Source organism: Solidesulfovibrio aerotolerans (assembly GCF_009856865.1).
In the GTDB taxonomy this organism is placed as follows: Bacteria; Desulfobacterota; Desulfovibrionia; order Desulfovibrionales; family Desulfovibrionaceae; genus Solidesulfovibrio; species Solidesulfovibrio aerotolerans.
Map to the genome: position 1 here is coordinate 1 of NZ_WVUD01000002.1, position 114,022 is coordinate 114,022.

Annotated in this window: 107 protein-coding genes and 1 tRNA gene (1 of these 108 cut by a window edge); 43 read left to right on the forward strand and 65 right to left on the reverse strand. The window is 63.2% G+C overall.

All coding sequences use genetic code 11. The features are described 5' to 3' along the window. Positions 1–247: 247 nt before the first annotated feature. The 10 genes from GTA51_RS21470 to GTA51_RS01690 all read right to left on the reverse strand — a co-directional run bounded on the left by GTA51_RS21470 (position 248) and on the right by GTA51_RS01690 (position 10,245). Positions 248–673 (reverse strand): DUF6538 domain-containing protein, encoded by a 426-nt coding sequence (locus GTA51_RS21470; RefSeq protein ID WP_369334276.1) that lies wholly within the window; start codon positions 671–673, stop codon positions 248–250. A 489-nt stretch (positions 674–1,162) separates the two neighbouring features. Next, a complete protein-coding gene (locus tag GTA51_RS01650) occupies positions 1,163–1,993 on the reverse strand; it encodes a DUF4198 domain-containing protein (protein ID WP_160958135.1) in 831 nt (276 codons plus the stop codon). A gap of 29 nt (positions 1,994–2,022) precedes the next feature. Then, a complete protein-coding gene (locus GTA51_RS01655) occupies positions 2,023–2,346 on the reverse strand; it encodes a hypothetical protein (RefSeq protein WP_160958137.1) in 324 nt (107 codons plus the stop codon). Positions 2,347–2,494: 148 nt separating this feature from the next. Further along, the gene (gene feoB, locus GTA51_RS01660) at positions 2,495–5,008 is read right to left on the reverse strand and encodes a ferrous iron transport protein B (protein WP_160958139.1); all 2,514 of its coding nucleotides are present in this window, start codon (positions 5,006–5,008) and stop codon (positions 2,495–2,497) included. Beyond that, entirely contained in the window at positions 5,005–5,256 is a 252-nt protein-coding gene (locus GTA51_RS01665) for a FeoA family protein (protein WP_160958140.1), read from the reverse strand. Before GTA51_RS01665 ends, feoB begins: the two co-directional genes overlap by 4 nt. A gap of 58 nt (positions 5,257–5,314) precedes the next feature. Then, entirely contained in the window at positions 5,315–6,691 is a 1,377-nt protein-coding gene (locus GTA51_RS21185; protein WP_211922395.1) for a methyl-accepting chemotaxis protein, read from the reverse strand. A gap of 22 nt (positions 6,692–6,713) precedes the next feature. Next, positions 6,714–7,094, reverse strand: a complete 381-nt coding sequence (locus GTA51_RS01675; RefSeq protein WP_160958142.1) for a DUF1987 domain-containing protein — start codon at positions 7,092–7,094, stop codon at positions 6,714–6,716. A gap of 10 nt (positions 7,095–7,104) precedes the next feature. After that, the gene (locus GTA51_RS01680; RefSeq protein WP_160958144.1) at positions 7,105–7,653 is read right to left on the reverse strand and encodes a SiaB family protein kinase; all 549 of its coding nucleotides are present in this window, start codon (positions 7,651–7,653) and stop codon (positions 7,105–7,107) included. Next, a complete protein-coding gene (locus tag GTA51_RS01685) occupies positions 7,650–8,825 on the reverse strand; it encodes a PP2C family protein-serine/threonine phosphatase (RefSeq protein WP_160958145.1) in 1,176 nt (391 codons plus the stop codon). The genes GTA51_RS01680 and GTA51_RS01685 overlap by 4 nt, the downstream gene beginning before the upstream one ends. A 298-nt stretch (positions 8,826–9,123) precedes the next feature. Beyond that, complete coding sequence (locus GTA51_RS01690; RefSeq protein ID WP_160958147.1) at positions 9,124–10,245, reverse strand: GGDEF domain-containing protein; 1,122 nt, start codon at positions 10,243–10,245, stop codon at positions 9,124–9,126. A gap of 218 nt (positions 10,246–10,463) precedes the next feature. On the opposite strand from GTA51_RS01690, the gene GTA51_RS01695 reads away from it, so the two are divergent. The 7 genes from GTA51_RS01695 to GTA51_RS21475 all read left to right on the forward strand — a co-directional run bounded on the left by GTA51_RS01695 (position 10,464) and on the right by GTA51_RS21475 (position 16,496). Further along, positions 10,464–11,567 (forward strand): iron ABC transporter substrate-binding protein, encoded by a 1,104-nt coding sequence (locus GTA51_RS01695; RefSeq protein WP_160958148.1) that lies wholly within the window; start codon positions 10,464–10,466, stop codon positions 11,565–11,567. Beyond that, a complete protein-coding gene (locus GTA51_RS01700) occupies positions 11,564–12,658 on the forward strand; it encodes a FecCD family ABC transporter permease (RefSeq protein ID WP_160958150.1) in 1,095 nt (364 codons plus the stop codon). Before GTA51_RS01695 ends, GTA51_RS01700 begins: the two co-directional genes overlap by 4 nt. Then, positions 12,655–13,413 carry an ABC transporter ATP-binding protein gene (locus GTA51_RS01705; protein ID WP_160958151.1) on the forward strand — a complete coding sequence of 253 codons (759 nt, stop codon included), beginning with the start codon at positions 12,655–12,657 and terminating at the stop codon, positions 13,411–13,413. The genes GTA51_RS01700 and GTA51_RS01705 overlap by 4 nt, the downstream gene beginning before the upstream one ends. A gap of 20 nt (positions 13,414–13,433) precedes the next feature. Continuing rightward, entirely contained in the window at positions 13,434–14,045 is a 612-nt protein-coding gene (locus GTA51_RS01710) for an FmdE family protein (protein ID WP_160958153.1), read from the forward strand. A 570-nt stretch (positions 14,046–14,615) separates the two neighbouring features. Continuing rightward, positions 14,616–14,987, forward strand: coding sequence for a hypothetical protein (locus tag GTA51_RS01715; protein WP_160958154.1), 372 nt, complete (start codon positions 14,616–14,618; stop codon positions 14,985–14,987). Beyond that, entirely contained in the window at positions 14,984–15,811 is an 828-nt protein-coding gene (locus GTA51_RS01720; RefSeq protein ID WP_160958156.1) for an MBL fold metallo-hydrolase, read from the forward strand. The genes GTA51_RS01715 and GTA51_RS01720 overlap by 4 nt, the downstream gene beginning before the upstream one ends. Before the next feature lie 511 nt (positions 15,812–16,322). Then, a complete protein-coding gene (locus tag GTA51_RS21475) occupies positions 16,323–16,496 on the forward strand; it encodes a DUF5320 domain-containing protein (RefSeq protein ID WP_160958158.1) in 174 nt (57 codons plus the stop codon). 45 nt (positions 16,497–16,541) lie between these two features. Here GTA51_RS21475 and GTA51_RS01730 read toward each other — a convergent pair. From GTA51_RS01730 to rimI, 6 genes are all read right to left on the reverse strand, one after another. Beyond that, positions 16,542–17,677, reverse strand: a protein-coding gene (locus tag GTA51_RS01730; RefSeq protein ID WP_160958159.1) for an IS3 family transposase whose coding sequence is annotated in 2 segments (ribosomal slippage) — positions 16,542–17,402 and positions 17,405–17,677 — 1,134 coding nt in all. Because the reading frame shifts where the segments join, the coding sequence is not laid out codon by codon here. 372 nt (positions 17,678–18,049) lie between these two features. Continuing rightward, positions 18,050–18,135: transfer RNA gene (locus GTA51_RS01735), tRNA-Leu, on the reverse strand. A 10-nt stretch (positions 18,136–18,145) separates the two neighbouring features. Continuing rightward, positions 18,146–18,538: a preprotein translocase subunit SecG gene (gene secG, locus GTA51_RS01740; RefSeq protein ID WP_160958161.1), complete on the reverse strand. Its 393-nt coding sequence runs from the start codon at positions 18,536–18,538 to the stop codon at positions 18,146–18,148. A gap of 42 nt (positions 18,539–18,580) precedes the next feature. Beyond that, positions 18,581–19,336, reverse strand: a complete 756-nt coding sequence (gene tpiA, locus GTA51_RS01745) for a triose-phosphate isomerase (RefSeq protein WP_160958163.1) — start codon at positions 19,334–19,336, stop codon at positions 18,581–18,583. Continuing rightward, positions 19,333–20,535 carry a phosphoglycerate kinase gene (locus GTA51_RS01750; protein ID WP_160958164.1) on the reverse strand — a complete coding sequence of 401 codons (1,203 nt, stop codon included), beginning with the start codon at positions 20,533–20,535 and terminating at the stop codon, positions 19,333–19,335. Before GTA51_RS01750 ends, tpiA begins: the two co-directional genes overlap by 4 nt. A 21-nt stretch (positions 20,536–20,556) precedes the next feature. Beyond that, on the reverse strand, positions 20,557–21,051 hold the full coding sequence (rimI, locus tag GTA51_RS01755) for a ribosomal protein S18-alanine N-acetyltransferase (RefSeq protein WP_160958166.1): 495 nt from the start codon (positions 21,049–21,051) through the stop codon (positions 20,557–20,559). Between the two features lie 47 nt (positions 21,052–21,098). Here rimI and GTA51_RS01760 point away from each other — a divergent pair, with 47 nt between their 5' ends. Next, positions 21,099–21,635 (forward strand): NUDIX hydrolase, encoded by a 537-nt coding sequence (locus tag GTA51_RS01760; protein WP_160958168.1) that lies wholly within the window; start codon positions 21,099–21,101, stop codon positions 21,633–21,635. A gap of 187 nt (positions 21,636–21,822) precedes the next feature. On the opposite strand, the gene GTA51_RS01765 is transcribed toward GTA51_RS01760, so the two are convergent. The 3 genes from GTA51_RS01765 to GTA51_RS01775 all read right to left on the reverse strand — a co-directional run bounded on the left by GTA51_RS01765 (position 21,823) and on the right by GTA51_RS01775 (position 24,783). Further along, positions 21,823–22,677: an inositol monophosphatase family protein gene (locus GTA51_RS01765; protein WP_160958169.1), complete on the reverse strand. Its 855-nt coding sequence runs from the start codon at positions 22,675–22,677 to the stop codon at positions 21,823–21,825. Positions 22,678–22,699: 22 nt separating this feature from the next. After that, positions 22,700–23,725 (reverse strand): rod shape-determining protein, encoded by a 1,026-nt coding sequence (locus GTA51_RS01770; RefSeq protein ID WP_160958171.1) that lies wholly within the window; start codon positions 23,723–23,725, stop codon positions 22,700–22,702. 89 nt (positions 23,726–23,814) lie between these two features. After that, positions 23,815–24,783: a GAF domain-containing protein gene (locus tag GTA51_RS01775; protein WP_160958173.1), complete on the reverse strand. Its 969-nt coding sequence runs from the start codon at positions 24,781–24,783 to the stop codon at positions 23,815–23,817. Positions 24,784–25,194: 411 nt separating this feature from the next. Between GTA51_RS01775 and GTA51_RS01780 the strand changes: the two genes are divergently transcribed. The 11 genes from GTA51_RS01780 to mdoH all read left to right on the forward strand — a co-directional run bounded on the left by GTA51_RS01780 (position 25,195) and on the right by mdoH (position 40,311). Then, positions 25,195–26,952: a hypothetical protein gene (locus GTA51_RS01780; protein ID WP_160958175.1), complete on the forward strand. Its 1,758-nt coding sequence runs from the start codon at positions 25,195–25,197 to the stop codon at positions 26,950–26,952. A 78-nt stretch (positions 26,953–27,030) separates the two neighbouring features. Further along, positions 27,031–28,119 (forward strand): glycine cleavage system aminomethyltransferase GcvT, encoded by a 1,089-nt coding sequence (gene gcvT, locus GTA51_RS01785; protein WP_160958177.1) that lies wholly within the window; start codon positions 27,031–27,033, stop codon positions 28,117–28,119. Between the two features lie 116 nt (positions 28,120–28,235). Next, positions 28,236–29,456 carry an AAA family ATPase gene (locus GTA51_RS01790; RefSeq protein ID WP_160958178.1) on the forward strand — a complete coding sequence of 407 codons (1,221 nt, stop codon included), beginning with the start codon at positions 28,236–28,238 and terminating at the stop codon, positions 29,454–29,456. Positions 29,457–29,461: 5 nt separating this feature from the next. Beyond that, on the forward strand, positions 29,462–29,977 hold the full coding sequence (locus tag GTA51_RS01795) for a hypothetical protein (protein ID WP_160958180.1): 516 nt from the start codon (positions 29,462–29,464) through the stop codon (positions 29,975–29,977). Positions 29,978–29,999: 22 nt separating this feature from the next. Next, positions 30,000–30,722 carry a 16S rRNA (uracil(1498)-N(3))-methyltransferase gene (locus GTA51_RS01800; protein ID WP_160958182.1) on the forward strand — a complete coding sequence of 241 codons (723 nt, stop codon included), beginning with the start codon at positions 30,000–30,002 and terminating at the stop codon, positions 30,720–30,722. A 183-nt stretch (positions 30,723–30,905) separates the two neighbouring features. Then, positions 30,906–32,132 carry a replication-associated recombination protein A gene (locus tag GTA51_RS01805; protein ID WP_160958184.1) on the forward strand — a complete coding sequence of 409 codons (1,227 nt, stop codon included), beginning with the start codon at positions 30,906–30,908 and terminating at the stop codon, positions 32,130–32,132. A gap of 278 nt (positions 32,133–32,410) precedes the next feature. After that, positions 32,411–33,307: a carboxylating nicotinate-nucleotide diphosphorylase gene (gene nadC, locus GTA51_RS01810; RefSeq protein WP_160958185.1), complete on the forward strand. Its 897-nt coding sequence runs from the start codon at positions 32,411–32,413 to the stop codon at positions 33,305–33,307. Beyond that, positions 33,304–34,335: a quinolinate synthase gene (locus tag GTA51_RS01815; RefSeq protein ID WP_160958187.1), complete on the forward strand. Its 1,032-nt coding sequence runs from the start codon at positions 33,304–33,306 to the stop codon at positions 34,333–34,335. The genes nadC and GTA51_RS01815 overlap by 4 nt, the downstream gene beginning before the upstream one ends. Before the next feature lie 77 nt (positions 34,336–34,412). Then, positions 34,413–35,993 carry an L-aspartate oxidase gene (gene nadB / locus GTA51_RS01820; protein ID WP_160958189.1) on the forward strand — a complete coding sequence of 527 codons (1,581 nt, stop codon included), beginning with the start codon at positions 34,413–34,415 and terminating at the stop codon, positions 35,991–35,993. Positions 35,994–36,235: 242 nt separating this feature from the next. Continuing rightward, positions 36,236–37,846 carry an OpgD/OpgG family glucan biosynthesis protein gene (locus tag GTA51_RS01825; RefSeq protein ID WP_160958191.1) on the forward strand — a complete coding sequence of 537 codons (1,611 nt, stop codon included), beginning with the start codon at positions 36,236–36,238 and terminating at the stop codon, positions 37,844–37,846. Continuing rightward, positions 37,843–40,311 carry a glucans biosynthesis glucosyltransferase MdoH gene (mdoH, locus tag GTA51_RS01830; RefSeq protein WP_211922396.1) on the forward strand — a complete coding sequence of 823 codons (2,469 nt, stop codon included), beginning with the start codon at positions 37,843–37,845 and terminating at the stop codon, positions 40,309–40,311. Before GTA51_RS01825 ends, mdoH begins: the two co-directional genes overlap by 4 nt. A gap of 225 nt (positions 40,312–40,536) precedes the next feature. Here the strand turns inward: mdoH and GTA51_RS01835 are convergent, their stop codons facing one another. The 11 genes from GTA51_RS01835 to recQ form a co-directional block, all read right to left on the reverse strand. Then, positions 40,537–41,085, reverse strand: coding sequence for an isochorismatase family protein (locus tag GTA51_RS01835; RefSeq protein ID WP_160958192.1), 549 nt, complete (start codon positions 41,083–41,085; stop codon positions 40,537–40,539). A 15-nt stretch (positions 41,086–41,100) separates the two neighbouring features. Then, positions 41,101–42,198, reverse strand: coding sequence for a nicotinate phosphoribosyltransferase (locus GTA51_RS01840; protein ID WP_160958194.1), 1,098 nt, complete (start codon positions 42,196–42,198; stop codon positions 41,101–41,103). A gap of 360 nt (positions 42,199–42,558) precedes the next feature. Further along, on the reverse strand, positions 42,559–43,683 hold the full coding sequence (locus GTA51_RS01845; RefSeq protein ID WP_246197903.1) for an NADH:flavin oxidoreductase: 1,125 nt from the start codon (positions 43,681–43,683) through the stop codon (positions 42,559–42,561). A gap of 298 nt (positions 43,684–43,981) precedes the next feature. Then, complete coding sequence (locus GTA51_RS01850) at positions 43,982–45,202, reverse strand: ABC transporter substrate-binding protein (RefSeq protein ID WP_160958195.1); 1,221 nt, start codon at positions 45,200–45,202, stop codon at positions 43,982–43,984. Then, positions 45,195–46,211, reverse strand: a complete 1,017-nt coding sequence (locus GTA51_RS01855) for an ATP-binding cassette domain-containing protein (RefSeq protein ID WP_160958197.1) — start codon at positions 46,209–46,211, stop codon at positions 45,195–45,197. The genes GTA51_RS01850 and GTA51_RS01855 overlap by 8 nt, the downstream gene beginning before the upstream one ends. After that, positions 46,208–46,906 (reverse strand): GTP-binding protein, encoded by a 699-nt coding sequence (locus tag GTA51_RS01860; RefSeq protein ID WP_160958199.1) that lies wholly within the window; start codon positions 46,904–46,906, stop codon positions 46,208–46,210. The genes GTA51_RS01855 and GTA51_RS01860 overlap by 4 nt, the downstream gene beginning before the upstream one ends. A gap of 32 nt (positions 46,907–46,938) precedes the next feature. Further along, a complete protein-coding gene (gene tsaA / locus GTA51_RS01865; protein ID WP_160958200.1) occupies positions 46,939–47,457 on the reverse strand; it encodes a tRNA (N6-threonylcarbamoyladenosine(37)-N6)-methyltransferase TrmO in 519 nt (172 codons plus the stop codon). A 245-nt stretch (positions 47,458–47,702) separates the two neighbouring features. After that, positions 47,703–48,404, reverse strand: coding sequence for a DUF6515 family protein (locus tag GTA51_RS01870; protein WP_246197905.1), 702 nt, complete (start codon positions 48,402–48,404; stop codon positions 47,703–47,705). A 13-nt stretch (positions 48,405–48,417) separates the two neighbouring features. After that, on the reverse strand, positions 48,418–49,176 hold the full coding sequence (locus GTA51_RS01875) for a DUF2092 domain-containing protein (RefSeq protein WP_160958202.1): 759 nt from the start codon (positions 49,174–49,176) through the stop codon (positions 48,418–48,420). 133 nt (positions 49,177–49,309) lie between these two features. Then, complete coding sequence (locus GTA51_RS01880) at positions 49,310–50,683, reverse strand: L-serine ammonia-lyase (protein WP_160958203.1); 1,374 nt, start codon at positions 50,681–50,683, stop codon at positions 49,310–49,312. Positions 50,684–50,734: 51 nt separating this feature from the next. Beyond that, positions 50,735–52,981 (reverse strand): DNA helicase RecQ, encoded by a 2,247-nt coding sequence (recQ, locus tag GTA51_RS01885; protein WP_160958205.1) that lies wholly within the window; start codon positions 52,979–52,981, stop codon positions 50,735–50,737. 173 nt (positions 52,982–53,154) lie between these two features. Here recQ and GTA51_RS01890 point away from each other — a divergent pair, with 173 nt between their 5' ends. From GTA51_RS01890 to GTA51_RS01900, 3 genes are all read left to right on the forward strand, one after another. Next, positions 53,155–55,119, forward strand: coding sequence for a sigma-54-dependent Fis family transcriptional regulator (locus tag GTA51_RS01890; RefSeq protein ID WP_160958206.1), 1,965 nt, complete (start codon positions 53,155–53,157; stop codon positions 55,117–55,119). Between the two features lie 405 nt (positions 55,120–55,524). Continuing rightward, positions 55,525–55,710 (forward strand): hypothetical protein, encoded by a 186-nt coding sequence (locus tag GTA51_RS01895; RefSeq protein WP_160958208.1) that lies wholly within the window; start codon positions 55,525–55,527, stop codon positions 55,708–55,710. A gap of 17 nt (positions 55,711–55,727) precedes the next feature. After that, the gene (locus GTA51_RS01900; protein ID WP_160958209.1) at positions 55,728–56,909 is read left to right on the forward strand and encodes an iron-containing alcohol dehydrogenase; all 1,182 of its coding nucleotides are present in this window, start codon (positions 55,728–55,730) and stop codon (positions 56,907–56,909) included. A 263-nt stretch (positions 56,910–57,172) separates the two neighbouring features. Here GTA51_RS01900 and ybaK read toward each other — a convergent pair whose 3' ends face one another. Continuing rightward, positions 57,173–57,646 carry a Cys-tRNA(Pro) deacylase gene (gene ybaK / locus GTA51_RS01905; protein WP_160958211.1) on the reverse strand — a complete coding sequence of 158 codons (474 nt, stop codon included), beginning with the start codon at positions 57,644–57,646 and terminating at the stop codon, positions 57,173–57,175. Positions 57,647–57,809: 163 nt separating this feature from the next. On the opposite strand from ybaK, the gene GTA51_RS01910 reads away from it, so the two are divergent. Continuing rightward, positions 57,810–58,808 carry a SphA family protein gene (locus GTA51_RS01910; RefSeq protein ID WP_160958212.1) on the forward strand — a complete coding sequence of 333 codons (999 nt, stop codon included), beginning with the start codon at positions 57,810–57,812 and terminating at the stop codon, positions 58,806–58,808. A 265-nt stretch (positions 58,809–59,073) separates the two neighbouring features. Here GTA51_RS01910 and GTA51_RS01915 read toward each other — a convergent pair whose 3' ends face one another. The 7 genes from GTA51_RS01915 to GTA51_RS01945 all read right to left on the reverse strand — a co-directional run bounded on the left by GTA51_RS01915 (position 59,074) and on the right by GTA51_RS01945 (position 65,448). Continuing rightward, positions 59,074–60,438: a chromosomal replication initiator protein DnaA gene (locus tag GTA51_RS01915; protein WP_160958214.1), complete on the reverse strand. Its 1,365-nt coding sequence runs from the start codon at positions 60,436–60,438 to the stop codon at positions 59,074–59,076. A 503-nt stretch (positions 60,439–60,941) separates the two neighbouring features. Beyond that, a complete protein-coding gene (gene thyX / locus GTA51_RS01920) occupies positions 60,942–61,688 on the reverse strand; it encodes an FAD-dependent thymidylate synthase (RefSeq protein WP_160958215.1) in 747 nt (248 codons plus the stop codon). A gap of 20 nt (positions 61,689–61,708) precedes the next feature. Further along, on the reverse strand, positions 61,709–62,713 hold the full coding sequence (gene ruvB / locus GTA51_RS01925) for a Holliday junction branch migration DNA helicase RuvB (RefSeq protein WP_160958217.1): 1,005 nt from the start codon (positions 62,711–62,713) through the stop codon (positions 61,709–61,711). Beyond that, positions 62,710–63,318 (reverse strand): Holliday junction branch migration protein RuvA, encoded by a 609-nt coding sequence (ruvA, locus tag GTA51_RS01930; RefSeq protein WP_160958218.1) that lies wholly within the window; start codon positions 63,316–63,318, stop codon positions 62,710–62,712. The genes ruvB and ruvA overlap by 4 nt, the downstream gene beginning before the upstream one ends. Continuing rightward, complete coding sequence (gene ruvC / locus GTA51_RS01935; protein WP_160958220.1) at positions 63,315–63,839, reverse strand: crossover junction endodeoxyribonuclease RuvC; 525 nt, start codon at positions 63,837–63,839, stop codon at positions 63,315–63,317. The genes ruvA and ruvC overlap by 4 nt, the downstream gene beginning before the upstream one ends. Positions 63,840–63,984: 145 nt before the next feature. Beyond that, positions 63,985–64,719: a YebC/PmpR family DNA-binding transcriptional regulator gene (locus tag GTA51_RS01940; protein WP_160958222.1), complete on the reverse strand. Its 735-nt coding sequence runs from the start codon at positions 64,717–64,719 to the stop codon at positions 63,985–63,987. A gap of 72 nt (positions 64,720–64,791) precedes the next feature. After that, positions 64,792–65,448 carry an RlmE family RNA methyltransferase gene (locus GTA51_RS01945; protein ID WP_160958223.1) on the reverse strand — a complete coding sequence of 219 codons (657 nt, stop codon included), beginning with the start codon at positions 65,446–65,448 and terminating at the stop codon, positions 64,792–64,794. A gap of 55 nt (positions 65,449–65,503) precedes the next feature. On the opposite strand from GTA51_RS01945, the gene GTA51_RS01950 reads away from it, so the two are divergent. Further along, on the forward strand, positions 65,504–67,015 hold the full coding sequence (locus tag GTA51_RS01950) for a glycosyltransferase family protein (RefSeq protein WP_160958225.1): 1,512 nt from the start codon (positions 65,504–65,506) through the stop codon (positions 67,013–67,015). Positions 67,016–67,024: 9 nt separating this feature from the next. Here GTA51_RS01950 and GTA51_RS01955 read toward each other — a convergent pair whose 3' ends face one another. Then, positions 67,025–67,426: an ImmA/IrrE family metallo-endopeptidase gene (locus GTA51_RS01955; RefSeq protein WP_160958227.1), complete on the reverse strand. Its 402-nt coding sequence runs from the start codon at positions 67,424–67,426 to the stop codon at positions 67,025–67,027. 179 nt (positions 67,427–67,605) lie between these two features. On the opposite strand from GTA51_RS01955, the gene GTA51_RS01960 reads away from it, so the two are divergent. Continuing rightward, entirely contained in the window at positions 67,606–68,040 is a 435-nt protein-coding gene (locus tag GTA51_RS01960) for a PilZ domain-containing protein (RefSeq protein ID WP_160958229.1), read from the forward strand. 263 nt (positions 68,041–68,303) lie between these two features. Next, positions 68,304–68,474, forward strand: coding sequence for a hypothetical protein (locus tag GTA51_RS20560; RefSeq protein WP_170300320.1), 171 nt, complete (start codon positions 68,304–68,306; stop codon positions 68,472–68,474). Positions 68,475–68,825: 351 nt separating this feature from the next. Here GTA51_RS20560 and qrcD read toward each other — a convergent pair whose 3' ends face one another. The 8 genes from qrcD to GTA51_RS02000 all read right to left on the reverse strand — a co-directional run bounded on the left by qrcD (position 68,826) and on the right by GTA51_RS02000 (position 79,093). Next, positions 68,826–70,070, reverse strand: coding sequence for a menaquinone reductase integral membrane subunit QrcD (gene qrcD / locus GTA51_RS01965; protein WP_160958231.1), 1,245 nt, complete (start codon positions 70,068–70,070; stop codon positions 68,826–68,828). A 13-nt stretch (positions 70,071–70,083) separates the two neighbouring features. Then, positions 70,084–70,842 (reverse strand): menaquinone reductase iron-sulfur cluster-binding subunit QrcC, encoded by a 759-nt coding sequence (gene qrcC, locus GTA51_RS01970; RefSeq protein WP_160958232.1) that lies wholly within the window; start codon positions 70,840–70,842, stop codon positions 70,084–70,086. Positions 70,843–70,864: 22 nt separating this feature from the next. Beyond that, positions 70,865–73,018: a menaquinone reductase molybdopterin-binding-like subunit QrcB gene (gene qrcB / locus GTA51_RS01975; protein ID WP_160958234.1), complete on the reverse strand. Its 2,154-nt coding sequence runs from the start codon at positions 73,016–73,018 to the stop codon at positions 70,865–70,867. A 10-nt stretch (positions 73,019–73,028) separates the two neighbouring features. Continuing rightward, positions 73,029–73,598, reverse strand: coding sequence for a menaquinone reductase multiheme cytochrome c subunit QrcA (qrcA, locus tag GTA51_RS01980; RefSeq protein WP_160958235.1), 570 nt, complete (start codon positions 73,596–73,598; stop codon positions 73,029–73,031). Between the two features lie 209 nt (positions 73,599–73,807). Next, on the reverse strand, positions 73,808–75,268 hold the full coding sequence (locus GTA51_RS01985) for a mannose-1-phosphate guanylyltransferase/mannose-6-phosphate isomerase (RefSeq protein WP_160958237.1): 1,461 nt from the start codon (positions 75,266–75,268) through the stop codon (positions 73,808–73,810). 16 nt (positions 75,269–75,284) lie between these two features. Further along, positions 75,285–75,842: a dTDP-4-dehydrorhamnose 3,5-epimerase gene (gene rfbC / locus GTA51_RS01990; protein WP_160958239.1), complete on the reverse strand. Its 558-nt coding sequence runs from the start codon at positions 75,840–75,842 to the stop codon at positions 75,285–75,287. Positions 75,843–76,089: 247 nt separating this feature from the next. After that, positions 76,090–77,544, reverse strand: coding sequence for a small ribosomal subunit Rsm22 family protein (locus GTA51_RS01995; RefSeq protein WP_160958240.1), 1,455 nt, complete (start codon positions 77,542–77,544; stop codon positions 76,090–76,092). Next, a complete protein-coding gene (locus GTA51_RS02000; protein WP_160958242.1) occupies positions 77,534–79,093 on the reverse strand; it encodes an ASKHA domain-containing protein in 1,560 nt (519 codons plus the stop codon). The genes GTA51_RS01995 and GTA51_RS02000 overlap by 11 nt, the downstream gene beginning before the upstream one ends. Before the next feature lie 267 nt (positions 79,094–79,360). On the opposite strand from GTA51_RS02000, the gene GTA51_RS02005 reads away from it, so the two are divergent. After that, positions 79,361–80,083 carry a C40 family peptidase gene (locus tag GTA51_RS02005; RefSeq protein WP_160958243.1) on the forward strand — a complete coding sequence of 241 codons (723 nt, stop codon included), beginning with the start codon at positions 79,361–79,363 and terminating at the stop codon, positions 80,081–80,083. Continuing rightward, complete coding sequence (locus GTA51_RS02010; protein WP_160958245.1) at positions 80,058–81,095, forward strand: L,D-transpeptidase; 1,038 nt, start codon at positions 80,058–80,060, stop codon at positions 81,093–81,095. Before GTA51_RS02005 ends, GTA51_RS02010 begins: the two co-directional genes overlap by 26 nt. A gap of 262 nt (positions 81,096–81,357) precedes the next feature. On the opposite strand, the gene thiE is transcribed toward GTA51_RS02010, so the two are convergent. The 15 genes from thiE to GTA51_RS02085 form a co-directional block, all read right to left on the reverse strand. Next, entirely contained in the window at positions 81,358–82,005 is a 648-nt protein-coding gene (gene thiE / locus GTA51_RS02015; RefSeq protein WP_160958246.1) for a thiamine phosphate synthase, read from the reverse strand. Beyond that, positions 82,002–82,802 carry a hydroxyethylthiazole kinase gene (gene thiM / locus GTA51_RS02020; protein WP_160958248.1) on the reverse strand — a complete coding sequence of 267 codons (801 nt, stop codon included), beginning with the start codon at positions 82,800–82,802 and terminating at the stop codon, positions 82,002–82,004. Before thiM ends, thiE begins: the two co-directional genes overlap by 4 nt. A 250-nt stretch (positions 82,803–83,052) precedes the next feature. Then, the gene (locus tag GTA51_RS02025) at positions 83,053–83,553 is read right to left on the reverse strand and encodes a 4Fe-4S binding protein (RefSeq protein WP_160958249.1); all 501 of its coding nucleotides are present in this window, start codon (positions 83,551–83,553) and stop codon (positions 83,053–83,055) included. A 1-nt stretch (position 83,554) separates the two neighbouring features. Next, the gene (nuoH, locus tag GTA51_RS02030) at positions 83,555–84,541 is read right to left on the reverse strand and encodes an NADH-quinone oxidoreductase subunit NuoH (RefSeq protein ID WP_160958251.1); all 987 of its coding nucleotides are present in this window, start codon (positions 84,539–84,541) and stop codon (positions 83,555–83,557) included. Continuing rightward, a complete protein-coding gene (locus GTA51_RS02035) occupies positions 84,538–85,695 on the reverse strand; it encodes an NADH-quinone oxidoreductase subunit D (RefSeq protein ID WP_160958253.1) in 1,158 nt (385 codons plus the stop codon). Before GTA51_RS02035 ends, nuoH begins: the two co-directional genes overlap by 4 nt. A gap of 14 nt (positions 85,696–85,709) precedes the next feature. Further along, on the reverse strand, positions 85,710–86,252 hold the full coding sequence (locus GTA51_RS02040) for an NADH-quinone oxidoreductase subunit C (protein ID WP_160958254.1): 543 nt from the start codon (positions 86,250–86,252) through the stop codon (positions 85,710–85,712). Then, positions 86,249–86,779: an NADH-quinone oxidoreductase subunit B gene (locus GTA51_RS02045; protein ID WP_160958256.1), complete on the reverse strand. Its 531-nt coding sequence runs from the start codon at positions 86,777–86,779 to the stop codon at positions 86,249–86,251. The genes GTA51_RS02040 and GTA51_RS02045 overlap by 4 nt, the downstream gene beginning before the upstream one ends. After that, the gene (locus GTA51_RS02050; RefSeq protein ID WP_160958257.1) at positions 86,743–87,135 is read right to left on the reverse strand and encodes an NADH-quinone oxidoreductase subunit A; all 393 of its coding nucleotides are present in this window, start codon (positions 87,133–87,135) and stop codon (positions 86,743–86,745) included. Before GTA51_RS02050 ends, GTA51_RS02045 begins: the two co-directional genes overlap by 37 nt. Positions 87,136–87,192: 57 nt before the next feature. Continuing rightward, a complete protein-coding gene (locus GTA51_RS02055; protein WP_160958259.1) occupies positions 87,193–88,596 on the reverse strand; it encodes an NADH-quinone oxidoreductase subunit N in 1,404 nt (467 codons plus the stop codon). Beyond that, positions 88,593–90,167, reverse strand: coding sequence for a complex I subunit 4 family protein (locus GTA51_RS02060; protein WP_160958261.1), 1,575 nt, complete (start codon positions 90,165–90,167; stop codon positions 88,593–88,595). The genes GTA51_RS02055 and GTA51_RS02060 overlap by 4 nt, the downstream gene beginning before the upstream one ends. A gap of 24 nt (positions 90,168–90,191) precedes the next feature. Then, a complete protein-coding gene (locus tag GTA51_RS02065; RefSeq protein WP_160958262.1) occupies positions 90,192–92,006 on the reverse strand; it encodes a Na(+)/H(+) antiporter subunit D in 1,815 nt (604 codons plus the stop codon). Next, positions 91,993–92,259: a hypothetical protein gene (locus tag GTA51_RS02070; protein ID WP_043634360.1), complete on the reverse strand. Its 267-nt coding sequence runs from the start codon at positions 92,257–92,259 to the stop codon at positions 91,993–91,995. The genes GTA51_RS02065 and GTA51_RS02070 overlap by 14 nt, the downstream gene beginning before the upstream one ends. A 93-nt stretch (positions 92,260–92,352) precedes the next feature. Then, the gene (locus tag GTA51_RS02075) at positions 92,353–93,846 is read right to left on the reverse strand and encodes a monovalent cation/H+ antiporter subunit D family protein (RefSeq protein WP_160958264.1); all 1,494 of its coding nucleotides are present in this window, start codon (positions 93,844–93,846) and stop codon (positions 92,353–92,355) included. Between the two features lie 3 nt (positions 93,847–93,849). Continuing rightward, entirely contained in the window at positions 93,850–94,158 is a 309-nt protein-coding gene (gene nuoK, locus GTA51_RS02080) for an NADH-quinone oxidoreductase subunit NuoK (protein ID WP_160958265.1), read from the reverse strand. Continuing rightward, a complete protein-coding gene (locus tag GTA51_RS02085) occupies positions 94,155–94,673 on the reverse strand; it encodes an NADH-quinone oxidoreductase subunit J (RefSeq protein ID WP_160958267.1) in 519 nt (172 codons plus the stop codon). Before GTA51_RS02085 ends, nuoK begins: the two co-directional genes overlap by 4 nt. Positions 94,674–96,265: 1,592 nt before the next feature. On the opposite strand from GTA51_RS02085, the gene GTA51_RS02090 reads away from it, so the two are divergent. After that, complete coding sequence (locus tag GTA51_RS02090) at positions 96,266–97,357, forward strand: NAD(P)H-dependent flavin oxidoreductase (RefSeq protein ID WP_160958268.1); 1,092 nt, start codon at positions 96,266–96,268, stop codon at positions 97,355–97,357. 233 nt (positions 97,358–97,590) lie between these two features. Here the strand turns inward: GTA51_RS02090 and GTA51_RS02095 are convergent, their stop codons facing one another. Next, a complete protein-coding gene (locus GTA51_RS02095; protein WP_160958270.1) occupies positions 97,591–99,042 on the reverse strand; it encodes an NAD-dependent succinate-semialdehyde dehydrogenase in 1,452 nt (483 codons plus the stop codon). A 386-nt stretch (positions 99,043–99,428) separates the two neighbouring features. Between GTA51_RS02095 and nifE the strand changes: the two genes are divergently transcribed. The 9 genes from nifE to GTA51_RS02135 all read left to right on the forward strand — a co-directional run bounded on the left by nifE (position 99,429) and on the right by GTA51_RS02135 (position 107,999). Beyond that, positions 99,429–100,808, forward strand: coding sequence for a nitrogenase iron-molybdenum cofactor biosynthesis protein NifE (nifE, locus tag GTA51_RS02100; protein WP_160958271.1), 1,380 nt, complete (start codon positions 99,429–99,431; stop codon positions 100,806–100,808). Beyond that, positions 100,805–102,160 (forward strand): nitrogenase component 1, encoded by a 1,356-nt coding sequence (locus tag GTA51_RS02105; RefSeq protein ID WP_160958273.1) that lies wholly within the window; start codon positions 100,805–100,807, stop codon positions 102,158–102,160. Before nifE ends, GTA51_RS02105 begins: the two co-directional genes overlap by 4 nt. Positions 102,161–102,171: 11 nt before the next feature. Then, positions 102,172–103,443 (forward strand): radical SAM protein, encoded by a 1,272-nt coding sequence (locus tag GTA51_RS02110; RefSeq protein ID WP_160958275.1) that lies wholly within the window; start codon positions 102,172–102,174, stop codon positions 103,441–103,443. A gap of 239 nt (positions 103,444–103,682) precedes the next feature. Further along, positions 103,683–104,507 carry a tetratricopeptide repeat protein gene (locus GTA51_RS02115; protein ID WP_343039435.1) on the forward strand — a complete coding sequence of 275 codons (825 nt, stop codon included), beginning with the start codon at positions 103,683–103,685 and terminating at the stop codon, positions 104,505–104,507. Beyond that, complete coding sequence (locus GTA51_RS02120; RefSeq protein ID WP_160958278.1) at positions 104,504–105,157, forward strand: flagellar brake protein; 654 nt, start codon at positions 104,504–104,506, stop codon at positions 105,155–105,157. Before GTA51_RS02115 ends, GTA51_RS02120 begins: the two co-directional genes overlap by 4 nt. Positions 105,158–105,390: 233 nt before the next feature. Next, complete coding sequence (locus tag GTA51_RS21190; RefSeq protein ID WP_281353926.1) at positions 105,391–105,513, forward strand: hypothetical protein; 123 nt, start codon at positions 105,391–105,393, stop codon at positions 105,511–105,513. A 270-nt stretch (positions 105,514–105,783) separates the two neighbouring features. Continuing rightward, positions 105,784–106,452: a molybdate ABC transporter permease subunit gene (gene modB / locus GTA51_RS02125; protein WP_160958279.1), complete on the forward strand. Its 669-nt coding sequence runs from the start codon at positions 105,784–105,786 to the stop codon at positions 106,450–106,452. 17 nt (positions 106,453–106,469) lie between these two features. Further along, positions 106,470–107,216, forward strand: coding sequence for a molybdate ABC transporter substrate-binding protein (gene modA, locus GTA51_RS02130; protein ID WP_160958281.1), 747 nt, complete (start codon positions 106,470–106,472; stop codon positions 107,214–107,216). Positions 107,217–107,291: 75 nt separating this feature from the next. After that, positions 107,292–107,999 (forward strand): ABC transporter ATP-binding protein, encoded by a 708-nt coding sequence (locus tag GTA51_RS02135; protein WP_160958283.1) that lies wholly within the window; start codon positions 107,292–107,294, stop codon positions 107,997–107,999. 94 nt (positions 108,000–108,093) lie between these two features. On the opposite strand, the gene GTA51_RS02140 is transcribed toward GTA51_RS02135, so the two are convergent. After that, positions 108,094–108,891 carry a 4Fe-4S binding protein gene (locus GTA51_RS02140; RefSeq protein WP_160958284.1) on the reverse strand — a complete coding sequence of 266 codons (798 nt, stop codon included), beginning with the start codon at positions 108,889–108,891 and terminating at the stop codon, positions 108,094–108,096. Then, on the reverse strand, positions 108,884–109,741 hold the full coding sequence (locus GTA51_RS02145) for a substrate-binding domain-containing protein (protein WP_160958286.1): 858 nt from the start codon (positions 109,739–109,741) through the stop codon (positions 108,884–108,886). Before GTA51_RS02145 ends, GTA51_RS02140 begins: the two co-directional genes overlap by 8 nt. Before the next feature lie 224 nt (positions 109,742–109,965). Here GTA51_RS02145 and GTA51_RS21195 point away from each other — a divergent pair, with 224 nt between their 5' ends. The 5 genes from GTA51_RS21195 to dnaK form a co-directional block, all read left to right on the forward strand. Beyond that, positions 109,966–110,661: a FadR/GntR family transcriptional regulator gene (locus GTA51_RS21195; RefSeq protein ID WP_160958288.1), complete on the forward strand. Its 696-nt coding sequence runs from the start codon at positions 109,966–109,968 to the stop codon at positions 110,659–110,661. 218 nt (positions 110,662–110,879) lie between these two features. After that, a complete protein-coding gene (locus tag GTA51_RS02155; RefSeq protein WP_160958289.1) occupies positions 110,880–111,242 on the forward strand; it encodes a hypothetical protein in 363 nt (120 codons plus the stop codon). 149 nt (positions 111,243–111,391) lie between these two features. Then, positions 111,392–112,429, forward strand: coding sequence for a heat-inducible transcriptional repressor HrcA (gene hrcA / locus GTA51_RS02160; protein WP_160958291.1), 1,038 nt, complete (start codon positions 111,392–111,394; stop codon positions 112,427–112,429). A 76-nt stretch (positions 112,430–112,505) separates the two neighbouring features. Further along, positions 112,506–113,027 carry a nucleotide exchange factor GrpE gene (locus GTA51_RS02165; RefSeq protein ID WP_160958292.1) on the forward strand — a complete coding sequence of 174 codons (522 nt, stop codon included), beginning with the start codon at positions 112,506–112,508 and terminating at the stop codon, positions 113,025–113,027. Positions 113,028–113,147: 120 nt separating this feature from the next. After that, positions 113,148–114,022, forward strand: the 5' end (the start) of a protein-coding gene (gene dnaK, locus GTA51_RS02170) for a molecular chaperone DnaK (RefSeq protein ID WP_160958294.1). Its footprint extends 1,036 nt past the window's final position; the window shows 875 of its 1,911 coding nt (coding positions 1–875); the start codon lies at positions 113,148–113,150; the stop codon falls past the right edge of the window.

The following is a 114,022-nucleotide window of genomic DNA, read 5'->3' on the forward strand; positions in this document are numbered from 1 at the left end:
TCCAGCCCAATACGCCGCCTTTTCGGATCTATGCTCCGGTGCCGATGCTACCATGGTCGCCCCTCCTGGGGACACTCCATGCCAGAAAATTCAGGAGGCGTAAGAAGGGGTTCTTTTGACGGTTACGAGCCCGAAGATAGCCATTCCGTCTTTCTCGAATTACCATTTGAGAAATTGGCTTCTTATCAGGTTTGTCCAGCAATTCTGCCAACCATTGTGCAAGCTGCCCTCGAAGTTCTTGATAGTCCTACACTCCACCTTCAATCAACTTTAGCAATATGGCATATAAGCCAGAAGCTCTATTCCGAGCCTCCCGGACATACTCCGTCTGCAAACTGATGCGGATTTCAGCATGGCCCAGCAGATCACGATATGCCTTTGGAAAAGCATATCGAAAATAGTAAAGATTTCCTTTGAAGTAAAGGTAGGTCGGCGAGGAACGCCGGAGGGATCGCCCCTGCGGCAGGGAATTGGCGCGGGATGCTCGTGAAGCTGGCCGTGGGGGTGAGCGTGCTTCCCTTCGGCTCTGTAGTGATGTGCTGGCTTGTGACACGACTGCGGCCCACGCCGCGATGTGGCATGTTTGACCCCGCGCTTTGACCCCTTTGGGTAAACAGGGGAAAACGCGGAGCTTATTGAAGCCTAGCCACAACCTATTTGACAAAAAGAACACATGATTGCAGCCATTTAGCTGCAACCCCTTCAAGATGATGCCGAAGGGGGGACTCAGACCTCATCCAAAATTATTACCTTGAATGAGTTACATTTCCCTAGATCAACAGCTTGGTTTTTGGTTCGTTTTGTTCCAGCGCTTTGTACCAGATTGATAGTCAATGAGGGACTCGAATTCAAGGCTATTTTGAGGGATGAGAGGGGGCAACTCCAGGGGGCGACGTGGAAACGCCGACAACTCAATTTAATACGAGGTGAGGGGGTCCCGATTTTCTTGGACGCTGCATTTGCCACCATCAGGTCCAGGAAGGGAGTGCCCAGCTCCCGATCTTCTTCCAGGACAGGCTCCAAGGCTATCTCGGCCAAACCATCCACCAGTGAAGTTTACACAGTTTTAGGACACCTCCCCTCCTGGTCCGGCCGGCGCAATACGAAAAACGGAACGCCGTTGCCGGACGTTCCGTTTCCTGCACAGACCCGCCAGGCGGGACTATTTCATATCGACAGCCTTGACCCAGATAAGCGCATCCTGGGACAGGGGTTTGCCGTCGAATTCCTTGACCGGCCCGGTCCCCAGGGCGGCAAAGCCCCACCAGCCGGCCTTGGGCATGGCGTAGACAAACACGCCGTTGGCATCGGCCTTGATGGTCTGGGTGGCGAAAGCGTCGTGGGGAGCGGTGGCCACGGCCTTTTTGTCAAAGCTGTTGGAGCCCATGACCATGGCGTGGTTTAAAAACTCCACCTCGATCTCGGCATCGGCCACCGGCTTGCCGCCGGAGAGCACCTGGCCGACAAAGACGTTGCCGGTGTAGAGGCTGTAGGGTTTGGCCATGGGCACGATTTCGGTGGGCAGGCCGACGGGCTTATCCCAGTTGCCGGGAATGCCGCCGATGTTGAGCACCATTTTGGTGATCTGCTGCATGTAGGCCTTTTCTTCCGGGTCGAAATAGGGGGCCGGAACCAGGGCGAACACGTAGTCGCCGGGGCTGCGCAGCTTTTGCTTGAAGGCATAGGCCTTGCCGGAATTGGTCAGGCTTTTCCAGGTGATGGGGGTCAGCCCCGCCTTGAGGTCGGTCTTTTGGCCTTCACCTTCGGAGCCGCGCTGGAAAACCATGAAGAACTGTTCCGGCGCGCCCATGTCCATGGTGTGCCCGGCCTCGAAGGGATGGGTGAAAACGAGGCGCATGTCCACCTCGCCACCCTTGTCCAGAACGATTTCCGGGGTGTAGATCATCTGAAAGTGGGCGCTGGCCAGACCCGGCAGGGCCAGGGCGAGAACCAGGGCAGAGAGAAATCCGGCCAAAGTCTTTCGGTGCTGCATGTCGTCCTCCTGTTTAGGGGTTTATCGCGTTATTCCAGAATCTTTTTGCCGTCGATCTCAATCTTGTGGCCTTCGCCGGCGTCGAAAACGACCGCGTAGGCTCCTTCGGGTTTTTTGAAGGTGTACTTCGAGGTCTTGTCCATGGCCCCCTGCTCCAGGACCTTGCCCGAGCCGTCCTTGACGATCAGGCCCACACCCGAGGCCGAGGAGCCGTCGGAAAAGCCGCCTTCACAGGTGATGGTGCCGTCGGCGTTGTCAAAGCACGAACACAAGGCGGTATGGGCCAGGGCTGCGCCGGGCAAGGCCAGGGTCAGGACAATGAGAGCGGGAATAATTTTCATTCTCAATTTCATGGAAAAGCACTCCTGAAATCCGCGTCCGCTGCGGGTTGAGGGTTGACGGGAAAGAGGCGAATGTGCCCCGGCCACAGTGCGTGCCGGGACCGTTGCCCCGGCGGGTTGCCATTGCAGGCGGGGCCGGACCGGCCCCGCCCGTTTCGGATCAGGCGTTTTGCGCAGCCTCTTCGCCGGCCACCGCAGTGACGGGCAGGGTCACCGGGGTGCGGTGGGGAATCAGCCCGGCAACAATGGTGGCCGCCACGGCCAGACCATAGAAGCTCCACATGGCCGTGTTGCCGTCAAGGCCGAGCAGTCGGCCGCCGGTAAACACCGCGCTGGCCACGATGATGCCGAGGACCATGGGATAGAGGATGGCCAAGACCATCCACTTGGCCTGCCCGGTCTGGACTTTGATCATCATCGAGGTCGCCATGCACGGAGGATAAAGAGCCATGAAGAGCATGAGCGCCAGGGCGTGCAGCGGCGTGAAATCGGCCTCGCCCTGACGCATGGAGGCTTCCAGCGACTGGTTGTCGGTGCCGCCGGCTTCAAGCTTGTAAATGGCTCCCATGGTGGCCACGGCCGACTCCTTGGCGGCAAAGGCCGAGAGCAGGCCGGCATTGACCCGCCAATTAAAGCCGGCGAACTGGGTCACCGGTTCCAGAGCCCGGCCCAGGATGCCAAGGAAGCTCGTTTCCAGGCGCTCCCGGCGCATTTCTATACTGATGCTGTCGCGGCTTTGGGCAAAGGCCTTGACGCCGGCCAGAGCCGCCTTGGCGACCGCGTCGGCGCGGGGTTTCAAAATAGCGAAATAATCAGGATTTTCCTCGCGAAACCGGGTGTCGATGGCCTTGGCCGCCGCAGCGTCCTCAACGCCGGCCCGGGCCGCCTTGTAGGCTTCCTCGTAGCGCAAAAATCCAAGCAGCCCGTCGCCGGCCAGAACCGCCTGGAAGCGTGAGCCGGCCACGGCGGCGTCGAGCTGGCTGCGGGAGGCGTCCAGCCGGGCCTGATACGCGGCCTTGTGCTCCCGACTGATGCCGGGGAATTGCAACAGCACAAAGATAATAATGGCCACGGCCGCCACCACGGTGATGATCTTCTGGACGAAAAGCGCCACCTTCTCAATGGCCCGGGTAAACAGGTTGCGCAGGGTCGGCAGATGGTACGGCGGCATCTCCATGATAAAGGGCGCGCTGTCCAGGCTCGATAACAGCGTCGAGGACAGCAGCCGGGCGATGGGCAGGGCCATGAACAGGGTCACCGTGGAGATGAAAAACATGGCTGCCGAGGCGTCGCCAGGGAAAAAGGCCCCGACCAGCAGGATATAGAGCGGCACCTTGGCCAGACAGTTCATGAGCGGAATAATCAGGATGGTGGCCAGACGCGACTTGTCGTCGGGAATGGCCTTGCAGGCCATGACTCCGGGCACGCAGCAGCCGCCCAGATAGACTCCGGCCAGCACCATGGGCAACGTGGACTGGCCGTGCAGGCCGTAAGACCGAAACAGCCGGTCCAGGATAAAGGCCATGCGCGGCATGTAGCCGGTGTCCTCCAGGAAGGCCACGCAGAAAAAGAGCAGAAAGAAGATGGGGATGTAGTTTAACAGCGAGTTGACGGAATCCATGAACCACAGGCCAAGGGAGCGCAGCATGGGGTCTTCCAGCATCCCGGCCGGGGGCAGGAAACCGGCCACAAAGGTCTTCAGGCCCGCCAAAAGCGGCCACGTGTAGTTGGTCAGCTTGTAGCCCCAGACGATGGAGACCTGATAAAGGATAAAGAGCACACCGATCAGGACAAGGGGGCCGAGGTATTTGTGGCACACGAGATCGTCGATGGCGTCGGTCCGGGTTTTTTCCGGTCCGGCCGACTTGACCGTGGCCGCCTGGGCCAGTGACCGGGCCAGCCGGCGCCGGGCCAGGGCGGCAAAAGCGGCGACGGTCTCCCCGGCCGACTCCCGGAAGGCTTCCTGATGCTCGGCAACCAGCCTGGAGAGGCGCACCGGATCAAAAAACACCTCGGCCACGAACTGCCGCGCCCCCTCGTCGTTTTCGAGCAGCCGCACGGCCAGCCAACGCCGGGGCGCGCCCAGATCACCGCCCTCGGCCAGCACGTCCTCCACAGCCTTGATATGCGGCTCAAGGGGACCGTAGTCCACCCGGAACGCTTCTTCCTTGGCCGGCTGGTCCATGGCTGTCGTCATGACTGCGGCAAGCTGTTCACGGCCCTGCCCCGTGCGGCCGATGCCCGTGGACACCGGCACACCCAATCGCTGGGACAGGATGTCGGCGTCGAGCACCTGGCCACGCCGCGTGGCCACGTCCATCATGTTGCAATGGACCACCACGTTGCTTTCCAGTTCAAGCAGTTCGACGGTAAGGCACAAATGGCGGCGCAGATTGGAAGCATCGATGACGTTGACCACCACCCGGGGATGGTCAAAGAGCAGGAAATCCCGGGTGACCCGCTCTTCCGGGGAGTAGGAACTGATGGAATAGGCCCCGGGCAGGTCCACCAGTTCGCAGGTGCGTCCGCCAAGCTTGAAGTGGCCGGATTTCTTCTCCACGGTGACGCCGGGAAAGTTGGCCACATGCTGGCGCGCCCCGGTGAGCATGTTAAACACCGTGGATTTGCCGCAGTTGGGTTGGCCGGCCAAGGCGGCCAGAATGCGACGGCTCATCGGGCCACCACCTCCACCAACGAGGCCTCGCAGCGTCGCAGGCTGACCAGAAAACCGCTGACTTTGATTTCGATGGGATCGCGCAGGGGCGCATTGCGCACCACCATCACCTCCTCGCCGGGCACCAGCCCCAGATCCCCCAGACGCTGCCCCAGACAGCCGTCGCAGCCCACCCTGGCCACTGTGCACCGCTCACCCGGGGCAATGGCCCCCAAATGGGTCCGGTCCTTGGTTGCGTCTTCGTCCATGTCCACCTCCGGCGAATCTATTGCTCTTTGCAATGTGGATTGAAAATACGACTCAAAATCAAATACAGGCGACGGTGTCCTCGTCTGCTGCCGCGCCGCACAGCCGGGCCATGAGCCGGTCCACGCCGGCCAGGGCCTCGCGCGCTCCCCGGGCATGGTCCTGGCCGGCCAGAGCGGCCTCCTCGATGGCCGTGGCGTTGGCCAGTGTTTCGTGCAGGGCCTGTCCGGCCCGGCCAAGCGGTTCCAGGGAGCGGCGCACGGTCTCGGCGCTGGCCTCGCCCTGGTTGCGGGCGGCCACGGCATTGGCGCTGATGGCCGCCAACGCCGCCCCGACCCGGGAAGACAGCTCCAGGAGGTCGCCGGTGGCGGCATTGGCCCCCCGAAGCAACCCGGCGTTGCCCTCGGCCTGAACCATGACCCCGCCCAGACGCGACGCGGCCTGGGACGCAGCTTCCTTGGAGCGTTCGGCCAGCCGGCGCACCTCGTCGGCCACCACGGCAAAGCCCCGGCCGTGGTCGCCGGCCCGGGCCGCCTCGATGGCGGCGTTTAGGGCCAGCATGTTGGTCTGATCGGCAATGTCGGAGATGGCCTCGCCGGTGGTGGCGGCAAAACGCAGCCCGTCCACAAGCTCCTCAAAAGAGCCGGACAGTCCCTGCATGGCCTCGGCCATGCTGCGGCAGGCCCGTTCCAGGCCCGCTTCCAACTGATGTCCGGTTTCGGCTATGCCGACCGCCTCCTGGGCCTTGGCCGCCGCCCCCAGGGCGTTTTCGGCTGCCTCGCGCACGGCCAAAAGGGCCGTGTCGAGAAGCGTGAAGGCCTCGCCCAGGCTGCCGGACTGGGCGGCAACCAGCTCGATGGTGGCCGAGCCGTCGGCCAGCAGGGCCTCGGCCCGCCCGGAGGCGGCCTCGATATGGCCGCGCACCTCGCCCACCACTTCCGACACGGCAGCCACCCGGGCCTGGCCGGCGGTGCGGTGGGCCTTGGCCGCGTCGCGCAGGGCCTTGAGCGCCTGCCGGTTTTCCGTGAAGGCCTGCCTGCGCTGGTCTTCGGCCTCGGCCATGAGGCCCGATACCGTCCCGGACACCTCGGCGGCCGTGTCCCACAGCCCGGCCAGGGGGCTGACAGCCAACCCCAGGGCCGGGGAGTCAGCCGCCGGCTGCCCGGCCAGGGCGGCACTGAGCCGGGCAGCCAACTGGCGGGCCGGCATTTCCACCAGGGTGGCCCAGGCGGCAAGTCCGGCCAACAGCGTGGTCCCGCCGGCCAGGAGCACGGCAGCGGACGGGGGCATGTCCCAGGCCGCCGCAGCCCCGGCGGCCACGGCGGCAATGGCGGCCAGAAGGCCGGAAACAGCCAGGGAGGCAGGATGCGGGGCGCGCCAGCAAAGCGCTGCCCCGGCCAGTTCTGCCGGCTGTCCGGCCCCTGTCGAATCGTCCATCATGTCCTCCTGCGGGCAACGCCTAGAGCGCCACCAGTTTGAAGGCCAGGGCCTTGGCGTCTTCGGCAAACTCCTCGCCGCATTCACAGGCAATGTCGTTGTCCTTGTCGTAGCGCCAATTGACCGTGATGCGTATTCCGCCGCCTGCAGCGATTTCGAGCATCTCAAACAAATCGAGCAGGGCCTTGGACGACGACGAGTTGAAGTAGACCAGCTCCATATCAAAGGTGACCGGCCCGGCCGGCTTGGCAGCCAGATAGGTTCGCAGCCAAGTGAAAAGAGGGCTGAAAAAGGCGGCGGCGTTTTCCGGGTAACATTCACCCTTCATGCGATGATGATGGCTGTCCGCATCGAAGCGGACCTCGGGGGTGGAGCGCGTGGGCGCACTGACAAACGGCTGCATGGCGGCTCCTCTAGGCAATGACGACATCCAGGGCGAACCAGGCCAGGTCGTCGGAGATGGATTGGATTTCATAGCGCATGGGACGCACGGACCGGCGGGCCATTTCCAGAAAGCCCAGACCAGCGCCCCGGGACTGGGCGTCAGGACCCTGCTGGCGGCAGGATTTGTACAGGGCCTTGAGCGTCTCCCGGTCGGTACCGGCCAGGACGTCGAGGCGTTCGCTGATGCGGCTGGCGAGTTCCTTGCGGATCAGGTTGCCGCAACTCAGGCACAACCCGTCGGGATCAAGCCGAATGATGAGTTCACCCGAGGCCATGCGGCCGGTGGCCATGTCAACGGTGTCGGCAGCGTAGTGCAGGACGTTTTGCAACTGCTCAACGAGCACGGCAAAGGCCATGGCTGCCCGGGTGCGGTTGGCGATCTCGAAATCCACCTTGCACCGGATCATGGAGCCGAGGCCCTCCACCACTTCCTGGGTTACCGGCCCCTTGAAGTACAAAACCACGCCGCCTTCCCGAAGCAGTTCACGGCATCTGTCAAATTGCTGGCCGCCAGTCATCGGATTCCTCCCAGGGCCTGGGGGCGAACGGCCAGCACGGCCACATCGTCGCGCCGCCCGTTTCTGCCCCGGTGTGTTTCAAAAAGTTCGATCAGGGCCTCTCGGCGTTCGGCCAGAGGCGCTTCCGCCGTATCGGCCAGCCACTGGCGCAGGGGCCGCTTGCCAAGGGGCAGATCGCGTCCGCCGCCGACCTGGTCGGTGACGCCGTCGGAAAAAAGAACCAATATGTCGCCTGATTCCAGGGCTACGGGCACATTGGCAAAGACCGCCTCGGCCGGGGTTTTGGAGTAGCCAAGGCCCATGCGGTCCGCGCCGATCTCGATGACCTCGGCCCCGCGTCCGATCCACAGGGGCCGGCGCGCTCCGGCATAGATGAGGCGGGAGCAATCGTCGGCGTCGAGATAGACCAGCCCCATGTCCATGCCGTCGTCGACCTCGCCGCCGCCGCCCTGGAGCAGCAGCCACTGCTGCATGAACCGGTTGACCTCGGTAAGCACCCCGGCCGGATCGCCCTCGAAGCGCTCCAGGCGCACCCGGTCCAGGGCCGCCTTGGCAATAAGCGTCATAAAGGCCCCGGGCACGCCGTGGCCGGTGCAGTCGCCGATGCCGACGAAGACGCCGCCCTGGCTGCGGGCAATATAAAACACGTCGCCGCCGACCACGTCGCGCTGGTCCCACCAGAGAAAGCTGTCGGGGAAAACCGCGGCCAGTTCGCTTGGCCTGGAGAGAAAGGCGCGCTGGATGCGGGCGGCGTAGTCAAGACTCGACGCAATCTGGCGGTGGGCGCCTTCCAGGTTGACCAGGGTGTCGTTGAGGCGGCGTTCGCGCACGGCCACGGCATGGCCGAGCCAATAAATCTGGCGGGCCAGCCCCGGAAAATCCCCGGAGTCGCCACGCACCGGCGGAGCGGCGTCGGCTGCGTAACTGCCCTGCTTGATGCGCATGCAACTGTCCATGAGCCGGCCCACCTGGTCAAAGACGATGGATTTGCCGGCCAGACGCACCAAAGGATAATACAGGATCACGCCCAGCGTGACATAGCCGGCCAGCACGGCCTTAAGCGTCCCCTCGTCCAGCGCGGCCTGGCCAAACATCAGGGCCAGGGGGGCGATGACGACAAAAGGGAAGAGAATCAGTCCGAGTTTGGCCGGGGTGCCCAGACCCGCGTCCATGACTCCGGCTTCCCCGCTCCTGTTGCTGCGCCATTTCCGAATAAATCTCTGCACAGTTGCCTCCTTGCCGTCTCTGACATCCCTGTCCGACAGTCCGGGCATTCCCTGGAACGACGCCCCGGACTGTCGTCACCGACAATGAAATTGCATGTCAAAATCAATACAAAGCGAGCATTCTTCGCTCCATGGCGCAGTCCGGCCGTCCCCGGCCGAGTGTGGCCTTCACAAAAAATATGTATGTTTTTGTGAATAAAAATAGCAAATGAAGCTTTTACATGCGCTGCAAACCCTACCATCTCTAGCCACTGCGGCACGCGATTGCCGGCAACGTCCCCCGGTCCAGACAGACCCGGTTGCGCCCGCTGCGTTTGGCGGCATACAGGGCCTTGTCAGCCCGGGCCAGACAGGCGGCAGGTTCGGCATCAAGCCCGTCGATGAAAACGGCCACGCCAAAGCTGGCCGTCACCCGGATACGGCGGTCGCCAGCCTCAATGCACAGCACTTCCAAGGCCCGGCGCAACCGCTCGGCCAGTTCCTCACCACCGGCCAGATCCGTGCCCGGACACAGCACGGCGAATTCCTCGCCCCCCACCCGGCCCACCATGTCCGACAGCCGCACACCGTCGCGAAGCCGGCCGGCCACGGCCCGCAACACCGTATCCCCGACATCATGGCCGTAGGTGTCGTTGACATTTTTAAAATGATCCACGTCGACCATGATCATGCCAAGAGGAGCCTTGGAGCGGACGGCCACGGCCTGGGCCCGTACGGCGTTTTCAAAAAACCCCCGACGATTGGCCAGCCCGGTCAGGGCGTCGGAAGCGGCCCGGCGCACCAGTTCATCTTCCAGGGCCTTTCGGGACGAAATATCCTGGGTCATGCCCACCACGTGGCCGTCAGGTTCGATGCGCGCGGCCCCCACCAGACACCACAACGGTCCCCGGGGCGTTTTAAGCCGCACTTCCAGGCGCTGCACCCGGCCCGTCTCGGCCAGGGCACGGGCAAAGGCATGCCAGTCAGCTTCGTCGAAAAAAAGCGAGGCCACTGCCGCTGTTTCCGGGGGCAGGCCGGCAGCCGTCCCCCTCGGGCCGGCTGCCGGTCCACCCGGGTCCAGCAGATCCAGCAGGGCCGGATTGGCGGCCATGAGGCTGCCGTCGGCGTCAGCCAGAAAAATACCTCCCGTGGAATTTTCGAAAATGCCACGGTACCGTTGTTCCTGCTGGCGCAATTTTCGGTTCAGTTCCACCATGCGGGCCTGGGTGCGATCTCCTATGCGAGCCAGTTTTTCCGCTTTGACGGCCATGCGGCCGGCCAGATCCAGAAATTCACCGGCCAGGGCCGCGACCTGGGCAGGGTCGTCCCGCACCCGCTCCAGCCTGGCCCGCATCGCCTCAATGCTTTCGTCCTGCAGACTCGCCAACGCATACACTCCCCGGCAGTTCGTTGCCTTGGCCGACGAGGCCGGCAGCGTGTTCACAGCATTCGGAAATGCTGGGAAGGGTCATAATTGATAGCGATTGTCATTGTCAAGATCGTTTCTGACCTCCGTCTGCAGGCAGGGCACTTGACTTGCCCAGGGTCGTTCTTTATGTTTTTCATGCTATTTTTCATGGAATAATAACATAGCGAGATGACCTAATGGGTTTTATTCATCGCCACTGGCTGGTCCTGGCGGCCACGCTCTGCCTGGCCGTATTGCCGGGGCATGGCGACGCCCGCACGATCACAGACGCCCTGGGCCGGGAGCACAGCCTTGCGGACCAGATTTCCAACGTGATCTGCTCCGGTCCCGGTTGCCTGCGGCTTTTGGTCTATCTCCAGGCCCAGGACGCCGTGGTGGGTGTGGACGACATTGAAGGAAAGCGCCGCCAGTTCGACGCGCGGCCTTACGCCCTGGCACAGCCGCAGTTGCAGGTTCTGCCTGTGTTCGGCGAGTTCCGGGGTTTTGACCACCCGGAACAGATCCTTGCCCTATCCCCGCAACCGCAGGTCATCTTCAAAGTGCACAGTCCCGGACAGGGGATGGACCCCCTGGAATTGCAGGAAAAAACCGGCATCCCTGTGGTGGTGTTGGATTACGGAGACCTGGGCGGAAAACGCCCGCGCCTGTACGCCTCCCTGCGGTTGCTGGGCGACGTCCTTGGCAAGCGGGACCGGGCCGAGGCGGTGGTGGATTTTTTTGAAACGCGCATCGCCGCGCTCGAACGCCGCACGGCAGACCTTCCCGAGGCGGCCCGCTCCGGCGTCTATGTGGGCGGGGTGGCTTCGCGCGGAGCCCAGGGCTTGCAGTCCACGGAGCCAAACTATCCGCCCTTTGCCTTTGTGCACGCCCGCAACCTGGCTGCCGGCGGCGCAGCCGGCGCGGTGGTCGTCGTGGCCAAGGAACAGATCGTCGCCTGGAATCCCGACGTGCTCTTCCTCGACCTCGCCACCCTGCAACTGGGCGAGGCCGGCGGCGGCCTTTATGAACTCAAGACCGATCCCGCGTATCAAAGCCTTTCTGCCGTAGCCAAGGGACACGTGTACAGCGTATTGCCGTACAACTGGTACAGCACCAACTACGGTTCGCTGCTGGCCAATGCCGCCTTTATTGGCAAAACCCTCTACCCGGACCGGTTTGCCGACGTCGATCCCGTGGTCGAAGCGGATACGATTTACACGTTCCTGGTGGGCAGGCCTGTGTTTGGGGAGATGAACGCCCGCTTTGGCAATCTGGCCTTCGCGCCTGTTATCTGCCAATGATCCAGACAGACCGGAGGCCTTTTCCAAACGGCGGCATTCCCGAGGAGTACCGTCGCCATCTTGGCCGCAAGCTGGCCTTCCTGCTGGCCTTGGCTGCGGCTTTGGCCGTGGTACTGGTCGCGACGATCACCGTGGGCGCGGCCAACGTCTCGCTCCTCGACGTGGCGCGCAGCTTGCTCGGGCTTGCAGTGCCGCGCCAGGTGGAGATCATTGTCTGGAACATCCGCCTGCCCCAGGCTCTGGCCTGTTTGCTGGCCGGCATGGGCCTGGCTGCCGCCGGCACGGTGATGCAGTCTGTGCTGCGCAATCCGCTGGGCTCGCCCTTCACCCTGGGCCTGTCCCATGCCGCGGCCTTTGGCGCGGCCCTGGCCGTGATCGTTCTGGCCGGCGGCACGATGACTTCCAAAGGCGCCGTCACGGTTTCCAGCCCGTGGCTGACCACAGCCTGCGCCTTTGCCTCCAGCATGGCCGCAGCCGGCCTCATACTGGCCATTTCGCAGCGCAGGGGCGCGACGCCGGAAGCCATGGTCCTGGCCGGGGTGGCCCTGGGCTCCCTGTGCACGGCAGCCACGATGTTGCTGCAATATGTCGCGGACGACGTGCAACTGGCGGCCATGATCTTTTGGACTTTTGGCGACGCATCCCGGGCCTCTTGGCGCGAGTGCGGGATTCTGGCGGGCGTGACCCTTGGGGCGCTGCTGTTCTTTTATCGGAATGCCTGGAACTACAACGCCATCGACGCCGGAGATGAAACGGCCAAAGGCCTGGGCGTGCGCGTTGGGCGGGTGCGCCTGACCGGCATGCTGGTCGCCTCCCTGGCGACGGCAACCCTCGTTGCCTTTCTCGGGATCATCGGGTTTGTGGGATTGGTGGCGCCGCATCTGGCGCGGCTGCTCCTCGGGGGTGACCATCGTTTCCTGTTGCCCGGGGCGACACTGACCGGGGCATTGCTGCTGCTGGCCTCGGATACGGCGGCCAGACTCGTGCTGGCCCCGCATGTGCTGCCCGTGTCCGTGCTGACGGCCTTTCTCGGCGCGCCGATTTTTCTGCTGCTTATTCTGCGTAAGCCGCAGCAGGGACGGGGACGATGATGCTTGATGTCCGGGAATTGCGCTTCGGGTATAACCACCAGCACCCCGTCTTGCAGGATATCTGCTGCCATGTGGCCGCAGGCGAAATCCTGGCCATCCTTGGCCCCAACGGCGCGGGCAAGACCACCCTGCTCAAATGCATCAACGCCATTCTCTCCCCGGCCGGCGGCACCGTGCTTGTGGAAGGCCGCGATGTGCTGCGCCTGCCACCGGCCGCCATCGCCCGAAGCATCGGCTATGTGCCGCAACGCGCCGAAACGTCCCCTGTCACGGTCTTTGATGCGGTGCTCCTGGGCCGGCTGCCGCATTTTCGCTGGCGGGCCAGGGAGGAGGATCTGCACATCGTCGATGCCGCCCTCAAACGCCTGTGCCTGGAGGCCCTGGCCTTGCGCCCCATCGACACGCTCAGCGGCGGCGAATTGCAAAAGGTGTGCATGGCCCGGGCGCTGGTGCAGCAACCCCGGCTGTTGCTCCTGGACGAGCCTACCAGCGCCCTGGATCTCAAAAACCAGTTGGAAATCATGCGCCTGCTGCGCCGTGTTGTGGATACGCACCAAATAGCTGCTGTGATGACCATGCACGATCTCAACACCGCCCTGCGTTTTGCCCACAAGGTTGTATTCCTCATGGCCGGCCGCGTGCATGCCTGCGTGCCGTCTGCCGAAGTCGCCGCTGAAACCATCCAGGCCGTGTACGGTGTGCCTGTAACCATTCATCGCCTGGGCGGCGTTCCGGTCGTCACGCCGTTGTCCTGAGGCGCTTTTGGAGGCTGTTTATGTCCTGCTCCTTTCCCGCTGAAACGATTGAACGCGTCGTCCTGTTTCATGGTCATAGCTGCCCCGGCCTGTCCATTGGCATCCGGGCTGCGGAATACGCCCTGCAATACTTTGGCGATGCCGGGAACGGCGAGCTGGTCTGCATCACGGAGACGGATATGTGCGGCGTGGATGCGCTCCAGTACCTCACCGGCTGCACCCTGGGCAAAGGGAACCTGATTCACAAAGATTACGGAAAGATGGCTTTCTCCTTCCACCATCGCCCCACGGCGGTCGGCATCCGCTTGCGGCTTCGGCCCGAGACGCGCGGGGAGATCGACGCCGAACTGGCTCCCCTGCAACGGGCCATTGGCCAGGGCACGGCCACGCCGAAAGAACACGACCGGGCCAAAGAACTGCGCCGCATGCTTGTAAAGCGTTTCATGACCCTGCCCCTGGAGGCGCTGTTCGACAGGCAAGAGCTGGAAACCCTGCCCCCGCGCCCGGCGCAGATTCTGGAGAGTCTGCCCTGCGCCTGCTGTGGAGAAAAAACCATGGAATCGCGCACGCGCCGCCTTGGCGGGCAGACCCTTTGCATCCCCTGTTTTTTGGAACGCGAACAGAAAATCTGAGTGTCCCCGGGCCGTGCGCCTCGTCCTGGTCCCCTGAAAGGCATGGACTCTGCCGGAATTGCGCAGGCTTTTCCAGGTGATGGGGACCAGTGCAAGCCCATATACCGGGTGGTCGACGGGAAATCCCGGGCTGCTATCGCTTTCTTGGCCCATTGACGTTCGTGCCGTCGTCCTGCGGCGGTTTGGGCTCATTTTTCGTCTGGCCGGTGCGGATGCCCGATAAGCTTTTTTGAGAACTTTTTTCTCGTTCCCTTTCTCGGCCCAAGACAACGGGACTCAATACCCGGCAATAAAATCAATACTGATCCATTATTCGCATTCTGGGTGCCCTGCACTCTTGGAGCCAGGCCTTGGTCGTGAGGGTAATTCCAAGCCCTTTCGGCCGATCCATTGGCCGCATCCAGTATGCCCAGCGAGCTTTTTGGGATAAATTATCGCCCAAAAATTAAACTTGGGCGAATTTTTAGCTCCCAGTCGGCGAGCCTAGCGGCCCTTCTCGTTCAACAAGCTATAATACAAGTCTTTTCCCAACTGGCACTCTTTATGCTTTAGGAGCTCTGAGGTTTCGCCATGCCAGAGATCCAATCACCTTATCACTCGCCCCACCGCTGCCCCCGCGTCTGTCTGGCCTGCTACGGAGCCCGGCTGGCCTCGCTCCTCGAAATGGCATCGACCTTGCGCCTGTACAGCATTTATGGAGAGGCTGTCGTGGAGCAAGGAGTTTTGGAAATGCCGACCCAGGGCCTGGTCGATCTGGCTCCTCTTTTGGCCAGGGCCGGCGTGGCCCTGCTGGCATGCGGCGGGGCGACCTGTTGCTGCCTGAAACACTTTGCCCGCCACGGCGTGGCGGTCGCTCCCTGGATCGTTGGCGTGGTGTCTGTGGTCCTTTCCGCCCCGGGTCAAAACCGCACGATATTTTCAAAGAGCCCTGATAATCCATGACCCAACGAACGCTGCACATTATTATGGACAACCGGGCCGAGGGTGAAACCCTCGCCTTCGAGCACGGCTGGTCAGCTTGGCTGAACCTCGGCTCTGACGGAGCGTGGCTGTGGGATACTGGCCAGACCGGAGAGTTTCTTAACAATGCCACTAAAATGGGGATCAATCCGCTCGACGCAACCGGCGTGGCTTTGAGCCATGGGCACTACGATCATGCCGGTGGATTGCCCACGCTGCTTGCCCAAGGGTTTGTCGGTCCGGTGGTTGCGCATCCGGACTTCATGGCTGTCCGTTACAGTCGGCGTGGTCCGTCCACGTTTCGCTCGATTGGTATCGGTGATAGCCGATTGCAGAACACCCCATGCCATTTCCTTCCAACCAAAGACCTTCGCGAACTCGCGCCGGGGGTCGTGTTCGTCACTGGCATCACACGCCGCCCCGGGGCCTTTACCGCCACGTCCGACCTCTTTCTTGATACGGCCGGCCTCGTTCCGGACGCGGTGCCGGACGACGCCTGCCTCGTCATAAAGAAGCCCCAAGGCCCCCTCGTTCTCTTGGGGTGCTGCCACTCGGGCCTTGGCAATACACTGTTTCATCTGAGCAACCGCCTGGGCGTGTCTTCCTTTCATACTGTCGTGGGCGGGCTCCATCTCAGCGGCGCACCAGTCGCAGTCGTGGAAGAAACCGCCGCGGCCCTTAATCACTTTGGCGTGCAGCATCTTTTCCCGGGACACTGCACGGGGGAAATTGCTGTAAAGGCTCTGCGTGCGTGTTTTTCCGGGGAGATCATCGCGACGGGAAGTGGCTTGCGCATCGATCCGTAGTCGCTTCTTGAGGTTTTACTTTTCCCCCTGTGTGCTCTTGAGGAAACGGTCGGAGAAGCGGCACAGCGACTGGCGGCCGCTACAGCCGGCAATGCCTCGGGGACGCTTCAGACAATACAATCCAACAGCCCAGAATAGCGGGAACTGTAAACGCGGCACGGGCTGTCCCCTTTTAACCGGAGGTTATCGTTATGAAACAAGGTTGCGCTACGCAAACTGGGCAAAAAGGCGGACAGGGCCGTTGCGGGCAAGGACAAGGCAAAGGTCAGGGTCAAGGTCAGGGTCAAGGTCAAGGAGGTCGGGGCGGCGGCCAGTGTGGTCAGGGACAGGGCAGGCAAGGGATCAGTGGAACCCCCGGAATCACGCAAAATGCGGCTGGGCAGTGCGTGTGCCCGAAATGCGGCCAGGTCGTGCCGCATAGCCCGGGAAATGCTTGCGTCAACATGCAATGCCCCGCTTGTGGGGCGGCCATGGCGCGCCAATAACCTCTCAAGACGAAGGAGGCTGCACGATGCCACGAGGAGATGGAACAGGTCCCATGGGAATGGGCTCTCAAACGGGACGACAGGCAGGCTATTGTTCAGGTTCCGACGCACCTGGTTTTGCGAACGCCCGGGGACGCGTCGGTTCCCGCCAGGGCTTTGGGCAAGGCGTCTTTGGCCGAGGCTTGAGGTGGTCCGGATAGGTTGGACAGGTTGGCGGCGCCGTTAAGCTATAGTCCTGTTGGTGCTCATGCCGCCTTGGAGGCCGAGTGGCCATCCCTGTATACGTCCATGGGGCGGCGACCGTCAAAAGCCGTATGCGGCCGCTGCTCGTTGTAGAAGCGGAACCAGTCTCCAAGCGCCTGGCGGGCCTGGCTGCCGGTTTCGAGTTCCCGCAGATAGACGCATTCCCATTTCAGCGAGCGCCACAGTCGCTCGATGAAGACGTTATCCATCCACCGGCCTTTGCCATCCATAGAGATGGCGACGCCGGCATCTTTGAGCGCCCGGGTGAATTCCAGGCTGGTGAACTGCGATCCTTGGTCCGTGTTGAAGATTTCCGGCACCCCGTACCGATTCATGGCCTCCTCCAAGGCGGCGACGCAGAAATCCGCGTCCAGGGTGTTGGAGAGCCGCCAGGACAGCACGGCCCGGCTGTGCCAGTCCATGACCGCCACTAGGTAGAGGAAGCCGCGCCGCATGGGAACATAGGTGATATCGGCGCACCACACCTGATCCGGCCGCTTGATCGCAAGCCCGCGCAGCAGATACGGATAGATCTTGTGCCCTGGATGCGGCTGACTGGTCCTGGGCTTCTGGTAGATCGCCATCAGCCCCATCCTGCGCATCAACCGCCGCACACGTCCGCGTCCGATCACGATGCCCTGATGCCGCAAATGCAGCCGCATCTGACGCGATCCGTAAAACGGCGTCTCCAGAAACTGCTCATCGATACGCCGCATCAGGTCCAGGTTCATGGCCGACTCGCCCTTCGGGCGATGGTACCACGTCGACCTAGCCAGTCCGAGAATGTGGCACTGTGGGGAAATACTGAGTCGGGGATGGCCGCGGTCGACCATCCCGCGCCTTCGCTCGCGACTCACCGTTTGGCGAAGGCTCGCTCTAAAAAATCCTTCTCCACGGTCAATTGACCGATCTTGGCGTGGAGATCCCGAATTTCGGCGGCGGAATCCTTCTGCGCGGTCGCCGCCTTTCCAGAAAAGGCCGCAACCATGCCTTCCTTGGCCTGACGCTTCCAGCCGGCGATCTGTGTCGGATGCACGTCGTACTTGCTGGCCAACTCGGCCAAGGTCAACTCGCCTGACAGGGCCTCGAGCGCCACTTTGGCCTTAAACTCCGCTGAAAACTTTCGTCGCTGGGACATCGAAAACCGTCCTCCTCGTTTGAGGACTATAGCTTAACTGACTGTCCAATTTTCCGCGACCACCTCACTCGCGGAGGCCACCTAAACGCGGATGGCATGGTCCGGGAACGGCCATACGAAAATGCCACGTGCCGTTTCGTAGTACGAGATGGGAAGGGGATTTCGTCTTCTGGGAGAGGGTCGGATAAGCCGAAGATGAAGCCCGCATGGGGGCCTCCTGGCGTTGGCATTTTGTACCAACACTTTGTACCAAAAACCGGCTTCAAGAATTTCAAGGGTTTTTCGCGGGCCGAGGTCAAAAAACGGCCGATTTTAACCCCTGAAAAAAGTAAAGGGATTCAAGCTGTTACAGCTCAAACCCCTTTACAATTATGGTGCCGAAGGGGGGACTCGAACCCCCACGAGCATAGCCCACCACCCCCTCAAGATGGCGTGTCTACCAGTTCCACCACTTCGGCAAATTTATACTTACTGCTTCGCTGCCCCACCGGCCGGAGCATTTGCTCCAGGAGCCGGAATCTCTTCAAAGGTGACACCCTTTTTGGGCTCCGCATCCTTGGCCGCACCGTCCGGCAATACCGGAATCTGGACCGGCGCGCCGCTGGCGTCCATCATGACCGATTTGGCCGAACGCCGTTGCGAACCCGAAGAGGCATTATAGACAAGCGAAGTAATGAGAAAGAGCGCTCCGAAAAGGGCTGTCAGCTTGACCAGAAGTCCGCCGGCACCCGTGCTGCCGAAAACGGATTGACTTCCGCCGCCGAAGATCACACCCATGCCTTCCTTACCCGATTGGAGCAGGACCAGGATGATGACCGCCACGCAGGCGAGTACATGTACAGTAATGATGAGAGTTGTCAACTGATTTTTCCCGTTATTTTCACGGACATGTCCGCGAGTTCTTTATGCTGCGACAATCGCCGCAAAGCTGTCAGCGTCAAGGCTTGCGCCACCTACCAGCACTCCGTCCACGTTGTCAATCCCCAAAATCTGTCCGGCGTTGCCGGGCTTTACGCTGCCGCCGTAGAGAATCCGGATTTTCGACCCGACCGCCCCAAAGCGCTTGACCAGAAAAGCCCGCACCACGGCATGCGCCCCGGCGATTTCCTCCGGCCCGGCGGTCAGGCCCGTGCCGATGGCCCAGACCGGTTCGTAGGCTACGGCCAAGGCTTCCGGCGTGACGTCTGCCGGCACATCGGCCAGCCCGGCCGTCAGTTGGCGGGCCAGCACGGCCTCAAGCTGCCCTGCCTGGCGCTCCTCAACCTTCTCGCCCACGCACAGGATCATGGACAGGCCCGAGGCCAGCCCGAAGGCTGTCTTTCGCCCCACCATGGCGTCGTCCTCGCCAAGAATGTGGCGCCGCTCGGAATGCCCGGCCAAGGCGTAGCGGCAACCGGCGTCCGTCAGCATCTCCGGGGCGATCTCACCGGTAAAGGCTCCCTGCGGGGACGGATAGAAGTTCTGCGCCCCCAGGGCAAAGCCGTGTGCCCCGGCCAGGGCCTCGCCCACACCGCCAAGGGCGGTAAAGGGCGGGATGACCAGCACTTCGCGATCCGCCGGCAGCTTGCCCGCCAAACACGCCACCAGCGCCGCAGCCGTGGCCGCAGCCTCGCCCCGCAGCTTGTACATCTTCCAGTTGGCTGCCATCAGCTTTTTCATGACTGGCACTCCTTAAGGGCTTTAAACGCCGGCAGTTCCTTGCCTTCGAGAAATTCAAGCGATGCCCCGCCGCCGGTGGAGATAAAGGCCATCTTATCGGCCAACCCGGCCTGGTGCACCACCACGTCGGTGTCGCCGCCGCCAACGATGGACAGGCCGCGCACCCCGGCCACGATATGGGCCACGGTATAGGAACCCTGGGCAAAGGCGGGATTCTCAAACGCGCCCATGGGGCCGTTCCAGACCACAGTCTTGGCCGGGTCCAGGACAAGGGCAAAAAGCCCGGCCGTCACCGGACCAATGTCGAGCACCACGGCGTCGTCCGGGATGGAGGCAAAGGGCACCTGCCCGGCCGGCTGCATCTCGCTGATGGGCTTGCCGGCGTCTTTGGAAATGATAAAATCCACGGGCAGATAGAAACCCACGCCGCGTTTTTTGGCCTCGTCCATAATCTCGCGGGCTGCCTCGAAAAGATCCGACTCCACCAGCGACTTGCCAACGGTATGGCCCAGAGCCGCCAGGAACGTGTTGGCCATGGCCCCGCCGATGCACATGGCATCGACCTTGGTCAGCAGGTTTTTGAGCACCCCGAGCTTGGACGACACCTTGGCCCCGCCGGAAACGGCCACAAAGGGCCGCGTGGGCGACTGCACGGCCTCGCCCAGAAACTGCCATTCCTTCATGAGCAAAAAGCCGGCGCAACATTTGGCCGCGACCTGGGCAAACGCCACCATAGAGGCATGGGGCCGGTGGGCCGTGCCAAAGGCGTCGCAGACGTAGACCTCGGCCATGGACATGACTTCCTTGGCAAAGTCCATGTCGCCAGCCGTCTCGCCGGGATGAAAGCGCAGATTTTCAAGCATGAGGACTTCGCCGGGCTTAAGCGCTGCGGCCATGGCCCGGGTGGCCTCGCCCAGGCAGTCCGGGGCCATGCGCACTTCGCGCTCAAGCAGTTCCGACAGGCGCTTGGCCGTCGGAGCCAGGGAATACTTGGGATCGGGCACGCCCTTGGCCTTGCCCAGATGGGAACATAAAATGAGCGAACAGCCCTTGGACAGGGCGTATTCGATGGTGGGCAGGCTCGCCCGGATGCGCAGATCGTCGGTGATGACGCCGTCGACCAGGGGCACGTTGTAGTCCACCCGGATCAGCAGTTTCTTGCCGGCGACGTCGATCTGATCAATGCGGAGAAGGGCCATGGCAACTCCTTGGCGCTCTTGTTAAACAGGTTGCGATGCTTGGGACAGCGCCTGACCGGCCGTTCGGACCATGACCAGGGCGTCCTCCCCACTGTCGGTATAATAGCGTTTTCGCACGCCAACCACGGCAAAACCGTGGCGAAGATACAACCGTTTGGCCGGGATATTGCCGGCGCGCACTTCCAGATACCCCTGATTCATGCCTGCTTTATCGGTATGTTGCAAGACATGCCCCAAAAGACGCGAAGCCAGTCCGCAGCTTCGCAGCCCGGGATCGACGGCAATATTTATGACTTCAAACTCCTCGCCCAGAAAATGGAAGGTGGCGTAGGCGGCAAGACCCCTCCCCTGGCGCAGGCCATAGGCGGCAAAGGGCGGCCGGGCAAAAGCGGCGAGGAAAGCGGCCTCGTCCCAGGCATCGGGAAAGGTGCGGGCTTCCAGCCCGGCCAGGGACGCGGCGTCCCCGGGACCGAGCCGGGCCGGTTCGCCCCAGGGCGCACACGGTGTTGGTTGCATTTCCTGCATCCCCTGGCAGTATGGCCGCGGGGCGGAGGCGACGCGGCATGGCGAAAAAAACGAAATCCGAGACGACTGTCGAACTGGTGGACGTTGTGGACGGCTGCGACCGGCCACTGCTCGTCATGCCCTTAACCGAAGCCCACCGGCAGGGGCTTTTCCACCGGTCGGTGATGGTGCTGGTCTATGACGCCGCCGGACGCCTTTATCTGCAAAAGCGCGGTCCGCAAAAAAGCCTCTATCCGGGGCGGTTCGACCTTTCGGCCACGGGCCATGTCCGGGCCGGCGAGGCCCGCGAGGAAGCCGGGGCGCGGGAACTGTTTGAGGAACTGGGTCTGGCCGCCCCGTCGCTGACCCGGCTTGACGCCATCCCGGCCACACGGGAGACGGCCTTTGAATTCGTCACGCTTTTTTCCGCCGGCCGCATAAGCGATACGCCCCGGCCCAACCCCGACGAGGTGGCCGGCGGCATGTTCGTGGACGAGGCGGAACTGGCCGCTTTGGTGCGCGACTACCGGGACTGGCTGACCCCGGCCGTGGTCCATTTTTTCGAAAAACGCACCCTGTTTCCCCATTCCCGCTAGCCGTCGCTTTGACCGCCAACGAATTGCCGGCCAACGCCTAAACTCCCTTGCAAAACTTCTCCCGTCGGGGGGTCCGGGGGGATCATCCCCCCGGCCGCCGGAGGCATCTTCTGCCTTCTTCTCTCTCATCCCCGCAGCCGACCAATTTACCCGCCAACGCCCAAAAACCCTTAAAACACTTCTCCAATCAAGGGGGTCCGGGGGGGATTATCCCCCCCGGCTGCCGGAGGCTCTCTTCCTTCTCTTCACTCTCTTCATTCTCTCCCAACAACTCCAGCATTCCCTCGTGGAGCGCCCCGTTGCTGGCCAGGATGCGAAAATCGCCCAGCCGGTAGGGGACAGCCGGCCGATAGCCGCCGACGCGGCCGCCGGCTTCGGCCACCAGCAGCACGCCGGCGGCCACGTCCCAGGGATTAAGGGCCAGTTCGTAAAAGGCGTCGAAGCGCCCGGCGGCCACATAGGCCAGATCAAGGGCCGCGGACCCGGGCCGGCGGATGCCCTGGGTGGCGTCGAGCATGGCGCGCACATCCGTCATGATTTCGTCGAGATTTTCCCGGATGGCGTAGGGAAAGCCTGTGGCCACCAGCGCCGCTTCAAGGCTGTCGGTGGTGGAGACGTGGATGGGCGCGTCGTTTAAAAATGCCCCCTGCCCGGCTGCGGCCGTGAAGCACTGGCCGAGGATGGGGGCGTTGACGCAGCCGAGAAGCGGCGTCTGGCCGTCGTACAGGGCCACCGAGGTGCAGACAAAGGGAAAACCGTGGGCGAAATTGGTGGTGCCGTCCAGGGGATCGATGATCCAGGTCAGGCCGGAAAGGACGGTTTGGGCAGCGGTTTCTTCGGCCAGAAAGGCGGCCTCGGGCAGGATGCGGGCGAGTTCGGTCGTCAGAAAGGCTTCAACAGCCAGATCCGTGGCTGTGACCAGATCGATGCGGCCCTTGCGGCGCACATCGCGCGGCGCACCAAAATCGGCCAGGATGCGTTCCCCGGCGGCCAGCACGGCTTCCCGGGTCCGGGGCAGGAGCCCTGCGATATCGTCCACCATATCCGCCTCCGGGGCGACGTCTTTAATTGATAAAGACGTCCTTGTAGCGCAGCCGGTCGCTCATGGCCCGGCCGGTGCCGCGCACAACGGTGGTCAGCGGGTCGTCGTCCAGGAGCACCGACAGGTTGGTATCCTGGCTGATGCGTGCGTCAAGGCCAGCCAAAAGCGCCCCGCCGCCGGCGAGCAGCAGGCCGTTTTTGGAAATATCGGCCACCAGTTCCGGCGGCGTTTTCTCCAGGGCCTTCATGACGGCGCTGACGATGATGTTGACCGGTTCGCGGATGGCCTCGCGCACCTGGCTGTCGGTGATGGTGATGGTGGTCGGTGTGCCGTCGATGAGCGATTTGCCGGACACGTCCATGGAGCGCGGCTCGGGCAGGGGCATGGCCGACCCGATGCGGATCTTTATTTCTTCGGACATGTTCTCGCCGATGAGCACCTGGAATTCATCCTGGACAAAGCGCTGGATGGTCTCGTTGAGCTCATCGCCGGCCACCCGTACGGATTCGGAATAGGCAATGGCCGACAGCGAGATGACGGCCACTTCGGTGGTGCCGCCGCCGATGTCCACCACCATGTTGCCCGATGGCCGCTCAATGGGCAGCCCCGCGCCGATGGCGGCGGCCATGGGCTCTTCCACCAGCTTGACGTCCCGGGCTCCGGCCATTTGGGCCGATTCGATGACGGCCCGTTTTTCCACCTGGGTGATGCCGGTGGGCACGCAGATGACCATTTTGGGCTTGGCAAAGCGGAACCCGGCCAGCACCTTGCGCACGAAAAAGGCGATCATGGCCCGGGTAACGTCGAAGTCGGCAATGACGCCGTCTTTCATAGGCCGGATGGCCCGGATACGCTCCGGGGTGCGGCCAAGATATTCCTTGGCTTCCGTGCCCACGGCAATCAGTTCGCCGCTGCGCGTATCGATGGCCACCACGGACGGTTCGGCCAGGACGATGCCGTCAAGGGTGGTGTAGAGCAGGGTGTTGGCCGTGCCGAGATCCATGGCCAGATCTTTGCCGAGAAAGCGAAAGAAATTCTTGAAAAACATGCCCACACTCGCATTGGCGTTCAATATCCGGGAACAAGAGGCCCACTCCCCGACGATTCGGGTATGGTAGATGCCCGCGAGGAAAAAGTCTACGCCGAAGGGCTGCCGAGACGGGTGCGCAGATGCAGATTTTCCAGAAACAGGGCCAGACTTTCCGCCACCATACCGACGAAGGATTTGAGTTCCTCGGTGATGGGCAGCGGCCGCGCATCGGCCAGGGTGAGCACACCGCGAGTCTTTTTGGAAAAATGGATGGGCAGGCAGATGACACTTTTGAAATCGGTGGTCGGCACATCCAGGCCGAAAAGCGGCAACCGGCTGGCTTCGTCTTTTTCCCCGGTATAGACCGGGGTATGGTTTTTAAAAACCCAGCCCACCAGCCCCTGGCCCACGGAGAAACGGGTGGGCGCGTCGCGCCCGCCGGTAAACGGGCTTTCGTTGGCCCCTTCCAGAAAATACGACCGCCCCGATTCGTCGCGCACCGTCAAAATGGCGTGGCGAAAACCGGTTGTTTCGGCCAGGATGTCCAGCAGCCTGGAACGGAAGGCCGACCATTTGGGATGGTTTTTGTGCAGGGTGGCAACCCGGCGCTGGGCTTGATAAAATCCATGTTCCACAAGGCTTTGGGCCGTCGCTCGGGACTGGGCCAGATGATTGCCGGCCAGCTCGGCGAATTGCGACAGGATTTTTAAATCCTTTTCCCCGAAGGTGTAGGTCTTGCGGCTGTCCAAGCACAGCGCCCCGCCGGTGGCGGCCACGGGATAGCCCATAAAGGCCCGGATGCGTTCTTCCTCGCCACCCCGGTAATAGCCGAGGATGCCCCGGTGCTGGTCGAAATTGCTGATCAAAAGGGGTTTGTTTTCGCGGATGATCCAGCCCACCAGCCCCTGGCCCGGGGCGATGGCGGCCTCGCGGTTGAGCGCGTCGCCAAGACTGAAGGCCGCCGCCGCCCGGCAGACGTCGGTGTCGGGCTCGGGCAGAAAGAGTACGGCCGAATAGGCGTCGAAGACATTGCCGACGATGGCCAGCAACTGCTCGTAAAAAGGTGTCCCGGACATGGCGGTCAGCATGTCCGGCCACACGCGTGGGGGCTTGGGTCAGGCCGGCATCCGGTCCCGGCGGAACAACCCGGGCACGGGCGGACACGCTCCCCTGGCTGGGGGCCTGTCTGACGGGCGTCGGCCATGATCTCCTCCCCTTGGCTGTGGCGGCTTTGAAACTGCAGGGCATCTTACGGTTCCAAGCCCCTGCCGTCAAACGGACATGCTGGCGGGACGACAGACTCCGGCGGGCACACGGGCGGCCGACAGGTGGGCGGGCAGGCAGCCGGCGCAACCGATCCGGCGACAGTCCAGGAAGAGGGCTTTATAACGCAAGGAGAATGGGCTATAGAACTCTTTTAGGCAGATGCCCTACCCAGGCCGGCCCCAGGCCGCTGCCCGCAACCGCCAACCCGCCACGGAGCGGCCATGACCTTTGACTGGTCGACAGCCTTTTCCCAGGTGCCGGAGACTGCTTTTCTCCAGGGCGAACACCGCCCCAGGGAAGGCGAGATCCTGCGCGTCCAGACCCTGCCCGATCTGCGCCGGTTCCTCGACTGGGTGCATATCAAACAGTGCCTGCTCAAGCCCTATTTCGAGCACGCCAACTACCCGGTGGTGGATTTCCGCGAACTGCTCCCCTCTTTCGAGGCCGACGCCTACGAATACAAGGAACTCCCCGGGTTTTCCATGGTGGCCCTGGCCAGGCCGCTTAAATATTTCCAGGAAATCTTCCAATACGATATCCTGCACTGCCTGCTCGACTATACCGACGAGACCTACCGCGACCAGTGCCCCCTGGAGTCGTCCGTCTTCGGCCAGAACATGCGCACATTTTGCGCCCGCCAGGCCAAGGCCAGCCAGGACGCCTTCCGCCATGAATTTTCCGAAACAGACGTCACCAGCCTGGAAAATTACGCGGCCCTTTTGCCCACCATCCTCCAGATGGACCGCGCCCATGTCCTGTCCATGGACAGCCAGAACGACTTTTATCTCTCCGGCGTCTACTGTTCGTTTCCGTCCTACCTCGACACCGAACTCAAGCGGTTTGGCCTGAATATCAAGAAATTCGTGGTGGGCGATGACCGCCGCTACGAACGCCACCGGAGTTTCGTCTATCAGTTCCTCATGGAACTCTACGGCTTTCCCATCGTGTCCGAACGGCGCACCTCCTCGGCCCTTTTCGCCCGCCGGCTTTTCCGCATGGGCGAGAAGTTCATGGTGCGGGTGCTCGGCCAGACCGACCGCACCATCACCACGCTCTATTCCCATCCCGAGGCGCGCTTTTACCCCCGGGTCGAGAAAATCGCCCTGGTGAGCGTGGACAAGAGCCAGACCGAGGCGGTCAAGGCCCTCTACGAAGGCGGCTTTTTCATCGACCCCGACCGCCGGGTGGCCATCACCCGGGTGGTCTACCGCCAGCACAAATTCGATCCCAACAACGTGCGCCAGGACCGGGCCTTGTCCGTGGCCTCCCAGGAAGTCATCCACCCCGTGACCGGCAAGAGCTTTTACCGGCTCAATCTGGTCAAGGACACCTACAGCCTCTTTTTGCGTTTAAACGACATTGTGCGCGGCGAATATTCCGGCCGTATCGTCTACAAACGCAACGAGATCGTGGAAAATACCGACACCCACGAGAAAAAGCTCAAATTTCTCTACGCCTGGCTGTCCAAGCACCAACGCCGCATCATCGGCTACTCCGACGAGTTCTATTCCAATGTCGTCAAGGTGCTGGACAATTATCTGTTAAGCGCTGACAATTACGACGATTTCAGCAACATGCGCGATGTCTACCAGGAAGTCTGGAGCAAATACAGCTACATCCAGCAGGCTCGCAAAGTGAAGTTCCTGGAAGATCTGCAGGACAGAAATTACAAAGGCGAGAAGCTGACCTATTTGCGCATGCTCACCCTTTTTACCGAAGTCTTAAACGATCTCAAGTTCGAAATCGTCAACTACTTCGACGCCCTGGTGGAACGCGTCCTGTCGCTGGGCGATATGATCCTCAACGACAGCTATGTGCTGCGCCACTATATCCGCAAAAAAGACCTGGAACTCTCCCCCTACGGCCTGTCCGTGAAAAAAACCTACGGACGCCTCGTGGCCCTGCTTGACGAGTTCCGGTCGATCCGCAAAGCCAAAAAGGAACAGGGCATCGTCCTGCCGCTGGTGGCCCAGAGCTGACCGCACGGACGACACCCCGCCGCCGCACACTTTAAAGCCTTCGGAAGCACCCTTCCGACAGACCCGGAGCACGAGACCGTGGAAAACCCCATCCCCACTCCCCTGACCGACTGGAACCGCAGCCACGGTGCCAAGATGGTGCCGTTTGCCGGCTACGACATGCCGGTGCAATACACGTCCATCCTGGCCGAACACGAGCACAGCCGCACCAAGGCCGCCGTCTTCGACATCTGCCACATGGGCGAGTTTCTCCTGACCGGACCCGGCGCGGCCGAGGGGCTGGGCAAGGCCGTCACCCACGATCTGGCCACTCTGGCCCCGGGCAAATGCCGCTACGGTTTTTTGCTCAATGCCGCCGGCGGCGTCATTGACGATCTGATCATCTACTGCCTGGGCGTGGACGAGTACATGCTGGTGGTCAACGCCTCGCGCATCCAGGTCGATTTCGAGGCCATCAAAAGCCGTCTGCCGGCCGGGGCCGCTTTTAAAGACGTCTCGGTCCAGACCGCCAAGATCGATCTCCAGGGACCGCTGGCCTTTGAGGTGCTCAAAGACCGCGTCCCGGGCGATTTTTCGGGCTTGAAATACTTTAATTTCGCCTGGACCGAATTCCAGGGAGCCAGGCTCATGGTCAGCCGCACCGGCTACACCGGGGAACTGGGCTATGAGCTGTTTCTCCCGGCCGAACAGGCCGTGGCCTTGTGGGAGGCGCTGGTGGCCGATCCGCGCGTCATGCCGGTCGGGCTTGGAGCGCGCGACACCATCCGTCTGGAGATGGGCTATCCGCTGTACGGCCAGGATCTCGACGAGGAGCACACCCCGGCCGAGGCCGGCTACGGCTGGCTGCTCACCTCCCCGGCCGAGTATGTCGGCAAGGGCAAGGCGGCTGCGCTGCGCCAGAAACTGATCGCCCTGGAAATCCCCGGCCGGCGCAGCGCCCGGCACGGCGACGTGGTGCTGGATCGCAATGGCGAGACTGTTGGCGTCGTCACCAGCGCCTCCTTTGCCCCGAGCCTGGGCCATGCCGTGGCCCTGGCCTATGTGGACGCCGCAGCGGCCGAAGCCAATAACTTTGTGGTCAAGGCCGCCCGCACCGAACTGCCGGCCGTCAAGCGCGCCCTGCCCTTTTATAAAAACGGCACGGCCCGAAAGGCTGTGACCGGCTAGGCGCTTCGCAACAATAAAACGGCCGGGGGGCGAACAGCCTCCCGGCCGGCTGCCGTTGCAGATGTTCCCGCAACGCAGGCGACACAGAAAACCGGGATAGTGCCCAAGGACATGTCATGATCAAATCATTGCGGCTCATCAATTGGAAGAGTTTCGCCGATGCGACGCTCTACATTGATCCGCTGACTGTGGTCATCGGCATGAATGCCAGCGGGAAATCCAATATTTTGGATGCGCTGTGTTTTTTGCAGCGGATTGCGTCTGGAGTGCCCATTGCAACGGCCCTGGCTGGCGACAACATGCTCGCGGGCTTGCGAGGCGGGCTTGATTTGAGCCCCAGACACCCCCATCACCATTTTACGCTAACGACCGTCATATCTGACCGGAACAATAAAGAGTTTACCCATACAATCACTGTTACAACAGACAAGTCAACAGCATCAATAACATCAGAAGAAATAACAAGCAACTCAGACAACAAAAAACTCATACATTTCGAAACACTACATGAGACACTCGCTCTGGTAGCAAATCTTGAAAACAGAGAAACGTTCTCTAAACCACACCAATTGTTTACAACTTCTGCACATTCATTACTAATAAAAACGGATTCACTGCCCATTTCCGAAGAAATAAAGGATGCCTCCCGGTCAATCAAAGATTATCTGCAATCCATATTCATCCTTGACCCGATACCGAGCCACATGCGCGGCTATGTTCCCCTTTCCGATACTCTCAAGCCGGATGCCGCCAACATCGCCGGCGTGCTGGCTTCGCTATCCGACGCAGAACGATCCCACATCGAATCCACGCTGACCGCCTATCTCCAGCAGCTTCCGGAACGCGACATCGAACGCGTCTGGACCGAACGCGTAGGCAGACTCGCCTCCGACGCTATGCTCTATTGCGAAGAGAACTGGGGCGGCAAGACACCGCAAATCGTCGATGCGCGCGGCATGTCCGACGGCACACTCCGCTTCCTCGCCGTCGTCGCCGCTCTGCTAACCTGCAAAAGAGGCAGCCTGCTCGTCATCGAAGAGGTCGATAACGGCCTACACCCTTCCCGGGCCGATACCCTGGTGGATATGTTGCGCACCCTTGGGGCCAGACGCAACATCGACGTCATCGTCACCACACACAACCCGGCCTTGCTCAATGCCCTTGGCCCGGAAATGGTCCCCTTTATCTCCGTGACCCACCGTGACGCATCCGGGGCCAGCGCCATCACCCTGCTCGAAGACATAGAGCAGCTCCCCAAACTCATGGCCGGCGGCCCGCTCGGCCGCATCGTCAGCGAAGGTCGCCTGGAATCGGCCCTGCAGCACGACGGGGAGTAAGTGCAATGCCCGGGAAAGTGCTGGTCCTCGACACCTGTATTCTGTGCGTCTGGTTGCAAATTCCCGGCAAAACAACGTGCGGACCCGACCATGACAGATGGGATTTCGCCAGAGTTGACGCCAAACTGCGTCAGGAAGAACTGGAAAAGGCCACCTTCGTGCTGCCGCTGGCGACTATCATCGAAACCGGCAACCATATCAGCCAGACCAATGGCGACAGAAAGAAGCTGGCCGACTCCCTGGGCAAGATCATGCAACAGGCTGCCAACAGCACGTCGCCCTGGGCCGCGTTCAGCGACCAATCCGAACTCTGGTCCGACGGAAAATTGGGCGCGCTGGCTGTGACGTGGCCGCCCCTGGCCGCCCAGAAACTGTCCCTGGGAGACGCAACCATCCAGGAAGTTGCGGCCTTTTATGCCAAAACCGGCTGTCACGTGGAACTCTTGACCGGCGACCAAGGCCTTAAAGCCTACGAGCCGGCCAAACCTACCACTCTGCCGCGACGCCGCGCCCGGCCCTAGCCGCGCCAAGGACCATCCGATCATGGGCCGACCCGACTTTTTTTTTATCCCGCCCGAGGCCTTTGCCGCGCCGTATGCCCTGACCGGCGGCGAGGCCAACCACTGCGCCAAGGTGCTGCGAAAGCAGGCCGGCGACACGGTGCGCGCCTTTGATGGCCAGGGGCGCGACGGCCTTTTCGCCATAAAGGCCCTCTCCCGCAGCCGGGTGGAGCTTGAGCCGATCTCCCTTGCCGTCGCTCCCCTGCCAGCGCGCCGCCTGCATCTGGCCGCCGGCTTTTCCCGGTCGGCCCGACGCGATTTCTTTCTGGAAAAGGCCGTGGAACTGGACGCTGCCGGTATCCTCTTCTGGCAGGCCGAACGCTCCCAGGGCAAAATGCCAGGCGAGCCCAAAGAAGCCTGGACTACGGCGCTTATTACCGCCGCCAAGCAGTGCGGCGCGGCCCGGCTGCCGTCCCTTCGCCTGGCGGCCAGCGCCGCCGCCCTGGCCGCCGATACCGGGCAGGGCTTTGTCCGGCGGTATCTGCTCTGGGAAGACCCGGGCGTGGCCCGCCATCTGACCCCGGCCGATCTGGCCGAACCGGGCGACACACTGTGCGTCGTTGGCCCGGAAGGCGGCCTGTCTGACGCCGAAGCCCGCCTTTTTAGAGACGCCGGCTTTGTGCCGGTCACGCTCGGTGCGCGCGTGCTGCGCTGGGAAACCGCCGCCCTGGCCGTTTTAGCCCTTGGTCTGGTCGCCGCCTCCTGACGCTTTTACGACGGCCGTGCACGGTATCCTTTAAGAATGATCCGGGCTTTGCAAAGAATGCAAGCACGTAAAGACCGACCGCAAGACTGAAGCCAACCTCCCGAAATTGTATCGGGATTCCAAAGGGTGCCAACCCTTTGGCCGCCGGAGGCTGCCCCCCGGCGCAAACTGCAGGCAGGTTCCATGGATTTGCTCGGAAACGAAAAACGCCCCCTGGCCGAACGCATCCGCCCGGCCACCCTTGACGACTTCGTGGGCCAGGCCCACGTCATCGCGCGACTGACCACCATGCTGGCCGGCCCGCGCCTGCCGAGCCTGCTCCTGTTTGGCCCGCCGGGCTGCGGCAAGTCCACCCTGGCGCTGATCCTGGCCCGCACCAAGGGCCGGCCCTATGTGCGGGTGAGCGCCCCGGAGGCCGGCCTGGCCGCCCTTCGCGAACTCATAAAGGGCAAGGAAATCCTTATCCTCGACGAGCTGCACCGCTTTTCCAAGGCGCAGCAGGATTTTTTCCTGCCCATCCTTGAAACCGGCGAGATTGTGCTCTTGGCCACCACCACGGAAAATCCGTCCTTTTCCATCACCCGCCAACTGCTCTCCCGGCTCCATGTCCTGCGCCTGGGACCGCTGACCCACCCTCAGTTGATGGTCCTGGCCGAGCGCGGGGCCAGGGAAGCCGGCATGGTGCTACCCAAGGAAAGCCTGGAATCCATTGCCATGCTGTCATCCGGCGACGGGCGGACACTCCTGAATCTGGTGGAATTCACCGCCGCCCTGCCCGAGGACAAGCGCGCCCCGGACGAACTGCGCAAGCACCTGCCCGAGGCCATGGCCCGGGGCGACCGCGACGGCGACTCCCATTATGAACTGGCCTCGGCCATGATCAAGTCCATCCGGGGCAGCGACCCGGACGCGGCGCTGTATTATCTGGCCTGCATGCTGGAATCCGGCGAAGACCCGCGTTTTTGCTGCCGCCGGCTCATGATCTCGGCCTCGGAAGACATCGGTCTGGCCGATCCCATGGCCCTGCCCCTGGCTGTCTCTGCCGCCGAGGCCGTGGAACGCATCGGCATGCCCGAGGGCTTTATTCCCCTGGCCCAGACCGTCGTCTATCTGGCCCTGGCCCCCAAGAGCAATACCACCTACGCCGCCTATCTGGCCGCCAAAAAAGAGATTATGCAGTCCGGCGTCAAACCCGTGCCGCTGCATCTGCGCAACGCCTCCACCCGGATGCAAAAGGAATGGGGCTTTGGCAAAGGGTACAAATACCCCCACGCCTACCCCGACGCCTGGGTGGAGCAGGACTATCTGCCCGAGGAACTGACGGGCCGGCAGTTCTACACGGCCAAGGACCAGGGCATGGAACCCCGGCTGGCCGCCCGACTGGCCCGGCTGCGGCGTCGCCAGTCCTGACCCGCTGACAGACGAACTTTTCCCCTTACCGGCCCGTTTTCCCGGGCCGGGGAACATCTGGGACACAAAATCACCCCGGTCAGGTCAAAAGTCGCCACTGCCCGGCCTTGTCCCGCTGGGCAAAAAAAGCTATTTTTTTCACGGCGGCAGGGCAAAACGTCCGGCCAGCCGTTTCGGATCGGCCTTCGACGCGATGGCGCGACGCCGGCCGTCCCCCACCCGGCCCGGCCCCAGGCATAACCGCCCGGCCCGGCCCCTACCTGCGGATGCGGTGATCCATGACCGATCCACGTTTTGAGCGCTTTTTCACCGGCAAAGCCCGGGACTTTCTCATCCGGGCTATTAATCTGGCCCTGGACGAAGACGGCCCGGACCTGACGTCGATGGCGGTCTTTTCCCCAACCGACCGCCTGACCGCCTCCATTGTGGCCAAGGAAGAGGCCATCGTGGTGGCCGGGCTGCCCATCGCCCGCCTTGTGCTGGAACGCATGGGCCAGGCCGAGAACTGCGAGCTGGCCTTTTTCGCCGCCGACGGCGACCGCGTGCCCGACCGTCTGGTCGTTGCCACCCTGGTCGGCCCGGCCATAACGCTTCTGAAAGCCGAACGCGTCATCCTCAATTTCCTGTGCCATCTCTCGGGCATCGCCACCAAGACGGCGGCGGCCGTGGCCGCCCTGGCCGGCAGCAAAACCCGGCTGCTCGACACCCGCAAAACCCTGCCGGGACTTCGCTACCCGGAAAAATACGCGGTGTTGTGCGGCGGCGGCGTCAACCACCGCATCGATCTGGCCGAGATGCTCATGTTTAAGGATAACCACATCGACCGGGCCGGCGGCATCCCCCAGGCCATGGCCGCCTTGCGAAAAGCCTACCATGGTCGTATGGAATCCATGCCACCGGTTGAAATCGAATGCCGCACCCTGGCCGAAGTGGCCCAGGCGATTGCCGAAGCGCCCCGGCGCATCATGCTCGACAACATGGACCGGGACACCATGCGCCAGGCTCTGGCCATGGTTCCGGCCGGTATTGAAACGGAAGTCAGCGGCGGCGTGGATTTGGACGCCCTGGCCGGCATCGGCGCGCTAGGCCCGGATTTCGTGTCGGTGGGGCGCATCACCCATTCCGCCAAAAGCGCCGACTTCAGCCTGCTGCTTAAGGAGACGGGGGCCTTATGACTGCATCCATTTCCGATAAGATCACAGCCATTCGCCGGCAACGCGGCAACGAATTAGCCATCCTGGCCCACCATTACCAGGGCGACGCCGTGGTCGGCCATGCCGACATCCTGGGCGATTCGCTGGAGCTCTCGCGCAAGATCGCGGCCCTGTCCGCCAAAGACATCATGTTTTGCGGCGTGTTTTTCATGGCCGAAACCGCAGCCATGCTGGCCGCGCCCGGCCAGCGCATCCACATCCCGGTGCGCGAGGCGGCCTGCGTCATGTCCGAGATGGCCCCGGCCCCGCTGCTGGACACGGTTCTCGCCACGTTGCGGGCAGCCGGCCGGGACGTGCTGCCCCTGACCTATGTCAACTCCTCGGCAGCGATCAAAGCCGTGGTCGGAGCCTGCGGCGGCGCGGTGTGCACCTCGGCCAACGCCCCCAAGATGCTCAAATGGGCGCTCGACCAGGGGCGCGGCGTGCTTTTCCTGCCGGACAAGATGCTCGGGCAAAACACCTGCAACACACTTGGCGTGCCCGAATCCGCCCGCCACATCCTGGATGTGCGCGGCGGCGGCGCAAGGCTTGACATGGACGCCGCCCGCCAGGCCGAGGTGCTCTTTTGGCCCGGCCAGTGCGTCATCCACGCCCGGTTCAAGGCCGCTGCCATCGCTGCCCTGCGCGCCCAAAATCCCGACGTGCGGGTGGTGGTCCATCCCGAGTGTTCGCCCCAAACCGTGGCCGCTGCCGACGCTGCCGGTTCCACGTCGTTTATCATCAAATACGTGGCCGAGGCCCCGGCCGGGGCAGACATCGTCATCGGCACGGAAATCAATCTGGTCAACCGGCTGGCCAAGCAGTACCAGGGCCAAAAGAGCATCCGGCCGCTGTGCCTCAGCGCCTGTTCCAACATGGCCAAGGGCACCGAGGCCAATCTGCTGGCCGCTCTGGAAACACTGGATACGGCCGAGCCGGTCACCGTGCCCGAGGCTGTGCGCGCCCCGGCCACTGCCGCCGTGGTGCGCATGCTCGAAGTTTCCGCCTGACCGCAGCGGTCGGGCCATTTCCGCTTGCGCCGCGACACCCGAATGCCGTGGCCAGCGCCGCAGGAAGGAGAAGAGCCATGGTCTACCGCATGCATGCCAATGCCCTGGTTATCGGTTCGGGGCTGGCGGGCCTGACCGCCGCCCTGTCCATTGCCGACTCGGGCCTGGAAGTGATCCTTTTGACCTCCGGCGAAGATCTCGACGACGGCAACAGCGCCCTGGCCCAGGGCGGCATTGTCTATCGCGGCCCGGACGATTCGCCGCAACTGCTCGAACGCGACATCCTCACCTGCGGCTGGCGGCACAATTCCGTGCGGGCGGTCAAATATCTGGCCCGGCGCGGACCAGCGACGGTCAAGGAAGTGCTCATCGACCGCCTGGGCCTGCCCTTCGACCACAAAGGTGCCAGCGACGAATTCCACCTTGGCAAGGAAGGCGGCCACAGCGTGGCCCGCATCCTCCACATGGCCGACCGCACCGGCCGGGCCATCATGGAAGGGCTCATGGCGGCGGTCAAAGCCAATCCCAATATCAAGGTGCTGACCCATCGCACGGCCGTTGACCTGCTCACCTCCAGCCACCACGCCACGCTGCTGGAATTTAAATACCAGCTGCTGAGCCAATGCCTGGGGGCCTACGTCTTAAACGAAATCTCGGGGCAGGTGGAAACCATCCTGGCTGATTTCACCGTGCTGGCCACCGGCGGCTGCGGCCGGCTGTTCCTGCACACCTCCAACACCCGTTCCTCCATCGGCTCGGCCATGGCCATGGCCTCGCGCGCCTTTGCCAAGGTCATGAACGCCGAATACGTGCAGTTTCACCCGACCACTTTGTTCCATCGGGCCGAACGTCGGCTGCTCGTCACCGAGGCCCTTCGCGGCGAAGGGGCGCGTCTGGTCAATGCCTCGGGCGAACCCTTCATGCAGCGCTACGACCCCCGGGCCGATCTGGCCCCGCGTGACATCGTCACCCGGGCCATCCTGGCCGAGATGTTAAAGACCGACCAGGACTGCGTCTATTTAGACGTCGCCAACTATGTCAAAGACCTGGAGAAACATTTCCCAACCGTCTATACGGGCTGCTTGCAGCTTGGCATCGACGTCACGAAACAGTCCATACCGGTGGTGCCGGCCGCGCATTATTTCTGCGGCGGCGTCCTGACCGACAACACCGGGCGCACCACCCTGGAGCGGCTCTACGCCGTCGGCGAATGCGCCTGCACGGGCCTGCACGGAGCCAACCGGCTGGCCAGCACCTCTTTGCTCGAATGTCTGGTCTGGGGCTGGAGTGCCGGCCAGGACATTGGCAAGCGGGCCGGGTCCAAGGCGGCCATCGGCCGGCGTCTCCTGGACAGCATCCCGGATTGGGTCAGCCCCGGTTCCAACCGCAACGAAGACCCGGCGCTCATTGCCCAGGACTGGGCCACCATCCGCAATACCATGTGGAACTACGTGGGCATCAACCGGTCGAGTTCGCGGCTCAAACGTGCCTTTGAGGATCTGCGCGAACTCAATAAGCACATCCACGACTTCTACCGCGAAACGCCTCTGAGCAAAGCGATTGTGGATCTTTTCCATGGCTGTCAGGCCGCCTACACCATCACCATCGCGGCCATGCAGAACCGACGCTCGCTTGGCTGCCACTATCGGGTGGATTAGCCCGGCACCCTTTCATCAGAAGCACCAGCGCAACAGGAAACGCAGCCGCCAGCGTTTGCTTGCTTGCAATACGCTGCCCCCGTAGTTAACCCCGCCGTGCCGCCGGAGACGCAACAGACGTCCCAGGCTGCACGGCGGGCTTTGGGCCAGGGGGACGGTTGCCACCGGCCCGAGGGTGCCCACCAGCAGCAAAAAAACCGCGCGCCCATGGCGCGCGACCAAAAGATAGGATAGAAACAGATATGAAAAACGCAGCAGACGTCTTGGTACGCTTCAAACGAACGCCCTTTTATAAGTATATCGGCCTGTTGACCGTCGTCGCCGTCCTGACCTGGGCACCAGCCCCTGGTAGTGCCGCCCAGGCTGCGGCCAAGCCCTTTACCTTTGAAAATGTCGAGCAGGCCGCAAAAGAGATGGCCACGGTTCCCTTTCAGGCTCCGCCCGCCATACCCGAGGCACTGCACAAGCTTGATTACGACACCTGGCGCAAGATCCGCTTCCTGCCTGACCGCGCCTTTTGGGGCAAAAGCAAGTCGCCCTACGAAATCCAGTTTTTCCACCCGGGATTTTTATACGACCGCACCGTCAAGCTGCATGTCATTGACGGCGGCAAGGTCGAACCCCTGGCCGTGACCAAGGCGCTGTTTGATTACAGCCAGGTCAAAGATCTCCCGGACCAGCTCCCCACGGAAATCGGGGCCGCCGGCTTTCGGGTCCATACCGCCATCAACACCCCCACCTACCTGGATGAATTCGTTGTCTTTCTGGGCGCGTCCTATTTTCGGGCCGTGGCCAAGGGCCAGGGCTACGGCCTGTCGGCCCGGGGACTGGCCATCAATACCGCCGAGCCTGAAGGCGAAGAATTCCCCTGGTTTCGCGAATTCTGGATCGTTAAGCCCGCCCCGGGCAAGGCCGCCAAGGGCCTGACCGTCTATGCCCTCCTCGACAGCAACAGCCTGACCGGGGCCTATGCCTTTACCATAACACCGGGCCGCGAAACCGTTATGGATGTCACCTCGCGCGTATTCCCGCGAACGCCTATCAAAAAAATTGGCATCGCACCCCTGACCAGCATGTTCCTGTACGGCGAGAATTCGCTGCCGGGCAGCCGCATGGACTGGCGTCCCGAAGTCCACGACTCCGACGGCCTGCTGGTGCATTTCGGCAGCGGCGAATGGCTCTGGCGACCGGCCGTCAATCCCGCCACGCTCTTGACCAGCAGCTTTGAGGCCGACAACCTCAAGGGTTTCGGGCTGCTTGAGCGCGATACGGATTTTACCAACTTCCAGGACACCGAAGCGCGCTATGAAAAACGTCCGAGCCTGTGGGTTGAGCCGCGCGGCGACTGGGGGCCGGGCCGGGTGGAGATGGTGCTGATCCCGTCCGAACAAGAGATTCACGACAACGTGGCGGCCTATTTCGTTCCCAAACAAGTTGTCGCGCCAGGGTCGCCCCTGCGTTTTGACTACCGGCTGCGCTGGCTCACAGCCCCGGCCGATCTGCCGCCCGGCGTTCGGGTCACGTCCACCCGCTCGTCCCAGCCGGACAAGAACAGCCGCTTTTTCGTCGTGGATTTCCAGGGCGACAAGCTGCCCGCCCTGCCCCCAACCGCCACGGCCGAAGCAGTGGTCAGCGTCGGGCCGGGAGCCAAGCTCCTCTCGCAACAGTGCTTTCGCAATCCCGTCACCGGCGGCTTCCGCCTGACCTTTGCCATCGGTTTCGAGGGAGGCTCCACCCTGCAAGACATTTTGCCGGAAAAACGCGAGGCCATCGAATTGCGGGCCTTTTTAAAATTCGACGATAAAAGTGTCAGCGAAACCTGGAGCTACGCTGTGACGCCGGGGAAATCATGAGCCAAGGCACGATTCCCCAGGCGGCAACCGGCCAGGACAAACCCTGGCTCGACGCTCTGGGCGCGCGGGTGCTGGCCTATCTGCGCCGGCTGCCCCTGCCCGAAGGCAAACGGCTGGAGACGGCTCTCAAAACCCTTGAGAGCCTGCCGGCCGAGGTCAACGAACCTGGAGCGGCCACCCGGCTGGCCATGACCGAACTGCAAACACGCCTGGACGTGCCGCGCGCCGACACTCATTTACACCCCACGCCGCCGCTCATCCGAACACCCATGGCCCCGGAGCGCATGGGGCTGCGGGTCTGGCGCAAGGCCCTTGGCAAGGCCGTGGGTGCGCCGGCCCCGGATCAAGGCCAGCCGCCCAAAGATTCCACTGCGCCGGACGGTGCGTCCAATCCGACCTGGAGCGCCGTGGCCGGTCGCCGCCGGCTGGTCTTGGCCGGACTGATCTTTGTACCCACCGCTTTTGCCGTCCTGCGCATGGCCTCGGTGTTGCCCCACGAGGGCGGCACGGTGCTGGAGAAAATCCTGCTGCTGGTCTTTGCCATGCTCTTTGCCTGGATCTCCATCGGTTTTTGGACGGCCATGGTCGGTTTTTTCACCCTGATCAAACGTTTTGACCGCTTTGCCATCACCCGGCCCCGGCCAACAGACGCGCCGGTTCGGTCGGATGCCCGCACAGCCATCGTTTTCCCGGTCTACGGCGAGGACATGGACCGGGTCACGGCCGGCATGGAAGCCGTCTACCGCTCGCTCACCCGCGACGCGGCCATCGAGCAGTATGATTTCTTCTTTTTAAGCGACACCCGCGACCCCGAAGCCTGGGCCGAGGAAGAAGCGGCCTGGGCCGGCCTGCGGGATCGCCTGGACGCCCGGGAACGCATTTTCTACCGTCGCCGCCGGGTCAACACCAAGATGAAAAGCGGCAACATCGCCGACTTTTGCCGCCGCTTCGGGGCCAATTACGTCTATATGCTGGTCATGGACGCCGACAGCGTCATGAGCGGTGCCACCATCGCCCGCATGGTGACCGTCATGGAAGCGCGGCGGGAAGTGGGCATCCTGCAATCAGTCCCGGCCATTGTCGGGCGCGAAACCTTTCTGGCCCGCCTCCAGCAGTTCGCCAGCCATCTCTACGGCCCCATGTTTTCCGCCGGCTTAAGCTACTGGCTTCTGGGCGACGCCCAGTTCTGGGGCCATAACGCGCTCATTCGCATCCGGCCCTTCATGCGCCATTGCGCCCTGCCCCGGCTGTCCGGCAAGCCGCCCCTTGGCGGCGAAATCTCCAGCCACGACTTTGTCGAAACCGCGCTCATGCGCCGGGCCGGCTGGAGCGTCTGGCTGGCCTACGATCTGCCCGGCAGCTACGAGGAAGCCCCCCCCAACCTGCTGGCCGAACTGGCCCGGGACCGACGCTGGTGCAAGGGCAACATGCAGCATCTGCGGCTGGTTTTCACCCGGGGCTTTATTCCGGTCCACCGGGCCTTGTTTCTAAACGGTATCATGGCCTACGGCTCGGCCCTGCTCTGGTTCCTGTTTCTGGCCGTGTCCACGGTCGAGGCCATCATCGAGTCGCTCACCCCCCCGACCTATTTCCCGCCCACGCGCACGCTGTTTCCCGAGTGGCCGGTCTGGGAGCCGTGGTGGGCCTTAAGCCTGCTCGCCACCACCGGTGTGCTGCTCTTTTTACCCAAGATTTTTGCCGCCTTCCTGGTCCTGGTCAAAGGCCGCCGACGTCTCTTCGGCGGTTTCTGGCGGCTGGCGGTCAGCATGGTGATCGAGGTGTTCGTTTCCTCACTGCTGGCCCCGGTGCGCATGCTCTTTCACAGCAAATTCGTCAGCATCACCCTGCTTGGCCGGGAAACCGGCTGGGGCCGGCAAGTGCGCGACGACCGCTCCACGCCCTGGTCCGAGGCCGTGCGCTTTCATCTGGGCGGCACCGTGCTGGCGGCCCTGTGGGCCGGCACGCTTTACCTGTATAATCGGGAATTTTTCTGGTGGGTCAGCCCCATCTTCGGGCCGCTGCTCCTGGCCATCCCCTTGTCGGTAATAACCAGCCTGCCAAGCCTTGGCCGGTGGCTTAAGCGCCTTGGGCTGCTGCTGATCCCCGAAGAGATGGACACGCCGCGCGAACTCTCGGAAATGGAGGCCTTTCACGAGCAAAACGCCCAGGCCCCACGGCCGCTGGGCATTGCCCGGGAACACGGCGTGGCCCTGGCCGTGGTCGATCCCACGGCCTGCGGCAGACGGCTTGGCCTGCTTGGCCGACCGTCCCGGGCCGCCAGGGCAGACGCGGCCGCGCGCCAGACGCTGGTGGACAAGGCGGTCGATCTTGGTCCCCAGGGCCTGACGCGCGCCGAAAAATCAGCCCTGCTGGAAGACCCCGCCGCCTTGGTCGCGACCCACCGCGCCGTCTGGCTGCTGCCCGAGGCCGCCCTGCGCCAACGCTGGTTTGCAGCCTGGCGCTAGGGCGTGCGAGAGAGGAGTAGAGGGGAGAGAAGAAGAGAGAAGGCAGAAGAGGCCTCCGGCGGCCGGGGGGGATAATCCCCCCCGGACCCCCTTGATAGGAGAAGTTTTTCAAGGGGGGCTGGGGAGTTGGCTGGCCCACGGGGGCTGGCGGACTGGACAGCCGGCGTTTGCGCTGGCGGGTGCCGCCGCTGCTTCGGCGTTGCGTCTCCTGCCTTGGCGCTGGCGTCAGGCCAACCCGGCGATCACGGCGTCGGTCGTGGCAAACATGACCCCGGCCTGCTCCATGGTGGCAAGGGCCCGCTCAGCGTCGCCGGGGGTCAAATCCACGCCGGCAATGGCGTCCACAATGACAGTGACAGAAAATCCCTGGGCCACAGCGTCCAGGGCGCAGGCTTTAACGCAATACTCGGTGGCCACCCCGGCCAGATAAAGGCGCGAAGCGCCAAAGCCACGCAAAAGCCCTTCGGCCGCAGCCTCGGCGAACAGGGTCAGCGCATCCTTGGTAAGGACGATGTCGCCCGGCCCCGGGGCAAGGGCGTCAACGATCCGAGCTCCCCAGGAACCGACCAGGCAATGGGGCGGCCAGACCGCAAACTCCTGGGAGTCGGGCGGATGGGCGTCGTTGACGTAAAGCTGCGGCGCACCGACGGCCCGAAACGCCGCTTTGAGTCGCTGGATCGGCGCGACGACGGCCTGCCCCTTTTCAAAATACAATTTGCCGGTGGGTTCAATGAAATCATTGAGCATATCGACGATGAGAAACAGCTTTCCCACGAAAACGACTCCGGGTTAGAGGATGCGCCGCAGGCGCGGATTCTCGCGAAAGGCTCTGCCCGTTTTGGCCAAGGCCCGGCCCTCGACCCGCACGATGTCGGCGGTGGCGCACCAGGCCTCAAAGAGTCCGCCGATCCCCAGCGATTCAAACAGCCGGCCGTGGCGGCCCTCGGCAGCGGCAAAGGCGGCCACCTTGGCCAGATTGCCAAAGCCGCTGGAGAGTACGATGTTGACGTGTCCGAATCCGGCCGCGTCCAGCGCCTTGCGCACCGCCGCCGTCCCGGACACCGTCACCCCCTTGCCGCCGACAAACGGTTGCCCAGCATCAGCCGCCCCCCCCTGGCCCGTCAGTTCCCCGGCCGTGTCCAGACGCACGCCCCACAACGCCCCCGGAAGGGCCTCGGCCGTAGCCAGGGAATCGGTAATCTCGTGATTAAACGTGTCCACCAGGGCGATGCGGCTGCATTCGGGTTCAATGTGGCGGTCAAAGGCCAGCGTCGCCTCCCGGGTGGCCTGCTGCGGGCCGACATGGTGGGCAAAAACCAGCACCAGGGCATGGGGAATGGTGCCAACGCCTGCGGCCAGACCGGCCGCGCGGGCTCCGGCGTCCGTGGCGCAGGCATCGAAACCGGCAGCGATAACGGTCTGGCAGATGGCTTCTTCCATGGACCAATGCCAGTGGCGTGCCCCGAAATAGAGGAGGTTTTTGGTTGGCAGCAGCGCGCGAATGGAGCGGGCCTTGGCCGCAACAGCAGTCAGGTCCGGCGGGGCAATGCCGTTGGCCAGACTGGTGCGCGAGGTCAGGATGCCCAGATAGAGCGTTTCCAGCTCAATGAAATCCTGGATCGGGCCTTCAATGTGCATGACAGGTTCCAGGGGGGCAAAGCTGCTGCCCTCAGGTAAGGCCCACACCTGCCCACCATGCTCGAGCAGGGGCGAAGCGGCCCGAAAAAGCTCGGCTGCTTCCGCGACTCCCGCAAGCACCCCCGGGCCGTTGCGGAAAAAGACCTGCATGGTGACTCGGGGATTCAGCCCTTCCCGCTCCAGAATGCGCCGCGACCGGATGAAATACTTATCCACATAAGGCAGATGACTCTGGGGCAACGTCGGCATGCGGGACACTCCACGGGGCTGCTGTGAACGGACGCTCCAAACATTTAACAAGCTAAAAATACTGTCCATTCAAAGCATTGCCAAGGACAAAATCACGCTGGGGAAATGCGAGACGTAAAGAAAAGAGAAGACGGAAGATGCCTCCGGCGGCCGGGGGGATGATCCCCCCGGACCCCTGCGACTGGAAAAACTTTTAAAGGGTTTGCAACAGTGGTTGGTACGATGGTCGGCTAAAAACCGGGGCAGCCGGGGGAGGCGCTTGACGGGAACCACCGCTGCTCCGGTGGCCGGGATAACAAAACGGCCCGGAAACAAGAACCGTCTGACAAAGAAAATGGCACTGGACGGACTCGGATCACGTCAGCCCTTGGCGGCTTTTTCCGCCGCAACCTTTTCCGTCAGGCAATATATCCCTTCGCCATTTTTGGCCGGGCGAAAGCAAAGATTGTCCGAAATGCAGGTCGAAGGCCGTAAATCGCCGGACTTCCAGCGGTTGATCAACTCCGGTTCCCGAATCAGCGGTCTGGACAACGAAACGGCGTCGCAGACGCCGTCCGCGACAAGACGGCGCGCCGCCTCGAAGGACCGGATGCCGCCCACCAGAATCAAGGGCAGATCCACAGCCGCCTTGATCCGCCCGGCTGCCACCTTGAAATAGCCTTCCCCTTCCGGGGACTGTATCTTGCCGGGTCGCACCGGCATGAGCCGGCCCGAGTCACCCGTACCGCCGGAAAGTTCCAGAACGTCCAGACCGGCTTCCTTGAGCCAGCCCGCCACCGTGACGGCCTCCTCAACAGTGAGCCCGCCCGGCACAAAATCTTCGGAATTGACCTTGCACAACACCGGGTACCCCGGCCCCACCGCCAGCCGCACCCGCTTGACCACTGCGAGCAGAAAACGCGCCCGATTGGCCAGACTGCCGCCGAAGGCATCGGTGCGCTTATTGTAATACGGCGAAAGGAATTGACTTAACAGATAGCCGTGGGCGGCGTGGATCTGCACCGCGTCAAAGCCGGACTCGCGGCACAGCCGGGCAGCCTTGGCAAAGGCTTCGACGGTCGACTCAATCGCAGCCTCGGTCATGGCCCGAAAGCCTTCCCCATCCGACGGCCCCACCGCCTCCTCGCCCGAAAGCGCGACAAGGGCCGCCTGCCCGGCATGGGCCAACTGGGCCGCAATCCTGCCGCCCGCTGCGTGTACGGCCCCGGTCAGGCCCGTCAGCCCGGGCTGCATGGCGCTGGAGTGGACCCCCAGCTTCCATGGCCCGGCCTGTCCCTGCTTTTGGACATAGGCGTGTCCGGCGATGACCAGCCCCACCCCGCCCTGCGCCAGACGGACAAGGGTCTCGGTCAGCTTTTCCGTGACCGAGCCGTCAACGGCGGCCATCCCCTCCCAGGTGGCGGAACGAACAAAACGATTGGCCAGGGTCAGGCGTCCCAGGGCAACGGGCGCAAACATGTCAGGGGCGCTGGTTTGGGAAGTCATGGGCGTTCTCCGTCGGGTACGCGGCAACCAGGCAGGCGGCTTTCAGCCGCCGTTGCGGCCGCGGATTGCAGGGTGCAGCGTTTTTGCCGGGCACCGATGCCGCATCGTGTTTTTTTCCGACGAGACCGATATCCCGGGCAACGGGTACGCAGAGTAGTCCAACAAGACCGAAAGCCGGTATCGTGTCAAGAAGCCTGCTGCGACGCGGCCAGCGCGCCCCAGCCGAAAAAGCCGTGTCGGGCCTGTCAGCCGGGGCAAACGCCGGGGTGTCGCAACGCCGTGCCCGACAGTCGGGCCATCAGGCTCGCGACGCGTAGTACGCCTTGGCAAAGACCGCCCCGGCTTCGGCGATCAGCGGCCCCAGGTCGTGGCTTTCCAGCACGTCCCAGCCAATAAAGCGCACCGTCGCGCCGGGCGGCAGCGCCACGGGAGCATCCGGCCGGGTGGCCGGCATGCCCGCGCCCGAGGCCAGGATGGCGGTTTGCCGACCAAGAAAACAATCCAGCAGCGGAGCCAAGGCGTCCCGGGCCGCTTGCTTGACCATGACAAACAGCGGCGACGCCAGCGCCCCGCTCGCCGGCCAGATGATTTCCACGTCGTCCTGACGCGGCGCAGCCATGGCGAAAAAGTACGGCATGACGCCGATGGGCGGGGGATTACTCCCCGGGGCCGGCCGGAAAATCTGGGCCGGGTGGGTGTCGCACAGCATGGCCCGGCCAAGGGCCGCCAGGGCACCAAGGCCATGGCGCAAACGGATGTCGAGCAACAGCGTGGAATCACCGGCGGTTTCCGGCGGGCCGCACAGACCGATCTTGCCGGCATAGACCGGATCAAGGAGGTCATCAAACGAACGCGGCACAGGCAGGCCGCCAAGGCGCGAGCGCACCACCACCAACACCAGCGGATTGACGGCGTAGATGCGACAGACCTGGCGCGGATCGGCCAGCCCGGCCGCAGCCAGGGCCGGGTGGATATCCTGGGGCAGGCGGGCCAACAGGCCATCGCCAGCGAAGCGGTCGCGAAAGCTCTTGGACAAAAAACCGTTTAAGCCCGCTGAAATGACCATGTCCGGCACTTCTTCCGGTCGGGTCAGGTTGGCGGCCAGATCGTTTAAGGTGTGCTTGCCGCAACTGTCCATGAAAAGGCGCGGCCAGGGCGCGCCGGCCGGCAGGCTTTGCCGCAGATTGTCCAAGGCAAGGCCCATGGGGGCCTTGAGTGGACAGGGCAGGCTGACGAATCCCCGAAGTCCCGGGCCAGAGGGCGTCCAGCCGTCGGTGAAAAGCGGCGTCATGCCGCCCCGCCGCCCGGGGACGGCGCTGGCCAGGGCGTCCAGGAAAAGCTGCGGGGCAATGCCGTAGAGGGTGAGCAGGGTGCGCATAGCCAGAAACGGCGCGGCCGAGGCCATAAATTCCGCGTCGGCCACGGCTGCCACGCCCCGTTCGATCAGGATGTCCCGGGCACCGGGATGGTCGGCTATGTATCGCAGGACCGGCGTCTCAAGACAGTGGCTATCAGGCATGGTCGTCTCCCTCGTGGGTAAAACGGAGTTGCCGGCCATGGCGCAAGGCCTCGCGCAGGGCGCTTAACCGGGCGTCGGCAGCGGCCAGGGCGGTCAGGCAGTTCTTTTCGGCCGGGCTGGTTTCCATGACCGCTGCCACGGCCCCGGCGGCAAAGACGAGTCGCCGCCCGGCCAGCAAAGCCAACAGCGGATCATGGGTGGCCATGAGCACGATCTTGCCGCTGCCGGTGAGCAGTTCAATGGCCTTTCGCCGGTCGATGCCGGCGTTTTCCAGCTCGTCCACCAGCACGATGGGCGAGGCGCACAAGCGGGCCACATCGGCGATCATCAGCGCCCGGCTCTGGCCGCCGGAGAGAGCCGGCAGCGCCGTTGTCGGGCTGAAAGCCTCCCCGGACAACTCGTTGGCCAGGGCAATGACCTCGGCCGCAGCCCCGACGCCGTCAGCAACCAGGCGGCTCTCGGCATGGGCCAGGAGAAAGTCCGTCACGGTCAGGTCCATGACGAACTGCATGTTCTGGGACAATTGGGCGATGAGCCGGCCCGAGGCGGAAAGCCGCACCGCGGCGTCGCAGGGGTGGCCGTCGAGCAGCACACGCCGGCCGGTGGGAGTATCGCCGTGGGCCAGCCATTCGATATCGGCCAGAAACCGGCTCTTGCCGGAACCTGTGGGGCCGACCAGGGCGGCCACGTCGCCAGGGACCAGGGTCAGCTCCAGGTTTTCGGCCCGACCATGCTTGTCCCGGCCGCCAAGGATGGTGAGCGAGGCCACGGACGGGGCGTCGGTTTCAAGGGTTGCCAAGGCGGCGAGGAACCGGGCAAAGGCCTGGGCCAGATCGCTGGCCGAGGCAGCGGCTTCGGTGAGGACTTCGCTGCCAAGACCGGCGAAATACGCCGCGGGCGTCTGGTCGGGCAGTGGCTGCGGCAGGCCTTGGAGCAGGAAAAAATCCCGGGCCGGCGGCAGTTCGCGCCACAGGTCGGCAAAGGGGCGATTGAGCCGGGGATCGATCATGACGCGTCCTGGCCGAAATCCATCTTTCGAACGTTGCCCATCTGATGGTCCAGGCCGATCTTTCGCTGCCCCAGGCAATAGGAGCACACGGCCGCCGGCATGGTAAAGCGCAGCGTGGCCCCGTCAAGGCCGGTTGTATCCGGGGCCGCGCCCACCACATGGGCCAGGGCCTCGGCCCCCTGGCCGGTTAAGCCGTTGACGAACAGCACCGTGGCCCTGGGATTGGCCCGGCGTACGCGAAAGGCAAAAACCTCGCGCTCGGCCTGGGACACCACGTCGCCCTTGGTCACGGCCACCACGTCGGCCAGACGCAGCATGGGGCCGATTTTGGCCGGGGTGTCGATGCCGGAAAGGCTGTCCACGACGCACAGGGCCAGCACGCCTTCGATGTGGGGGGCGCAGCGGTTGCAAAGGCCAGCGCTCTCAATGGCCAGCACCGACACCCCCCTGCCCTGGCCCCAGGCAAAGGCGTCGGCCGCGTTGCACACGAAAAAATGATCCGGGCACAGCGCCCCGGAAAGGCCGGTCAGGCAGGGAATGCCGGCCTGGGTAAAGATCTCCCGGTCGCGGCTGGCCAGACAGTCGAACTTGACCACGCCCAGACTGCGGCCACGCCGGGCCAGAACGCAAGCCAGGCGCAACAGGATTGACGTTTTGCCGGAGGAAGGCGGTCCGGCCACGGTAAGAAGCTGCATTGTCGGGCTCTCGCCTCCTTGGCGGTACGAAATCAGCGAAACCGGTCGTCGGAACGCAAGGTGTCGGCTTGCTGGGCCTTGGTCGCAAACCAGCCCGTGCGCTCACCCTTCCAGACATCGAACCGGGGGACGTAGGGTTTGATATCGAGGACCGGCGTGCCATCCAGGATATCGATGTTGCGCAGATGCACGGTGTTGCCTTCGATACCAGCCAGCTCAAGCACCGACAGCCCGATGGGATTGGGGCGTTTGGGCGAACGGGTGGCAAAAATGCCATGGTGGCTGGTGTCCATAAACGGTTTGACCATAAGGTCATATCCGGTCACCCGGTGCAGATGGTACAGCAAAAAGACATGGGAAAAGCCTTCCAGATCCGTAAGTCCCCGCGCGAACTCAGGATGCACCTCCACATGGCCGGCGATGCCCATGGCTCCCACGGGCTGCACGGGCATGCCGGCGATATCCTGAAACGGCGAGCGCAGGATGCCGATGGCGCGGTAGGCGATGTCGGTGCCGGCATTATGGTCTGGGACGGCGTCGGGTTCTTCCAAGGCGTTCCTCGCTGGAAAAGGGTTCGTTTGCGGCAGCAGCAAGATACAAGCCAAGAGAATTGCGTTGTATTCTCTGGCCTTTTTGACGCCGTCCAAGGCTGAAAAGACAATTCCGTCGCGAAATCCTACAAAACTGTCGTCCTGTGCCCGGGCATTGCCGCAGCGATGCGCCGCATGGTTCACTCCGGCGCACGCCCCCGGGGACAGGCACTTCCTGGCTCAGGGCTCGCCAGGACTTCAGGCGATCAATCGTCCCAATCCGCATCCGACTGGGGTGGATTGACCTGAACATACACAGTGGTTCCGTCCTGGATCACGGGCTGGTAATAGGCGTCGTTCACGCTGTAGTAGGTCTGGCCGGCGATGTTGACTGCCGCAGCCGCAGCCGGAAGCGCAAACATGGTGGCCGCTGCCGCTGCCGCCATGCCCACTCCGGGCGGCGGCAGGGGAACTGGTACCGGGACCACCACGGGATAGGGGCCGACCGGATGCGGTCCGACCCAGGGAGCAGGCGGCGGGGGACCGACCGGTCCAAAAGCCGGGGTAAAGGGGCCGGGATGCGGCGGTGGCACGGGACCGCCACCGAAACCGCCGGGCCTGGGTGCCGGGGGCGGCATGGCCCCGCCGCCATAGGCCGCCGGTCCCATGGGCTCCGGACCGTGCACGGCACCCGGCGGGGCCATGCCGGGACCGCCGCCGAAACCGGCCGCCCCCGGCGGGCGCATGCCGTCGTCAAAGCCCGTCCCCCCTGGCGAAGCCGACCCACGCATGCCGTCGCCGCCAAAACCGCCGCCTTCGGGGGGATGATAACCGCCGCCGCCGAACCCGCCGCCGCCGCGAAAGCACTGCGCGACCTGGGGAGTGGCCAGGGACAGGCTCGCCGCCAGCCCAACCAGCCCGATCAACCCGGCCAAACGGCGCACCGCTGGCATTTTTCGATATGACATGGTCAACCTCCGGTTACGGCTTCTGGCCGGTGGTTGCCGGCTGCGGGGCAACCTTGGTCCGCACGGCCTCGGCCGGCGGGGTGAAGGCAAACGTCTTGGCGGCAAAGCCCGAGCTCGGCTTCCAGTCGCGGTATTCCACCAGGACGCGGGGGTCGCCGTGCCGGGTCTTGTCCGTGATGGCCAGCCGCAAAGGCCACGGGGTCTTGCCGGCGTCGATCCACAGTTCGAAATCCTGGGTGAGCTGGCGAAAGGCCAGATGATGGCACGGTGTGCCGCCGACCGTGCTTTGGCCGACGTAAACGACCTCCAACACCTTCTCCATGATGCTCTTGTAGGGATCAGCGGCTAAAAAATCGATCATGGGACCGACGAGATTGAGCCGGACCATGGCCTGCTCCAGGGCCGCATCCAGGCGCGGCGGCACATCCAGGGCGACATAGGCCTTGGTCTTGGCGTCATAGACCTGGAAGGTCGGGCCATTTAAGACAAACGTCGCAGCCACGTCATCGCCTGTGGCTTCGGCCCGCAGCTTGTCCGGGCGCTGGGCCTTGATGGCTGTGGTGTGGAAGAAGGCCACCTTCTGGCCGTTGGGGAACACCCGGTCCACAAGGCTGGTCTCGATGACCGAAAAGGCGGCCAGGGACTGCACATGGGCGGACATGGCCCGCAGCAGGCCCTCGGCCCGGGGATCGACGCCGGTCCCGGCCTGGGCCGAACCGAGCAGAAACACGAGGAAAAGCCCTGTCAGTGCCGCTTTGATGCCGTGACGCATGGGGAAGCTCCTTTGGTCGCTTGCAGACCGTGTTGCGGCGCACAAGGCCGCGCCCGATTCCACAAATCGCTTACCGAACAACGCGTCTTTTTGTCGAATACAAAAACCAAAGCAGTGGGCAGGCCATGGGCGGTTAGCAGGCAATGACGCTGACGGCCAAGCCGCCCCGGGCGGTTTCCTTGTAGTTGCAGTTCATGTCCTGGCCCGTGGCCAGCATGGCCGCAATGGCCTCATCCAGGCCGACCTTGTGGTGGTCCGGGCTCTCGTCCGAGGCGATGAGATAGGCGGTATAGGCCTTGACCGCGCCCATGGCGTTGCGCTCGATGCAGGGGATCTGGACAAAGCCGCCCACCGGGTCGCAGGTCAGGCCCAGGTGGTGTTCCAGGGCCGTCTCTGCCGCGTTTTCCACCACGCGTACGCCATGGCCCATGCCCTGGGCCAGCATGGCGGCGGCCATGGCCGAGGCCACGCCGATCTCGGCCTGGCAGCCGCCTTCGGCCCCGGCAATGGTGGCGTTGTGTTTGGCCAGAAATCCCACTGCCCCAGCGGCCAGCAGCCCTTCCCGGATGGCCTGTTCGGGCAGCTCAAGGCGGGTGCGCATGAACCGGGCCATGGCCGGGACAATGCCGGCGGCTCCGCAGGTCGGGGCGGTGACGATGACATGGCCGGCGGCGTTTTCCTCGGCAGCGGCAAAGGCGTAGGCGCACAGCTCGGACAAAACACTTTCATAGGGCAGCCGCTTGGTCTGGCTGCCCGCAAAAATCCGTTTGGCCTTGCGCTCAAGCCCAAGCGGCCCGGGCAGCACGCCCTGGGTGGTAAGCCCTGCGGCTACGGCCGCGTCCATGACGGCCAGCACCGTATCGAGTCCGGCCAGGATGGTCGCTGCATCCGCGCCGGTAATGGCCCGCTCGTTTTCCAGCATGAGCGCCGGGAGGCTGACGCCCTGCCCGGCAATGCACCGCTTGAGATCAGCCATGGTGGCATACGGATAGGCCGGTGTGCCACGCACTTCGGCGGGCTGTCCCTTATAGTGGAGAAAGCCGCCGCCCACGGAATAATATTCCCGTTCCAGGAGCGGCGCGGTCTGGCCCGCGCGCCCAAGCAACCGAAAGACAAGGGTGTTGTTGCAGGGAAACTGGTGTTCCAGCGGCCCAAAGCGCACGTTTTGGGCACCTATTTCCAGCTTCACCGGCCCAAGCTCCATGACCCGCCGGGTCAGTGGATTGCGGGCCAGCTCGTCGAGAAAGGCCGGGGAACAGTGTTGCGGCGTCTGGCCCAGCAGGCCGGCCAGGACGGCCCGGTCGGTGCCATGCCCCCTGCCCGTGGCCGAGAGGCTGCCGTAGAGTTCGACTTCGAATGTCGCGACCTTTTCCAACGTTTGTGCCGGGAGTTGCCGGGCCAGACTCAGGAAATCGCAACCGGCTTTCATGGGACCGATGGTGTGGGAACTGGAGGGACCGGGGCCGATCTTATAGAGCTCAAAAAGGCTTAAGTCGATTACGGCCACGGCGGCCTCCTTTGATTGGGGGTTGCCTGGAACGCTCGTTGTCCCGACCGCTTACGTCTGTCCGTCGCGGACCTTGGCCCGCAGTTCCGCATCCAGGCAGCGCAGCGCCTCGTAGGGCACAGCGCCGCCAAGGGCCTCAAAGGCCGGGGTCAGGCCCACCGCGCCCTCGCGGCGAAGGCGGGTCAAGGTCTCGCACGCCCGCGCCAGCACCTCGTCCGGCAGACCGCACACATCTTTGGCCGACAGCCGGCCCCAGGCCACGTAGGCCAGCAAATGGCCGTGGATGCTCGCCGGTTTAAGCCCCCGGCGCTCGGCCACCGCCTCCACCGAGCCAAGCTCGCGGAAAAGCTCCAGGCTCTTGGCCGCCGTGTCCCCGGGTTCGCGCACCGGGCCGCTGCCGTCGGCTTCGGGCGGCAACGCCGGCTGCGGCGCGGCCCGGCCGTGGGCCGCATAATGCTCGGCCAGCATGGCCATGAGCGCGTCCCCGTACTTTGTTATCTTGGCCTGGCCCATACCGCCGGCCCCGGCCAGACCGGCTGCGTCCTCGGGTTTGAGCAGCACCACATCAAGCAAAGTACGGTCGTGAAAAATCACATACGGCGGCACGCCGGCTTCCTTGGCCGTCTCGGCCCGCCAGGAGCGCAGCCGTTCCCACAACGCCGCGTCCTCGGGTGTGGCCAGATGGTCGTAGATCCAGCTCTTTTTCGAGCGCCCGCCCTCGCCCCCGGCCTCCCGCTCGCCCCGGCTGCCACGCTTGCGCGAGCGGGGTTCGGGATCGGCCGGGAAACGCATGGTCAGGCCGCGCCGGCCCTTGAGGATGTCCCAGGCCAGCGGGGTCAGCACCAGCCCGCCATAGCCCTCCTCGTCCGGGGCCAGGGCACCCATGGCGGCCAAACGACGGTAGACCGCCCGCCATTGCAGCTTGGTCAGTTCCGCACCGATGCCGTAGGTGCTCACCTCGACATGGCCCAGCCGCACCACCCGGGTGGTGGGCTTGCCCAGCAGCACGTCAACCAAATGCCCGGCCCCGAAGCGCTGGCCGGTGCGAAAGACGCACGAGAGCGCCTTTTGGGCCGCAACAGAAGCGTCCACCGGTTCGGTCGGGTCGGAACAGACGTCGCAGTTGCGGCACGGCTCGGGCATGTTCTGGCCGAAGTAGCCAAGCAGCGTCTGGCGGCGGCAGGCGTCGGCCTCGCAATAGCCGGCCATGGCGTCGAGTTTGGACAGTTCGATGCGCGTGCGCGGCCCTTCCCCGCCTTCGGGGGCAATGAGGCGACGCAGGTTCGCAAAATCCCCAGGACTGTAGAGCATAAGGGCTGTGGCCGGTTCGCCGTCGCGCCCGGCCCGGCCGGTCTCCTGGTGGTAGGCCTCCAGGCTCTTGGGCGGATCAAGATGGGCCACAAACCGCACATCGGGCTTGTCCACGCCCATGCCAAAGGCCACCGTGGCCGCCATCACCAGCCCTTCCTCGCGCATGAACCGGTCCTGGCGGCGGTCACGCTCGGCCGGCGGCAGGCCGGCGTGGTAGGCCAGGGCCGGCACGCCGTGTTCGGTGAGCCACTCGGCCATGTCCTCGACTTTTTGCCGGGACAGGCGGTAGACGATGCCGGACTGGCCGGCATGGTCCTCGGTGATAAACTGCAACAGCCGACGCCGGGGTTTGTCTTTGGGTTCCACGAGATAGCGGATATTGGGCCGGTCAAAGCCGGTGGCAAACACCCGGGCGTGGGTCAAATCGAGGCGGGCCAGAATGTCGGCCCGGGTCGGGCCGTCGGCCGTAGCCGTCAGGGCCACACGCGGCACGCCGGGATAATCCTGGGCTATTGTCGCCAGTTGCAGATATTCCGGGCGAAAATCATGCCCCCACTGGGAAACGCAGTGGGCTTCGTCGATGGCGAAAAGGGCCAGGGGCAGGCCGGCCAGGAGTTGGCCGAAGCCCGGGCTCATGAAGCGTTCCGGGGCGGTGTAGAGCAGATCGAGTTCGCCGCGTCGCAGCTTGGCCATCACCTCCCGGGCAGCGGCCGGGGCCAGGGCGGAATGGAGGCATTCAGCGGCAACGCCCAGGGCGGTGAGCGCCTGGACCTGATCGCGCATAAGGGCAATAAGCGGCGAAATGACAATGGCCGTGCCCGGCCGCAGGATGGCCGGGATCTGGTAACACAGCGATTTGCCGCCGCCGGTCGGCATGAGCACCAACGCGTCATCGCCGGCCAGCACATGGTCGATGATTGTTTCCTGGGGACCGAGAAACCGGTCGTGTCCGAAAACCTGTTTGAGTATCTGGCGTGGTGTGGTCATGGGTGTGCGGCAGGCTCGGCCCGCCAAGGATGGGGTAAACGGTTGGCCGGGGAAAGGCAATGCAAGCCCCCGGCTGCTCTTGAATTCCTGCCCGCTGCGCCGTACTCTGGGGGCATCCCGCAACCAGCGCCCAACAGGCCATGACAGGCCACCACAGGCAAGGCAGGCACCGCATGACGACCCCGGTCCATCCCCCGCTTTCCAGAGAACGCATGCTCGCCGTCTCGGCCCAGTGGCAGAGGTTCATGGCCGGTCTGGCTGTTGATGCAGACCTCGTGCGGCCGGTCATTTTGCAATCCTGGCAACGCTGTCGCCAGGCCGGCTTCCCCAGCGACAGGCTGGCACTGTGTCCCATCGACACCGCCGGGCTGGCCCGGTCCGTGGCCCACAACCGGGAACTGGTGGAAACGGCCAAGGAAGTCATGGACCGGCTGGCCCACTCCATCCACCTTTCCAGCAGCGTGGTCACCCTGGTCGATACCACCGGTCTGGTGCTCCATGTCTCGGCCACCAGCGAGGATCTGGAAAACGTGCCCTACGGCGCGCCGGGCCGACGCTGCGACGAGGCCACCCTGGGCACCAACGGCATGGGCGTGTGCCTTATTGAACAAAAACCCGTGCATATCATCGCCTCAGAACATTTCAATGCCTCACTGCATTATCTGAGTTGCTCGGCCGCGCCTGTCCACGACAGTTCCGGGCACTTTCTGGGCGCGATCAATCTGGCCATCAGCACGGATAATTTCCACCAGCACACGCTGGGGCTGGTGGAGGCCGCCGCCCACGCCATCGAGGAACATCTGCGGCTGCGCAGTCTGGTGCGCACCCAGCACATCATCCTGGAACTGCTCGACGACGGCGTCATTGTCCTGGACAGCGACGGCGTCATCGCCAGCCTCAACCGGCAGGCCTGTTCCATGCTGGGCCTGGACGCGGGCGCTGCCGGGAAAAACATCCAGACGCTTGTGCGGGCCAGCGACGGGCTGGGCACGGTCCTTTCCGACCGCCAGACCTTCCACGACCGGGAGACGACGTTTAACCTGGGCCACGGCGAGCGCTCCTGCGCGTTGTCCTGCGCCCCCTTTGCCGATGGCGGCCTGCTCCTCACCCTGCGCGAGACCCGGCGCATGCGCAAATACGCCGCCCGGGTGGCCGGGGCCAAGGCCGTCTATACCTTTGAAAATATCGTCGGCGAGTCCAGGCAGTTGCGCGAAGCCATCCGCCTGGCCCGGGTGGCCTCCCAGGGCGAGGCCACCACCTTGCTCCTGGGCGAGTCCGGCACCGGTAAGGAACTGTTCGCCCAGGCCATCCACAACGCCAGCAACCGGCGCAAAGGGCCGTTTGTGGTGGTCAACTGCGGCGCGCTGCCGCGCAATCTCGTGCAAAGCGAGTTGTTCGGCTATGTGGCCGGCGCGTTTTCCGGGGCGCTTAAGGAAGGCAGTCCGGGCAAGTTCGAGCTGGCCGACGGCGGCTCGATTTTTCTCGACGAGATCGGCGAGATGCCGCTGGAGGCCCAGGTGAGCCTGCTGCGGCTGCTCCAGGAAAGCGAGGTCACCCGCCTGGGCGGCAAGGAGGCCAAACCCATCGACGTGCGCATCATCGCCGCCACCAACAAGGATCTGCCGACCGCCGTTCGCAACAAAGCCTTTCGCGGCGATCTCTATTACCGCTTAAACGTGCTGAGCATCCAGATTCCGCCCCTGCGCCAGCGCGACGACGACGTGCAACTGCTCATCCGGGTCTTTATGGACAAATTCAAGCGCTCGCTGGGCAAGCCCGACCTGGAAATGACCCGCGAGGCATTGGCCTCCTTGGCGGCGCACCACTGGCCGGGCAATGTGCGGGAGCTGGAAAACTGCATCGAACGGCTGGTCAACGTGGCCTGCGAGGACCGCATCGACATCAGCGACCTGCCCCAGGACGTCATGGCCGACATGGTCCGGGGCCGCCAGCCGTCTTCCGGCGGGGCGGCCATGTCGCTCAAGCGCATTCAACGCGCGCTCATCCTCGAAACCCTGCGTGAAACCGGCGGCAACTTCCGGCGCACCTCGTCCCTGCTCAATATCTCGCGCACAACGCTCTACGCCAAACTCAAGCAATACGGCATTACGGCGGACAGCTTTCGCGCCACCTCATAGCCAAACCGTCCCCTCACCCACTGGGCAGGCGAGCGGTCATCGCGCTTTTTCCGGTGTCCACCGGTGCCTTGCCCCCGGCACAGACCAACGGTCCCAGGCAAGCCCCCGCCTTCGGGCCGCACGCCCACGACCTTGCGGCCCCTGCCCGGCACAGACCACCGGTCCCAGGCGAGCCCCCGCCCCCCACTCCCTGTGTCCATCGTTGTCTGCAAACCGCACATGTCAGCCTGACATGTCCAGAAAATGGACAACTCACCATTCCACAGCCTGACACACCATCTACGCAATTAACTGTATTTATTATATATATTTAAAACAGACGAACCAGGGCGTCCTGGTCCGGCTTTTGCTTTGGCGTGTAGAATGGTGCCTGGACAACGACTCGATAAGCACAGGATAGAAATGATGCGCGCGGGCATCACGATTTGGCGTGGAACAGGCTTTGCCATAAAACGGCATGGCTGGTCCGCAGGCTTTCCGACGGATGCAAGCTGGAAGCAGCGCCAGAATCAAACACGCCAGACACAAGAAATTCGTTTTCCAGCATTGCCGGCACAACGTCAGGAGCAACGAGCCACCAGCAACGTATAACATTCGCGGAGGACGCTATGGCAGTTCAGGAACAGGTCTACGGCTTTTTCATCCCCAGCGTGACGTTTATCGGCATCGGCGCTTCCAAGCTGATCCCGGAAAAAATCAAGGCCCTGGGCGGCAGCAAACCCCTGCTCGTTACAGACAAGGGCGTCATCGCCGCCGGCATCCTCAAACAGGTGACCGATCTGCTTGATGCCGATAAAATGCCCTACATCGTCTACGCCGAAACCGTGCCCAACCCCACGGACACCAATGTCCACGACGGCGTCACCGTCTACACGAAAAACGGCTGCGACAGCCTCATCACCCTGGGCGGCGGCTCCTCCCACGACTGCGGCAAAGGCATCGCCCTGGTCGTGACCAACGGCGGCAAAATCCATGACTACGAGGGCATCGACAAGTCCACCAAGCCGCTGATGCCCTACCTCGCCGTCAACACCACCGCCGGCACGGCCTCGGAGATGACCCGTTTCGCCGTTATCACCGACACCTCCCGCCACGTCAAAATGGCCATTGCCGACTGGCGCGTCACCCCGGGCATCGCCATCGACGATCCGGTCCTCATGGTCGGCATGCCCCCGGCCTTGACCGCCGCCACCGGCATGGACGCCCTGACCCACGCCGTGGAAGCGTTTGTCTCCACCATCGCCAATCCCATGACCGATGCCTGCGCCATCGAATCCATCAAGCTGGTGTTTAAATACCTGCGCAAGGCCGTGGCCAACGGCCAGGATCTGGAAGCCCGGGAAGGCATGTGCTTCGCCCAATACCTGGGCGGCATGGCCTTTAATAACGCCAGCCTGGGCTATGTGCATTCCATGGCCCACCAGCTCGGCGGCTTTTACAATCTGCCGCATGGCGAATGCAACGCGCTGCTTTTGCCTTATGTTGAGAAGTTCAACCTCATCGCCAAGGTGGAGAAATTCGCGGCCATGGCCGAGATCATGGGCGAAAACATTGCCGGCCTGGCCCCGCGCGACGCGGCCGAACTGGCGCTCAAAGCCATCCGCCAGCTCTCCGCCGATGTCGGCATCCCGACCAATCTGGTCGAACTGGGCAAACGCTACGGCAAGGACGTCAAGGCCGGCGACATCCCGACCATGACCGCCAACGCCCAAAAAGACATCTGCCGCTTCACCAACCCGCGCTGCGCCACGGACAAGGACGTGGCCGACATCTATACCGCGGCGCTGTAGCCCGACAGGGCAACGCCTTCCCCCGGGAGAACCCACGCTCCCGGGGAAAGGCCGGCCGGCGCACCCAACGCGCCAGCTTTTTGCGCCATCCGAGAAGAGCCCGTCACCACGCATCGCTCGCGAACTGCCATGGTGCCAACCGATGCACGTCTCGTTGCCGCTTGTGACGGGTTCTTCTTGGATGGCGCGAACGCATCCTGCCAGCGTCGCATTCACAAAATTCCAAAACGCAACACCAGTCGGCATGGCCCTGGCGGCGGCGCTTACGCCACAAGCGCTGCGACCACGGCCCCCAACACCCGCACGGCGTCGGCCGGCGCCAAACGCACCATCACCCCGCGCTGGCCGCCGTTTATGATCACATACGGCTCGGCCACGGCCGCCGCTTCCAGGGCCACGGGGACGCGCTTTCGTGAGCCAAAGGGACTGATCCCGCCCACATGGTAGCCTGTCGTCTTCTCGGCCTCGGCCGGGGGCATCATGGCCGCCGTCTTGCCGCCAAAGGCCGTGGCCACGCGCTTCATGGACAGTTCCCCGTCGGACGGGACCACGGCGCAGGCCGGCTTGCCGTCCACCACCACCATCAGTGTCTTGAGCACCCGGGCCGGCGGTTCGTCGATGGCCTGGGCCGCCTGCAAACCGATGCGCGCCGCCCCGGACTCGTAGTCATAGGAAAGGACCGTAAAGGCAATACCGGCCTTAGCCAGGGCCTGGGTGGCCCGGGTACTCTTCGCCATAGGGCAACATCTCCTGGGTTAGGCGCTCACCCCGGGATAGCCAAAGGCCTGCCATGCGGCAAGGGGCCGAATACTTCGGCACAACCTTGGGATGACAACGCCAACGCCTGCGTGTAACGAACAAGACCAAATCGTTTCAACCGCAGCCGAAAGGAACCCAACGATGTTTGCGCGTATCACTGCATCGATCAAAACCGTGGCGACAACGGTTGGCATCCTGTTTCTCGTGCTTGCCGCCCTGCCCCAGGACGCCACCGCCTCCGAAGGCGGAACCAGCCACTACATCCAGGGAGCCTACGGCGATTTTCTCATGGGCTACATTCCGGCCCAGGGTTTCTACGTGCGAAACGACACCCTGTATCAGTCCGCCAGGATGGATGGTGCCCTCAAGGGCGGCCGGGCCTACGCCGAACTGAAATCCCAGGTGGTCATAAACATCACCAAACTGTCCTATATCTTTGACGTGCCGGCCATCGGCGGCTTTCTCGGGGCCGGCGTCGGCATTCCGTTTATTGTCAACGAGCACATCACCGGCAAAGGCTCCCTCAATTACGCCCGCCGCGATCGCACCACCGGCCTGCCCCATGCCGACGTTTTAAACATCGGCGGCGGCGGCGACCGGGGAGGCCTGTCCGACATTTTTTTCATGCCGGTCATCGCCGGCTGGAACTTCGGCGAATGCCATCTGGTGTTCTCGCCGGTCATCTATTTGCCCACAGGCTATTACAATCCAAAAAAGCTCACCAACCTGGGCATGAATTACACGACATTTGACCCCAACCTGGCTTTTACCTGGTTAAACAAAAGCGGTTTTGAATTTTCCACCAACGTCGGCTACATGATCAATACGGAAAATATCACGAGCAAGTACCTCTCCGGCAACGAGTTGCATGTGGACTGGACCGCTGCCATGCACATCAAGGAACGCTACGCCATCGGTGCTGTTGGGTATTTCACGGTGCAGACCACGCCGGACACCGGTTCCGGGGCCAGCCTGGGCTCGTTTTACTCCTCGGCCTGCGGCATCGGCCCCATCGTCAGCTACACCATGCCGGTCGGCGGCAAGGAACTGACCGTCATCGGCAAATGGCTCCACGATATCGGCGCCACCAACCGCCTGCACGGCGACATGGTCTATGGGTCACTCGCCATCAATTTCTAGGAAAATCAGCCGCAACCAGTCCCCTCCTGCACGCGCATATCGCCGGCCTGTACCCCGCCCGTGCCCGATCCTGGCACACAAAAAAAGCGGACGCCGGACTTTTCAGTCCGACGTCCGCCAGGCCAATGGCGGCCTCCCCCTAGCTGGTACATGATCGTTGTTTCGAGTCTGCCTGCCGGCTCCACAGGGTGACGGTCGGTCACCGGAGCGTGTGGCAGGACTGCCCGCGATGGGGGCCTCAAAGGAAAATCATTTACAGGCGCATTTAGCTGCGCATGTGATCGATGGTGCGCTCCAACTCCCGCCCAAGGGGCGTTTTGAGGGACAAGTGCTTTTCCAGGGACGTGATGCCCTTGACCACCGTGGAATGGCGGCGATTGAACCGATTGCCAATGTCGGCCAGGGACAGATCGGTGTGCTGGCGGGCCAGCAGGAAGGCCGTGTTGCGGGCCAGGACAAGCTGGCGTTTGCGCGACTTGGATATCAGCTGATCCGGCGAAAGCCGGTAGACGTCGCAGACATAGGCCACGATGTCCTCAAGGTTGCGCGGGGCGGCCTCCACATCGTAGTGCTGCAAGACGTCCCAGGCCAGATCCATGGAAATGCGGCAATTGAGCAACCGGGCTTTCAGGGCCAGATTTTGCAGGCAGCTTTCCAGTTGGCGCACATCGGCCGAGAGCTTGTCGGCCAGAAGCGTAGACACGTCCTGGGGCAAGAGCACCTGATGCACGGCAGCCTTGCGCTCCAGAATGCGCCGCCGGGTCTCGCGGTCGGGCTTGTCGATAACCGCCAGGAACCCGGAATTGATGCGCGAGAGCAGCTGGTTGTCCAGGCCCGAGAGTTCCTTGGGCAGAAAGGAGCTGGTAAAAACCAGCCGGCAGCCCCGGGAATTAAGCGCCTTTAAGGTATTTAAAAGCTCGTCCTGGATGCGTGGCTTGTCGCGGAAAAAATGGATGTCTTCCAGGAGCAGCACGTCGACGTTTTCCCGAAACGCAGCCTTGAATTGCTCCACCTGCCGGGTCTTGATGGCCATGATCAGGCGGTTGGCAAATTCCTCGGCCGACAGATAGGCCACCCGGGGCTGGCGTTCGCCCTGGCCGGCCAAACTGAGGCGCTTGCCCATGGCCTGAATGAGATGGGTCTTGCCCAGGCCCGGGGCGGAACTGATAAACAGTTGATCGGCCGTCAAGGACATATCGCAAATGCCACGGCTGGCGGCATAGGCCATTTCGTTGGACGGGCCGACCACGAAGTCATCGTAGCTAAACCGAAAACGGTCACCGACCAGTTCCGGTGCCCTGGGGGCCACGGGCAGGGTCAGGGAGGTGGCCACGGGCCGGGGGCCGGCAGCCTTGGGGCCGTCCTGGCGACGGGCGCGCGGGGCGTTGCCAGTGGCCGGGCCTTCGACGACGAGAACCTCGGGCCGGGTTCCCATGACCACGGCAGCGGCTTCGGCTATGGAATCGGTCAGTCGTTCCCGCACCCAGGAGGCGACAAAGGCATTGGGTGCAGCGAGTTCAAGCACGCCGTCGCGGGCCCGGGCCGCAAGCGGTTTGATCCAGAGGTTGAAGAGTCCGGGGCTCAATGTCTTTTCGAGCAGCTCTTTGGTTTGTGACCAAATCGTTTCCATGGGGCGCAACCTAGTGCCGAAGCGTGGCCGGGCAAAGGACGATTAGGGACCGCTTTTCCGGGCCTGACGGTTTGGTTCTCTACAACGCAACATGCTGCATATACTGACTATTGCCGCAGAGCCAGGAGAAACGGGTATTTTGGGGCGTGGTGCAAGGCCGCTTGCAGCCTGGGTTTTAGGGCGCGGCTCAAAATTGTGCACATATGTGAAAGCTTTTTCCACAGCATAATCTAGCATTATCTTCATTTTCCTCAATGGCAGTCAAAATATTTCATTTACCAACATGCAACTTTTGGGTTGACCACCCCCAAAAGCCGCTTGGCCCTTGCCTTTGCGGCGCGTCAACCCCCTGAGGCAAGATGCACAAGGCACGAACAATCCACTTATTTTATTAATAAAAAAAGTTTTCGCTGCATTTTCCGACCACTTGACGCCCAAAATAAAAAACCCGCCACAGATGCGGCGGGTGGGAAAAAAGGCTACAGAAAGGCGAATTTCAGGAATTAGGACGAAATGGAACCGATTTGCTCAAGAAGGGGATAGCGGCCGCAGGTGAATCGGGCGGCCTCAGGGCAGTAGCCAAGCCGCTCGCAGCGCGCCCCGGCCCCGCTAAAGATGACCGGCAGGGCCTCCTGGCACAGGCGCAACATCGAAAGCGCCATGGCCCGAATCTCCCACTGGGCCCGGGTACAGCAGCGCAGCTCAAAAAAATGCAACAGCGACCGGCAGTTCATGGTCGTAACCACCTTGGTCTCGCAGGCGTTGGGCAAAACGAACCGGGCATCCTCGTTGGCCTTGTCCCCCCGGCCGTGGCGGGTGAGGATTTCCTGCAACTCGGCGTAGGCGGCCCCGGCCTGTTCCATGGCTGCCGTAAAGCGTTCCCGGGCCTCGGGGATGGCAGCCACCTGGGGCGGCAGCACGTAATCAAAGCCGGCCGCGTCCACGTAGCGCTGGGACTGCTGGGAATAGCTGGCAATCCGGTGGCGCACGAGCTGGTGCGACAGCGCCCGGGACACCCCGGCCACGGCAAAGGTAAACGAGACATGTTCGATGGGCGATTCGTGACCGGAATCAAGGATGCGCCCGACGAAGGCGGCCTGCTTTTCGGCCGTGATCTCGCCTGCGAGCAGACGCGGCCACATATCGGCCACATAGCCGGGGTGGTAGCACTGGCGAAAAGCGGCGTAAATGAGCGCCAGGGCGTCTGGGGTGTGGGCGAGTAGCGTTACGGAAAGGCGCGTTTGCGGCATGGGCGTATCCTCGCAACTCCTTACAAAAGCTGCATCTTCAAATGGGCATAGGCCTTGGCCGTGGCCACCCGGCCGCGCGAGGTGCGTTTAATAAGGCCACACTGGATGAGATAGGGTTCGTAAATCTCCTCCACCGTGCGCACTTCTTCGCTAATGGCCACGGCCAGGGTTTTGACCCCGACCGGCCCGCCTTCATAATGATTGATGATCGTTTCCAAAATCTTGCGATCCATTTGATCCAGACCGCTGGGATCGACGTCCAGACGCAGCAAGGCCGACTTGGCCAGCTCTTCATCCAGCGTGGCCGCACCGGCCACCACGGCGAAATCGCGGGCCCGGCGCAGCAAGCGGTTGGCGATGCGCGGCGTGCCCCGGGAACGCTCCCCGATGACCAAAGCCCCGCCCGGGGTGATGCCGATGCCGAGAATGGCGGCGGCCCGGGTGACAATGCGGGCCAATTCGGCCGGCTTGTAAAATTCCAGGCGGAAAATGACGCCGAAGCGGTCGCGCAAAGGCGAGGTCAAAAGCCCCAGACGGGTGGTGGCCCCGACCAGGGTGAAGGGTTCAAGGTCGATGCGCACGGTGCGCGCCCCCGGCCCCTGGCCGATAATGAGGTCGAGCTTGAAATCCTCCATGGCCGGATAGAGGATTTCCTCCACCGCCGGCGGCATGCGGTGGATCTCATCAATAAAAAGGATGTCGCCCCGGCGCAGGTTGGTGACGATGGCAGCCAGATCGCCGCAGCGCTCCAGGACCGGCCCGGTGGTCTGGACCAGATTGACCCCAAGTTCAGACGACATGATCTGGGCCAGGGTGGTCTTGCCCAGGCCCGGCGGACCGTAGAGCAGGCTGTGGTCCAAGCTTCGCCCCTGCTCCATGGCTGCCCGCAAAAAAACGCGCAGATTGGCCCGCAGATCGTCCTGGCCGATAAATTCGTCCAGGCGCGAGGGCCGGATGGTGTCCTCGGGCAAAGCCTGCGCGGCCACAAGCCCGGTCGGCGGGCAAAAATCGTCATCCATGCTCATGCCTTGGCCGCTGCCAGGCGTTTAAGGGCCTGGCGCAGCGCCCCGCCCACGTCGAGATCGGGTTCGTCGTCAAGGACACCGGCCGCCACGCGCCGGGCCTCGGCTTCCTGATAGCCGAGATTGGTCAGGCCAGCCACCACATCGCCCAAAACGCCGCCGGGCAGGAGAGTGCCGGCCGCCGGACCGGCGGTCGGGGCGCGGCCTTCGAGCTTATACGACAGCTCGATAAAAATGCGCTGGGCGCTTTTCTTGCCGATGCCCGGCACCCGGACCAAGGCTTCGGCGTCGCCGGCCGCGACGATGTGCAGCAACTCATCCGTGGAAAACTGGGACAGGATGGCCAGCCCCGTTCGCGGCCCGAGCTTGCTGATGCTGATAAGCACCCGGAAGGTCTCGCGGTCCTCAAGGGTTGCAAAACCAAAGAGTTCCAGGGCGTCCTCGCGCACCACGGTGTGGACGAAAAGAGCGGTCTGGCCGCCGGCAGCCGGAAGCGACGCGGCCACCGGTGCCGGCAGTTCCAGCTCATAGCCCACCCCGCCAGGGGTCAGCACAATGGCAAAACGCTCCCGGCGGGCGAGCACCCGGCCTTCAATATAGCCTATCATCGCGCCCCGCACAGGCGGGTCAGCCGCCTCTGGTTGAGATGACAGACGGCTGCGGCCAGGGCGTCGGTCGCGTCGAGTGCGAAAGTTTCCCGGCATGCCAGCACCCTGCCCACCATAAAGGCCACTTGGGATTTCTCGGCCCGGCCTGTGCCCACGAGGCTTTGCTTGATCACCGTCGGCTCGTAGGAATAGACCGTCAGCCCGGCCACGGCGCAAGCAGCCAGGGCCGCGCCCCGGGCCTGGCCGAGTTTGAGCGCCGTGGCCGCATTTTTGGAGACAAACACGTTTTCCACCGAGGCTTCCACCGGCCCGAAGCGTTTGATAAGTTCGGCGACGGCCGTAAAGATAACGCCCAGGCGGCTGGGAAAATCGGGCTGGGAGGCCGTGCGCACAACGCCCGCTTCCAGCAGTTCGAGCACGCCTGAGCGTTCGCGCACAAAGCCGTAGCCCGTGGCCCGGGAGCCCGGATCAAGACCGAGGATGATCAGATCCCCCTGCGCCGCAGCGCCTGCGTGTCCCATGTCCGTAGGTTCTCCCTTTTGTCCACACCCGCTGCCGACCAGTGCCAAGACCCCCCTTTAATAAACTTCTCCCGTCGGGGGGTCCGGGGGGATCATCCCCCCGGCCGCCGGAGGCATCTTCTGCCTTCTCTCTCGCAACGATCCTCTACCCCAACATCTCGTCGGGCAGATCACCGTTGGTGTGGACTTTTTGCACATCTTCGTTGTCTTCGAGCAAATCGATCAGGCGCAGCAGTTTCTGGCCGTTTTCCAGGTCCAGGCTGACGACGTTGGCCGGCACCATGGCGATTTCGGCGTCTTCGGAAACCATGCCGGCGGCCTCGAAAGCGGCTTGCAACGGCTCGAAATCGGCTGGGGCGCAATGGACTTCCCAGACCTCGCCCTCATCCATGATCTCTTCGGCCCCGTGCTCCAGGCCGATTTCCATGAGCTGGTCTTCGGTGAAGGTTTTGGGGAAGGAAAAAACGCCCTTTTGGGCGAACATCCAGGACACGCAGCCGGATTCGCCCATGGCCCCGCCGCCCTTGGAGTACATGTGGCGCACTTCGGCCACGGTGCGGTTGCGGTTGTCGGTGGCGGCTTCGACCAGGATGGCCACGCCGCCCGGTCCGTAGCCTTCGTAGAGCACTTCTTCGAGATTTTCGCCAGCCAGCTCACCGGTGCCTTTTTTGATGGCCTGCTCGATCTTGTCCTTGGGCAGGTTGACGGCCTTGGCCGCGGCGATGGCGGATTTAAGCCGCACATTCAGGGCCGTATCCGCCCCGCCGGCCCGGGCGGCCAGCATGAGTTCCTTGGTGACTTTGGTGAAAAACTTGCTCTTCTTGGCGTCCTGCACCGACTTGCGGGCCTGGATGTTGTGCCATTTGCTATGACCGGCCATGGTTTCTCCTTAAATATAGATCGGGGGCGCGTCCCCCGCAGGTCTGCGTGTCGTCTGTAGTCGATGCCGCAATCAATCCGTACCCGGCGCGTCTCCCGGCGGCAAGGGCGAGGGTGCGGGATCGTCGGGCTGGCCCACCGGGGCGTGAAAGCCCGTGGCCACAAAAAAGATTTCCTTGCTCTCGGGCCGGGAGCTTTTCGGTTTGGCCACGCGCACTTTGGTGAAATACAGCCGCAGCCCTTTCTGGTAGGCCTGGAAATCCGGCCCCTGAAAGATTTTGACCACAAAGGAGCCACCGGGTTTGAGCCGGGCCACGGCCACGGACAGGGCCGCCTCGCACAGTTCAAAAGAGCGGGCCTGATCCGTGAACTTATGCCCGATGGTGTTGGGGGCCATGTCGCTTAAGACCACGTCAAACGGGCCGAATTTGGCGAAAGCCTCCAGGATGTCCGGCCCGGGTTCGAGCATGTCGCCCAGCATATAGGTGACGTTGGCGGCAAAGGCCGTGCCGGCGGGCTTGAGATCAATGGCCAGCACCCGGCCGGCCGGGCCGACCCGTTCGGAGGCGTACATGCTCCAGGAACCGGGGCAGGCGCCCAGATCGAGGACAGCCGCGCCAGAAACGAGCAGGCGCGATTGTTTTTCAATCTCCTTGAGCTTATAGACCGAACGCGCCGGATAATTTTCCTGCTTGGCCTTGTTGAAATAATGATCGCGATACGTTTTCATGACGGGCAACCCCGATACCGTTTACCGAACAAGCTTTCAAGGAAAAGACGCTACCATGGCCAGTTTAAAACGTCCCGCGCGCCCACGTGTTGTCGATGAGTCCGGCCAATGGCGCACCGTGGACAGCGGTTGCCACGCCTTTACGGACCTGGGCAGCGGGGAGGAATGCATTTTTCTCGGTCTTGGCCCGGACCCGGCTGCAGCCGTGGCCCTGGCCGGCGGGCGGGCGGCCGCCTATGTCGAATGCCCGGCCTTTGTTGCGGCCCTGGGGGAAGCCTTCGCCACCGCCATACCGGCCGACTGGCAGCGGCTGGACCCGGCCGAACTGACCCCGGCCCGTCTGGCCCGGGCGCAGGTGTACCTCTACCGCCAAAATACGCGCCTGTATCCGTCCTTTTGGGGACCGCTGTGGGCCAGCGCCCAACTCGCCCGGCTGCCGCGCCCCGAACAGATGTCGACCAGTGCCACGGCGCTGCTGTTCCGCTCGCCGGCCGGGCTGCTCGAACCCGAGCTGGCCCGGGCCTTGACGGCCCTGAACCGGCCCGTGACCGACATTCCGGCCGGCGACAGCCTCCCGGCCCTGGCCGCCGTCCTTGGCCGGGAAAAACCCGCCCTGGCCCTAAGTGTCAACGGGGCGGGCCTGGACGACGACGGACTGGCCGCCGAGCTGCTCCTGGCCGCTGGTGTCAAGCTCGCCGTCTGGTTCGTGGACAACCCGTTTCACGTGCTCGGGCGTTTTCGCAGCCGCTTCTGGCAGCGGGCGCTGGTGTGCGTCACCGACGAAGCCTTTATCGCACCGCTTACCGAACTGGGAGCCGGCCGGGTCATGCATTTGCCCCTGGCCGCCTCGGCCCATTTTTTCCAGGCCCGACCGGTGGCCGGACTGGCCGAGCGGGCCGTATTCGTCGGCAGCAGCGCCTTCCCCGGCCGCGATGATTTTTTTGCCGGCTGCCGCGTTCCCGAGGCCCTGGCCGGGCTGGCCCAGGCCATGACGCTTCGGGGGGAGCGCCCGGATTTTTTCTGGTGGACCCGGCAATTGGGCATCCGTCCGTACTGGCCGGGCAAGGCCGTGCGGCAGGCCGGCTGCGGAGCCGAGACGGCCGGGCTGGCCCGGCGCGTGGCCACGCTGACGGCCCTGGCCGGGGCTGTGCCCCTCACTGTTTATGGCGACGCCGGCTGGCGGGAACAGCTTCCGACCCAGGTCGCCCTGGCCGGGCCGGTGGATTATGCCAGCGCGCTGCCGGGTGTTTATGCCGGGGCCGGCCTGTCGGTCAACGTCACCAGCCTGCTGCTGCCACGCGGACTCACCCAGCGCCATTTCGACGTCTGGGCGGCCGGGGGGTGTCTGATCAGCGACGCCACGCCGGGCTTGGCGCTGTTTGCGCCGCAACTGGTCGAGCCGATCCGCTTTCAAACGCCCGCCGACGCCGCCCGACTGGCCACAACACTCCTGGCCCAGCCGGCCCGGCGGGCCGAACTCACGGCCGCCTGGCGCGCGCACATCTTCGCCGAACACCGCTACGAACATCGCGTGGCCGCGCTCTTGGCCCGTCTGGCCGAAAATTAGACGCGCCCGCTATTTGACCGGCAACCGCCAGGACGGATCGTAGCGCCCCTGCCTGGGCCGTCGCGATGTGCCGCCATGCAGGCCCCGGCGCACGAAATACAGCAGGCGGCGGCTGAATTTGGCGGCCCAGGCGTCGCAGGCCTTGTCCTGGCGGATGCGCTCCACCAGGGTTTCGGCCCCGCCCGGCAGACGTTCGCGCCGGGTGAGGCTGCGTCGCAGGGCGTAATGGCCCAATTCATCCACCAAGGCCATGGTTTTGCGAAAATCGCGAACAGAGCGATTGATGAAAATATGGTAGCGTCCGTCGCGAAACAGTAAAAAACCCCAGCTATCTATATCATCGACTTCGGTGACGACAAGGTCGTCGCGCTTGCCGGCCATCTCGATCAATCTGGCCAAAAGCCCAGCCATACGCGCTCCTTCGCCGGCGCTTTGCCGACAGGACAAGGATAAGTTCCTGGCAACAGCCGTCAAGCCGGACCGGGCTGGACCAGGGTCGCCGGTGCAACCGATTGGTTTCTGACAATGCGCCTGACAGCAGCCTTTTGGCAACGCTTCTTTCACCCCGGACCGTTGGAGCAAAGGCCCCCATGGCGCTTCTCGAACACCGACATTGCCCCCACTGTGGCAAGGCTGCCTGGCAGGAGTTTGTGCCCCAGGCCGACCCGGCCGGTTCCCATTGGCGCTGTCGCGACTGTGGCGAACGCCGCACAGCCACGCGGGTCAGCCTCGGACGGACCGCCCTGCTCCACCGGGGCCGGGTGCAGACCAACAGGATCTGCGCCCCTGTGCGCATTATCGACATCAGCCGCGACGGGGCCAGACTGTGCCAGGACGAGGACATGCCCTTCACGGTCGCGGTGGAGCAGCGACTGCTGTTTAATCCCCTGCTCCATCCCACAGGCGAACTGGCCCAATATCTGCCGGCCGTGGTGCGCTGGATCGAGGGGATCGAGTTCGGTCTGGAATTCGACCGCCCGCTGGCCCTGCCGCCCGGGGAGATCCGCCACATCGTCAAGAACTGAGGCACTGGCTTGTTTCGGTTGCCTGGGTTCGGGAGTGCGCTGGTCCGGGTAGCGCGCTCCAGACAGCAGCAACGGCCGACGTTGTGTGCCCGGGTGGGCGCTGGTCCGGGCCAGACCAATCCCTTCTGCGGCGGCGGCAGGCGCAGGCCGGTCGTGGTGGTCCGGGCGTGTCCGGGCGTTGCTTCCGGCCCGGCAAGGGCGTAGAGTGTCAGGCGTACGGCAATCCTGCCGGCCAACCAGCAAGCCAAGGCGCGGCGCGGCTCATGATGGACTACGAAAAGATTCGGCACGCGGCAAAAACCGGCGACAAGATCCTGGAATTGGCCGTTTCCATCGGCCTTGATCCGACACGCCATACCATAAAAGAACTGGCCGACACGCTGTTGGCCCAAGCCCTGGCCGAAAGCAGCCGGGACGACGGCTGCAAGCCCTAGCAGCGCCCGAGGAAGAAACGAAGAGGCCCCCGCCCCCCCCAACGGGATAAATTTTTCGAGGGATTCTCGTCGGTTGACCGGCACACTGGCCGGAGACCGGTCGGGACAGCCGTAGTGGACGTGTGACGGCTTGCCCGTCGGTCCAGGGCTGTCGGTATGCCCCATTGACGCACCCCGCCGCCCGGCTTGGGGCTATCCACCGCGCGCCACACCCCCCTGCCGTCTGGCTCTCGGGTTCTCCTGCCGGGCCTTAAAAGAATTTTCACCACCACGTGCGTGCGCCCTCGCGGGGCACAAAAAAAAGCCCGGCCGCACAGCAGCCGGGCTTGGTCGTTTCGGGGGAAACGTGTCCTACTTTTTATTCAGGCCAACTTCCTGGGGGAAGATCGGCAGATAGCGGTAGGACAGGCTCATGATGATGAAGCCATAAGCGATGACCATAAGCGAGGTGGCCCACTCCGCCCAGTTGGGAGTATAGATCTCCCACTTGGTAAACGGCAGCACCGGGATGGCCAAAGCCTGGACGGTGAAGACGTAACGGTTGATGACCACGCCAGCACAGGCCAAAATGGCTCCGGAGTACATAAAGACCGGCTTTTTGCGCAGCGGCGTCAGCAAGAACACCACCGGCACCAGCAGGCACAGCACCAGTTCGCAGACAAACAGCCAGCGGCCATAGACCAGACCGTAAAACATCTGGTCAAAGGTCATGCCGGCCCGGGGCAGGACGTTGTTGATCCAGGCCCAGGTGTCGAGGTACTTAAACACCGTGTAGATCAGCAGCATGGTGCCGCCAATCTTGCACATAAGCGATTTGATCCGATAGGTGGTGAGCTTGCGGCCGGTCACTTTTTCCATGAAGCCGCAGATCAGCACCGTCATGCACGGACCGGTGGCAATGGCCGACAGGACGAACAGAAAGAACGTCCAGGGCCAGATGAAAAACCCGTCGCGGAAAGCGTACGGGCGGGCGAACATAACGCCGTACATGCCGCCAAGCGATCCCTGGTGGAAGGTCGACAGAAACGCGCCGATGCCGGCGAAAAGCGGCATGACGACGTGCATCTGGTGGGCCAGGTTGTGCAGATACGGGATCTTGTTGATCTGCTTCTGCTCAAGGATCAGCGGCACGTATTCGATGATGAGCACCAGCAGATAGCAGGTGATGCAGAAGATAACTTCTGTCAGCATCGAGTGGACGTTGGGGTGCCAGTAACCGAACCACGACCGGATGGGCTGACCGACGTCCAGGGACAGGATGAGCATGGCCCCGGAGTAGCAGATAAAGCCCTTGATGACGGTCAGGTTGATGATGTTTTTAAGTTCGTCAATGCGGATGATGTAGCGCAAGAGCCCGGTAAAAAAGGCTCCGGCACCCAAAGCAATGACCGCGAGGTCAAAGGTGATCCACAGTCCGAACCCGAAGTAGTTGTCCAGGCCCGTGACGCCAAGGCCGTAGACAAAGCACACGATCATGGCGACGAAGCCGTAACCGGCCACGATACCCAGAAAGGCCAGCCACTTCAGGAATTTCCCGAGGGAGCAGCGTTCGACTCCTTCGGGATACCAGTTTTTTTCACTCTCGATTATGCTCATTGCATCCCCCCGATTACTCGCTTTTAAGGTAGTTGTCGCCGAGCTTTCGCACCCATTCCCGCCGGCTGATGTAATAGACCTGGGTATCGGTGCCCAGGCGTTCCAACAGACGATAGGCGTAGGGGCTTTTGATCAGTTCGTGCACCTTGTGCTTGGGGTTTTTCAGATCCCCAAAAGCGAGAGCGCCGGAAGGGCAATTCTGAACGCAGGTGGTGACGTAAGCGCCGTCATCAAGGTTGTCGGGATCTTTCCCATTGGCCCGGGCAGCGTCCTTGGCCAGGGTCCAGCGATGATGGCAGAACGTACACTTTTCGACCACGCCGCGCGGACGGACCGACGTCAGCGGCGACAGGGTCTTTTGCATGCCCTCGGGCCAAACCGGGTCGAACCAGCCAAAGTAACGGACGTGGTAAGGACAGGCGGCCACGCAATACCGGCAACCGATACAGCGGGGATAGACCTGGCTGACGATACCGCCGTTCTCGTTTTTTTCCGTGGCAATGACCGGGCAAACGGACACGCACGGCGGATTGCCGCACTGCTGGCAGGGCCGGGGCAGATAGGCGATGTCGTGGTCCGGGAAGGACTTGCCATTGGTCAATTCATACACCGTCATCCACGAGGTGGAGCGGAGTTTGTTGGAGGCTTCGCGTTGCGGTTCAACGTTGTTTTCGGTCTGGCAGGAGGCCATACAGGCTCCGCAGCCGGTGCATTTGTCAATGTCGATCACCATGCCCCAGGTGATCGGGAATTCCATTTTCTGTCCGGACATAACGGCTTCCCTTTACCTTGCGTTAGGCGATTTTGACTTCCGAGGCGATCCACATGGACATGCCGGAGCCCGGCTCCTCGGCCACGGTCATAAGGGAGAGGTAGTTGGCTCCCTTGCCCTGGCTGAAGTAGTCGAAGGCGGTATGGCCAAAGCCCAGGGGGGCCGAGACCATGCCGGTCATGACGCTTTCAAAGATGTGGACTTTGGCCTGGCAGTCTACGCCGGCGGCGCTGAGCTTGACCGTCTGACCCTTTTTAAGACCCAGGGCTTTGGCGGTTTCGCTGTTAAGGCGCACGAAGGTGGTATCGCCGACCAGTTCGGTGTCGGGCACGGTGGTCAGATCCTGGCACGGAATGCCCGTGGCCGGGGTTCCGGTGCGCAGTTGGGAGTAGGGAGCCAGGGTGGCGGCGACAGCGGGTGCCTTGCCGGCCTTGACGGCCTTGGCCACCACTTCGGAGGCAAAGCCCATACCGGTCTGGGCCACCTGCCCGACCATGGTCCAGGCAAAGCCGGTTTCCAGAGCCTTCCAGAGATCGCCGCCGACCAGGGCGGGAGCCGGCTTGCCGGCCGCCACCTGCCAGGGCATGACGTCTTTGGCCACGAATCCGCCGCTGGCTTTGGCCAGACCGGCCACTTTTTCCTTGAGCACCTGCTGGAAGTTGTCAAACTTCAGTTCAATGCTCAGCTTGCGCGCCAGGGCCAGCAGGACGTCGCCAGTGGTCTTGGTGTCATGGATAGGCTTTTGGATGGGCCGCACCAGACTGTAGATGCAAAAACCCGAGCCATAGGGCGTCGCCACGTCGTCGTAGCGCTCCAGCGGCAGCGAGTTGGGCAGAACCAGATCACACAGGGCCGCCGTCTCATCCATAAACGACGAGAAGCTGACCTTAAACGGGATCTTTTCCAGGGCTTTGGCCATGGTCGCGGACTCGGGCAACCCGTAGGCCGGGTTGGCGTCGTACACCAAGAGGGCCTTGGGAGCCGGCGTCTTGCCTGCTTCCACACCTTTGAGGAAGGCGGGCAGGTCGCCGTCGAGCAGGGCCGCCCGGGACATGGCCCCAGGGACCACTGCGGCCAGTTCCGGCAGCATGTAGACGCCACCGGGCTTGTTGATGCGGCCCAGCAGCATGTTTAACGACATGCCGGCGATAAACGGGGCCGCGCCGAGTCCCTGTCCGAACGGGGAGCCGGTGACGACCAGGGGAGCCTTGGCCGAAGCCAGGGTCTTGGCGATGCCGGCCAGGACATCGGGAGCGATGCCGGTGGCGCGCTTGACGTCTTCGGGGCCAAAGCCGCCGTTGACCACGGCCTTAAACGTATCAAAACCAGGAGCGTTGCTGGTCGCGCCGGCCTTGAGCAGATGCCAGGCGATGCCCAGGGCCACAATGCCGAAGTCGGCGGCACCAGCGGGAATCCACTGGTCGCACACCGAAGCGGTGTTGTTGCGGGTGGGTCCGACGTAGATGTAGGTGGAAGCGGGCTTGGCTCCGGCCGGGCGGGTCGCGCCAAAGGCCTTGCGGTTACGCGTGGAGGTGCCCCAGGTTTCAAACAGGTCGGCTCCGAGCACGAGCACGGCGTCGGCATTTTCGAAGTCGTAGCCGGCCTGCCCCTGACCGCCCATGAGCTTTATGCCCTTGGCGGCGGAAGTCGCCTCGGTCGGCATCATGAAACAGCCGGCACTGCCGAGCTTGCCAACCAGGGCGGAGAGCACTTCGTTGACCGTGCCGGTGCCATCGCCGGAGATCGCGGCCACGGAACCCTTGGCTGCGCCAAGTTTCTCGGCCATTTCAATCAGCGCCTGCTCCCAGGTGATGGGGGCAAAGGTTTTTCCCGAGCGCTTCATGGGCGATTTGATCCGGGCCGGGCTGTAGAGCATGTACACTTCGGACCGGGCCAGGGCGGACACGCCGCCGCGCGACAGCGGATGGTCCGGGTTGCCGCCGGCGCTGACCGGGTTGCCGGCCACACGCATGATCTTTAAGCCTTCGCAGGCCGGGCACAGCTTGCTCGAGGTACCCACGTAGTCAATCTGGCCCTTGGGAACCCGGGGGATCCACGACCAGTTTTGCGTCCAGATAGAGGCGTCATCAATGAATTTCCACGGAATGGGGGTGAACATGGTGCCCACGGCGCCACCCGCCACAAGCCCGAGGAAAGCTCTGCGATCAAGTCCCATTTCTCCCCCCTTATTTATGACAGACGTAGCAGGCGTTGCTGGTGCCCATAGAGGCATGGCAGCGTTCGCATTCCCACATCTTCATCGTGTTTTTGCTGTAGCCGCTCAAACGATTTTCGTAATACGCCGGAGGAGTGTCCATCTTGGCCACATCGAGATGGCACTTGGTGCACTCGAATCCTCTGTGGGCGGCGTGGGAGAAAAATACGTTGTCGGGCTGGTACTGGTACACGAGCCAGGGGACTTGAACGCCAGTCTTGACATAATCTTTGACGAACTTGTCGATTTCCTTGCCGTTGGCCGTGGTTTCACCGGTTTCTTCGCCATGGCACTCGGCGCAGGACTCGGTCGTGGGCAGTCCGGCGAAACGACCGTCCGGACCCAGATGGTGGCATTGCTCACAGTCAATGCCAAGCTGTGCGTGGACCGTGTGACTGAAACGAATGGGTTGTGTCTTTTCGCTGTAAAGCAACTTCGGAAAGATGACCCATCCTACCACGAGGGCGCCGACGAAGCCGATCAGGGCGCAAAGCACCATGCCGCCCACACCGCCGGCTGAATTCGATCTTTTCTCCTCCATACTTCCCCTGCCCATGCCGTTGCTGGTTGTCCACCGCGCGCGATGACACACGGCGGCCGCTTTTCCCCTTGGGAAAAGGCGGAGTGTAAAAGACGTGTCGCCACGTCCCGCATCCCGGCCGGGGGTTTGTCCCCTCGCCCCGGCCTGGATAGTCGCACCGAGCTTTTTACCCAGTCAAGAACTGCTGTGTCAAGGCCTTATGAAAAAATTCACGAATCCCCGACATCCCGCTGACTCTCGCCTGACACCCTGGCACCACGGCCGTAGACATCGTCGAAACGCACGATGTCGTCTTCCTCAAGATACGGTCCCGACTGGATTTCTATGATTTCAACTGGTACTTTGCCCGGGTTGGACAACCGGTGCAGACTGGTTTTCGGGATGTCCACGGACTGGTTGTCGGTCAGAAGAATTTCTTTGTCCCCCACCTGCACCAGCGCCGTGCCAGTAACCACCACCCAATGTTCGGCCCGATGGTGGTGCATCTGCAACGACAAACGCGCCCCGGGCGATACTTCGATCCGCTTGATCTTAAAACCCGGCCCGTCTTCAAGAACGGTGTAACTTCCCCACGGCCGACGCACCGTCATATGGGCCTCAACCAGCTTGCTGCCCTGATCCTTGAGCGCTGCCACCACATCCTTGACCCGCTGGGCCTCGGACACGGGACAGACAAGCGTGGCATCGCGGGTCTGGATGACGATGAGATCTTTGATCCCGGCCACGGCCAGGGTGCTTCCTTGGGAAAAAAAGAGCGAATTCGAGCAGTCCAGGGCCAGGACGTCGCCCTGGACCACGCAGCCGTTTGCGTCGCGCTTGCCCAAACGGTACAAGGCTTCCCAGTTGCCCAGGTCATCCCAGTCGAAACCGGCCTCCACCATGGCGATGCGGTCAAGCTTTTCCACCACGCCGTAATCCACGGACACATCCGGAATCCCGGCATACCCCTCGGCCAGAGGCCGTTGTCCCCGGGTCTGCCACCAGTCGTAAAGAACCGGGGCATGTTCGGCCACGGCAGCGAGAAACACGTCGGCCCGAAAGACGAACATGCCGCTGTTCCAGTAATAGCGGCCGCTGGCCAGCAGTTTCTCAGCCGTTTCCCGATCTGGTTTTTCCGTAAAGCCAAGCACGGCGTAGCTCCCGGTTCCCAGGGACTCGCCGCGATGGATGTAGCCATAGCCTGTTTCCGGGGCCTGGGGCGGGACGCCGAAGGTGACAAACCAGCCCTCGGCCGCCAGCGCCGCCGCCTGGTCCATGCCCTCCCCCCAGGCGACCAGATTGTCGATGCGGTGGTCTGCCGGAAAAACGCCGACCACGGCCTGGGGATCAGCGGCCACGATGCGGTCCAGCCCGAGCAGGATGGCCGGCAAGGTGTTTTTGCCCAAGGGTTCGGCCAGCACGGCGGCAGCGACGTCAGGCAAAATGCCGCCCAACTGGGCGCGCACTTCAAAGACGTGCTCTTCGTTGGTCACCACCACGGTCTTGGTCGGCGAAAAGGCCTGGGCCACCCGGTGCGCCGTGGTCTGGAGCAGTGTTTCCTGGCCGCCCAGGGCCAGCAACTGTTTGGGCAGCAGGGTTCGCGACAAAGGCCAAAGCCGGGTGCCGGAACCACCGGCCAGGATCAGAGCGAAGCGATTGCTTTGCGCCGCGCCGGATTCGGTGCTGGTCATGCTGTCTCCTTCGGTGTCAGGGGACGTAGGCAAAGGGTGAACCGACGTCCGCCAGTCGCGGCTGGACAGCGTCCTTTTCCGAAAGGACGGGCTCGGTTACCGGCCAGGACACGCCGATGTCCGGATCGTTCCAGGCGATGCCGGCATCCAGGGACGGGGCATAGGGCGCATCGACCTTGTACATGAATTCCGCGCCTTCGGTCAGCGTGACATAGCCGTGGGCAAAGCCTCGGGGCACCATGAGGCGCTTGAAATTCGTCTCGGACAACTCGATGCCGAACCATTTCTTATACGTCGGCGAGCCCAGCCGCAAATCCACGGCTACATCAAAAACGGCTCCGCGCGTCACCCAGACAAGCTTGGCCTGGGTGGCTGGCGGCTGTTGAAAATGCAGTCCCCGCAGCACGCCCCGGGGACCGGAACGGGCATGATTGTCCTGAACAAAATCGAAATCCAGCCCAGCTTCGGCAAAGGCCGCCCGACTGTACGTTTCCAGAAAAAAACCCCGAGGATCGCCGAAAACCTTGGGCGTAACGACGACGAGCCCCGGGATGCCGGTTTGCGACACCTCCACGCGGGACCTCCTTTTGCTTCAAGACATGCATAAATTCTCGCGGCACGGATGCCGCACTCCCTATCCCATTTCAAGGGCTTGGACAACAACCCTCGCAGTCCCGTCCAGCCGGCGGCACCAGGATGCCACGGCCGGCTGGAGAGGACCAATCAACTTTATCGTCGCCAACCGGCCTATGGCCACAGTCGGCAACCGGGCCATCGCGCCTGCCGGGCCGGTCCGGGGCCGGACCGCTGCCGGCCGGACGCTATTTTCCCCGGCGAACCGGCCGTACCGCCGGCTTTTTGGATGTCCGGGCCGGACCGCCCGCTTTCTCCCGGCTCTGGGGGGAGCCAGCTTTGCGACCGGGCCGGCCCGCCCGGAGAGGCCCGGCCGGGCCGGCTCCGCTCCCGCCGGGTTTGGGCGCTCTGCTCCGCCCCGCATCCCGGGTAGGCGGTGTTTTTGGAGCGGTTCCCCTGCCCCGCTCGTTACGCTCCGGTTGGGGACGTTCGCTTGGCCGGGCCGCCGGATCGCCGGGCAGCGTCACCCGGGGTGCGCCGCTTTTCCCGTCGCAGGGAGCGTCGGGCGGCACTTCCACCGCCAGCAGATCGCCCGGAGCCGGCGGGCAGCGATCCGGGGCCACCAGCACCACCAGACCGCTCTGGGAGCAGCCGTAGACCGCGCTGCCGGGCACATCGGTCAGGGCAAAGGCCCCGGAAACCACCCGCACCGCCTGCTTTTCCAGGGTCGGCTGGACCTTGCGGGCCAGCAGATAGGCCAAGCTCAGGCGCTCCTTGCCCAGGTTGGCCCGGTCGGAAAACGTGGTCAACCACTTGGGCGCGCCCTTGGGCGACATGTTGAAATGGCACCAGGCCCGGGTCCGCCCCCCGGCCAGGACGCATTCCTCGCGATGGGGGCAGGGTCCGGACAGATGGATGTCCAAATCAATAAAGGCCTCACGCATGCCCAGCAGACACCGCCAGCCCAGGCGCGTCCCAGGCTCCACCACCAGCGCCCGGCCGCCCGGGGCCAGGGATTCGACGAGCTGGGCGGCCACGCGCTCCATGCGGGAATCCAGCGGATCGCGACTGGAGCCGGCCAATTCATTGGCCACGTTGATCATGGCGACAAGATCCGCGCCATCCGTCAGCCCCTGCCAGTATTCACCCCGGGCCACCCGGATGCGCCAGGGCGCGTCCTCGGCCGTGGGATCGAAACCGGCCAGTTCGGCAAAAAGCTTTAAGCCCAGATCCAGCGCCCGCCGGGAGCGGTCGATGCAGGAAATCCGCAATTTCTTGCGCCGCAGATCCGGTCGCGACAGCCACAGGGCCTGGACAAAGGTGAGCGGGCCGCTGCCCAGGTCGCAGACCAGGGCATTGTCCGGAAGGTTGAGGTCAAGCCCCGGCAAAAGGCGCGATAAGCGGATGAGATTCCAGGGCAGATAATACCAGGCGTAGGCGGACAAGGCGCGCGGATCGCTTAAGTAACCGGGACGCGGGCCGCCTTCGCGCTCGGAGGTCAGCGACTGGGACAGCTCGCGCACCAGACGCGGCAACTGGCGTTCCATGCCGGAACGCAGCGGCATGGCCCGGCGCAGCAGGTCCGGGTAGGCGGCCAGCCGGGCCGTGAGATCGGGAGGCAGGGGCGTAAACAGGCGGCGCAAAAAGACCGGCTTCGTTGGCGCACCGGGTCGGTGCAAAGGGGCGTCGGCATCAGGGGACATAGGAAAAAACCATCCTTTGGATGAAAGCGTTGCCGGCACCGCCGGCATCGACAAGGGGAACAATGGTCGTACGGGCGGCCAGGGCGGCAACTTGTTCGCGGCTGGCCGGGTCAGTCAAAAAAAGCGCCGCCCCTTCCAGGGAAAGATTGCCAGCGACGTGGGTTCGACCGGCCAAACCGGGTGGTATGAAACCCAATGTTTCCAAATCATTTGGGAAAACAGCCGCTCCAAACGCGCCGGCCAGATACACCGAGGCCAGGTGCGCCGTGGTCAACCCGGCGGCAGCCAATAACGTCGAAACAGCCAGGTTGCAGGCCGCTTTGACCTTGAGCAATTCCTCGACATCCGACGCGGGCAAGCGACAGCCGGCCGTCTCGAAATACGCCTCCCCATCCTGGGACCCGACCTGGGCGGCCAGCCGTCGCCCGAGCGGGGTCGCGGCCGGGGTTGTAGCGAATCGGCCGTCAGCGTCAAGGATTCCCTGCTCCCGCAGCCGGGCCGTCAGGGACAGATAGCCCGGTCCGGCGATGCCGCGCGGGGACTCGGCAGTCGGTGCATCGCCGAACAAAACCGGCACGAGCCCGGCCGGCGTCAGGTCAAAAGCCACCGCCACCCCCGGCCCGGCCATGGCTCCCTGGGAAAGCCCCACACCTTCCAGGGCCGGCCCAAGCGGCGCGCTGGCGGCCAGATAGCGGCCCGCATCCAAAGCCAGGACCATCTCGGCGTTGGTGCCCAGATCCGCCAGTAAAAAGGGATAGGCCGGGGCCTGCCGCACCAGCGCGGCCAGCCCGGCGGCGATGTCGGCGCCCACAAACGGCCCGAACAGCGGCGGGATATAGGCCGGCGGCAAGCGCTCGTCCAGTACGACAGACTCCCCGGCCGGCCATTCCAGGGCATAGGGTGCGCGGGCCAGACCGCCAAGCGGTTTGTCGCACAATATCGAAACCATGGCTGAATTGCCGGCCACACACAGGTCCGCCAACTGCGGGCCGGCCTGGGCGGCCAGACCGATAAGCGCGTCAATGACCAGCCGGCGCAGATAGGCCCCGCCCCCGGGTTCCAGGGCAAAGGCCAGACGGGAGACCACTTCGCCCCCGGCCCCGAGCTGGGGATTGACGCCGCGCCCTTGCGCCAGCGTGCGGCCATCGGCCAGGGACACCAGCCGCCAGGCCAGGCCTGTGGTGCCCAGATCAACAGCCAGCCCCAGCGGGCCGGCCCCGGCCAGGGGCATGGCCAGCCTGCCAGCGGCCGTGGGCCGACCGGGCTCGGCCACCTCCAGACACTGCCCTTCCCGCACCGGCTGCAGGCAGGCCAGCCGCCAGCCGCTGGCCAGCTCAGGGACTGAGAAGCGGCGTCTCTCAGCGGTCAGGGGTGGTGGTGCGTCACCGACAAAGCGCACCCGGCAGCGGCCGCACCGGCCCAGCCCGGCGCACAACGGCACGCCGACAAAAAATCCGGCCCGAAAAAGCGCCCGGCCCAGGGTTTCGCCCGGAGCCGCCGTCAGGGACAGTTTCCCAGCCGGTGTCTGCACTGAAAAATTGATTGCCATTTCCAGCAATTGTCCCCCATTTTGCGCCCCTGGACAAGCGTTGCCTGCGCGATCAGGCAGATTTCAATTTATTAAATTCTCAAAATAGCCTTGACGGGTCTTTTTGAAGCTTTTAAACAGCAATCTACCTTTTGAAAATGTATCCGGCGATTTGAACGACGCTCTTCGCCCCTGGTCGCAGCGTTGAGCAGGCCCCACGACTCCGAAAGGATTGGAAAGATACGTGGAAGCGGCCCCGGCCGGCAACTCCAGCAAGGAGGAAAAGTTTTGACCGACGCGCGCGCGCACGCCAACGCCCTCAGCAAGCTCAAACCGTACGTCGTCATGGCAACCCTGGCCCTGCTCTTGGCCGGGTGCTCCTCGAAACCCAAAACATACTCCTACCAGTTCGAAGAATATCAGGGCTTTAATGCCCGCAACAGTTTTATTACCGCCAATGATCCCGAAGCCCGGCTCATTGCCTCTGCTGAGAACAATCTCATTTCCGGGAATCTTTTCGACCAGGGTGGCCATTCTGCGGCCCCCAAACAGACAGCATCTGCGACTGAAAAATTCGCCAGCGACAAACTCATTAGCGACAATCTTTTTCAACTGAGTTCCGTGCGGCGCAAGGACGGCGGCGTTTACGAACGCATGCTACGCACCGCCTCCAGTCAAATCGGCACGCCCTACCGCTCGGGCGGCTGCGATCCCAACTCCGGGTTCGACTGCTCCGGCTTTACCACCTGGGTCTTTAACCGCTATGGCATGCATCTGCCGCGCTCCTCGCGTGAGCAGTACCAAATGGGCACCATGGTGGCCAGCAAGAACAATCTGCGCAAAGGCGATCTGGTCTTTTTCCGCTCCAAACGGGGCATCAATCACGTCGGCATCTATCTGGAAGACGGCAAGTTCATCCACAGCGCAACCTATGGCAAGAACGTGACCATCTCGCACCTTGAAGAAGATTACTGGAGAACGCATTATGCCGGAGGCCGTCGGGTCTTCTAGCACCGCCTTGGGTGCGTGTCGCCATGTGACCAGCCAAGCGGGTTCCCCCCGGACGGGGAGCCCGCTTTTTTGTCCGGCCCGGGCCATGGTCTGTCTGCTCTTCATCGGTTTGGCGGCGCTGCCCCTTTGCCCGGACACAGCCCGGGCCGGCAAAGCCAAGTCCGAAACCGTAGCCACGCCCGAGTCGGCCCCGGCCGCCAATTTCGGTGTCCTCGAAGCCGCCCAGGTCGCCGACCCTGCCCAGCGCCAGGAACTGACCCAGATCAGCCAGGAATTCGCCGCCACAGTTACGGCCAAGACCCTGGCCCGCCTGGGGCCGAAGGCCGGACAGCGACATCTTGGACTGCTTGCCCTCCACGGCAAGGACTACCGCGACACCGTACGCGCCGACGCCCTGGCCAAGCTCCAGGCCGCCGGAGCCGACCTGACGACCAGCCAATACTTCGTCTACGCCGACCGCAACCCCGGGGCGCAACTGCTCATCCTGGCCTTTTACGATGCCTCCGGGCCGCGCGTCGTCCTGCTCGGAGCGGACTTGATCTCCTCGGGCAAACTCCGCCCGGGCGAAGACTCGTTTATCACTCCCCTGGGCGTCTTTGAAAATCTGCCCGAAAACTGGGGCTATCGCGCCCAAGGCTCCAAGAACAGCAAAGGCTGGCGGGGACTTGGCGCACGCGGCAGCCGGGTATGGGATTTCGGCTACCAGCAGGCCCCGCGCCAGTTCCGCCAGGGCGTCTACGACAGCCAGATGCGCCTGTTAATGCACGCCACCGACCCCGACCAAGGCGAACCGCGCCTGGGCGGCCCGGATTCCAAGGGCTGCGTGCGGGTCTCGGCGGCAGCCAACGCCTTCCTCGACCGCCGCTCCATCCTGGACCGGCACTACGAACAAATCGCCGGCAACGACAAAACGCGCGATTTGTGGCTGCTGCGCCCGGACCGCGCCCCGGTCTCGCACCCGGGCAGCTACCTCGTGGTCGGCGATTCGGCCCAAGGCAACGCCGCGCGCTGACGCCAATACGATAATAATGCCTCCGGCGGCCGGGGCTTTGCCCCGGTCCCCACCGGGGGGATGATCCCCCCGGACCCCTCACTGGGAGAAGTTTATTAAGGTTGTTGGGGCTGGTTGGTACTCCGGTCGGTTGCGGAGTGGATGCCCCCCCCCGAAGGGGAAAGGTTTTAAGGGTTCTGGGCGTTAGCTGGCAAACGGGCCGGCAACCGCCGTGGATTTCCAGACGGCAAAGCGGTGCAATGCGCTGCTTTGCCGTTTCGCGTTACCGACCGGCCCGGGCCGCGTCCACGATGGCCCGCAATTCCCTGGCCGCAGCCAGCGGATCGGGCGCCGCACAAATCGCCGACACCACAGCCAGCCCCGACGCCCCTGCGGCCAGGACTGCTGCGGCATTGGCCGCCGTTATGGCCCCGATGCCCACCACCGGGACTTCGGCCAGGGCCGCCATGCGGGCCAATCCGGCCAGCCCCTGCGGTTCCCCGGCATCGGCCTTGGTGGTGGTGGCGAACACCGGCCCGGCACCCAGATAATCCACCGGCAGCCCCCGGGCTGCCCGGGCCTCTTCCTCGCCGGTAACGGACAGCCCGATAAGCTTGTGCGGCCCCAAAAGCGCCCGGACATCAGCCGGATGCATGTCGTCCTGGCCCACATGCACACCGTCGGCATCGGCCGCCAGGGCCACGTCCACCCGGTCATTGATGACAAGCTGAGCTCCAAGCGGTCGCACCAGTGCCACAAGGCCTCGGGCCAGTTCCACAAATTCGCGCGTGCAGGCGCGCTTTTCCCGCAACTGCACCAGCCGCGCCCCGCCGGCCACGGCCTGCCCTACCACATAAAACAAATCGCGCCCCAAAAGCGCCGCCCGGTCCGTGACCAGATACAGCCCCAGGTCCAAAGGCGACCGCGTCACGACAACCGCCTCGACCCGGCCGCGATATCAGCCTCGGTCAGCGTATAGAGCAGATCGAGAAACCGCACGGCCAGACTGCCCGGCCCGGCCGCACCGGCAGCAGCCAGGGCACCGGCTGCTGCCATAACGGCCATGGCGTGGACCGTGGCCGTCAACCGGTCCGGGTTGACCGCCAAAAACGCCCCGACCAAGGCCGTGGCCGTGCAGCCAAGGCCGGTCACCCGGGTCATCATGGCATGGCCGCCGGCCAGTTCAATGACCTCGCGCCCGTCCGTTACGACATCGATTTCGCCGCTGACGCAGACCACGCAGCCCAGCCCCTGGGCCAGGGACATGGCCGCCTTGGCCGCCTCACGGCTGGCGTGCAGGCTGTCCACGCCACGGGAGGCAGCGTTACTGCCGGCCAAATAGAGGATTTCCGAGGCATTGCCCCGGATGGCGGCCAGCCCCACGGTTTCAAGGAGGCGCTTGGCTACCTCGCGACGCCGGGAGGTGGCCCCCACCGCCACCGGATCAAAGGCGATGGGCACACCAGCCCCCCCGGCGGCAGCAGCGGCGGCCAGCAGGCTGGCTGTATTCTCCTCGCCCGGCGTACCCATGTTGAGCACCACGGCCCGGGCCAGCCCGGCCAGTTCGGCGGCATCGACCGGATGATGGGTCATGGCCGGCGATGCGCCAAGCGCCAACAAGGCATTGGCCGTTACGTTGGTGACCACGTTGTTGGTGATGTTGACAACCAGCGGGGCTTGCTGGCGGATGCGGCACAAATCGGCGTACACGGCCGAAGCAAATTCCATGGCGAAAATCCGTGGTTGCGGGTTTTACGACAGCGAAAGCGATGCGCACGGTAGCGCGCAGCCCGCCCCTTGGCAACGCCCTGTTGCTGCAGGCTCCTTTCGATACCGTTCCTGCCGGGCGCACCACAAACAAGATCCCCAAGCCTTGCGGCCAGGGGATCTTGAAAAGCCCGGGAGGGTTCCGGGCGGAAACTTCGACAGCGCGTCGCGGCAGGGTGCTTCCCGCTGTCGAAGTCAGGCAGCGTTCGTTTTACTCTGCAGCCATGCGGCGCAACCGGGCCAGCAGATCAATCTGAAACTCCTTGCGATCAAGGCGCACCATGTACGGGTTGTCGGAAAACTGCAGGGAATCCACCGGACAGGCCCTGGCGCATTGGCCGCACAGGCTGCACAGGGAGAAATCAACGATGACCACGGCCGGGGTCTTGCTGCCCTTCTGGGGAGCCGGCCCCATGACCACGGGCTTGCCCTCATCTCCTTCCTTGACCGGCACCGGACACTGGATGGTCAGGCAATTGGAGGGACAGGCCTTAACACAAGCCCCGCAGGCCACGCAGCGCGGCACGCTCGGGTCGTCGTCTTTGCCGATCAGCTCCACATGGCCCCGAAAGGAGGACAGGTTATCCACTTCCTGCTTGGGATAGATGACCGTGACCTGGGGCTGGCAAAAGGCTTTTCCCGTGATGCCAAGGCCGACCACCAGGCTTTTAAGGCCCGTATAAGCCTCTTCAAAGAGTTGCGAGACGGACATGTCAGCCTCCGAATCCGGCCACGATCACCACCAGCACCAAATCGATCAGGGCCAGGGGGGTGAGCCACTTCCAGCTAAGGTTTAACAGTTGGTCAAAGCGCACGCGGGGGTAGGTCCAGCGCATCCAGATCATGAGCAGCAAAATGGCGTAGACCTTGACCAGAAACCACAGGATGCCCGGCAGAAACGGTCCCTGCCAGCCGCCCAGGAAAAGGGCTGCGGCAACACCGGAAACAACGATCATGCTGGCGTATTCGGCCAGGAAGAAAAGGCCAAAGCCCATGCCGGAATATTCCGTGTGGAAACCGGCCGTCAGTTCCGATTCGGCCTCGGGCAGGTCAAAGGGGGCGCGGTTGGTCTCGGCCACGGCGCAGACCAGGAAGATGAAAAAGGCCAGCGGGTTTTTGACACCATACCACTGCCAGGGCCAGGCACCCTGCTGGGTCGTGATCTCATAGAGATCCAGCGACCCGGCAGTCAACGCCACGGCCATGACCGAAAGCAGCAAGGGCACTTCGTAGGCCACGGACTGGGCCACGGACCGGGCCGCGCCGAGTAAGCCCCATTTGTTGTTGGAACCCCAGCCGGCCAGGATCAGCGACAGGACGCCCAGGCCCGAAAAGGCCAGGATGAGCACCAGGCCGGTATTGAGCCGCATGGGAGCCAGGGCCGGGTCAAAGGGCAGCGGCAAAAAGCAGACCGTTACCGGGGCAAAGGCCAGAAGCGGCGCGGCCCAGTAGAGATACTTGTCCGCCCCGGCCGGCATGGCCAGCTGTTTGCCTATGAGTTTGACGGCATCGACGATGGGCTGGAGCAGGCCGTAAGGGCCGACATGCAGCGGCCCCGGGCGCAGCTGGACATGGCCGGCCACCTTTCGCTCGACCCATACCAGCACCAGACCGTTTAAGCCCACGAAGGCGAACACGCACAAAAGCCCAACGACGAGCCGCGTCAGGGGATGGTCGAAGCTCATAAGATCGGGGGTCATCGGTCGATCTCCGGGATAACAAGGTCCAGGCTGCCCAGGATGGACACGGCATCGGCCAGAAGCGTTCCTCGGGCCAGCTCGGCAAACACGCTCAGGTTGGAAAAGCCCGGGGCGCGCAGCTTGACCCGATAGGGCTTGGGTCCGCCGTCGGAGCGCACGTGGACGAGGATTTTGCCGCGCGCGCCTTCAACAGCGTAGCAGGCCTCACCCTTGGGGGGCTTGAGCGTCTTGGGGGCCTTGGCGGCAATAGGCCCGCCCGGCATGGTGGACACGGCCTGCTCGATAATGGAGCAACTCGTTTCCAGCTCGTCCATGCGCACCATGTACCGGGCCATGGCGTCGCCCTGGGGATAGGACGGGATGGGGAAGTCAAAGCGCGGGTAGACGCTGTACGGTTCAGCCCGGCGGGTATCCACCGCCGCGCCCGAACCGCGCAGGACCGGACCGGTGGCTCCGTAGCGCCGGGCCAGTTCCACATCCATCTCGCCGATGCCTTCGCAACGGCCGCGCAGGATCACGTTGTCCGTCACCAGATCGCGGTACATGGGCAACCGCGAGCGCAGCAGCTTGACGAAATCCAGACAGCGTTTGGGGAAGTCTTCGGGCACGTCGTTGTAGACGCCGCCGAAGGTGAAGTAGGAATAGGTCAGCCGCGAGCCGGTGACGGCTTGCAGGATATCAAGCAGGAATTCCCGGTCGTCAAAGGCGTACATGATGGGGGTAAAGGCCCCAAGGTCCAGGAGATAGGCTCCCCACCAGAGCAGATGGGAGCTTATGCGGTTGAGTTCCGTCACCGCCACCCGGATGTACTCGGCGCGCTCGGGCACCTCGATACCGGCAAGACGTTCCACCGACCCGGCATAGGCCCAGTTCCAGGCCATGGCGTGCAGATAATCCACCCGACCCATGTTGGGCATAAACTGGAAGTAGGTCTTTTCCTGGCCCATCCACTCGTGCATGCGGTGGACGTAGCCGAGCACCGGCTCGGCCCGCACGATGTACTCGCCGTCGAGTTCGAGCAGAATGCGCAGCACGCCGTGGGTGGAGGGGTGCTGCGGTCCCATGCTCAGGATGAGCTTGTCTTCGGTCGGACCCGGCTCGAAGCGCACCGACGTAGGGTCTTGCGCCAACGTTTTGGGATCAAAGGCTTGCATGCTTCCTCCGGGCCTTAGGCGTCTTCGGTTGTGGCGGCCTTGACCACCTTGGCGGGCTTGGGCTTTTCCGCTTCGGGTTCGGCCAGGCCGCAGTCCACGAGGTAGCCAAGGGGCATGAGGTCGGCCAGGGATTTGCGGGCCTTCTCCGGTTTGACCAGGGGATGGCTGCCGAAATTCTCTGGCAGAAGCAGATTGTACAGATTGGGATGCCCGGCGAAATCGATACCGTAGAAATCATAGCATTCCCGCTCGTGCCAGTCCGCGCCGGGATAGACGGCGCTGATGCTGGGCAGGCGCGGGGCCTCGTGGGGGACCAAGGCCCGCACCACGAGACGGTTGATCCCGTCGAGCAGGCTGAAGTGATAGGTGATCTCGAAGCCCTCTTGCAGGTCCGAGGCCATGACGTCTTCGAGCATGTACCCTTCGGCGTCCAACACCGTGATGGCGTCCACGATATTCTGGGCCTCCACGGTGATGGACAGGGTCATGCCGGTGGTGGCGTGGTCCATGGGCGCGGAGCAGACCGGCCCCATTTTGGCGACGAAAGCCGGGATCATTGCTGACCTCCCTGGGGAACCTGCCACCAGCGACGGCCGGTGATCTTTTCCTGGATGGCAAAAAGGCCTTCGAGCAGGGCCTCGGGCCGGGGCGGACAGCCAGGCACGTAGACGTCAACCGGAATGAGCGTATCGACGCCCTGGATGACGTTGTACTGGCCTTCGATGTTAAACGGTCCGCCGGAGATGGCGCAGTTGCCAAGGGCCATGACGTAGCGCGGGGCCGGCATCTGCTCGTAGAGCCGCACCACGGCCGGGGCCATCTTCTTGTTGACCGTGCCGGCCACGATCATCAGATCGGACTGGCGCGGCGAAGGCCGAAAGACTTCCGCGCCGTACCGGGCGATGTCAAAACGAGCCATGCCGACGGCCATCATTTCGATGGCGCAGCAGGCCAGACCAAAGGTCATGGGCCAGATAGACATGGCCCGGCACACATCCACCAGCTTCTGGACTGCCGGCGTGGCAATCAGGGCCGGTTCGACCGTGGTTACGGCCGGGGTGCAATATGGATCTTGCGGGGCCATGTGAACACTCCCTTGCGCATGAAGTAGACGATGGCGGCGCCAAGCACCGCGAGAAACACCAGCAACTTTATCGTTCCAGCCAACCCCTGGGGCGTGGCATAGGCCGCCGCCACCGGGAAGAGATAGAGGATGTCCACCTCAAAGGCCAAAAAGATCAGGGCATAGAAATAGTAGTTGATGCCGAATTTGACCCAGGAGCGTCCGTGGGTGGGCACGCCGCACTCATATGTCTCACCAAGCGCCCCGCCCTTGGCCTTGGGGGCCAGGAGCAGCGAGCCGATAAGGGGGCCTGCCGCAAAAAGGACGCCGCCCAGGAAGAAGAGCAGTATCGCCGCTTGTAACCAGGTAAAGACCATGCGTCTTTTCCTCCTTTCCCAGTTCGATAAACCGCGTCAGATGCCGCGCGCGTCCGGCTAGGGATGCAACGCGACAGCCGCCTGGGCCGCCAGATCGTACAACGGTGCCGGCAGGATGCCGAGGAGCAGCACCAGGGCCGCCAGCACCCCGCCAAAGACCAGATACCCGCGCGGCGCAACCAAGGCCGGGGCCTCGGACTCGCCGGTGTAGGCATGGCGGACCATGCTCAGGTAGTAATAGATGGAGATGGCTGTATTGAGCACAGCCACAATGACCAGCCAGTGGTAGCCCTGGTCCCAGGCAGCCGAGAGCAAAAACAGCTTGCCGGCAAAACCGGCGGTGGGCGGCAGGCCGACCAGGGAAAAGGCGGCCACGGCCAGGATCATGGCCAGGGCCGGTGCCCGGCGGTAGAGGCCGTCAAGATCGTCCAGGCTCGGGTTCTCGTCGTTTTTGGCGATGGCGCACACGACATAGAACGCGGCCAGGTTCATAAGGATGTAGGCCAGGCTGTAAAAGGCCGCAGCCGAGAGGCCGGCGGCCGACCCGGCGGCAAGACCGAGCATGACATAGCCGGCGTGGGCCACCGAGGAGAACCCAAGCAGGCGCTTGAGATCACGCTGGACCAGGGCGGCCAAATTGCCGGCGGTCATGGACACGGCCCCCAGGATGGCCAGGATGGTGGTCACTTCCATGTGCGGCGTGACAAAGGCGGCCAGCCGCACCAGCACCACCACCGCGCCGAGCTTGGGAATGGTGGCCACATAGGCGGCAGTCTCGTTTTTGGCTCCCTGGTAGACGTCAGGACACCAGAAGTGGAAGGGGAACAGGGCCAGTTTGTAGAAAAAGCCGGCCAGAAAGAGCGTTAAGCCCACAACGGCCAGGGGCGCGTCGGCAAAGCTCCAGGAGGTCGTGGCCAGGGCGGCGATGTAGGTCGTGTGCTTGGCGGCGATGATGTAGGACAGGCCGAAAAGGGCCAGGGCGGTCACGGCCGCGCCAAACAGGATGTACTTGATGCCGGCCTCAGCCGCCCTTCTGTCCTGGCCGCGCAGGGGAATCAGCGCGTACAGGCTGTAGGAGGACAGTTCCAGGGCCAGATAGAGGGTAATGAGTTCCACGCACGAGGCCAGCAGCATGAGTCCCCAGGCCGACAGACCCAGGAGCATGAAGTAGTCCGGGGTCAGATCCTTGCCGTCCTTGTTCCCGGAAGCGATGCCGGTCACCACGGCAAAGCCGAAGGCAATCAGCAGCTTGAAAAACTGGGACAGGGCGTCAACTTTATAGGTGGCGTAGAGAAACTCCCCCCGGGCCCCCAGGGCCGCGGCTGCAGCCACCACCCCCAGGCCGGCCGCCAGGGGCAACCAAGTCATGACCGACTGTTTGCGGTCGCTTAAGCTGGCGACAAAGAGCGCGCAGATGACGCCCAGCAGCCACAGTTCCGGCAAAAGCTCGATGATGCTCATGGATGCTCCTTGCGGATGGAATCCGAGACGCCGGCCACGGCCAGCGGGCCGGTGAGCAGCCAGCGCTCGGCCAGGGGCATGTCCTTGGTCAGACCCATGGCAGTGTTTTTGGCGCGCATGGCGGCAAGGGTGCGTTCAATGGACGGCTCGATGGTGGTGATGGCCAAGGCCGGAGCCAGACCGATATAAAAGACCAGGGCGGCCAGGGGAGCCAGGGTCACCCACTCGCGCAGGCCGAGATCCTTCCAAGAGGGCTTATACGAGGCCGGTTCGCCCCAGGTCACCCGCTGGAGCAGCCGCAGCATGTAGGCCGCGGCCAGCATGGCCCCGGGCACAGCGGCAAAGCCGATCCAGGGATTGCCCTGGAAGGCGCCGATCAAAACCAGCACCTCGCCAACAAAGCTGTTGGTGCCGGGGAAGGCCAGGGAGGAAAAGGAGAACAGGCCAAACAGGAACATAAAGATTGGCATGAACTTGCCCAGCCCCTGGTTGTCGCTGATCTCGCGACTGTGGCTGCGCTCGTAGAGCAGGCCAATCATCATAAACAGGCCGCCGGTGGTGATGCCGTGGTTAAGCATCTGCAGGATCGCACCGGACACGCCCTTGGTGCTTAACAGGAATATGCCCAGCGTCACAAAGCCCATATGCCCCACCGACGAGTAGGCGATGAGCTTTTTGATGTCGGTCTGCCCGAGAGCAATGCAGCCGCCGTAGATGATGCCGGCAATGGACAGGGCAATCATCAGCGGCGCAAAGGTCTCGGTGGCAGCCGGGGTCAGCGGCAGGCAAAAGCGCAGGAAGCCGTAGGTGCCCATCTTTAAGAGGATGGCGGCCAGCAGCACACTGCCAGCGGCCGGGGCCTCGACGTGGGCGGCCGGCAGCCAGGTGTGAAACGGGAACATCGGCACCTTGATGGCAAAAGCCAGGGCCATGGCCCCAAAGGCCCAGACCTGGAACTTGAAGGCATAAGACTTTTCCATCAGCTCGGGGATGGAAAATGTACCGCCCACCTGCCTGAAGGCGACAATGGCCGCCAGCAGCAAGGTGGAGCCGGCAAGGGTGTAGAGGAAGAACTTGATGGAGGCGTAGCGCCGCCGGGGTCCGCCCCAGACAGCGATCAGCAGGTACATGGGGACCAGCATGGCCTCCCAGAAGACGTAAAAGAGGACAAAGTCGAGGGCCGCAAAGACCCCGATGCAGGCCGAAGTCATCAGCAGCAAGCAGAAATGGAACTCGGTCACCCGCTTGGCGATGTAGGTCCACGACCCGAGCACGCACAGGGGCAGCATGAGCGCCGTTAAAAGGATCATGTAAAGGCTTAAGCCGTCCACGCCCATATGGTAGGTCATGCCGAGTGCCGGCAGCCACTGGGCCTGTTCCACGAACTGGAAGGCCGGGCCATCTGGCGCGTAGCCCAACAGCGGCAGGCAAAGCAGACATTCAAGGATGCCCACCCCCAGCGTGAACGTGCGTACCGTCCACTCGCGGCGCATAAAAAGCAGCGCCACGGCGGCAATCAGCGGCAGGACGATCAACGCCGTCACCACCGGGAATCCGTTTTGCGTCATCATGTATCGCTCCCTTCCCTAGCGGCGTTAACCGAGAAACCACACGGCCGCGAAGATGGCCAAACCTATGGACACGGCAGCGGCAAGATAGTCCTGCAACCGCCCGGTCTGGCTGCGGGCCACAGTTGCCCCGCCGACCTCGCGCACGCCCTTGGCCGAACCGTCCAAGACGCCGTCGATGACCTTGACGTCAAAGATACTCGTGACAATTCCCGATGCGAGCAGGCCCTTTAAGCCCACCTTCTCGTAGACGTCGGTCCAGATGTTGTCGATGGCCGCCGCCGGCACGCTGACGAGCTTCACAAAACCCCGGCCAATGAGCCGGTAGAGGATGTCGAAGTCGAGGTTGCGGCTGGCGTGCGGCGGGATGATGGCGCGCATGACGTAGAAGCCAAGGCCGGTAAAGCCCAGGATCAGACAGGCCTGCAGGACATGCCAGGCGGTGTAGGGCGTGTAGTCGGTGGGGAACGGCAGGAGCCCGTACAGGGTCTGCGGGAAGATGCCGATGCCCAGGCACAGCAGCGAAGAGATGATCATGCCGGCGTACATGTTCCAGGGGATGGGCTTTAAGGCCACCGTGCTGGTCGGCTTGGACCAGAAGGCAAAGTACGGCAGCTTTATGCCAACGGAAAGGAACGTGCCCACAGCGGCCAGTTCCATGCCCAGGGCCAGCCAGGTGCGATGGGCCTCGGCCGCGCCGGTGATGGTCATGGTCTTGGAGACGAAGCCGTTAAAGAGCGGCATGCCGGAGATGGAGACCGCCCCGACCATGTAGCAGATCATGACCAAGGGCAGCCGGGACGCCAGTCCGCCAAGCTCGGTCAGCTTGGCCGTGCCGGCGGAATAGAGCAGGCAGCCAGCACCCATGAAGAGCAGGCCCTTATAGAGGATGTGGGCATAGGCGTGGGCGCAGGCCCCATCCAGGGTCATGGCCGTGCCGATGCCGATGCCGCAGACCATGTACCCCACCTGGGAGACGATGTGGTAGGACAGGATGCGCCGGGCGTTGTTCTCGATGGTCGCGTAGAAAACGCCGTAGAGGCACATGACCAGTCCGCCGATGGCCAGCACCTCGAACCCGGCGTAGCCCCGGGCCAGGACGTAGACAGCGGTCTTGGTGGTAAAGGCGCTCATAAAGACCGCGCCGGTGACTGTTGCTTCAGGATAGGCGTCGGGCAGCCAGGCATGCAGCGGCACGCAGGCGGCGTTGACCAAAAAGCCGATGAGGATGATGTAGTCGTAGTAACGGGCGGCGTCAGGCGACACGGCGGTAAAGGCAAAGGTGCCCAGATCGGCGTGGCGCAGGAGCAGGCCGGCCAGGAGGAAGAGCCCGCCGAAGATGTGGAACAGGAAGTAGCGGAACCCGGCGGCCGTGGCAGCCTGGGTGCGGCGCAGCCAGATGAGAAACACCGAGCCGATGCTCATGAGTTCCCAAAAGATAAACAGCGTAATGTAGTCGCCGGCAAACACGCAGCCAAACCCGCCGGCAATGTAGAGGCAGGCGGCCATGTGCTGGCCCCGATCGGGCACGTGCAGGGCGTAGATAAAGCCAATGAGCGATTGGATGGCAAAGACGTTGGCAAAGACCAGGGCCAAGGCGTCCACCCGGCCAAGGTTTAGTGTCTGGCCGAGATAATGCAGCGAAGCCAGTTCACGCGGTCCGTCCGGCCCAAAGGTGAGGGACATGACCGAGAAGATGGCCAGGACCGGCGGGGCCAGGAGCAGCCAGCGCCAGGTCATGTAGCGTTCGTTGGAGAGAAAGGCCATGACCAGGGCCAGGGCCAGAAAACCGATGGAGGGGTGCAGGAAATGGATGCCCGCGATCTGGTCAAGGCCGGCCATTGTCATCCTCCGGACGCGCTAACACGGGGTAAACGATCTTTTTGAGCACATAGACCATGGCAATGGCTGCCCCCAGGGAAAATACGGCCCAGAATCCGGGCAAGCCCTCGCCAACAAAGTGCGGATGATGGGGCGTGATGAAGATATTAAGCACCACGAGTGCCCCCAGGACGGCAAACAGGGCTTTTTTCCAGGCATCGGCCCTGGCCCTGGCTGCTTCGAGCCAGCTCCCCAGCAGTTGCGGTTCCCGCATAACGACCTCCCTTGAGTCCCATAAACGGCGCGCCCGGCGCGCCGGCATAACCTGTTTCCAGTGAGACGCCGCATATTCCGGCGTCCCAGGCCGCTAGAACTTGCCGAACGCGTCTACAAAGACGGCAAAGGTATTGGGGAAAAGGCCCAGGGCCACGGAGATGATGGCGGTTAGGCACAATGGCGCAACCATCACCAGGGGCGCTTCCTTAAAATGAGAATGGTCCACGCCTTCGGCCGGCGGCCGGAAAAAGGCCCGGTAGATGACCGGCACGAAATATCCGGCGTTTAAGAGCGTGGAAGTCAGCAAGGCCAGGAGCAGAATGTATTGGTGGATGCTGATGGCCCCGTTGGCCAGATACCATTTGGTCACGAACCCCGAGACCGGCGGCACACCGATCATGGACAGGGAGGCGATGGCGAAGGCTCCGAAGGTAAAGGGGAGCTTGCGGCCCAGGCCGTCCAGATGCGGGATGTATTTGATGTGGGTGGCCACATAAATAGCACCGGCGGCGAAAAACAGCGTGATCTTGGCAAAGGCGTGGTGGGCGATGTGGAGCAGGCCGCCCTTGACGGCCAGGGGGGAGAGCATGGCCACGCCTATTATAATGTAGGAGAGTTGGCTGACGGTGGAATAGGCCAGCCGGGCTTTGAGATCGTCCTTGGTCAGGGCGATGATGGAGGCTACGACGATGGTGAAAGCGGCCATGTAGGCGGTGATGAGGCCAAGGTTCAAGTTGGCCAGCAGGTCCACGCCAAAGCACGAGAGCATGATGCGCGACACCGAGAACACGCCGGCCTTGACCACGGCCACGGCGTGCAGCAGGGCCGAGACCGGGGTGGGGGCGACCATGGCCGAGGGCAGCCAGTTGTGCAGGGGCATGATGGCTGCTTTGGCCAGCCCGAAGATGAACAGAAAGTAGGTGATGGTCACCATGGTCGGATCGGCATCGGGCGGGAACATGCCGCGCGAAATGTCGCCGAGGTTGAAATCAAGGGTGCCGCACAGCACATAGGTCATGATCATGGCCGGCAGCAGGAACAGCTTGGAGGTGCCCATGAGATAGACCAGATACTTGCGCGCGCCGTGGTAGCCTTCCTTGTCCTGGTGATGGGCGACCAGGGGATAGGTAAAGACGGTGATGACTTCATAAAAGAGGTAGAGCGTGGCGATGGTGCCGGAAAAGGCCACACCGACCGCGCCGAAGATGGCGACGGCGAAGCAGAAGTAGTAGCGCGTCTGGGCGTGTTCCTTAAGCGATCGCATGTAGCCGATGTTGTAGCTGGTGGCGAAAAACCACAGGAACGTGGCCACGACGGCGAAAATCAGCGACAGGCCGTCCACGGCGAAGGTAAGCGAGACGCCCGGGAAAAAAGTCACCAGATGATAGGTCCAGATGCTGCCGTCCAGGACAGCCGGGATCATGGAGGCGACGGAGATAAAGGCCAGGGCGGCGGCGGCAAAGGACACGCCTTCGCGGGCGTTGGGGTTTTTGCGGAACAGATAGACGGCAAACGGGGCCAGGAAGGTGATGACCAGGGGCGCAAGCACCCGGGCGCTTTCAATGGTGGCGACAGCAGCGGCCATGGACTACCCCTTGAGTTCGCTGGGGGCGTCTGCCGAGGCGTCCCCGAATCGTTTGGAAACCACCAGGACGATGGCCAGCACCAGGGTGGCCTCGGCGGCGGCCAGTCCCATGACGAGCAGCGCCCCGAGCTGGCCGAGCACGGCGTCGGCCGGGGTGAGCTGGGCAGCGGCGACAATGGACAGGCCCGCGCCGTTTAACATCAGTTCAACGCCGATGAGCATGCCGACGAGGGTGCGCCGGGCCACCAGGGCATACAGCCCCAGGCCCAGCAGCAGTACGGCCACAACCTGATAATAGACAAGCGGATTCATGATTTGGCGCCTCGCTTTTCAAAGGCCAGCAGGACCGCGCCGGCCATGGCGGCCAGGAGCACCACGGAAATGAGCTCGAAGGCCAGGGTGTAGGGTCCGAGCAACCCGGCACCGAGTTCCGCCGGGCTCACGTTTTTGGGGGTGGGCAGCCCGGCCACACCGTAGACGGCCAGAAACGGCACCAGAATGCCGGCCGGGATCAGGACGATGGGCACGGCCCGCAGCACGCCGGCCCCGGACAAGCCCTCGGCCTCACCGCCGTCGGCCGAGGCGCGGGTGAGCATGATGGCGAAAAAGATCAGGACGGTCACCGCGCCCACATAGATAAGGATCTGCATGAGGGCCACAAATTCGGCCAGGAGCAGCAGATAGAGTCCGGCAACGCCGAACAGGGACACGACCAGGCCCAGCATCGCCCTGACCAGACTCGCCGAGGAGACGGCCAGGACGCCGCCGGCGAGGACGATCAGGGTGTAGAATGCGAAGGCGAATTGCCCAAGATACAATTCATTCATAAGCGCCCCGCTACTCTCCTCATCAGGCTAGAGACTGCTTCAAACTCTTCATACAAACGACTACCACCGCCAAAGAGACCTACAAGAAACAAAACAGACAAAATTTTTTGCCCAAAAAAAGTGTCCGACAAAATCAAACACACACATTCACTTTCAACCAGACAAATCATAGCGTTGACAAAACGCATACTACATTCAAGATTTACACAATACATACATAAATTCGTTTAAAAAAATAATTTTATATACTAAAAACGCATTCAAACAAGCATATCTTAACAGTGCCATTGCCAATGACAGTCTTATCTAATGACAAAAATACCATACTGCCACGCTAAAATCAATAACTGCACAACTAAAAACCTCTCACTACAGACACACTCAATGCAACTTACAAGACAAATCTCGTATAACTGCGTATTACATCTATTTTACACTGAGGCCAACCGAGCAGCCCGTGTTATACTTTCAAAGAACCGTAACACGCGAGGCGGGTTGCTTATAGCTCTTACCCCTCGGACACGTCAAGGGAGAAAAATTTACCTTATCGTATCAGAACCTTCCGCCTTGCGCCAGACCAACGCCGCGAATAACGCCTCTTGGCTGACCGATATTTCGCGCCAAGCTAAAATAAAACATTGAAATAATAGAAGAATATAATTCTTCGCGCGCCGCCACCCCAGCCAACTCCGCCAAGGACTTGAGGAATTGCTTCACGAATTGATGCAAAACCGAGCCAGCAGAAGCGATCTGATATGATAAATTCTTCACAAACAACGGAGCAAGCGCAATCCATACTGGAGGACTGGGGGTTGGGCCTGGGTGGAGTTTGGGGTGCGTTGGCCTGGGCGCGCGCCAGACTGACGGTCTCACCGCGTGGCGGTCCCGGCTTGTCAATGAGAGGCCCGCTCGCGCCGGACTGACCTCCTCGAAGGAGTGGAACTCGGGATCCGCGCCCCGTCTCGCGGGCGGCCGACGTCCCTGTTCCCGAAGGGGGCGTTCGCCACCCCATCCGCCCATCTCCTTCGCCGACCCCGCCTGTCCTCCGGCACTTCGGGGGGGACAGCCGGGGCCGGCTTTCCCAGTCCAACAGGCGATTCGCCACCAAACTGTTCGCGGCCGCAGGGTCCGGGCCGCTCCCTGCGGCCGCGAACAGCACGCCGCCAACAACACCGCAACCAGCATAAATATTTGCATATAATGACAACAGCCAGCTCCTTTCCGAAAAATACGTCAGATGACAGGTGCGAAAGGGCACATCCTGGCATTGCCAGAACGGCGTCCCTGACGGTATAGGGGCCTTTCGGCGGCTTTCCGGCCCGGCCGGCGAGCCTGGAGAGCACAAGGGCTTGCCGCGGCTTGGGCAGAGTTATCCCCGCTGCGGCGTCTTGTCGCGTCGCGTTAACGGGCCGTTTTCCTGGGCCTGCCGTGCCATGCCTGAGCAGCTCCCGCCCCCGGGAGCACGGACATTTGCGCCCAATTGTAAAGATTGATACACTTTCGGCACGGATGAGTAACGTTCTCGTAAGCCCAAAGGCCCTCCCCCGGGAGGACAGGCAATTGCGCCCCCATCTGCAACATTCGGAGCCCCTTTGTCGTTTCCTTCCTTAACTATCGGCGACCTCACCATCCCCAAGGCCGTCATCCAAGGCGGCATGGGTGTGGGGATCTCGCTTTCCGGCTTGGCTGCAGCCGTGGCCGCTGCCGGCGGTTTCGGCGTCATCTCGGCAGCCGGCATCGGCATGAACGAACCCGATTTCGCCTCGCATTACGTCGAAGCCAACAACCGGGTGTTGGCCAAAGAGATCCAGGCCGCCAAGGCTGCGGCCCCAGGCGGTGCCATAGGCGTGAACATCATGGTGGCCATGGCCAACTTCGCGGATCTGGTCAAAACTGCCATCCGTGAAAATGTCGACGCCATCTTTTCCGGGGCCGGACTCCCCCTGGACCTGCCCGGACACCTGCCCGAAGGCGCGCGCACCAAGCTCGTGCCCATCGTGTCCTCGGCCCGGGCCGCCGTTATCCTGTGCAAAAAATGGCTGTCGCGCTTTGGCCGAACCCCGGACGCCTTTGTGGTGGAAGGCCCCATGGCCGGCGGCCATCTGGGCTTTAAGGCCGAGCAGATCGACGACCCGAACTTTGTCCTGGAGCGTCTTGTCACCGAAGTCGTGGCCGGGGTCGCCCCCTACGTCGCGCCCAACGGCAACCCCATCCCGGTCATCGCTGCCGGCGGCGTCTACACCGGAGCCGACATCCTGCGCTTTATCAAGCTCGGCGCAGCCGGCGTCCAGATGGGAACCCGGTTCGTGGCCACCCACGAATGCGACGCCGATGAACGCTTCAAGCAAAGCTACATCGACGCCGCTGAAAAAGACGTGGTCATCATCAAAAGCCCGGTGGGCATGCCCGGACGCGCCCTGCACAACGAATTCCTGGATCTGGCCGCCGAAGGCCAAAAGACACCGGCCCGTTGTCCCTACCGCTGCATCCACACCTGCGACTACACCAAGGCCCCCTACTGCATCACCCTGGCCCTGGCCAATGCCAAAAAAGGCCGGCTGCGCCACGGCTTTGCCTTTGCCGGCCAGAATGCCTGGCGGGTGGACCGCATCATGTCGGTGGCCGATCTCTTTAAAGAGTTGGTGGACGGCTACGACGCGGCCGAAGCCGACGCCTTGGCCTAAAGCCTCCAACGCGCCTGCCCTGCGTACGCCAACGCGGCGGCCCGGTGTTCCCGGACCGCCGCGTTTTTCATTGCCCCTGGGCCGTGCGAGGTTCTCCCAACGCAACAAGCCCAACCACGACCGACCAGAGAGCCATCCGTCCCCGCCAAGACCCCCTTAACAACTGCTCCCAGTCGAGGGGGGCCGGGGGGATCATCCCCCCCGACCGCCGGAGGCACTCTTCCTGCCGTCCTTCAAGCCAACCCGCCCAGGCAGGTGTATTTGAGGACCGAATATTCATCCATCCCGTAGCGCGACCCTTCCCGCCCGACACCACTTTCCTTGACTCCGCCAAAGGGCGCTTCGGTGCAGGAAATAAGGCTCTCGTTGACCCCCACCATGCCGTATTCCAAGGCCCCGGACACCCGAAAGGCCCGCCCGAGATCGCGAGTATAGATGTAAGCGGCCAGCCCGTATTCGGTGTCGTTGGCCAGGGCCACGGCCTCGGCCTCGGTCGTAAAGCGGTACACCGGGGCCAGGGGGCCAAAGATTTCCTCCCGGGCAAAGGCCATATCCTTGGTGGCCTGGGTGATAATCGTTGGCTCGAAGAAATTGCCACCCAGGGCATGGGGTTTGCCGCCGCAAACGATGTGCCCGCCCTTGGCCGTGGCATCGGCCACTTGGGCCAGCATCCGGGCCGTGGCTTTGGCGTCGATAAGCGGTCCCTGGGTAACGCCGGGGGTGACGCCCGCGCCCACGGCCAGTTGGCCGACCGCCTCGGCCAACCGGGCCACAAAGGCGTCGTGAATCCCGGCCTGGACATAGAAGCGGTTGGCGCAGATGCAGGTCTGGCCGGAGTTGCGGTACTTGCTGGCCATGGCCCCGGCCACGGCGGCTTCGAGGTCCGCGTCGTCAAAGACCAGAAACGGCGCATTGCCGCCCAGTTCCATGGAGACTTTTTTAACCGTGGCGGCGCATTGGGCCATAAGCGTCTTGCCGACCTCGGTTGAGCCGGTAAAACTCAATTTTCGCACCGTCGGGTTTTCGGTCAGTTCCGCGCCGATGGCCCGGGCGTTGCCGGTGACGATATTGACCACCCCGTCCGGAATGCCGGCCCGAAGGGCCAGTTCGCCCAGGGCCAGGGCGGAAAACGGCGTCTGGGAGGCCGGCTTGACCACCACCGGACAGCCCATGGCCAGGGCCGGTCCCACTTTGCGCCCGATCATGGCCATGGGAAAGTTCCAGGGCGTGACAATGCCGCAGACCCCGACCGGCTCGCGGGTCGCCAGGATCGTGCGGCCGGGCGCATTGGCCGGAATCACGTCGCCGTAGGCCCGGCGCGCCTCCTCGGCAAACCAGCGGATAAAGCTGGCGCCGTAGGTGATTTCCCCGGCCGATTCGGCCAAGGGCTTGCCTTGCTCCAGGGTCATGAGTCTGGCCAGATCGTCCCGGGCGGCCAGGATCAGGTCATGCCAGCGCAGGAGCATATCGGCCCGCTGCAAGGCGGTCATGGCCCGCAGCGCCGGCCAGGCCAGTTTGGCCGCTTCGATGGCCCGCCTCGTCTCGGCCCGGCCGCAACGCGGCACCTGGCCCAAAATTTCGCCGGTGGCCGGATTGTCCACGGCCACGGTCCCGCCGTCGTCGGCCGCCGTCCACGCGCCGCCGATCAGACACGCCTGTCGCAAAAGCTTTGTATCCTTAAGCATGCAGATTTCTCCCCAAAAGATGACCGCCCTGTGGCGGGAATTCCTGTGCGGCCTGTAGCGGTCTTGTCGACCTATGTCAAAACAGACAGAAGCAGCTTTTCCCCCGCTTTGCCGCGTCCCGGACAGCTCCCCGGGCATACGGGCCGGCCTGGCGGCGCTTTTTCGTCCGGCAAACAGCCCGTTGCGGCGGTTAACCCACAAATGCAAAATAATGGAGGGTTCCAGAACCCCGGTGGTCTACAATTTCGTCGGGGGGCGCCGTACAATTTTGTATCACTACACCCTTAACAGGAAATAAAGCACATGAATTTATCTAGTTATACTCTGGCACGCTCCTTGTAAGGTCACGTTTGCCCCATCGCTTGGCGACAGGGAAAGGAGCGTTCATGGAACAGGGGATATTAGCGGAACGGCAGGATCAGATCCACCGCACGGGCGAGGGGCCTTTTGAACTGGCTTGCAACCGAGACAGTCTGGCCGGGGCCGTGTCCCAGCGGGCCTGCGTGTTCTGCGGCTCCCGGGTGGTGCTCTACCCCATTGCCGACGCCCTGCATCTGGTCCACGGCCCCATCGGCTGCGCCGTCTACACCTGGGACATCCGGGGCGCGCTGTCCTCGGGACCGGAGCTGCACCGCTTGAGCTTTTCCACCGACCTCCAGGAAAAAGACGTCATTTTCGGCGGCGAAAAAAAGCTCAAGGCCGCCTTGCTCGAACTCATTGCCCGCTATCAGCCCAAGGCCGCCTTCGTGTACGCCACCTGCATCGTCGGCATCATCGGCGACGACGTGGCCGCGGTGTGCCGGGACGTGACCGCTGCCACGGGCATCCCGGTCATTCCGGTGCAGTCCGAAGGTTTTAAGGGCAACAAGCGCGAGGGCTACACCGCTGCCTGCAAGGCCATGTTCACCCTGACCGGCACGGGCGATGTTAGCGGCATCAGCCCCATCTCCGTCAATATTTTAGGCGATTTCAACTTGGCCGGGGAAATCTGGATCATCCGCGACTACTTCAAGCGCATGGGCGTTGAAGTCGTGGCCAACATCACCGGCGATGGCCGGGTGGACGACATCCGCCGGGCCAACGGCGCGGCCTTAAACGTGGTGCAGTGCTCCGGCTCCACCATGGAACTGGCCAAGATGATGCAGGAAAAATACGGCATTCCCTCCCTGCGCGTCTCCTACCTTGGCATCGAGGACATGGCCGACTCGCTGTACGCCGTGGCCGAACATTTTAAAGACCGCGACCCGGGCATCGTCGAGCGCACCCAGCAGGTGGTGCGCGAAGAACTCGCCGTGCTGTTGCCCCAGCTCAAGCAGTACCGCAAGGATCTCGAAGGCAAGAAGGTCGCCATTTACGTGGGCGGCGCGTTCAAGGCTTTCTCCCTTATAAAGGCCTTCCGCCACCTGGGCATGCAGGTGGTGCTGGTCGGCTCCCAGACCGGCACCACGGAAGACTACGCGGAACTGGCCGCCATCTGCGATCCGGGCACGGTCATAGTGGACGACTCCAACCCGCTGGAACTGTCCAAATTCGTCAAGGAACTGGACGTGGATCTCTTTGTCGGCGGTGTGAAGGAACGCCCCATCGCCCACAAGCTCGGGGTCGGCTTTTGCGACCACAACCATGAGCGCAAGGAAGCCCTGGAAGGCTTCGTCGGCATGCTCAACTTCGCACGCGAAGTCCACGCCTCGGCCACCAGCCCCATCTGGCAGTTCGTGCCCCGCCGCGAAGCCATGGCCAAGGCCGCCAAGGGAGAAGGTATATGAGCGATTCACCCTACGTTTCCACCACCAACGCCTGCAAGCTCTGTACGCCCTTGGGCGCTTCCCTGGCCTTTCGGGGCATAGAAGGGGCCATTCCCTTCCTGCACGGCTCCCAGGGCTGCGCCACCTACATGCGCCGCTACATCATCAGCCATTTCCGCGAGCCCATGGACATTGCCTCTTCGGCCCTGGGCGAAAAGCAGGCCGTCTTTGGCGGCGGCCCGAATCTGAAAAAGGGCATCTTAAACGTCATGTCCAAGTACGGGGCCACGGTGGTCGGGGTGGCAACGACCTGCCTGACCGAAACCATCGGCGATGACGTGCCGCGCCTTTTGGCTGAATTTCGCAAGGAATTTGCCGACCTGCCCCTGCCCGAAATCGTTCATGTGTCCACTCCGAGCTATTCCGGCACCCATATGGAAGGCTGGCACGCCGCCGTGGCCGCCCTGGCCGGACAGCTTGTGACGCAAAAGGCCGCCCCCGAGCGCCGGGTCAACCTCATGCCGGGGCTGGTCTCGCCGTCCGATCTGCGGCATTTTAAAGAGATTTTGGCTGACTTCGGCGTGGCCGCAACAGTCCTGCCCGATATCTCCGATTCCATGGACCGCCCGGCCCTGCTCGATTATGAAAAGCTGCCGGCCGGCGGCACCACCCTGGCCGACATCCGGGCCATGTCCGGGGCGCTGGGGTCCATCGAATGCGGCCGGGCCGTCCATGTGGTGGAATCTGCCGGGACCAACCTGGAACGCCGCTTCGGCGTGCCCAACCTGGGCCTGGGCATCCCCATCGGCATCCGCGAGACCGACGCCTTTTTCGCCGCCCTGGAAAAGCTCACCGGCACGCCCACGCCCCAAAAATATCTCGATGAGCGCGGCCGGCTGGTGGACGCCTATGTCGATGGGCACAAGTACGTGGCCGGCAAACGGGCCATCGTCTACGGCGAGGAAGACATGGTCATCGCCATGGTGGCCTTTTTGGCCGAGATCGGGGTCAAGCCCATCCTGGCTGCCACCGGGTCCACCTGCAAGAATTTCAAGGCCGCCCTGGCCGAGGTCACGGCCGGCCTTTTGCCCGAGCCGCCCGAAGCGCGCCTGGGTGTAGACTTTCACGACATTTCCGAACAGGCCGCGGATCTGGCCCCGGACCTGCTCGTCGGACACAGCAAGGGCTACAGCTATGCCAAAGCCTGGAACGTGCCGCTTTTGCGGGTGGGTTTTCCCATCCACGACCGCTTCGGCGGCCAGCGTATGCGCCATGTGGCCTATGGCGGCACCCAGGAACTCTTTGATCGTCTGGTCAACACCATCCTTGACCGCAAGCAGGAAGAAAGCGCCGTGGGTTACGGCTATCTCTAAAGGAGCATGACATGAGCACCACCAAAGATCTTTCCAAGCACCCCTGTTTTAACAGGGAATCCGCCGGCTCCTGCGGCCGTGTCCATCTGCCCGTAGCCCCCAAGTGCAACATCATGTGCAATTTTTGCAATCGCAAATACGATTGCGTCAGCGAATCGCGTCCGGGCGTGACCAGCGCCATCCTCACCCCGCAGCAGGCGCTGCTGTATATGGATAAGGTGCTGGAAAAAGAACCCCGCATCACCGTGTGCGGCATCGCCGGCCCGGGCGACCCCCTGGCCAACCCGGAAACCCTGGAGGCCATCCGTCTCCTGCACGCCAAGTATCCCCAGCTTCTTTTTTGCCTGTCCACCAACGGCCTGGCCCTGCCGACCTACGCCGCCACCCTGGCCGAACTGGGCGTGACCCACGTGACGGTCACGGTCAACGCCGTGGACCCCAAGATCGGGGCGCGCATCTATTCCTGGGCCCGCGACGGCAAGGTCATTCACCGGGGCGAGGCCGCTGCCGAGCTGCTCATGGCCCGCCAGATCGAAGGCATCAGGATTTTAAAAGAGCATGACTTGATCGTTAAATCCAACACCATCGTCATCCCCGGGGTCAACGACCACCATGTGGTGGAAGTGTCCAAAACCCTGTCGTATCTGGGTGTGGATATCCAAAATATCATGCCTATCTTCCCGGTGGCCGACACGCCCTTTGCCGACGTGCCCGCCCCCACCCACGAGCTTATCCACGGGCTGCGGGAACAGGCCAAGCATCTCGTGCCCCAGATGACCCATTGCAAGCGCTGCCGGGCCGACGCGGTCGGGCTGCTCGGCAAGGATATGTCCGGCGAGATGGCCGGCATTCTGGGCGACTGCGCCAAGACTCTGCCCGGGACCGACCTGTCCAAGCGCCCGTATGTGGCGGTGGCCACCCGCGAAGGCATGCTCGTCAACATGCATCTGGGCGAGGCCCACAAGTTTCAGATCTGGCAGCAGGAAGGCGACACCTTTACCTTCGTCGAGGAGCGCTGGGCCCCGGAAGCCGGCACCGGCACCAAACGCTGGGTGGACTTGGCCAAACTGCTCATCGACTGCCGGGCCGTGCTCATTGCTGCCTGCGGCGAGACGCCGCGCAAGATCCTGGCCGATACCGGCGTCCTGGCCTACGAGTGTTCCGGGCTGGTGGAAACCGCCCTGTCCGAGGTCTACGGCGCGGGCGATCTGGCCCGGCTCAAGAGCCGGCGCAAGGGGCTTGGCAAAGCCTGTTGCAGCGGCGGCAGCGGCGAAGGCTGCTGACGCAGACCCAACGCTCTATACTTCGACCCAGGCGGTCGCTCTTGGACAAAGGGCGGCCGCCTTTATTTTGACACGATGCCGGTGCCGGTGTATGCGTCAGACAGTTGGAGTGGGCTTATGAGCCCAACCAGGCAGCGGTAATTTCCCACCGCGTTCGTTTCGCCTGGAATAACCGGCACCCCCTTCGATTAACGCCTGCTTTCGTTGGTCGAAACCGCCTCGAACCAATGGACGACATCGTGACAATCACTGGTGCGGTACAGCAGGAACAAGAAACGGATCACGAAAGCCCCTCCCCGATTCCCTGCCGCATTCTCGGGGTCTATTCGCTGGCCAAGGCCGCAGCCACGGGGCATGGCGCAACAGCCCGCACCTACGAGCAAAAGACGTACTGGTTTGTGCGACGCACCGAAGACGACGAATACCTCGTTCAGGCGCTCAACGGCAACGCCATCCCGTCCGGGCCGCTGACCACGGTCAGCAAAGGCGAATTCATCCGCACCTACCACCCCGAGGCGGGCTATTACGAAAAACGCTGTCTCCCGTTTATTGATTCCCTGAAAAAAAAGTTGGCCCAGGCCGACAAGCATCTGGCCGAAGAGGATCTGGACGGAGCGGAAAAAGAATTCTGCAAGGCGCTGCTCCTGGACGAAAAGCATCCCAAGGCCAACATCGAACTGGGCAAGATCCACATGCAAAAAGGCGACGGCAAAAAACTTGCTTCGGCCATGCGCCGCATTTTAAGCAATGATGCGCTGTTCCAGGAACAGGAACGCCACCTGTTTAACGATTTCGGCATCACCTTGCGCAAGGAAAAGCACTTCGCTGAAGCCATCAGCTTTTACGCCAAGGCCCTGGAACACAACAGTTGCGATGAAAACCTCCATTTCAACATCGCCCGCGCCCTGGCCGAGTCCGGCAATCACGACGCGGCCCGCACCCACCTCGATACCGCCCTGGCCCTGCGGCCTGATTTTGAACCGGCCCGGCGCTATCGCGACTATCTCGACAAGGTGGGCACACCCATGGCTGGCGACGCGCAATCTGACGGGGCTGCCCCATGAGCGCCCCGGATCTGGCCCATTTCCATTGCCCGCCCGGCACCCGTCTGGCCCTTGAAATCACGGGACTGCCGGACAAATTCACCACGGCCTGCGTCGGGCATGCCCGGGGACGTTTTCTGGTTGCCGCCGTGCCGGTCCTGGCGGAAACGGTGCGCGAGGGCTTTTACCAGATGCTCTACCCGGATAACGCCGTTATCGTGCGCTATCTCAACGAAGGCACGGTGGTCGGTTTCACAGCCCAGGTGATCAAATGCATCCAGATTCCTTTCCCGCTCATATTCCTGACTTTTCCCAAAAAACTTGAATCCCATGATCTGCGCCGCCACGCGCGCGTGGCCTGCTGTCTGCCCGGTCAGGCCGTCATCGCCGGCACCGATATCCCGGGCATGGTCCTGGATTTGAGCCACTCCGGCTGTCTTTTTTCGGCCACCGTCCCCGAAACGCCCCCGGTCGTGAGCATCGATGACGCCGTGGAACTGCGCTGTGGTCTGTTCGGTACAAACGGCACTGCAAAGCTGGGCGGCATCGTCAAACGCGTGGCCCTGTCCGGCCGCCGGCTGGAGCTTGGGCTTAAATTCCGCCAGATGCCTCCGCCGACCCAGGAGGCCATCAGCTCCTACCTGGATCAGGCGCTGTCCATCCTCGGCTGACGCGACACCCCGGCCTGCCACTGCTCCCACCAACGCCCGCCATCCCTGGCCCGCCGGCATGGCCCGACAGCCAGGGCCAGCTCCACCCACCGACGAAAATGTCGTTTTGTCTGCCGTTTTTGGCGGCAACGGCATCCCTTTGCCGGAATCCTTTTTAAAGATCTTGACATTGCGCCGTGTTGCGCGTGGCATCAGTCTTGCTTTCCAATGCTGTGAGAACAAAGGAGGCCACCATGCTCGTCCCGCTGCTCGAAGCCCTGCTGGCCCTGCTGACGCGCCCCGGCCCGGTTCCTGTCCCCTGTCCCGTTGCCAACGACGACAAAGAGGAAGGCCAGCGACGCAAACGCTCCGATTAAAACGCCGGAGCAAACGCGATATGTGACTGCGGTGGCACAGCGTATCCGTACCGTTTGGCGCTGCAACAGCCGCTTAAACCAAGTTACACTCGTTCAGCACGAATCGTGACAGTCGATCCAACCCAGTTACACTTGTTCAGTATTAATCGTGACAGTCTATACAAAATAAGCATCTATCCTTTATGACAGGAATGTCATGGTTTGTCGCCGCCACAAGACATCCATGAACGCGACGACAGGCCGGCCAGCCGACACGAGAGACACATCTGCATGCTTGACGCCAATGCCCTGCCCCCCCTGCTCCTCACCCTCCGGGTCGCCACCCTGGCCACGGCCCTTGCCGCCGTGCCGGCGGTGTTCCTGGCCCGGTTGGCCCAGATGCGCGACTTTCCCGGCCGGGATCTGGTCGATGCCGTCCTGACGCTGCCCATGGTGCTGCCGCCAACCGTTCTCGGCTACTACATCATCGTGGTGCTCGGCCGGCGCGGCATCATTGGCAGCTATCTCTGGGACACCTTCGGGGTATCGATCATGTTCACCTGGGAAGGGGCGGTGGTGGCCGCCTCGGTGGTGGCCTTTCCCCTGGTCTACCGCTCGGCCCGGGCGGCCTTTGAGGGCGTGGACGAAAACCTGGAAAATGCGGCCCGAACGCTTGGTGCGTCCGAACTGGCCATTTTTTTCCGGGTGTCCTTTCCCCTGGCCCTTCGCGGTATCGTGGCCGGCGTCATGCTGGCCCTGGCCCGGGCCATGGGGGAATTCGGGGCAACGCTCATGGTCGCCGGCAATCTGCCGGGCAAGACCCAGACCCTGTCCCTGGCGGTCTACAGCGCCACCCAGGCCGGCAACGACGCCCTGGCCAACGAGTTGGTGCTGCTGATTTCCCTGGCCTGCGTGGCGCTTCTCGTGATCGTGGCCAAGATCATCAAACCCAAAGCCTGACACAGAGGATGTTGCCCATGAAAAAGCTCCTGTTAACCCTTGCCCTCACCCTGTGCCTGACCGCCCCGGCCCTGGCCGGCGATCTGACCGTGTCCGCCGCCGCCAGCCTGACCGACGCCTTTAACGAGGTCAAAACCGCCTTTGCCAAGGACCATCCGGGTGTGACCGTGACGTTTAATTTCGCCGCTTCGGGTGCCTTGCTCTCCCAGATGGCCCAGGGCGCGCCTGTGGACATCTTTGCCTCGGCCGACCAGAAGACCATGGACCAGGCCGCCGAAAAAAATCTTATCGACACCGCCAGCCGGGTCAACTTCGCCCAAAACGCCCTGGTTTTGGCCACGCCCGCCGACAACCCGGGCAAAATCAAAGACCTGACCACCCTGGCCGCCCCGGCGGTCAAACGCATTGCCATCGGCAACCCCGATTCCGTGCCCGTGGGCCGCTATACCAAGGCCGCCCTGACCAAGGCCGGACTGTGGGACGCCCTGGCCCCCAAGTGCATCATGGCCGAGTCCGTGCGCCAGGTGCTGGACTATTTGTCGCGCGGCGAAGTGGACGCCGGTTTCGTCTACGGCACCGACGCCAAGCAGGGCGGGGACAAGGTCAAAGTCATCGCCGAAGTGCCGGTGGAGACGCCGGTGACCTACCCCATCGCCGTTTTGGCCGGGGCCAAGGACAAAAAGGACGCTGGTGCCTTTGTGGCCTTTGTGGCCGGCCCCAAGGGCCAGGCCATCCTGGCCAAGTTCGGTTTTAAAAAGCCCTAGGACTGTGCCTGGACCGTCCCCGCAGGCGCCAACGCTTCCGGGGACGGCCCAAAGACCGCCTTGCCGGAGACGACCATGCGCATTTCCGTGGATATCCAGAAGAGCTACTGCTGCGGCGGCCGGGAATTTCACTTAAACGCCCAGTTCGCCGTATCGGGCAACCGGGTGGTGCTCTTTGGCCCGTCCGGCTCGGGCAAAACGCTCACCCTGCGCGCCCTGGCCGGTCTGCTGCGCCCGGACACCGGCTCCATCCGCGTGGACGGACGGGAATTTTTCGACCAGGAGGCCGGCGTGTTCGTGCCGCCCCGGGATCGCCGCATCGGCTACGTCTTCCAGGACTATGCCCTCTTTCCCCACCTCACCGTGCGCCAAAACGTGGCCTTCGGCCTGTCCCCGCTGTGGGGGCGGCTCTCCCCGGAAGCGGCGAACCGGGTCCAGGAGATGCTCAACCTTTTCGGCATCGCCAATCTGGCCGACCAGCGCCCGGCCCGCATTTCCGGCGGCCAGCGCCAGCGCGTGGCCCTGGCCCGGGCCTTGGCCAACGAACCGGCCGCCCTGCTCCTGGACGAACCCTTTTCCGCCCTGGACATTCCCCTGCGCCAAAAGGTGCGGGCCGAACTGGCCGGTATCCTGGCCCGCCTGGATATCCCGCTGGTCATGGTCACCCACGATCCGGCTGACGTGGCCTTTTTTGGCGGCGACGTGGTGCGCTACGGCGAGGGGCGGGTGCTCGACATGCACTCGGCCGAGGTCATGCGCCGCTCCATGGTCAAAGTGGCCTGAGCGCCCGGGCAGCCAACGACTGCGATGCCGCCAAGGCCGGGCTTGGGGCCACGGGCCAGATATTTTTTTCACGTCCACGGCCAGCGTCGCCGGCCTAGGCGCTTTTCCCCTGTTTTTCCTTTGGCTTGCGGCCAAATCCAATGGCATCTGTCGGGCACGCGTCCAGACAGTCGCCGCAGTTGGTGCAGTTGTCTTCCTCGGGCCGGGTGGCCATCTCGCACACGTTCGTGCACTTGCCGCAGCCGTTGCAAGCCGAGGTCTTAAAGACTTTGAAAAGCGACGCGCCCTTGACCAGCTCCAGCGCCCCGCCCATGGGGCAGGCAAAGCGGCACCAGGCTGCGGCCACACCAAGGCCAAGCGCCAGAAATCCCAGGGCAATGGCCGTGCGCACAAGCCAGAACGTACTGGCGTGCTCAAAGGTCAGGGCCGCAGCTTCAAAAAACGCCCCCACCCGGATGGGCACGTCGGCCCGGGGCTGGCCCAGGACGTAATAGACATACAGACACCCGGCCAGGGCCAGATACTTGCCGGCACCGGCCCAGCGGGCCAGCCGGGCCAGGCGCGGCCTCAGGCTGCGGCCAAAGGGCGCGAACCTGCCAAGCAGACTGACGGCCAGCCCGCCCGGACAGGCCCAGCCGCAAAAGGCCCGGCCGAAAAGCACCGCACTGACCGGCAACGCCAGCCAATAGCCCCAGTAGAGCGGCATGAGCCGGCCATAGCAGGTGATGACCGGACAGTTCTGGCAACTGACAAAGGGCACGACAAAGGGACAGCGCAAAAGGCCGTAGAGCGACCACTGGCCAAGCACCGCCGCCCCGAGAACCTGGACGCCCCGGCGCAGGAGTGTGCGCCACCCCGCCAAGCCCGTTTTGGTCACAGCACTCTCAGACATCTTTGACCCCGTATTTCTCCACAAGTTGCTGCCCTTTATTTGAAAGGGCCGGCACAAAGCCCATGCGCTCGAACTGGGACTGGCCGGCCGGCGAGAGTAGATGGGCGGCGTAGGCCTCGGCCAGGGGACGCTTTGTGGTGCTCGTCATGACGCCCACGGTAAAGGTCATGGGCGGCGGCGGGAAAAGCCCCTGGTCGATGGACACCACGTCCATACGCCCGGCAAAGGCCGGCAGGCGGGTCAGCCGCAGTTCCACAATGGCGGCGTCGCCGCGCCCGGATACAATGTCGTCCATGGTGCGCTGCACACAACTGCCGAGCGTAACGGCGTTTTTCCTGGCTGCTTCCAAAATGCCGGCCTTTTCAAGAATTTTAAGCGCAGCCGCACCCCCCGGAGGCGAGGCCTCGGGGGCCAGCACCACTTTGACCCCGGGCCGGGCCAGATCGGCGACGCTTGTGATCCCGGCCGGATTGCCCTTGGGCGTGACAAGAACATATTGGGTGAAGCACAGGGGCTTAAACCAGGCCATCCTGCCCTCGGCCCGCAACTTTTTGGCCAGATCGAGCACCCGGCCGGCAAAGACGTCGGTGATGGCCGAACCGAGCAGCGACTTGCCAAGCGCCGCGGCAAAGGCTCCGGTATAGACCACCCTGGCCCCGGACGCGGCCTCGAAATCGGCATTGGCCGGCAACATGGCTTCGGCCAGCCCGCCGCAGGACCAGACCTGCAGCACCTCGCCGGCCGCCTGGGCCTGGGCCTGGGCCGGCGCAGCGGCGCACAGCGCCCCCCCGGCCGAAAGCGCCGCCATTTTTAAAAACTGTCTGCGTCCCAGCCCTGATCCTTTGTCCATAGAACCCTCCCCGGCACTCGGCCGACAACCGTCTCAAATGGGTCATACTCCTACCCGGCAATGCTGCCGCAATCCAATACATGCTTGTGATGGCAGGCCACCCGACATATCAGGGAGACCGATGCCGGACGGAGCGCGGCGGCATTTCGGTCACAATGGCGCTTCAAACCCTTGACAGGCGTCGGCCCGCTTCCTAAAAGCCCGGGTGAGGAGATCATCTGACGATGCCCGCCCGCTTAAGCCCTGTCCGCTCGCGCAAGCTCTGCGATCTCGTGATCCAGCAAATCCAGGAGAAAATCTCCCTGGGCATCTTTGCGCCCGGGGCCAAGATCCCCACCGAGCCGACGCTCATGGCCCAACTCGGGGTCGGACGCTCCACCGTGCGCGAGGCCATTCGCGTCCTCGTCAGCGCAGGTCTGCTTGAAGTGCGCCAGGGCGACGGCACGTATGTGCTCAGCCGCGCGTCAGGCCAGGAACCACTCGAATACCGCCTGCGCCGGGCCACGGCCGGTGAAATCCGCGAAGTGCGCCGCATCATCGAAGTGGAAACGGCCCGCCTGGCCGCTTCCAACCGCACCGAACTCGATCTGGCGACCATGCGCGAGTGTCTGGCGCGCAAAAAAGCCGCCATGACCGCCGGCGACACCCACGGCTACGTGACCGCTGACATCGCCTTTCATTCCGCCGTGGCCGCCGCCAGCGGCAACAGCCTGCTGGCCGACCTCTACCGCAGCTTCTGCATGGTCTTTCAGGACTTTCTCGACCACCTGATCGCCGATGTCGGCGTCAACCGCTTCCAGGACCACATCCACAACGGCCTGCTCGACGCCATCACCAGCCAGGACGCCGAAGCCGCCGCCCGCTTCGCCATGGAAGGGCTTGACCACTTCACCCACGATATCAAGGCCCTGGAGCAATAAGCATGGGAGCTGTTTTTTCTGGCACACAAACATCAGATGATACGATGGACTATTTTCCCGGTCCTGGCTGCGGGTGCATCGAAGCTTGGTTTCCGTGGCCCCGGCCGCGCCGACTGCGGCTGTCAAACAGCAGATGATATGACTACAGCCGGCCCGGCCGGCGCAGGAAAACCCTGCGGGCAGGCCGCACCGCCAGCCCGCCTTTTATGGAGTGCCGTATGCGTCTTTCCAAATCCCTTGTTTCCATCCTGCTGATTGGCTGCATGGGCTACTGGGCCGTGTTGGCCAACGCCGCCCCGTCCCACCGCGCCCTGGCTGACACGCCATCCCCGCTGGCCGGCCTTGGCCGGCTGCTTCCCCGGATCTCTGTGCCGGCCCGAGCCGTGCTGACGGCCCGGGAGGGGCTGGCCCAACTGCGCCGGACGGTCCAGGCCTCGCCGCTGATGCACGACACCCGCCCCACCGAGGAAGCGGCCCGGCGCGCCCATGTCGCCCTGTGGGCCGAACTGGAAACCGGGCTGCGCACGCTGCCGCCGGCCACCAGCACCGAGCCTTCCGGCCTGCTCCCCGGCCAGGACTAACGCCGCCGGCCGCTGGGCTGCGGCAGAAAAAAATGGATGGAATTTCCGCGTGATAGTCCTCCATCATCGCCGCCCTCCCTTGACACCCCCGGGTTCGGTTGTTACTCGTTTGGCACTCGAATAGGGCGAGTGCCAAACAAGGACGTGCCATGCCTCTTGCCGACCGGGAACGGGAAGTCCTGACCACCATCATCGAAGCCTATATTGCTTCGGCGGCTCCCGTCGGTTCCCGGGCCGTGTCCAAATTCTGTTCCCTGGGCCTGTCCGCTGCCTCCATCCGCAACATCATGGCCGATCTGACCGATACCGGCTTCCTGGAACAGCCCCATACCTCGGCCGGTCGTGTGCCCACAGCCAAAGCCTTTCGCCTCTACCTCGACCAGGTCATGCGCCTGTCGCCCCTGGGCGATGTCCAGAAACGCCGCATCCTGGACAACCTGACCCTGGCCGGCCTCGAACTCGACGACGTGCTGCGCCAGGCCTCGCGGTTGCTGTCGGGGCTGTCGCTGCAAGTGTCTATGGTCATTGCCCCCAATCCGGCCGGAGCGCGCTTTAAGCGCATCGATTTTTCGCTGTTAAACACCGGTCTGGTTATGGTGCTGCTCGTGCTCCAGGGCGGACTTGTGCGCAAGCGGGTCATCGAAACCGCCCCGGATGTCACGGCCGATGATCTGATCGCCTGTTCCAATTATCTCAACCATCTCTTTACCGAGCGCACCCTGGCCGAAGTGCGGGCCAGCATCGTGCGCGAGATGGAAGAGGCGAGGCGCTCGCTCAATGCCCTGTGCCTGCGCGCCCTGACCATGGCCCGCTCGGCCCTGGAGCATGAGCGCGCCCCAGCCAGCGAAGTCATTGTGGACGGCACGCCCAATATTTTGTCCCAACCCGAATTCACCGACGCCGAGCATATGCGCGAACTGATGCGCGTGCTCGAAGAACGCACGATTCTACTCGATCTGCTGGACAAAACCGTAAACGAGCTTAAAACGGTTATCATAATCGGCGACGAGTCGGATCAGGCCGCCCTGGTCGATCTGGGGGTCATCACCGCCCCCTACGGCACGGGCTCGCGCACCCTGGGGGCCATCGGCCTTATCGGTCCCCTGCGCATGGACTACGCCAAACTCGTGCCGGTGGTGAACTACACCGCCAGCACCCTGACCCGGCTTCTCGACCGGCATTTTTAACAAGCACCATCCGAGTCGCAACAGCCCGGCGCAGGCCGGCCTTTTGTTGCGCCCAAACGCTCGTTGTGGAGGACACATGGCCCCTGAGGAAAAACCGCTCGCCCCTGACACCGCGTCCGAAATCCCGGCCGAGGACACCCCGGCGGAAGCCGTCGAACGCCTGCGCGCCGAACTGGCCGCCGAGGCGGATAAGCGCCTGCGCGCCTTTGCCGAAACGGAAAATCTCAAGAAACGGCTCATCAAAGAAAAAGAAGAATTCCAGAAATACGCCACGGAAAGCCTTCTTTCGGAGCTGCTGCCCATCATTGACCACCTCGATCTGGCCCTGGCCCACGGTCGCGGCAAGGACGTTTGCAAGGATTTCGTGGTCGGCGTGGACATGACCCGCAAGGCCTTCGTCGATATTTTATCGCGCCACGGCGTGACCGAGTTCGGCGCGACCGGCGAGCCGTTTAATCCCGAGTCCCACGAAGCCCTCGGTGTGGCCACTGTGGCGGGCCTGGCCGACGACACCGTGGCCCAGGTCGTCCAGAGCGGCTATATGCTGCGCGGCCGGCTGTTGCGCCCAGCCAAAGTTCTGGTCAACAAGGCGCAATGAAACGTTTTTTTTAAGGCCCCCTTTACTCGGTAAAATCGGGCCTTATATTCCACCAGTCCAACCAACACATTCGCCTCGCGGCGTAATCGTATACAGAGAATTCAAGGAGGAAAGGCTGTTATGGGTAAAATAATCGGGATCGACCTCGGGACCACCAACTCCTGCGTCTACGTCATGGAGGGCAAGGATCCGAAGTGCGTCACCAACCCCGAAGGCGGACGCACCACCCCGTCCATCGTGGCCTTCACCAAGGAACGGCTGGTCGGTGAAATCGCCAAACGTCAGGCCGTGACCAATCCCGAGCGCACCATCTTCGCCATCAAGCGCCTCATGGGCCGTCGCTTCGACGCCCCGGAAGTGCAGAATTGGCTCAAGCATTGCCCGTATAAGATGGTCGAAGGCCAGGGCGGCGACGCCTACGTCGAGGTCGAAGGCAAGAAATACAGCCCGGCCGAGATTTCGGCCATCATTCTCGGCAAGCTCAAGCTCGACGCCGAAGCCTATCTTGGCGAGCCCGTCACCGAAGCCGTCATCACCGTGCCGGCCTACTTCAATGACGCCCAGCGCCAGGCCACCAAGGACGCCGGACGCATCGCCGGTCTTGAGGTCAAGCGCATCATCAACGAACCGACAGCCGCTTCCCTGGCCTACGGTTTCGATAAAAAGGCCAACGAAAAGATCGCCGTCTTCGACCTTGGCGGCGGCACCTTCGATATCTCCATCCTGGAAGTCGGCGACAACGTCGTCGAAGTGCGCGCCACCAACGGCGACACCTTCCTGGGCGGCGAAGACTTCGACCATCGCGTCATCAGCTATCTGGTGGATGAGTTCAAGAAAGAAAGCGGCATTGATCTGTCCCAGGATCGCATGGCTCTGCAGCGCCTCAAAGAAGCCGGCGAAAAAGCCAAGAAAGAGCTGTCCAGCTCCATGGAAACCGAGGTCAATCTGCCGTTTATCACGGCCGACGCCTCCGGTCCCAAGCACATGATGGTCAA

Coding starts and splice junctions, on each gene's coding strand:
- ruvA (WP_160958218.1), bottom strand. CDS start 63,318: ATGATAGGCTATATTGAAGGCCGGGTGCTCGCCCGCCGGGAGCGTTTT.
- GTA51_RS02055 (WP_160958259.1), bottom strand. CDS start 88,596: ATGAGCATCATCGAGCTTTTGCCGGAACTGTGGCTGCTGGGCGTCATC.
- GTA51_RS01950 (WP_160958225.1), top strand. CDS start 65,504: ATGGCCAGTTTAAAACGTCCCGCGCGCCCACGTGTTGTCGATGAGTCC.
- GTA51_RS02040 (WP_160958254.1), bottom strand. CDS start 86,252: ATGATCCCGGCTTTCGTCGCCAAAATGGGGCCGGTCTGCTCCGCGCCC.
- GTA51_RS01870 (WP_246197905.1), bottom strand. CDS start 48,404: ATGTCATATCGAAAAATGCCAGCGGTGCGCCGTTTGGCCGGGTTGATC.
- GTA51_RS01790 (WP_160958178.1), top strand. CDS start 28,236: ATGATCAAATCATTGCGGCTCATCAATTGGAAGAGTTTCGCCGATGCG.
- GTA51_RS02010 (WP_160958245.1), top strand. CDS start 80,058: ATGCCGGAGGCCGTCGGGTCTTCTAGCACCGCCTTGGGTGCGTGTCGC.
- recQ (WP_160958205.1), bottom strand. CDS start 52,981: ATGACCACACCACGCCAGATACTCAAACAGGTTTTCGGACACGACCGG.
- ybaK (WP_160958211.1), bottom strand. CDS start 57,646: ATGGCGAAGAGTACCCGGGCCACCCAGGCCCTGGCTAAGGCCGGTATT.
- GTA51_RS02060 (WP_160958261.1), bottom strand. CDS start 90,167: ATGATGACGCAAAACGGATTCCCGGTGGTGACGGCGTTGATCGTCCTG.
- GTA51_RS01875 (WP_160958202.1), bottom strand. CDS start 49,176: ATGCGTCACGGCATCAAAGCGGCACTGACAGGGCTTTTCCTCGTGTTT.
- GTA51_RS01840 (WP_160958194.1), bottom strand. CDS start 42,198: ATGCCGACGTTGCCCCAGAGTCATCTGCCTTATGTGGATAAGTATTTC.
- GTA51_RS01995 (WP_160958240.1), bottom strand. CDS start 77,544: ATGTCCCCTGATGCCGACGCCCCTTTGCACCGACCCGGTGCGCCAACG.
- GTA51_RS02065 (WP_160958262.1), bottom strand. CDS start 92,006: ATGGCCGGCCTTGACCAGATCGCGGGCATCCATTTCCTGCACCCCTCC.
- GTA51_RS02145 (WP_160958286.1), bottom strand. CDS start 109,741: ATGGACAAAGGATCAGGGCTGGGACGCAGACAGTTTTTAAAAATGGCG.
- GTA51_RS01800 (WP_160958182.1), top strand. CDS start 30,000: ATGGGCCGACCCGACTTTTTTTTTATCCCGCCCGAGGCCTTTGCCGCG.
- nuoK (WP_160958265.1), bottom strand. CDS start 94,158: ATGAATCCGCTTGTCTATTATCAGGTTGTGGCCGTACTGCTGCTGGGC.
- qrcB (WP_160958234.1), bottom strand. CDS start 73,018: ATGGGACTTGATCGCAGAGCTTTCCTCGGGCTTGTGGCGGGTGGCGCC.
- GTA51_RS01795 (WP_160958180.1), top strand. CDS start 29,462: ATGCCCGGGAAAGTGCTGGTCCTCGACACCTGTATTCTGTGCGTCTGG.
- modB (WP_160958279.1), top strand. CDS start 105,784: ATGCTTGACGCCAATGCCCTGCCCCCCCTGCTCCTCACCCTCCGGGTC.
- GTA51_RS01915 (WP_160958214.1), bottom strand. CDS start 60,438: ATGGAAACGATTTGGTCACAAACCAAAGAGCTGCTCGAAAAGACATTG.
- thiM (WP_160958248.1), bottom strand. CDS start 82,802: ATGGAATTTGCTTCGGCCGTGTACGCCGATTTGTGCCGCATCCGCCAG.
- feoB (WP_160958139.1), bottom strand. CDS start 5,008: ATGAGCCGTCGCATTCTGGCCGCCTTGGCCGGCCAACCCAACTGCGGC.
- GTA51_RS01770 (WP_160958171.1), bottom strand. CDS start 23,725: ATGTTTTTCAAGAATTTCTTTCGCTTTCTCGGCAAAGATCTGGCCATG.
- GTA51_RS01850 (WP_160958195.1), bottom strand. CDS start 45,202: ATGCCTGATAGCCACTGTCTTGAGACGCCGGTCCTGCGATACATAGCC.
- GTA51_RS02120 (WP_160958278.1), top strand. CDS start 104,504: ATGAGCGCCCCGGATCTGGCCCATTTCCATTGCCCGCCCGGCACCCGT.
- qrcA (WP_160958235.1), bottom strand. CDS start 73,598: ATGGAGGAGAAAAGATCGAATTCAGCCGGCGGTGTGGGCGGCATGGTG.
- GTA51_RS01855 (WP_160958197.1), bottom strand. CDS start 46,211: ATGATCGATCCCCGGCTCAATCGCCCCTTTGCCGACCTGTGGCGCGAA.
- GTA51_RS01940 (WP_160958222.1), bottom strand. CDS start 64,719: ATGGCCGGTCATAGCAAATGGCACAACATCCAGGCCCGCAAGTCGGTG.
- nadB (WP_160958189.1), top strand. CDS start 34,413: ATGGTCTACCGCATGCATGCCAATGCCCTGGTTATCGGTTCGGGGCTG.
- modA (WP_160958281.1), top strand. CDS start 106,470: ATGAAAAAGCTCCTGTTAACCCTTGCCCTCACCCTGTGCCTGACCGCC.
- GTA51_RS01765 (WP_160958169.1), bottom strand. CDS start 22,677: ATGGTGGACGATATCGCAGGGCTCCTGCCCCGGACCCGGGAAGCCGTG.
- thyX (WP_160958215.1), bottom strand. CDS start 61,688: ATGCCGCAAACGCGCCTTTCCGTAACGCTACTCGCCCACACCCCAGAC.
- nadC (WP_160958185.1), top strand. CDS start 32,411: ATGACCGATCCACGTTTTGAGCGCTTTTTCACCGGCAAAGCCCGGGAC.
- GTA51_RS01900 (WP_160958209.1), top strand. CDS start 55,728: ATGGCAGTTCAGGAACAGGTCTACGGCTTTTTCATCCCCAGCGTGACG.
- GTA51_RS02135 (WP_160958283.1), top strand. CDS start 107,292: ATGCGCATTTCCGTGGATATCCAGAAGAGCTACTGCTGCGGCGGCCGG.
- GTA51_RS02110 (WP_160958275.1), top strand. CDS start 102,172: ATGAGCACCACCAAAGATCTTTCCAAGCACCCCTGTTTTAACAGGGAA.
- GTA51_RS02155 (WP_160958289.1), top strand. CDS start 110,880: ATGCGTCTTTCCAAATCCCTTGTTTCCATCCTGCTGATTGGCTGCATG.
- tpiA (WP_160958163.1), bottom strand. CDS start 19,336: ATGAAAAAGCTGATGGCAGCCAACTGGAAGATGTACAAGCTGCGGGGC.
- GTA51_RS21190 (WP_281353926.1), top strand. CDS start 105,391: ATGCTCGTCCCGCTGCTCGAAGCCCTGCTGGCCCTGCTGACGCGCCCC.
- GTA51_RS01945 (WP_160958223.1), bottom strand. CDS start 65,448: ATGAAAACGTATCGCGATCATTATTTCAACAAGGCCAAGCAGGAAAAT.
- GTA51_RS02035 (WP_160958253.1), bottom strand. CDS start 85,695: ATGCAAGCCTTTGATCCCAAAACGTTGGCGCAAGACCCTACGTCGGTG.
- GTA51_RS01710 (WP_160958153.1), top strand. CDS start 13,434: ATGTCCTGCTCCTTTCCCGCTGAAACGATTGAACGCGTCGTCCTGTTT.
- GTA51_RS01960 (WP_160958229.1), top strand. CDS start 67,606: ATGGCGCTTCTCGAACACCGACATTGCCCCCACTGTGGCAAGGCTGCC.
- qrcD (WP_160958231.1), bottom strand. CDS start 70,070: ATGAGCATAATCGAGAGTGAAAAAAACTGGTATCCCGAAGGAGTCGAA.
- nuoH (WP_160958251.1), bottom strand. CDS start 84,541: ATGACCCCCGATCTTATGAGCTTCGACCATCCCCTGACGCGGCTCGTC.
- qrcC (WP_160958232.1), bottom strand. CDS start 70,842: ATGTCCGGACAGAAAATGGAATTCCCGATCACCTGGGGCATGGTGATC.
- GTA51_RS01775 (WP_160958173.1), bottom strand. CDS start 24,783: ATGTCCGGGACACCTTTTTACGAGCAGTTGCTGGCCATCGTCGGCAAT.
- GTA51_RS02105 (WP_160958273.1), top strand. CDS start 100,805: ATGAGCGATTCACCCTACGTTTCCACCACCAACGCCTGCAAGCTCTGT.
- GTA51_RS01780 (WP_160958175.1), top strand. CDS start 25,195: ATGACCTTTGACTGGTCGACAGCCTTTTCCCAGGTGCCGGAGACTGCT.
- ruvB (WP_160958217.1), bottom strand. CDS start 62,713: ATGAGCATGGATGACGATTTTTGCCCGCCGACCGGGCTTGTGGCCGCG.
- GTA51_RS01685 (WP_160958145.1), bottom strand. CDS start 8,825: ATGGACGCGGGTCTGGGCACCCCGGCCAAACTCGGACTGATTCTCTTC.
- GTA51_RS01860 (WP_160958199.1), bottom strand. CDS start 46,906: ATGCAGCTTCTTACCGTGGCCGGACCGCCTTCCTCCGGCAAAACGTCA.
- GTA51_RS02085 (WP_160958267.1), bottom strand. CDS start 94,673: ATGAATGAATTGTATCTTGGGCAATTCGCCTTCGCATTCTACACCCTG.
- GTA51_RS01760 (WP_160958168.1), top strand. CDS start 21,099: ATGGCGAAAAAAACGAAATCCGAGACGACTGTCGAACTGGTGGACGTT.
- GTA51_RS01665 (WP_160958140.1), bottom strand. CDS start 5,256: ATGGACGAAGACGCAACCAAGGACCGGACCCATTTGGGGGCCATTGCC.
- GTA51_RS01750 (WP_160958164.1), bottom strand. CDS start 20,535: ATGGCCCTTCTCCGCATTGATCAGATCGACGTCGCCGGCAAGAAACTG.
- GTA51_RS01695 (WP_160958148.1), top strand. CDS start 10,464: ATGGGTTTTATTCATCGCCACTGGCTGGTCCTGGCGGCCACGCTCTGC.
- GTA51_RS01700 (WP_160958150.1), top strand. CDS start 11,564: ATGATCCAGACAGACCGGAGGCCTTTTCCAAACGGCGGCATTCCCGAG.
- GTA51_RS01955 (WP_160958227.1), bottom strand. CDS start 67,426: ATGGCTGGGCTTTTGGCCAGATTGATCGAGATGGCCGGCAAGCGCGAC.
- GTA51_RS01680 (WP_160958144.1), bottom strand. CDS start 7,653: ATGACTGGCGGCCAGCAATTTGACAGATGCCGTGAACTGCTTCGGGAA.
- GTA51_RS01720 (WP_160958156.1), top strand. CDS start 14,984: ATGACCCAACGAACGCTGCACATTATTATGGACAACCGGGCCGAGGGT.
- GTA51_RS01985 (WP_160958237.1), bottom strand. CDS start 75,268: ATGACCAGCACCGAATCCGGCGCGGCGCAAAGCAATCGCTTCGCTCTG.
- GTA51_RS01815 (WP_160958187.1), top strand. CDS start 33,304: ATGACTGCATCCATTTCCGATAAGATCACAGCCATTCGCCGGCAACGC.
- GTA51_RS02165 (WP_160958292.1), top strand. CDS start 112,506: ATGGCCCCTGAGGAAAAACCGCTCGCCCCTGACACCGCGTCCGAAATC.
- GTA51_RS02050 (WP_160958257.1), bottom strand. CDS start 87,135: ATGGTCTTTACCTGGTTACAAGCGGCGATACTGCTCTTCTTCCTGGGC.
- GTA51_RS01910 (WP_160958212.1), top strand. CDS start 57,810: ATGTTTGCGCGTATCACTGCATCGATCAAAACCGTGGCGACAACGGTT.
- mdoH (WP_211922396.1), top strand. CDS start 37,843: ATGAGCCAAGGCACGATTCCCCAGGCGGCAACCGGCCAGGACAAACCC.
- GTA51_RS02070 (WP_043634360.1), bottom strand. CDS start 92,259: ATGCGGGAACCGCAACTGCTGGGGAGCTGGCTCGAAGCAGCCAGGGCC.
- GTA51_RS21185 (WP_211922395.1), bottom strand. CDS start 6,691: ATGGACGATTCGACAGGGGCCGGACAGCCGGCAGAACTGGCCGGGGCA.
- GTA51_RS01715 (WP_160958154.1), top strand. CDS start 14,616: ATGCCAGAGATCCAATCACCTTATCACTCGCCCCACCGCTGCCCCCGC.
- GTA51_RS21475 (WP_160958158.1), top strand. CDS start 16,323: ATGCCACGAGGAGATGGAACAGGTCCCATGGGAATGGGCTCTCAAACG.
- GTA51_RS20560 (WP_170300320.1), top strand. CDS start 68,304: ATGATGGACTACGAAAAGATTCGGCACGCGGCAAAAACCGGCGACAAG.
- ruvC (WP_160958220.1), bottom strand. CDS start 63,839: ATGGGACACGCAGGCGCTGCGGCGCAGGGGGATCTGATCATCCTCGGT.
- GTA51_RS01895 (WP_160958208.1), top strand. CDS start 55,525: ATGCGCGCGGGCATCACGATTTGGCGTGGAACAGGCTTTGCCATAAAA.
- GTA51_RS01650 (WP_160958135.1), bottom strand. CDS start 1,993: ATGCAGCACCGAAAGACTTTGGCCGGATTTCTCTCTGCCCTGGTTCTC.
- nifE (WP_160958271.1), top strand. CDS start 99,429: ATGGAACAGGGGATATTAGCGGAACGGCAGGATCAGATCCACCGCACG.
- GTA51_RS01705 (WP_160958151.1), top strand. CDS start 12,655: ATGATGCTTGATGTCCGGGAATTGCGCTTCGGGTATAACCACCAGCAC.
- GTA51_RS01845 (WP_246197903.1), bottom strand. CDS start 43,683: ATGACTTCCCAAACCAGCGCCCCTGACATGTTTGCGCCCGTTGCCCTG.
- GTA51_RS02025 (WP_160958249.1), bottom strand. CDS start 83,553: ATGTCCGTCTCGCAACTCTTTGAAGAGGCTTATACGGGCCTTAAAAGC.
- GTA51_RS01655 (WP_160958137.1), bottom strand. CDS start 2,346: ATGAAATTGAGAATGAAAATTATTCCCGCTCTCATTGTCCTGACCCTG.
- GTA51_RS02045 (WP_160958256.1), bottom strand. CDS start 86,779: ATGGCCCCGCAAGATCCATATTGCACCCCGGCCGTAACCACGGTCGAA.
- GTA51_RS02140 (WP_160958284.1), bottom strand. CDS start 108,891: ATGTCTGAGAGTGCTGTGACCAAAACGGGCTTGGCGGGGTGGCGCACA.
- GTA51_RS02000 (WP_160958242.1), bottom strand. CDS start 79,093: ATGGCAATCAATTTTTCAGTGCAGACACCGGCTGGGAAACTGTCCCTG.
- GTA51_RS02075 (WP_160958264.1), bottom strand. CDS start 93,846: ATGGCCGCTGCTGTCGCCACCATTGAAAGCGCCCGGGTGCTTGCGCCC.
- GTA51_RS01890 (WP_160958206.1), top strand. CDS start 53,155: ATGACGACCCCGGTCCATCCCCCGCTTTCCAGAGAACGCATGCTCGCC.
- GTA51_RS21195 (WP_160958288.1), top strand. CDS start 109,966: ATGCCCGCCCGCTTAAGCCCTGTCCGCTCGCGCAAGCTCTGCGATCTC.
- GTA51_RS01805 (WP_160958184.1), top strand. CDS start 30,906: ATGGATTTGCTCGGAAACGAAAAACGCCCCCTGGCCGAACGCATCCGC.
- GTA51_RS01675 (WP_160958142.1), bottom strand. CDS start 7,094: ATGCAGCCGTTTGTCAGTGCGCCCACGCGCTCCACCCCCGAGGTCCGC.
- GTA51_RS02095 (WP_160958270.1), bottom strand. CDS start 99,042: ATGCTTAAGGATACAAAGCTTTTGCGACAGGCGTGTCTGATCGGCGGC.
- hrcA (WP_160958291.1), top strand. CDS start 111,392: ATGCCTCTTGCCGACCGGGAACGGGAAGTCCTGACCACCATCATCGAA.
- rimI (WP_160958166.1), bottom strand. CDS start 21,051: ATGCAACCAACACCGTGTGCGCCCTGGGGCGAACCGGCCCGGCTCGGT.
- GTA51_RS01825 (WP_160958191.1), top strand. CDS start 36,236: ATGAAAAACGCAGCAGACGTCTTGGTACGCTTCAAACGAACGCCCTTT.